Annotated in this window: 107 protein-coding genes, 4 tRNA genes, 1 pseudogene and 1 riboswitch (2 of these 113 running past the window's edge); of the genes and pseudogenes, 60 read left to right on the top strand and 52 right to left on the bottom strand. The window is 60.6% G+C overall.

Annotated elements, in window-relative coordinates:
* Both CAF80_RS00795 and CAF80_RS00790 read left to right on the top strand, forming a co-directional pair.
* Positions 1-796, top strand: partial view of an amidohydrolase family protein gene (locus tag CAF80_RS00795; protein WP_039769801.1) — the 3' portion only. It extends 260 nt beyond the left edge of the window; the window shows 796 of its 1,056 coding nt (coding positions 261-1,056); the start codon falls outside the window, past its left edge; it ends in the stop codon at positions 794-796.
* 130 nt (positions 797-926) lie between these two features.
* Positions 927-2,552: a methyl-accepting chemotaxis protein gene (locus CAF80_RS00790; RefSeq protein WP_074687564.1), complete on the top strand. Its 1,626-nt coding sequence runs from the start codon at positions 927-929 to the stop codon at positions 2,550-2,552.
* 61 nt (positions 2,553-2,613) lie between these two features.
* Here the strand turns inward: CAF80_RS00790 and CAF80_RS00785 are convergent, their stop codons facing one another.
* The 3 genes from CAF80_RS00785 to purM are packed head-to-tail and all read right to left on the bottom strand — an operon-like array spanning position 2,614 to position 5,044.
* The gene (locus tag CAF80_RS00785; RefSeq protein ID WP_007950391.1) at positions 2,614-3,327 is read right to left on the bottom strand and encodes a DUF3108 domain-containing protein; all 714 of its coding nucleotides are present in this window, start codon (positions 3,325-3,327) and stop codon (positions 2,614-2,616) included.
* Between the two features lie 8 nt (positions 3,328-3,335).
* Positions 3,336-3,986: a phosphoribosylglycinamide formyltransferase gene (gene purN, locus CAF80_RS00780; RefSeq protein WP_039769803.1), complete on the bottom strand. Its 651-nt coding sequence runs from the start codon at positions 3,984-3,986 to the stop codon at positions 3,336-3,338.
* Positions 3,986-5,044, bottom strand: a complete 1,059-nt coding sequence (gene purM / locus CAF80_RS00775) for a phosphoribosylformylglycinamidine cyclo-ligase (RefSeq protein ID WP_007950393.1) — start codon at positions 5,042-5,044, stop codon at positions 3,986-3,988. Before purM ends, purN begins: the two co-directional genes overlap by 1 nt.
* Positions 5,045-5,419: 375 nt before the next feature.
* Between purM and CAF80_RS00770 the strand changes: the two genes are divergently transcribed.
* The 5 genes from CAF80_RS00770 to CAF80_RS00750 all read left to right on the top strand — a co-directional run bounded on the left by CAF80_RS00770 (position 5,420) and on the right by CAF80_RS00750 (position 10,098).
* Positions 5,420-6,484 carry a DUF2066 domain-containing protein gene (locus CAF80_RS00770; RefSeq protein ID WP_074687565.1) on the top strand — a complete coding sequence of 355 codons (1,065 nt, stop codon included), beginning with the start codon at positions 5,420-5,422 and terminating at the stop codon, positions 6,482-6,484.
* Between the two features lie 35 nt (positions 6,485-6,519).
* Positions 6,520-7,593, top strand: a complete 1,074-nt coding sequence (locus CAF80_RS00765; RefSeq protein WP_039769808.1) for an AI-2E family transporter — start codon at positions 6,520-6,522, stop codon at positions 7,591-7,593.
* Positions 7,594-7,802: 209 nt separating this feature from the next.
* The gene (hda, locus tag CAF80_RS00760; RefSeq protein WP_007950396.1) at positions 7,803-8,507 is read left to right on the top strand and encodes a DnaA regulatory inactivator Hda; all 705 of its coding nucleotides are present in this window, start codon (positions 7,803-7,805) and stop codon (positions 8,505-8,507) included.
* 214 nt (positions 8,508-8,721) lie between these two features.
* Positions 8,722-9,342 (top strand): C40 family peptidase, encoded by a 621-nt coding sequence (locus CAF80_RS00755; protein ID WP_039769810.1) that lies wholly within the window; start codon positions 8,722-8,724, stop codon positions 9,340-9,342.
* Positions 9,343-9,561: 219 nt separating this feature from the next.
* A complete protein-coding gene (locus CAF80_RS00750; protein WP_039769812.1) occupies positions 9,562-10,098 on the top strand; it encodes a C40 family peptidase in 537 nt (178 codons plus the stop codon).
* 65 nt (positions 10,099-10,163) lie between these two features.
* Here CAF80_RS00750 and CAF80_RS00745 read toward each other — a convergent pair whose 3' ends face one another.
* Together CAF80_RS00745 and CAF80_RS00740 are read right to left on the bottom strand one after the other, a co-directional pair.
* Entirely contained in the window at positions 10,164-11,477 is a 1,314-nt protein-coding gene (locus CAF80_RS00745; protein ID WP_074687566.1) for a sorbosone dehydrogenase family protein, read from the bottom strand.
* Positions 11,478-11,542: 65 nt separating this feature from the next.
* Positions 11,543-12,127, bottom strand: coding sequence for a hypothetical protein (locus CAF80_RS00740; RefSeq protein ID WP_039769816.1), 585 nt, complete (start codon positions 12,125-12,127; stop codon positions 11,543-11,545).
* A 166-nt stretch (positions 12,128-12,293) separates the two neighbouring features.
* Positions 12,294-12,520: riboswitch (cobalamin riboswitch) on the top strand.
* Between the two features lie 80 nt (positions 12,521-12,600).
* Between CAF80_RS00740 and cobO the strand changes: the two genes are divergently transcribed.
* The 14 genes and pseudogenes from cobO to CAF80_RS00675 all read left to right on the top strand — a co-directional run bounded on the left by cobO (position 12,601) and on the right by CAF80_RS00675 (position 23,844).
* The gene (cobO, locus tag CAF80_RS00735) at positions 12,601-13,212 is read left to right on the top strand and encodes a cob(I)yrinic acid a,c-diamide adenosyltransferase (protein ID WP_074687567.1); all 612 of its coding nucleotides are present in this window, start codon (positions 12,601-12,603) and stop codon (positions 13,210-13,212) included.
* The gene (locus CAF80_RS00730) at positions 13,209-14,504 is read left to right on the top strand and encodes a cobyrinate a,c-diamide synthase (RefSeq protein ID WP_074687568.1); all 1,296 of its coding nucleotides are present in this window, start codon (positions 13,209-13,211) and stop codon (positions 14,502-14,504) included. Before cobO ends, CAF80_RS00730 begins: the two co-directional genes overlap by 4 nt.
* A complete protein-coding gene (gene bluB, locus CAF80_RS00725; protein WP_039769819.1) occupies positions 14,501-15,151 on the top strand; it encodes a 5,6-dimethylbenzimidazole synthase in 651 nt (216 codons plus the stop codon). Before CAF80_RS00730 ends, bluB begins: the two co-directional genes overlap by 4 nt.
* Positions 15,148-16,056, top strand: coding sequence for an adenosylcobinamide-phosphate synthase CbiB (gene cbiB, locus CAF80_RS00720; RefSeq protein ID WP_074687569.1), 909 nt, complete (start codon positions 15,148-15,150; stop codon positions 16,054-16,056). Before bluB ends, cbiB begins: the two co-directional genes overlap by 4 nt.
* Positions 16,049-17,056, top strand: a complete 1,008-nt coding sequence (gene cobD / locus CAF80_RS00715; RefSeq protein WP_039769822.1) for a threonine-phosphate decarboxylase CobD — start codon at positions 16,049-16,051, stop codon at positions 17,054-17,056. Before cbiB ends, cobD begins: the two co-directional genes overlap by 8 nt.
* Positions 17,053-18,511 (top strand): annotated as a pseudogene (locus CAF80_RS00710) (cobyric acid synthase); the annotation flags it as partial. The gene cobD and the pseudogene CAF80_RS00710, both read left to right, overlap by 4 nt.
* Complete coding sequence (gene cobU / locus CAF80_RS00705) at positions 18,507-19,028, top strand: bifunctional adenosylcobinamide kinase/adenosylcobinamide-phosphate guanylyltransferase (protein WP_074687571.1); 522 nt, start codon at positions 18,507-18,509, stop codon at positions 19,026-19,028. The pseudogene CAF80_RS00710 and the gene cobU, both read left to right, overlap by 5 nt.
* Positions 19,025-20,080 carry a nicotinate-nucleotide--dimethylbenzimidazole phosphoribosyltransferase gene (gene cobT / locus CAF80_RS00700; RefSeq protein WP_074687572.1) on the top strand — a complete coding sequence of 352 codons (1,056 nt, stop codon included), beginning with the start codon at positions 19,025-19,027 and terminating at the stop codon, positions 20,078-20,080. The genes cobU and cobT overlap by 4 nt, the downstream gene beginning before the upstream one ends.
* The gene (cobC, locus tag CAF80_RS00695; RefSeq protein ID WP_074687573.1) at positions 20,077-20,652 is read left to right on the top strand and encodes an alpha-ribazole phosphatase family protein; all 576 of its coding nucleotides are present in this window, start codon (positions 20,077-20,079) and stop codon (positions 20,650-20,652) included. Before cobT ends, cobC begins: the two co-directional genes overlap by 4 nt.
* A gap of 1 nt (position 20,653) precedes the next feature.
* Positions 20,654-21,385, top strand: a complete 732-nt coding sequence (locus CAF80_RS00690) for an adenosylcobinamide-GDP ribazoletransferase (RefSeq protein ID WP_074687574.1) — start codon at positions 20,654-20,656, stop codon at positions 21,383-21,385.
* A 56-nt stretch (positions 21,386-21,441) separates the two neighbouring features.
* The gene (locus CAF80_RS00685) at positions 21,442-21,846 is read left to right on the top strand and encodes a MarR family winged helix-turn-helix transcriptional regulator (protein WP_007950413.1); all 405 of its coding nucleotides are present in this window, start codon (positions 21,442-21,444) and stop codon (positions 21,844-21,846) included.
* 54 nt (positions 21,847-21,900) lie between these two features.
* A complete protein-coding gene (locus CAF80_RS00680; protein WP_085666688.1) occupies positions 21,901-23,109 on the top strand; it encodes an MFS transporter in 1,209 nt (402 codons plus the stop codon).
* On the top strand, positions 23,106-23,228 hold the full coding sequence (locus CAF80_RS28995) for a hypothetical protein (RefSeq protein ID WP_007950415.1): 123 nt from the start codon (positions 23,106-23,108) through the stop codon (positions 23,226-23,228). Before CAF80_RS00680 ends, CAF80_RS28995 begins: the two co-directional genes overlap by 4 nt.
* A gap of 55 nt (positions 23,229-23,283) precedes the next feature.
* Positions 23,284-23,844, top strand: a complete 561-nt coding sequence (locus tag CAF80_RS00675) for a glutathione peroxidase (RefSeq protein ID WP_039769833.1) — start codon at positions 23,284-23,286, stop codon at positions 23,842-23,844.
* Between the two features lie 81 nt (positions 23,845-23,925).
* On the opposite strand, the gene CAF80_RS00670 is transcribed toward CAF80_RS00675, so the two are convergent.
* From CAF80_RS00670 to CAF80_RS00660, 3 genes are all read right to left on the bottom strand, one after another.
* Complete coding sequence (locus CAF80_RS00670; protein WP_074687575.1) at positions 23,926-25,197, bottom strand: OmpP1/FadL family transporter; 1,272 nt, start codon at positions 25,195-25,197, stop codon at positions 23,926-23,928.
* Between the two features lie 146 nt (positions 25,198-25,343).
* Positions 25,344-25,826 carry a hypothetical protein gene (locus CAF80_RS00665; RefSeq protein ID WP_039769836.1) on the bottom strand — a complete coding sequence of 161 codons (483 nt, stop codon included), beginning with the start codon at positions 25,824-25,826 and terminating at the stop codon, positions 25,344-25,346.
* A 277-nt stretch (positions 25,827-26,103) separates the two neighbouring features.
* Entirely contained in the window at positions 26,104-26,328 is a 225-nt protein-coding gene (locus CAF80_RS00660; RefSeq protein WP_007950419.1) for a hypothetical protein, read from the bottom strand.
* Between the two features lie 953 nt (positions 26,329-27,281).
* Between CAF80_RS00660 and CAF80_RS00650 the strand changes: the two genes are divergently transcribed.
* Positions 27,282-27,605 carry a hypothetical protein gene (locus tag CAF80_RS00650; protein WP_074687576.1) on the top strand — a complete coding sequence of 108 codons (324 nt, stop codon included), beginning with the start codon at positions 27,282-27,284 and terminating at the stop codon, positions 27,603-27,605.
* Positions 27,606-27,780: 175 nt separating this feature from the next.
* Positions 27,781-29,145, top strand: a complete 1,365-nt coding sequence (rmuC, locus tag CAF80_RS00645) for a DNA recombination protein RmuC (RefSeq protein ID WP_166742348.1) — start codon at positions 27,781-27,783, stop codon at positions 29,143-29,145.
* 9 nt (positions 29,146-29,154) lie between these two features.
* Here rmuC and CAF80_RS00640 read toward each other — a convergent pair whose 3' ends face one another.
* Together CAF80_RS00640 and CAF80_RS00635 are read right to left on the bottom strand one after the other, a co-directional pair.
* Positions 29,155-32,625 carry a hybrid sensor histidine kinase/response regulator gene (locus CAF80_RS00640; RefSeq protein WP_085666687.1) on the bottom strand — a complete coding sequence of 1,157 codons (3,471 nt, stop codon included), beginning with the start codon at positions 32,623-32,625 and terminating at the stop codon, positions 29,155-29,157.
* A gap of 133 nt (positions 32,626-32,758) precedes the next feature.
* On the bottom strand, positions 32,759-33,301 hold the full coding sequence (locus CAF80_RS00635) for a TetR/AcrR family transcriptional regulator (RefSeq protein WP_074687579.1): 543 nt from the start codon (positions 33,299-33,301) through the stop codon (positions 32,759-32,761).
* Between the two features lie 91 nt (positions 33,302-33,392).
* On the opposite strand from CAF80_RS00635, the gene CAF80_RS00630 reads away from it, so the two are divergent.
* The 4 genes from CAF80_RS00630 (at position 33,393) to CAF80_RS00615 (ending at position 38,187) form a co-directional block, all read left to right on the top strand.
* Complete coding sequence (locus CAF80_RS00630) at positions 33,393-34,580, top strand: MFS transporter (protein ID WP_074687580.1); 1,188 nt, start codon at positions 33,393-33,395, stop codon at positions 34,578-34,580.
* 53 nt (positions 34,581-34,633) lie between these two features.
* Entirely contained in the window at positions 34,634-34,945 is a 312-nt protein-coding gene (locus CAF80_RS00625; RefSeq protein WP_074687581.1) for a cupin domain-containing protein, read from the top strand.
* A gap of 105 nt (positions 34,946-35,050) precedes the next feature.
* Entirely contained in the window at positions 35,051-36,202 is a 1,152-nt protein-coding gene (locus tag CAF80_RS00620; protein WP_085666686.1) for a TDT family transporter, read from the top strand.
* Positions 36,203-36,312: 110 nt separating this feature from the next.
* A complete protein-coding gene (locus CAF80_RS00615) occupies positions 36,313-38,187 on the top strand; it encodes an MFS transporter (protein ID WP_085666685.1) in 1,875 nt (624 codons plus the stop codon).
* 42 nt (positions 38,188-38,229) lie between these two features.
* Here CAF80_RS00615 and sugE read toward each other — a convergent pair whose 3' ends face one another.
* The 3 genes from sugE to rdgC all read right to left on the bottom strand — a co-directional run bounded on the left by sugE (position 38,230) and on the right by rdgC (position 40,696).
* Complete coding sequence (gene sugE, locus CAF80_RS00610; protein WP_039769847.1) at positions 38,230-38,544, bottom strand: quaternary ammonium compound efflux SMR transporter SugE; 315 nt, start codon at positions 38,542-38,544, stop codon at positions 38,230-38,232.
* A 118-nt stretch (positions 38,545-38,662) separates the two neighbouring features.
* On the bottom strand, positions 38,663-39,628 hold the full coding sequence (locus CAF80_RS00605; protein WP_085666684.1) for a bile acid:sodium symporter family protein: 966 nt from the start codon (positions 39,626-39,628) through the stop codon (positions 38,663-38,665).
* Positions 39,629-39,775: 147 nt separating this feature from the next.
* Positions 39,776-40,696 carry a recombination-associated protein RdgC gene (gene rdgC, locus CAF80_RS00600; protein WP_085666683.1) on the bottom strand — a complete coding sequence of 307 codons (921 nt, stop codon included), beginning with the start codon at positions 40,694-40,696 and terminating at the stop codon, positions 39,776-39,778.
* Between the two features lie 159 nt (positions 40,697-40,855).
* Between rdgC and CAF80_RS00595 the strand changes: the two genes are divergently transcribed.
* The 4 genes from CAF80_RS00595 to CAF80_RS00580 all read left to right on the top strand — a co-directional run bounded on the left by CAF80_RS00595 (position 40,856) and on the right by CAF80_RS00580 (position 41,391).
* Positions 40,856-40,931 (top strand) — tRNA-Val (locus CAF80_RS00595).
* A 20-nt stretch (positions 40,932-40,951) separates the two neighbouring features.
* A tRNA-Asp gene (locus tag CAF80_RS00590) sits at positions 40,952-41,028 on the top strand.
* A 190-nt stretch (positions 41,029-41,218) separates the two neighbouring features.
* Positions 41,219-41,294 (top strand) — tRNA-Val (locus CAF80_RS00585).
* Between the two features lie 20 nt (positions 41,295-41,314).
* Positions 41,315-41,391: transfer RNA gene (locus CAF80_RS00580), tRNA-Asp, on the top strand.
* Between the two features lie 145 nt (positions 41,392-41,536).
* On the opposite strand, the gene CAF80_RS00575 is transcribed toward CAF80_RS00580, so the two are convergent.
* Together CAF80_RS00575 and CAF80_RS00570 are read right to left on the bottom strand one after the other, a co-directional pair.
* Positions 41,537-42,703 (bottom strand): catalase family protein, encoded by a 1,167-nt coding sequence (locus CAF80_RS00575; RefSeq protein WP_085666682.1) that lies wholly within the window; start codon positions 42,701-42,703, stop codon positions 41,537-41,539.
* Positions 42,700-44,508 carry a di-heme-cytochrome C peroxidase gene (locus CAF80_RS00570; RefSeq protein WP_074687886.1) on the bottom strand — a complete coding sequence of 603 codons (1,809 nt, stop codon included), beginning with the start codon at positions 44,506-44,508 and terminating at the stop codon, positions 42,700-42,702. Before CAF80_RS00570 ends, CAF80_RS00575 begins: the two co-directional genes overlap by 4 nt.
* A gap of 270 nt (positions 44,509-44,778) precedes the next feature.
* Between CAF80_RS00570 and CAF80_RS00565 the strand changes: the two genes are divergently transcribed.
* The 7 genes from CAF80_RS00565 (at position 44,779) to CAF80_RS00535 (ending at position 52,897) form a co-directional block, all read left to right on the top strand.
* Positions 44,779-45,501, top strand: coding sequence for an FKBP-type peptidyl-prolyl cis-trans isomerase (locus CAF80_RS00565; protein WP_039769851.1), 723 nt, complete (start codon positions 44,779-44,781; stop codon positions 45,499-45,501).
* 297 nt (positions 45,502-45,798) lie between these two features.
* Entirely contained in the window at positions 45,799-46,254 is a 456-nt protein-coding gene (locus CAF80_RS00560) for a YkvA family protein (RefSeq protein ID WP_039769852.1), read from the top strand.
* Between the two features lie 114 nt (positions 46,255-46,368).
* Entirely contained in the window at positions 46,369-46,710 is a 342-nt protein-coding gene (locus tag CAF80_RS00555; protein WP_007950435.1) for a helix-turn-helix transcriptional regulator, read from the top strand.
* Positions 46,707-47,078 (top strand): hypothetical protein, encoded by a 372-nt coding sequence (locus CAF80_RS00550; protein WP_003223109.1) that lies wholly within the window; start codon positions 46,707-46,709, stop codon positions 47,076-47,078. The genes CAF80_RS00555 and CAF80_RS00550 overlap by 4 nt, the downstream gene beginning before the upstream one ends.
* A complete protein-coding gene (locus CAF80_RS00545; RefSeq protein ID WP_039769853.1) occupies positions 47,079-47,486 on the top strand; it encodes an SEL1-like repeat protein in 408 nt (135 codons plus the stop codon).
* Positions 47,487-47,711: 225 nt separating this feature from the next.
* Positions 47,712-52,472, top strand: coding sequence for an RHS repeat-associated core domain-containing protein (locus tag CAF80_RS29170; RefSeq protein ID WP_085666681.1), 4,761 nt, complete (start codon positions 47,712-47,714; stop codon positions 52,470-52,472).
* A gap of 8 nt (positions 52,473-52,480) precedes the next feature.
* Entirely contained in the window at positions 52,481-52,897 is a 417-nt protein-coding gene (locus CAF80_RS00535; protein WP_011333168.1) for a hypothetical protein, read from the top strand.
* A 37-nt stretch (positions 52,898-52,934) separates the two neighbouring features.
* On the opposite strand, the gene CAF80_RS00530 is transcribed toward CAF80_RS00535, so the two are convergent.
* Positions 52,935-54,725, bottom strand: a complete 1,791-nt coding sequence (locus tag CAF80_RS00530) for a bifunctional diguanylate cyclase/phosphodiesterase (RefSeq protein ID WP_085608822.1) — start codon at positions 54,723-54,725, stop codon at positions 52,935-52,937.
* A 134-nt stretch (positions 54,726-54,859) separates the two neighbouring features.
* Positions 54,860-56,944 carry a carboxy terminal-processing peptidase gene (locus tag CAF80_RS00525; protein WP_166742345.1) on the bottom strand — a complete coding sequence of 695 codons (2,085 nt, stop codon included), beginning with the start codon at positions 56,942-56,944 and terminating at the stop codon, positions 54,860-54,862.
* Positions 56,945-57,125: 181 nt separating this feature from the next.
* On the opposite strand from CAF80_RS00525, the gene CAF80_RS00520 reads away from it, so the two are divergent.
* On the top strand, positions 57,126-58,088 hold the full coding sequence (locus CAF80_RS00520; RefSeq protein WP_074687589.1) for a zinc-binding dehydrogenase: 963 nt from the start codon (positions 57,126-57,128) through the stop codon (positions 58,086-58,088).
* Between the two features lie 44 nt (positions 58,089-58,132).
* Here CAF80_RS00520 and CAF80_RS00515 read toward each other — a convergent pair whose 3' ends face one another.
* The 6 genes from CAF80_RS00515 to CAF80_RS00490 all read right to left on the bottom strand — a co-directional run bounded on the left by CAF80_RS00515 (position 58,133) and on the right by CAF80_RS00490 (position 63,487).
* A complete protein-coding gene (locus tag CAF80_RS00515; RefSeq protein ID WP_039769860.1) occupies positions 58,133-58,786 on the bottom strand; it encodes an HAD family phosphatase in 654 nt (217 codons plus the stop codon).
* Positions 58,787-58,820: 34 nt separating this feature from the next.
* Positions 58,821-59,810: an ABC transporter ATP-binding protein gene (locus CAF80_RS00510; protein WP_074687590.1), complete on the bottom strand. Its 990-nt coding sequence runs from the start codon at positions 59,808-59,810 to the stop codon at positions 58,821-58,823.
* Entirely contained in the window at positions 59,807-60,607 is an 801-nt protein-coding gene (locus tag CAF80_RS00505; protein ID WP_039769862.1) for an ABC transporter permease, read from the bottom strand. Before CAF80_RS00505 ends, CAF80_RS00510 begins: the two co-directional genes overlap by 4 nt.
* The gene (locus tag CAF80_RS00500; RefSeq protein WP_011333175.1) at positions 60,594-61,430 is read right to left on the bottom strand and encodes an ABC transporter permease subunit; all 837 of its coding nucleotides are present in this window, start codon (positions 61,428-61,430) and stop codon (positions 60,594-60,596) included. Before CAF80_RS00500 ends, CAF80_RS00505 begins: the two co-directional genes overlap by 14 nt.
* A gap of 5 nt (positions 61,431-61,435) precedes the next feature.
* Positions 61,436-62,242: an alkaline phosphatase family protein gene (locus CAF80_RS00495; protein WP_039769866.1), complete on the bottom strand. Its 807-nt coding sequence runs from the start codon at positions 62,240-62,242 to the stop codon at positions 61,436-61,438.
* A 180-nt stretch (positions 62,243-62,422) separates the two neighbouring features.
* Complete coding sequence (locus tag CAF80_RS00490) at positions 62,423-63,487, bottom strand: ABC transporter substrate-binding protein (RefSeq protein ID WP_039769868.1); 1,065 nt, start codon at positions 63,485-63,487, stop codon at positions 62,423-62,425.
* Between the two features lie 352 nt (positions 63,488-63,839).
* Between CAF80_RS00490 and CAF80_RS00485 the strand changes: the two genes are divergently transcribed.
* Positions 63,840-64,553 carry a UTRA domain-containing protein gene (locus CAF80_RS00485; protein WP_011333178.1) on the top strand — a complete coding sequence of 238 codons (714 nt, stop codon included), beginning with the start codon at positions 63,840-63,842 and terminating at the stop codon, positions 64,551-64,553.
* Positions 64,554-65,004: 451 nt separating this feature from the next.
* Here the strand turns inward: CAF80_RS00485 and CAF80_RS00480 are convergent, their stop codons facing one another.
* The 8 genes from CAF80_RS00480 to minC form a co-directional block, all read right to left on the bottom strand.
* On the bottom strand, positions 65,005-67,164 hold the full coding sequence (locus tag CAF80_RS00480; RefSeq protein ID WP_039769872.1) for a mechanosensitive ion channel family protein: 2,160 nt from the start codon (positions 67,162-67,164) through the stop codon (positions 65,005-65,007).
* A gap of 76 nt (positions 67,165-67,240) precedes the next feature.
* Positions 67,241-67,417 (bottom strand): hypothetical protein, encoded by a 177-nt coding sequence (locus CAF80_RS28795; protein WP_165369545.1) that lies wholly within the window; start codon positions 67,415-67,417, stop codon positions 67,241-67,243.
* Positions 67,418-67,548: 131 nt separating this feature from the next.
* A complete protein-coding gene (locus CAF80_RS00475; protein ID WP_007960074.1) occupies positions 67,549-68,838 on the bottom strand; it encodes a M18 family aminopeptidase in 1,290 nt (429 codons plus the stop codon).
* Positions 68,839-68,914: 76 nt separating this feature from the next.
* Positions 68,915-70,015, bottom strand: a complete 1,101-nt coding sequence (locus tag CAF80_RS00470) for a hypothetical protein (RefSeq protein WP_074687592.1) — start codon at positions 70,013-70,015, stop codon at positions 68,915-68,917.
* Positions 70,016-70,061: 46 nt separating this feature from the next.
* Complete coding sequence (locus CAF80_RS00465; RefSeq protein WP_039769876.1) at positions 70,062-70,697, bottom strand: RluA family pseudouridine synthase; 636 nt, start codon at positions 70,695-70,697, stop codon at positions 70,062-70,064.
* A 91-nt stretch (positions 70,698-70,788) separates the two neighbouring features.
* Positions 70,789-71,043: a cell division topological specificity factor MinE gene (minE, locus tag CAF80_RS00460; RefSeq protein WP_007960071.1), complete on the bottom strand. Its 255-nt coding sequence runs from the start codon at positions 71,041-71,043 to the stop codon at positions 70,789-70,791.
* Positions 71,043-71,855 carry a septum site-determining protein MinD gene (gene minD, locus CAF80_RS00455; RefSeq protein WP_039769880.1) on the bottom strand — a complete coding sequence of 271 codons (813 nt, stop codon included), beginning with the start codon at positions 71,853-71,855 and terminating at the stop codon, positions 71,043-71,045. Before minD ends, minE begins: the two co-directional genes overlap by 1 nt.
* Before the next feature lie 169 nt (positions 71,856-72,024).
* Entirely contained in the window at positions 72,025-72,762 is a 738-nt protein-coding gene (gene minC / locus CAF80_RS00450; RefSeq protein ID WP_039769884.1) for a septum site-determining protein MinC, read from the bottom strand.
* A gap of 117 nt (positions 72,763-72,879) precedes the next feature.
* On the opposite strand from minC, the gene CAF80_RS00445 reads away from it, so the two are divergent.
* Both CAF80_RS00445 and CAF80_RS00440 read left to right on the top strand, forming a co-directional pair.
* Positions 72,880-73,812: a lipid A biosynthesis lauroyl acyltransferase gene (locus CAF80_RS00445; protein ID WP_007960061.1), complete on the top strand. Its 933-nt coding sequence runs from the start codon at positions 72,880-72,882 to the stop codon at positions 73,810-73,812.
* 36 nt (positions 73,813-73,848) lie between these two features.
* Entirely contained in the window at positions 73,849-75,021 is a 1,173-nt protein-coding gene (locus tag CAF80_RS00440) for a patatin-like phospholipase family protein (RefSeq protein ID WP_039769886.1), read from the top strand.
* 114 nt (positions 75,022-75,135) lie between these two features.
* Here the strand turns inward: CAF80_RS00440 and CAF80_RS00435 are convergent, their stop codons facing one another.
* From CAF80_RS00435 to puuE, 8 genes are all read right to left on the bottom strand, one after another.
* Positions 75,136-75,921, bottom strand: a complete 786-nt coding sequence (locus CAF80_RS00435) for an outer membrane protein OmpK (RefSeq protein WP_074687593.1) — start codon at positions 75,919-75,921, stop codon at positions 75,136-75,138.
* Positions 75,922-76,293: 372 nt separating this feature from the next.
* Entirely contained in the window at positions 76,294-77,079 is a 786-nt protein-coding gene (locus tag CAF80_RS00430) for an outer membrane protein OmpK (protein ID WP_074687594.1), read from the bottom strand.
* An 86-nt stretch (positions 77,080-77,165) separates the two neighbouring features.
* A complete protein-coding gene (locus CAF80_RS00425) occupies positions 77,166-78,524 on the bottom strand; it encodes a nucleobase:cation symporter-2 family protein (protein ID WP_039769891.1) in 1,359 nt (452 codons plus the stop codon).
* Between the two features lie 169 nt (positions 78,525-78,693).
* The gene (locus CAF80_RS00420) at positions 78,694-80,007 is read right to left on the bottom strand and encodes a urate hydroxylase PuuD (protein WP_074687595.1); all 1,314 of its coding nucleotides are present in this window, start codon (positions 80,005-80,007) and stop codon (positions 78,694-78,696) included.
* A 51-nt stretch (positions 80,008-80,058) separates the two neighbouring features.
* Positions 80,059-80,562 (bottom strand): ureidoglycolate lyase, encoded by a 504-nt coding sequence (locus tag CAF80_RS00415; protein WP_027613342.1) that lies wholly within the window; start codon positions 80,560-80,562, stop codon positions 80,059-80,061.
* A gap of 141 nt (positions 80,563-80,703) precedes the next feature.
* On the bottom strand, positions 80,704-81,699 hold the full coding sequence (gene alc / locus CAF80_RS00410) for an allantoicase (RefSeq protein WP_007960036.1): 996 nt from the start codon (positions 81,697-81,699) through the stop codon (positions 80,704-80,706).
* A gap of 90 nt (positions 81,700-81,789) precedes the next feature.
* On the bottom strand, positions 81,790-82,305 hold the full coding sequence (gene uraD, locus CAF80_RS00405) for a 2-oxo-4-hydroxy-4-carboxy-5-ureidoimidazoline decarboxylase (protein WP_085666679.1): 516 nt from the start codon (positions 82,303-82,305) through the stop codon (positions 81,790-81,792).
* A complete protein-coding gene (puuE, locus tag CAF80_RS00400; protein WP_039769896.1) occupies positions 82,302-83,228 on the bottom strand; it encodes an allantoinase PuuE in 927 nt (308 codons plus the stop codon). Before puuE ends, uraD begins: the two co-directional genes overlap by 4 nt.
* A 429-nt stretch (positions 83,229-83,657) precedes the next feature.
* On the opposite strand from puuE, the gene uraH reads away from it, so the two are divergent.
* A complete protein-coding gene (uraH, locus tag CAF80_RS00395; RefSeq protein ID WP_011333195.1) occupies positions 83,658-84,011 on the top strand; it encodes a hydroxyisourate hydrolase in 354 nt (117 codons plus the stop codon).
* Between the two features lie 131 nt (positions 84,012-84,142).
* Here the strand turns inward: uraH and CAF80_RS00390 are convergent, their stop codons facing one another.
* From CAF80_RS00390 to CAF80_RS00370, 5 genes are all read right to left on the bottom strand, one after another.
* The gene (locus tag CAF80_RS00390; protein WP_085666678.1) at positions 84,143-85,540 is read right to left on the bottom strand and encodes a hypothetical protein; all 1,398 of its coding nucleotides are present in this window, start codon (positions 85,538-85,540) and stop codon (positions 84,143-84,145) included.
* Between the two features lie 482 nt (positions 85,541-86,022).
* Positions 86,023-89,700, bottom strand: coding sequence for a hypothetical protein (locus CAF80_RS00385; RefSeq protein WP_074687598.1), 3,678 nt, complete (start codon positions 89,698-89,700; stop codon positions 86,023-86,025).
* A gap of 196 nt (positions 89,701-89,896) precedes the next feature.
* The gene (locus tag CAF80_RS00380; protein WP_074687599.1) at positions 89,897-90,526 is read right to left on the bottom strand and encodes a LysE family translocator; all 630 of its coding nucleotides are present in this window, start codon (positions 90,524-90,526) and stop codon (positions 89,897-89,899) included.
* 87 nt (positions 90,527-90,613) lie between these two features.
* The gene (locus tag CAF80_RS00375; protein WP_039769903.1) at positions 90,614-91,963 is read right to left on the bottom strand and encodes an NCS2 family permease; all 1,350 of its coding nucleotides are present in this window, start codon (positions 91,961-91,963) and stop codon (positions 90,614-90,616) included.
* A gap of 196 nt (positions 91,964-92,159) precedes the next feature.
* Positions 92,160-92,603: a MarR family winged helix-turn-helix transcriptional regulator gene (locus CAF80_RS00370; RefSeq protein WP_074687600.1), complete on the bottom strand. Its 444-nt coding sequence runs from the start codon at positions 92,601-92,603 to the stop codon at positions 92,160-92,162.
* Between the two features lie 82 nt (positions 92,604-92,685).
* Between CAF80_RS00370 and CAF80_RS00365 the strand changes: the two genes are divergently transcribed.
* Complete coding sequence (locus CAF80_RS00365) at positions 92,686-93,852, top strand: PLP-dependent aminotransferase family protein (protein WP_039769907.1); 1,167 nt, start codon at positions 92,686-92,688, stop codon at positions 93,850-93,852.
* 32 nt (positions 93,853-93,884) lie between these two features.
* Here the strand turns inward: CAF80_RS00365 and CAF80_RS00360 are convergent, their stop codons facing one another.
* The 5 genes from CAF80_RS00360 to CAF80_RS00340 all read right to left on the bottom strand — a co-directional run bounded on the left by CAF80_RS00360 (position 93,885) and on the right by CAF80_RS00340 (position 96,654).
* On the bottom strand, positions 93,885-94,256 hold the full coding sequence (locus CAF80_RS00360) for a glutathione S-transferase N-terminal domain-containing protein (RefSeq protein ID WP_064594616.1): 372 nt from the start codon (positions 94,254-94,256) through the stop codon (positions 93,885-93,887).
* Between the two features lie 101 nt (positions 94,257-94,357).
* The gene (gene folE, locus CAF80_RS00355) at positions 94,358-94,903 is read right to left on the bottom strand and encodes a GTP cyclohydrolase I FolE (protein WP_003204506.1); all 546 of its coding nucleotides are present in this window, start codon (positions 94,901-94,903) and stop codon (positions 94,358-94,360) included.
* Between the two features lie 77 nt (positions 94,904-94,980).
* Positions 94,981-95,538 carry a Smr/MutS family protein gene (locus CAF80_RS00350; RefSeq protein WP_039769915.1) on the bottom strand — a complete coding sequence of 186 codons (558 nt, stop codon included), beginning with the start codon at positions 95,536-95,538 and terminating at the stop codon, positions 94,981-94,983.
* A 73-nt stretch (positions 95,539-95,611) separates the two neighbouring features.
* Positions 95,612-95,932, bottom strand: coding sequence for a hypothetical protein (locus CAF80_RS00345; RefSeq protein WP_007960009.1), 321 nt, complete (start codon positions 95,930-95,932; stop codon positions 95,612-95,614).
* A gap of 131 nt (positions 95,933-96,063) precedes the next feature.
* The gene (locus tag CAF80_RS00340) at positions 96,064-96,654 is read right to left on the bottom strand and encodes a cysteine hydrolase family protein (RefSeq protein ID WP_011333204.1); all 591 of its coding nucleotides are present in this window, start codon (positions 96,652-96,654) and stop codon (positions 96,064-96,066) included.
* Between the two features lie 239 nt (positions 96,655-96,893).
* On the opposite strand from CAF80_RS00340, the gene prmB reads away from it, so the two are divergent.
* A complete protein-coding gene (gene prmB, locus CAF80_RS00335) occupies positions 96,894-97,802 on the top strand; it encodes a 50S ribosomal protein L3 N(5)-glutamine methyltransferase (RefSeq protein ID WP_007960007.1) in 909 nt (302 codons plus the stop codon).
* A 42-nt stretch (positions 97,803-97,844) separates the two neighbouring features.
* Here the strand turns inward: prmB and CAF80_RS00330 are convergent, their stop codons facing one another.
* Together CAF80_RS00330 and CAF80_RS00325 are read right to left on the bottom strand one after the other, a co-directional pair.
* A complete protein-coding gene (locus CAF80_RS00330; RefSeq protein WP_039769917.1) occupies positions 97,845-98,636 on the bottom strand; it encodes a hypothetical protein in 792 nt (263 codons plus the stop codon).
* Between the two features lie 96 nt (positions 98,637-98,732).
* Positions 98,733-99,686: an alpha/beta hydrolase gene (locus CAF80_RS00325; RefSeq protein WP_085666677.1), complete on the bottom strand. Its 954-nt coding sequence runs from the start codon at positions 99,684-99,686 to the stop codon at positions 98,733-98,735.
* A 130-nt stretch (positions 99,687-99,816) separates the two neighbouring features.
* On the opposite strand from CAF80_RS00325, the gene aroC reads away from it, so the two are divergent.
* The 5 genes from aroC (at position 99,817) to mtnC (ending at position 104,033) form a co-directional block, all read left to right on the top strand.
* A complete protein-coding gene (gene aroC / locus CAF80_RS00320) occupies positions 99,817-100,908 on the top strand; it encodes a chorismate synthase (RefSeq protein WP_011333207.1) in 1,092 nt (363 codons plus the stop codon).
* Positions 100,909-100,939: 31 nt separating this feature from the next.
* Entirely contained in the window at positions 100,940-102,085 is a 1,146-nt protein-coding gene (locus CAF80_RS00315) for an MFS transporter (RefSeq protein WP_011333208.1), read from the top strand.
* Positions 102,082-102,708, top strand: a complete 627-nt coding sequence (locus tag CAF80_RS00310) for a methylthioribulose 1-phosphate dehydratase (protein WP_085666676.1) — start codon at positions 102,082-102,084, stop codon at positions 102,706-102,708. Before CAF80_RS00315 ends, CAF80_RS00310 begins: the two co-directional genes overlap by 4 nt.
* A 91-nt stretch (positions 102,709-102,799) precedes the next feature.
* Positions 102,800-103,345, top strand: coding sequence for an acireductone dioxygenase (locus tag CAF80_RS00305; RefSeq protein WP_085666958.1), 546 nt, complete (start codon positions 102,800-102,802; stop codon positions 103,343-103,345).
* Positions 103,346-103,349: 4 nt separating this feature from the next.
* Positions 103,350-104,033 carry an acireductone synthase gene (gene mtnC, locus CAF80_RS00300; protein ID WP_074687603.1) on the top strand — a complete coding sequence of 228 codons (684 nt, stop codon included), beginning with the start codon at positions 103,350-103,352 and terminating at the stop codon, positions 104,031-104,033.
* Between the two features lie 78 nt (positions 104,034-104,111).
* Here mtnC and CAF80_RS00295 read toward each other — a convergent pair whose 3' ends face one another.
* Complete coding sequence (locus CAF80_RS00295) at positions 104,112-104,390, bottom strand: DUF3509 domain-containing protein (protein WP_039769924.1); 279 nt, start codon at positions 104,388-104,390, stop codon at positions 104,112-104,114.
* Positions 104,391-104,779: 389 nt separating this feature from the next.
* Here CAF80_RS00295 and CAF80_RS00290 point away from each other — a divergent pair, with 389 nt between their 5' ends.
* The 10 genes from CAF80_RS00290 to CAF80_RS00240 all read left to right on the top strand — a co-directional run.
* Positions 104,780-106,618, top strand: coding sequence for a long-chain-acyl-CoA synthetase (locus CAF80_RS00290; protein WP_085666675.1), 1,839 nt, complete (start codon positions 104,780-104,782; stop codon positions 106,616-106,618).
* Between the two features lie 96 nt (positions 106,619-106,714).
* Positions 106,715-107,233 carry an ankyrin repeat domain-containing protein gene (locus CAF80_RS00285; protein WP_039769928.1) on the top strand — a complete coding sequence of 173 codons (519 nt, stop codon included), beginning with the start codon at positions 106,715-106,717 and terminating at the stop codon, positions 107,231-107,233.
* 90 nt (positions 107,234-107,323) lie between these two features.
* Positions 107,324-107,854 (top strand): hypothetical protein, encoded by a 531-nt coding sequence (locus tag CAF80_RS00280; RefSeq protein ID WP_039769929.1) that lies wholly within the window; start codon positions 107,324-107,326, stop codon positions 107,852-107,854.
* A gap of 70 nt (positions 107,855-107,924) precedes the next feature.
* Complete coding sequence (locus CAF80_RS00275) at positions 107,925-108,116, top strand: PLDc N-terminal domain-containing protein (protein WP_007959984.1); 192 nt, start codon at positions 107,925-107,927, stop codon at positions 108,114-108,116.
* 134 nt (positions 108,117-108,250) lie between these two features.
* Positions 108,251-109,126 carry a polyamine aminopropyltransferase gene (speE, locus tag CAF80_RS00270; protein WP_085666674.1) on the top strand — a complete coding sequence of 292 codons (876 nt, stop codon included), beginning with the start codon at positions 108,251-108,253 and terminating at the stop codon, positions 109,124-109,126.
* 156 nt (positions 109,127-109,282) lie between these two features.
* Complete coding sequence (locus CAF80_RS00265; RefSeq protein WP_074687606.1) at positions 109,283-109,516, top strand: hypothetical protein; 234 nt, start codon at positions 109,283-109,285, stop codon at positions 109,514-109,516.
* A 210-nt stretch (positions 109,517-109,726) separates the two neighbouring features.
* Entirely contained in the window at positions 109,727-110,074 is a 348-nt protein-coding gene (locus CAF80_RS00260) for a ribonuclease E inhibitor RraB (RefSeq protein ID WP_007959978.1), read from the top strand.
* Between the two features lie 477 nt (positions 110,075-110,551).
* On the top strand, positions 110,552-111,961 hold the full coding sequence (locus tag CAF80_RS00250; RefSeq protein WP_039769936.1) for a circularly permuted type 2 ATP-grasp protein: 1,410 nt from the start codon (positions 110,552-110,554) through the stop codon (positions 111,959-111,961).
* Positions 111,962-111,973: 12 nt separating this feature from the next.
* Positions 111,974-112,924, top strand: a complete 951-nt coding sequence (locus CAF80_RS00245; protein WP_085666673.1) for an alpha-E domain-containing protein — start codon at positions 111,974-111,976, stop codon at positions 112,922-112,924.
* Positions 112,921-113,043, top strand: the beginning of a protein-coding gene (locus CAF80_RS00240; RefSeq protein WP_039769938.1) for a transglutaminase family protein. It continues 687 nt past the right edge of the window; 123 of the gene's 810 nt are visible here — the first part of the coding sequence; the start codon lies at positions 112,921-112,923; its stop codon lies off the right edge, out of view. Before CAF80_RS00245 ends, CAF80_RS00240 begins: the two co-directional genes overlap by 4 nt.

Here is a 113,043-nt window from a genome sequence, read left to right as displayed (position 1 = left end):
CGCCGGCGATGATGCCGATGCCTATTGGTACAGCGCGACTGACGTGATCGTCGCCGACGCGGTGCAGAAGCTGACACCTGAGCAACGCCAGTACTTTCACCCGTTTCTTTCAGGCTTCAACCCCAACGACAAGAACTCCGCCGCGCATATCCAGCGCATGCTCGATCTGTATCCCGGCTTGTGGCAGGGCATAGGCGAAGTCTTTACCCGTCACGACGATCTCACCGCGTTGACATCCGGCGACACGCCACGCGCCAACAACGAAGCCATGACCCGCATCTATCACCTGGCCGCTGAAAACGATCTGCCGGTGATGTTGCATTCCAACATCACCTCCAAGCGTGAGAAGAACCCCCTGTACCTGAAGGAAATCGAAGAGCCGCTGCGTAATCATCCGCACACCCGGTTCATCTGGGCGCATGCCGGCACCAGCGCCGAAATCCACCGTCATCAGACGCAGCTGGATTTTCTGCTGCCGACCCTGACGCGAATGCTGGAGGCGTACCCGAACCTGTTTATTGATCTGTCGTGGAGCTTGCTGACGCCTTATCTGCTGGACGAAAAGGGGCAACCGCGAGCGGACTGGGTGCAACTGGTGGAGCGCTACCCGGATCGCTTCATGCTCGGTTCGGACGTGGTCGGGCGATTCAATAAACTCGGCAAGGAAATCCACGGCTTCAAGCCGTTTCTCGACGCCTTGCCGGAAGCGGTGGCGAAAAAAGTCGCACGGGACAACTTCTTGGCGATATTGCCGCGAACAGCGCTCAAGTCCGGCAAACCCGCGCTGAATCGTTAATGCCGACGGTTCGTAGGATCAAGGCCTTTTGATATCGCGTTTTGGTCTTACGCATTTTTTAAAAGGGCCGATACCTTCTAGAGCAACCAGCTGCAGGGTTGATGCAGCGCTTTTGGAAGGAACCAGAGCAATGAGTATCCGTAGTCTCAATATTGCGCCCCGAGCCGGGCTGGGTTTTGGCGTGCTGGCGCTGATGGTGTTTGCCCTTGGGGCGTTTGCCCTGCTGCAGATGTCGAACATGCGCGCGCAGTCCGACGAGGTCGACAATAACTGGCTGCCCAGCGTGATGGCGGTGGGCGAGATGAGCCAGGACATGCTGCGTTTGCGTGCGCTGACCATGCGCCTGTTGCTCAATCGCGATCCGCAGGCGCTGGATCAGAACGTGGCCAAGCTCAATGATTTGCGTGGAGTGCTGAGTGAAGCCCAGCAACGCTACGACATCCTGATCGCATTGCCCGAAGAGCGCGCGCTGTTCGACCGCTTCAAGGTCGCCGAACACAAGTACCTGGAACTTCAGGCGCAGGTGATGACGTTATCTGCTCAGGGACGAGTGGAGGAGGCGGCCGCCATTCTCAACGGGCAGATGAGCCCGCTGGCGGATGAAATTGCAGTGACCCTGCGTGAGTTGGTCGAGTTGAACAAGCACAACGCCAACCTCGCCACTGAGGCCGCACGGCTGGTGTTCACCAACTCGCGGGTGTGGGTCGGGGTGATGATCGGCATCACTGCGCTGATTACCATCGCGCTGGCGTTGTTGCTGACCCGCAGCATCGTGCTGCCGCTATCGCAATCGCTCAATGTCGCGGAAGTGGTGGCCGGTGGCGATCTGACCGGGGATATCAGCATTTCCGGCAAGGACGAACCGGCGCGGCTGCTGCACGCGCTCAAGAGCATGCAGCACAACCTGCGGGACACTATCCGCCAGATCTCCGAGTCCTCCAGTCAGCTGGCCTCGGCCTCGGAAGAGTTGAGCTGCGTCACCGAAGACGCGACGCGGGGGCTGCATCAGCAGAGTCTGGAAATAGAACAGGCGGCCACGGCAGTCAATCAGATGACCGCCGCCGTGGAAGAGGTGGCGAGCAATGCCGTCGCGACTTCCGAGGCTTCCCGTGAGTCTGATCGCATTGCCCAGCATGGTCGCGAGCAGGTGCAGCAGACCGTGTCGTCCATCGAGCTGTTGGCGGACGATGTCACCGCCAATGCCTCGCAGGTGGAGGATCTGGCGCAGAAGGTCTACAGCATCAGCAAAGTGCTGGACGTGATCCGCTCGATTGCCGAACAGACCAATCTGCTGGCATTGAATGCGGCGATCGAGGCTGCCCGGGCGGGAGATGCCGGACGGGGTTTTGCGGTGGTGGCGGACGAAGTGCGGGCGCTGGCCCATCGCACTCAGCAGTCGACGCGGGAAATCGAGCAGATGATCGGCGGCATTCAGCAGGGCACCGATTCGGCGGTCAGTTCGATGCAGCAGAGCAATATTCGGGCGCGCTCGACCCTGGAGCTGGCGAAGGCCGCCGGCGTTGCGCTGGAGGAAATCGCTTCGGCGTTTACCTTGATCAACGAGCGCAACCTGGTGATCGCCAGTGCGTCGGAAGAGCAAGCGGCCGTGGCGCGGGAAGTGGACCGCAACCTGATGAACATCCGTGATCTGGCGATGCAGACCTCGGCGGGGGCCAATCAGACCAGTGCCGCGAGTCAGGAACTGTCGCGGCTGGCGGTGGATCTGAACAGCATGGTGGCCAGGTTCTCGGTCTGATCAGCGTTCGACAGGCGAAAAAAAGCCCCGCATTTGCGGGGCTTTTTGATTTTGTTTCGGATCAGCTGCCTTTGACCGTCTTGCCGTTGACCGTACCGTCGAGGAGCATGATGTTGTACTCCTTGCCGTCGGTTTCGACCTGTTGCAGGCGAACCAGCAGGTAATCCCAGTCCTTGGCGAACCACAGGACGGTGATGCGCTTGCTTTGTGTCGGGTCGCGAACGCGCTCGACCTTGATCGCATCGATCTGGCCGGCCTTGGTTTCGACTTTTTCCGAACCCAGCACGCGGAAGTCGTAGGTATCGACTTCGCCATCATCGACCACCTGATAGCTCATGCTTTTCTTGCCGGCGGCCACGTCATGCTGCAGCGCCAGTTGATAGGTGGATTTGTCGACCATGCCGCGGTTGAGCGGGATTTTCACCGCGTCGCCGCGGTCGGTTCCGGTCACCAGCTTGTTGGCCCAGTCGAAGTCCAGGTCAGCCTTTTTCGCCTTGCCCAGACCACCGCGTTCGAAGTGGTAGGACTGTGGCAGCAGGGTGTCCTTGTCCAGGGTCAGGGTGCTTTCCTCGGACAGGCTGGCAATCATCATCGAGGCTTTGAAGCTGAGCTTCCAGACGCCGTTGGCCTGTTTGGTCAGGCTGCGCTCGGCGGTGCCGCTCATGGGCAGCTGTTTCCAGTCGGCGGTGTAGCTGGCGGAGAACGGTTGAAGGTCTGCCGCCTGCGCGAAGGGCAGGGCGAGCAGAGCGCAAGCGAAGAGCAGGGCGCGACGCATAATATCTCCTAGTTTCGAATCAAGTGACCGCTGGCCGGCAGTGGCTGGCCATCCAGTAAAGCACCTTGCTCGCCGAGGCTCAGCCGTCCTTCGGCGAACCAGCGTATGGCCATCGGGTAGATCAGGTGTTCCTGAGCGTGAACCCGCTGCGCCAGACTTTGCGGCGAATCGTGCAACTCTACCGGGATTACTGCCTGTACGACCAGTGGTCCGCCATCGAGTTCCTCGGTGACGAAGTGCACGGAGCAGCCGTGTTCGGCGTCGCCGGCCTCCAGCGCGCGCTGGTGAGTGTGTAACCCTTTGTATTTGGGTAGCAGCGACGGGTGGATGTTGAGCAGGCGACCCTGGTAGTGACGGACGAAGTCAGCGCTGAGAATGCGCATGAAGCCGGCCAGTACCACGAGTTTGGGGTTGAATTCGTCGATCAGTTCGATCAGGGCGGTATCGAAGGCCTCGCGGCCCTCGAATCCCTTGTGATCCAGCGAGCGGGTGGCGATACCCGCGTCACTGGCGCGTTGCAGGCCGTAGGCGTCGGCGCGGTTGGAAATCACCGCAGCGATGCGGACCGGGCTGTCGCCGGTCCGCGTGCTGTCGATCAGGGCCTGCAAGTTACTGCCGGTGCCAGACAACAGCACCACGACATCACAGGTCTGGGACATCAGTGAGCCTTGAGGTTCTTCAGTTCGACCTGAGCCGCGCCTTCGGCAGCGACAGCGATCTGACCGATGACCCAAGGCTGCTCGCCGGCGTCACGCAGGGTGTTCAGGGCAACTTCAACGTGCTCCTGAGCCACGCAGATCACCATGCCCACGCCGCAGTTCAGCACGCGGTGCATTTCGGTTTCGTCGACGTTGCCTTTCTCTTGCAGCCAGTCGAAGACGGCCGGGCGGTTCCAGCTGGCCACGTCAACCACGGCTTGAGCGCCTTTTGGCAGAACGCGCGGGATGTTGTCGAGCAGGCCACCACCGGTGATGTGGGCCATGGCCTTGACCGCACCGGTGTCCTTGATCAGCTTGAGCAGCGGCTTCACGTAGATGCGGGTCGGAGCCATCAGCAGTTCGGTCAGCGGCTTGCCGTCGAGCTGAACGGTTTCGATGTCGGCACCGGACACTTCGATGATCTTGCGGATCAGCGAGTAGCCGTTGGAGTGCGGGCCGGACGATGGCAGGGCGATCAGGGCATCACCGGTGGCGACTTTCGAGCCGTCGATGATTTCGGCTTTTTCCACGACGCCGACGCAGAAGCCGGCCAGGTCGTAGTCTTCGCCTTCGTACATGCCCGGCATTTCAGCGGTTTCGCCGCCGACCAGCGAGCAGCCAGCCAGTTCGCAGCCTGCACCGATACCGGTGACCACAGTGGCGGCCACGTCGACGTTCAACTTGCCGGTGGCGTAGTAGTCGAGGAAGAACAGCGGCTCGGCGCCGCACACCACCAGATCGTTGACGCACATGGCGACCAGGTCCTGACCGATGCTGTCGTGCTTGTTCAGGTTCAGCGCCAGACGCAGCTTGGTGCCGACGCCGTCAGTACCGGAAACCAGTACCGGCTGCTTGTAACCGGCCGGGATCTCGCAGAGGGCGCCGAAACCGCCCAGGCCGCCCATGACTTCCGGGCGCGCAGTGCGCTTGGCGACGCTCTTGATGCGTTCGACCAATGCTTCACCGGCGTCGATGTCTACACCGGCGTCCTTGTAGCTCAGGGAGGGTTGCTTGCTCATGATCCAGGCCTTTAGGGGAGGGGATTCAGGGGTAACGACCGAGTTCAGCGGGAACGCCGAATCCGACAGGGGCGATTGCCTCACGCGAAGTTCGGGGTGCCCGGCTGTTGCCGGTCTGCGAAGGCGCGCGATTTTATCAGGCTTGAGGGGCAGCGGCCATCCTCACGCCGACGGGCAGGGGCATATCGATGGAAAAATTTTGCAATTGACGCTGTGGATGACATCACGGGTGCCTGTATAAGGAACCGTCTATCGTTAGGACTGTGCAAAAACTTACCGACCGCGTGTGAATGTTTTGCGACGGCCTGTGGTCACAGGCTTGCCACAACGGTGCACGCGGCCTGTTCCAGCCGCTCTTGTCGACGGGAATTCTCCATGCGTTTTTGTAAATTGCTGTTAGTGGGTGGTTTGTCTCTGATCAGCCTGGCGACCCAGGCGGAAAATCTCAAAGGTCTTTATCAGGTGCGCGAACCGGTCACTGGCCAGTCGCCAGAGGAGCGCGATCGCGCGACCCAGGCTGCGCTGGATACGCTGGTGCTGCGCCTGACCGGTGACCCGAAGGCCCCGCAGAACCCGGGGCTGGCGCCGGTTCGCAAGGATCCGCAGCAGATCATCAGTCAGTTCGGTTTCGATGCCGGGCCGCCGGAAGTGCTGAAGGTCGATTTCGATCCGGGAACCACCGAGCAGGCGTTGCGCCGCGCCGGGCTGGCGCTGTGGGGTGCCAACCGGCCTTCGATCCTGAGCTGGTGGCTGAACGATTCGACCGAGGGTTCGAGCCTGGTGGGCGACGGTCAGGCCAGTGCCGCACCGTTGCGCCGCGCCGCCCAGCACCGTGGATTGCCGTTGCGCCTGCCTTTGGCGGACTTGAGTGAGCAATTGGTCGCAACCGCGCCTGCGCTTGAAGGGGCCGACCCGGCGCCGCTGCGTAACGCTTCCGAGCGCTATAACGCTGACGCCTTGCTCGCCGTGCATGCGCGCGAAGAAAGCGGGCAATGGCAGGCCAAATGGCAATTGTGGCTGGGCGATAAAAAAGAGGCGGGCAACGTGCAGGGCGCGGATCAGGCGGCGGTGGCCGATGCGGTGATGCTGGCGGTCACTGAACGTCTGGCGCCACGCTTTGTGGCCAAGCCGGGCGCGTCCGGCCAGCAGACCCTGGAAGTGCAGGGCATGAATCTGGAGCACTACGCGGCGCTGCTGCGGTTACTCGAACCGTTCGGCGTGCGTCTGCAGAGTGTCGATGCCGATCGCATCCTCTATCGGGTCAACGGCAGTGCCGATCAATTGCGAGCGCAATTGTCGCTGGCGAAGTTGCAGGAACTGCCGGCCGAGGCACCGGCTCCGGTGGCTGCGCCTCAGCCTGCGGTCGTCGGGGCGGCGCCAACCGTTGCGCCGACACCGACACCGACACCGGCGGCGCCGTCCTTGCGGTTCCGCTGGTAGTTTTTCTTTCTTATATATAAGCAATGGAGTGTTACATGGCCGATACGCGGCGTTGGTTCTGGCTCGGTGGGGTGCTCCTGCTTTGCGCGTTTGTCTGGTTGCTGCATCCGATCCTTACGCCGTTTCTGGTGGCGCTGCTGCTCGCCTATCTGTTCGATCCGCTCGTCGATCGTCTGGAACGCCTGGGGCTGTCTCGCACCTGGGGTGTTATCGCGGTGTTCGCCTTGTTCACCCTGATCGTCACTGCGTTGTTGCTGGTGCTGGTGCCGATGCTCGCCAAGCAATTAGTACGGCTGTATGAACTGGCGCCGCAAATGCTCGACTGGTTGCAGCACACTGCCGTGCCATGGGCGCAATCGAAGCTGGGGCTGTCTGACGGCTTCTGGAAGTTCGACAAGGTCAAAGCCGCGATCAGCGAACACATGGGCCAGACCACCGACATCGTCGGTGTGGTGCTGAGTCAGGCGACGGCCTCGAGCCTGGCGCTGATCGGCTGGCTGGCGAATCTGGTGCTGATCCCGGTGGTGAGCTTTTACCTGCTGCGTGACTGGGACGTGATGATGGCCAAGATCCGTGGCCTGTTGCCCCGTGATCGCGAAGAACGTGTGGTGGCGCTGGCGGGTGAGTGCCATGAAGTGCTGGGCGCGTTCGTGCGCGGGCAGTTGCTGGTGATGCTGGCGTTGGGCGTGATCTATGCGGCCGGTCTGATGATTGTCGGGCTGGAGCTGGGCCTGTTGATCGGTCTGATTGCAGGGCTGGCGGCGATTGTGCCGTACATGGGGTTTGTGATCGGCATCGGCGCGGCGCTGATTGCCGGGTTGTTCCAGTTTGGTGGCGATCTGTATCCGATGATCGGGATCGTCGCGGTGTTCATGGTCGGCCAGGCACTGGAAGGCATGGTGCTGACGCCTTTGCTGGTGGGGGATCGGATCGGTCTGCACCCGGTGGCGGTGATTTTCGCGATTCTGGCCGGTGGCGAGCTGTTCGGCTTCACCGGTGTGCTGCTGGCATTGCCGGTGGCGGCGGTGATCATGGTGCTGGTGCGACACGTCCACGATCTGTACAAGGATTCCGACATCTATAGCGGGGTGGATGAGCCGGAGTTGTAATGTGATGCGCGGGCTGCCCGGTGGATTGCCGGGTTGGCCCGTCTCCTGCAGGCCATGGCGCCAAAGAAACTGTCATAAAACCAGCACGTTAACGCAAACCTTTGATTTTGCTTGGGGTCTGTCGCATTGTGCGCTCCGCTTCACGGGTATAAACTTCGCTCACTTTACACAGAGGCCACTAACGGTTCCTTGGGAACTGTTCAGTCAGCATGAAACCGATTCAGCTGCCCCTAGGTGTGCGTCTGCGTGACGACGCCACCTTCATCAACTACTACCCAGGCGCCAATGCCGCTGCACTCGGCTATGTCGAGCGTCTATGCGAAGCCGACGCCGGCTGGACCGAAAGCCTGATCTATCTGTGGGGCAAGCACGGGGTAGGGCGGACGCATCTGTTGCAGGCCGCGTGCCTGCGCTTCGAACAGATGGGTGAACCGGCGGTGTACCTGCCGCTGGCCGAGTTGATGGATCGCGGCATCGAAATTCTCGACAACCTCGAACAGTACGAACTGGTCTGCCTGGATGACTTGCAGGTTATTGCCGGCAAGGCGGACTGGGAAGAGGCGATGTTTCATCTGTTCAACCGTCTGCGTGACAGCGGTCGCCGTCTGCTGATCGCGGCGTCCACTTCGCCGCGTGAACTGCCGATCAAACTCGCCGACCTGAAATCGCGCCTGACCTTGGCGCTGATCTTCCAGATGCGTCCTCTCTCCGATGAAGACAAATTGCGTGCCCTGCAATTGCGCGCATCCCGTCGCGGTCTGCACCTGACCGATGAAGTCGGGCATTTTATTTTGACTCGCGGTACCCGCAGCATGAGCGCGCTTTTCGATCTGCTGGAGCAGCTCGATCAGGCCTCTTTGCAGGCTCAGCGCAAGCTGACCATTCCCTTCCTGAAAGAAACGCTGGGCTGGTAAAACCGGGGCTTTCAGCCGGTTTCGGCATATTTCAGGCGCCAGAAAACCCGCTTTCCTGTGGGGTGCACAGGCCGCGTTTCGATTCAAATAGGCTTAAGCGCTTAGATGTAAACGAGAAACCGGGAAGTCACAAAAAGATCGATTGAATTTGCAAATGAGGCTGATAGCGGGCATAGTCTCGGCTTCTTTACAACTATCAGCCACGGTCGTGCCCATGCTAAAGCGCTTCGCACCCCTCGTGCCTCTCGCACTCGTCACCCTGTTGTTCGGTTGCGCTGCTCATTCACCTGTTAATCAAGAGCAGCAACAACAGGTAAAAAATTCTGCCACCGCCCAGTCCTCTGTTATTTACCAGGAAGAGCTGGACACCGAAAAAGAACTCGCCGACTTCAACGGCAAGAAGCCTTACCAGCTTCCGGTTCTGGCCGACAGCATCCTCGAACGCGGCATGTCCCTGATCGGTACCCGTTACCGTTTCGGCGGTACCTCTGAAGCCGGTTTCGATTGCAGCGGTTTCATCGGCTATCTGTTCCGCGAAGAAGCCGGCATGAACCTGCCACGCTCCACTCGCGAAATGATCAACGTGGATGCGCCGCTGGTTTCGCGCAGCAACCTTGAGCCAGGCGATCTGTTGTTCTTCGCCACCAATGGTCGTCGCGGTCGTGTAAGCCACGCCGGGATCTACCTGGGCGACAACCAGTTCATCCATTCCAGCTCTCGTCGCAGCGGCGGTGTTCGCATCGACAGCCTGGGCGACAGCTACTGGAGCAAGACCTTTATCGAAGCCAAACGCGCTTTGGCGAACGCTCCAACCGTGGTTACCGCTCGCAAGTAATCACGCATTTGTCGCCACGCTGGTGGCGACAAAGCGGCCCTTCAATCGCAATAGACCTAAACTTTACAAGGTGAAGTTAAAGTCTTACTTGAAGTTTGCCGCGTAGCCGCTAGAATCCTGATCTATATTGATGGCAAACCGCCTGCGTCCCAACGCAGGCGGTTTTGTTTTCTATCGAATCGGCAGTCAAAGCCGCAGCCAGATCAGGATGTTCTGCATATGACGATGTCGGCCCGCTTTGCCTTGATGTTCTTCGCCGCGCTGCTCAGCGCCTGCGCCAGCCGCACTCCGCCGCCTGCGCCGGTGGTTCGCGCTCCGATCGTATTCGGATCCTCCCAGACCTTTTCGCCTGCTGCCGAAGACGTGCTGTTCCGCGCGCTGGGGCTGGTCGGCACGCCTTATCGCTGGGGCGGCAATACGCCGGATTCGGGCTTTGATTGCAGTGGCCTGATCGGTTTCGTTTACCGCGATGCCGCCGGCATCAGCCTGCCGCGTTCGACCCGCGAGATGATCGTCATGCAGGCGCCGAACGTCGGCAAGGAAGGGCTGCAGACCGGCGACCTGATCTTCTTCGCCACCAATGGCGGCTCTCAGGTCAGTCATGCGGGGATCTACGTCGGGGAAGGGCGCTTCGTTCATGCACCAGCCACTGGCGGCACGGTAAAGCTGGACAGCCTGTCGAAAGCCTATTGGCAGAAAGCCTATCTGAGCGCCAAGCGCGTTCTGCAGCCGGAGCATCTGGCGCATAACCCGTAATCCAGATACTTAAAAACCCGTGGGAGCTGAATGGCTCCCACGGGTTTTTTAATGCCTGCAATACATTAGCGGGCCGCTGACACCCGCCACACCTTGTTCCCCACGTCATCGGCTACCAGCAACCCACCTTGCTGATCGATCACCACGCCGACCGGGCGACCCAAAGCGTTCTCGTCCTTGTCGAGAAATCCGGTCAGCACGTCCACCGGCGTTCCGCTCGGCTTGCCAGCGGCAAACGGCACAAAGATCACCTTGTAGCCACTGTGCGGCTTGCGGTTCCACGAGCCGTGCTGGCCAATGAATGCGCCTTCCTTGAACTGTGCCGGCAAGCGATTGCCCTCGGCGAAGGTCAGCCCCAGTGATGCGGTGTGCGGGCCGACGGCGTAGTCCGGAGCGATGGCCTTGGCCACCATGTCCGGCCGTTGGGGTTCCACGCGCACGTCAACGTGCTGGCCGTAGTAGCTGAACGGCCAGCCATAGAAACCACCGTCCTTGACCGATGTGATGTAGTCCGGCACCAGATCGCTGCCAATCTCATCGCGTTCGTTGACGGCAGTCCACAGCGCACCGCTTTGCGGCTCCCAGGCCAGGCCGTTGGGATTGCGGATGCCCGAAGCGAAAATCCGGTGGTTGCCGGTGGCGCGATCTACTTCCCAGATCGCCGCACGCCCCTCTTCCTGATCGAGGCCGTTTTCGCCGACGTTGCTGTTCGAGCCGACGGTGACGTACAGCTTGCTGCCGTCTTTGCTGGCGATGACGTTCTTGGTCCAGTGATGGTTGAGCGTGCCGCCCGGCAAATCCACGACCTTGATCGGCTGGCTCTTGATTTCGGTCGCGCCGGGCTCGTAGTTAAAGCGCAGCAGGCGATCGGTATCGGCGACGTACAGATCATTGCCGACCAGGGTCATGCCGAACGGCGAGTTGAGGTTTTGCAGGAACACCGTGCGAGTTTCGGCCACGCCATCATGATCGGCATCGCGCAACAGTGTGATGCGGTTCGGGCTGGGCACGCCGGCGCCGGCACGGCCCATGACTTTCTTCATCACCCAGCCGCGAATGCCCTTGCCGTCGTCGGGTTTGGGTGGGGCGTTGGTTTCCGCCACCAGCACGTCGCCGTTGGGTAGCACATACAACCAGCGCGGGTGATCGAGATTTTCCGCAAAGGCTGCCACCTGAGTGCCTGCCGCTGCCGTCGGCTTCGCGCCGGCCGGCCAGCCAATGGCCGGGGCGATGTTCACCGTCGGGATCAGGGTCTTGTTCGGTTCGGGCAGTTTCGGTGACGGACCGGTGCCGTCGGAGACTTGCAGGCTGGAGGATTCACCACAGGCGGCGAGCCCTCCGGCGAGCACGATGACGAAAACGAGCTGGGGCTTGCGCATTGCTGATCTTCCCTATGAATGCATTCCTAAACATAGAGAAGCGCACAAGCCCGATGGTTCAACCCTCAGCCGCGGGCTTCCTTGAACAGCACGGCAATGCCGGGGTGATAGTTGCCGGCTTCGCTGCGCAATTTGCGGTAGGCGTAGGGGAAATACCAGGCGACGGCGCAGGTGTGTTCCTTCTGCAGGTCGTCGACCATGTCCTGCAATTCCTCCGGGCTGGCGCTGTGCTGGGCTTTTTGCGGGGCGACGAACAGGCAGCCGAGTTTCAGGTCGCTGGCGTAGCTGATGCGCTTGGCGTCGCTGGTGATATCCGCCAGGGCCTGGGTCAGATTCAGGCTGGTGACGCGCGGCCAGCGTTGGGTCGCCTGAATGAAGGCGCGATCCTCGGCGCCAGCAATAAACAAATCGGCACGGGCGTTGCGCTCGCCCTCTTCGTTCTGTTTGCGGGTGGCAGTGTCGCGCAGCGTGACCAGTTCAGCCATCCACGCGGCGGCCGACAGCAGACCGAGGTTGGCTTTTTCGTCGTGCCAGTAGGGCGTGTCGTTGTCGCCGCGCACGGCGTTGTAGCGGTCGATACAGTCAAACCAGCGTTCCAGCACCGGGCGCAGGAATTCCAGCCGCGGATTGCTGATGATCATGCCTTGCATGGGGCTCTCCCTTGTTATTGTGATGGGCTCTCTGCAGTCAAAGAGCATGGCTCTTTGATATCACTGCTGGCAGTGTGGCACAAGATTGGCGTCAGTTAATTGATCGGCGGCAGTTATTCGCCGCACAAGCCCCTCTTCAATTGACGCTCCACCCCCAACCCTCTAACCTTCGCGGCTTGTTTCAGGTGCTCTGTGGCGCATGTCGACAGAGTGAAACAGGGAAGCCGGTGAGGCGGGTCTTCAAGCGATGAACCCTCACGATCCCGGCGCTGCCCCCGCAACGGTAAATGAGTAAAAGCTGCGTCTGATGCCACTGCGTAAAAGCGGGAAGGCGCGCAGCCAGGCCAACGCCGCTCATGAGCCCGGAGACCGGCCTGATCCATCCAGCGGCATCACGGTGGGCGATGCCAGGCTTGTTGCCGTCTATTCTTGTGCCTGCCCGCCGTTATCCAGCCTCAACGGAGAGCTCCCCCATGACTGATTCCCCCGAACGCGACGAGCGCCACTTGGCGCGCATGCAGCGCAAAAAAGCCGTGATCGACGAACGCATCGCCAATTCGCCAGACGAATGCGGCCTGGTGCTGGTGCTGACCGGCAATGGCAAAGGCAAAAGCAGCTCGGCATTCGGCATGCTCGCCCGCGCCATGGGCCACGGCATGCAGTGCGGTGTGGTGCAGTTCATCAAGGGCCGCAACAGCACCGGCGAAGAAATGTTCTTCCGCCGCTTCCCCGAGCAAGTGCGTTTTCACGTGATGGGCGAGGGCTTCACCTGGGAAACCCAGGACCGCCAGCGCGACATCGCCGCCGCCGAAGCAGCCTGGGATGTCTCCCGCGAACTGCTGCGCGATCCATCGATCGGTCTGGTGGTGCTCGATGAACTGAACATCGCGCTCAAGCACGGTTACCTCGACCTGGATCAGGTACTCAGCGATCTGCAGGCGCGTCCGCCGATGCAGCACGTGATCGTCACCGGTCGCGCCGCCAAGCCGGAAATGATCGAGATGGGCGACACCGTCACCGAAATGGGCATGATCAAGCACGCCTTCCAGGCCGGCATCAAAGCGCAGAAAGGCGTCGAACTTTGAATCAACCACGTCACTGCCCGGCGGTCCTGATCGCCGCGCCGGCCTCCGGTCAGGGCAAGACCACCGTCACCGCCGCACTGGCCCGTCTGCATCGCAATCAGGGGCGCAAGGTCCGCGTGTTCAAATGCGGTCCGGACTTTCTCGACCCGATGATCCTCGAGCGCGCCAGCGGTGCGCCGGTTTATCAACTGGACATGTGGATGGTCGGCGAGCAGGAAAGTCGTCGCCTGTTGTGGGAAGCCGCCGCTGAAGCCGACCTGATCCTGATCGAAGGCGTGATGGGTTTGTTTGACGGTACGCCGTCGAGTGCCGATCTGGCGCGACATTTCGGCGTGCCGGTGCTCGGCGTGATCGACGGCACGGCCATGGCCCAGACCTTTGGCGCCTTGGCTCTGGGTCTGGCGCGCTATCAGCCGGATCTGCCGTTCGCTGGCGTACTGGCTAACCGCGTCGGCACCGTGCGCCATGCACAGTTGCTGGAAGGCAGCCTCACCGAAGGTTTGCGCTGGTACGGCGCATTGTCCCGGGAAACCGGGATCGAACTGCCGAGCCGCCATCTCGGTCTGGTGCAGGCCAGTGAACTTAATGATCTCGATGTGCGCCTCGACGCCGCCGCCGAAGCACTGGCCGGCACTTGCGAGGTAGCGCTGCCACCGGCCGTGGAATTCGCCGCGCCAGCAATCGTTGAGACCGAAAAGCTGCTCGAAGGCGTGCGAATTGCCGTCGCCCGCGACGAAGCCTTCGCTTTTACCTACGGCGCCAGTCTCGATCTGCTGCGGGCGATGGGCGCCGAGCTGAGTTTCTTCTCGCCGATCCGCGATGCGCAATTGCCTGAAGCCGACAGCTTGTACCTGCCTGGCGGTTATCCGGAATTGCACCACGTTGCCTTGGCGCAGAACACTGACATGCTCAAAGCGATCCGCGCGCATCATGCGGCCGGCAAACCGCTGCTCGCCGAATGTGGCGGCATGCTTTATCTGCTCGACTCGTTGACGGATGTCGAAGGCACCCGCGCTGATTTGGTCGGCCTGTTGAGTGGCGACGCCGTGATGCAAAAGCGCCTCGCCGCACTGGCCTTGCAAGAGGTCGACCTGCCGGAAGGCTTGTTGCGCGGCCATACCTATCACCATTCCCTGACCACCACCGAACTGACGCCGATTGCCCGTGGCCACAGCCCCAACGGCGGGCGCGGCGCGGAAGCGGTTTACAGGGAAGGGCGGATGACCGCCTCGTACGTGCACTTTTACTTCCCGTCGAATCCGTCGGCGATTGCCGCACTGTTGGTGCCATGACCGACAACGCCTTTACTGACGCCGAGCGCGAAGCGGTTTACCGCGCCATCGCCGAACGCCGCGACATGCGCCACTTCAGCGGCGGTACGGTCGAGCCTGACGTGTTGCGCCGTTTGCTTGAAGCCGCGCATCAGGCACCGAGCGTCGGCCTGATGCAGCCGTGGCGCTTCATCCGCATCAGCGACCGCGCTCTACGTGGCCAGATCCAGAACCTTGTTGAAGAAGAACGCGTGTGTACCGCCGAAGCCCTCGGCGAGCGCAGCGACGAATTCATGAAACTCAAGGTCGAGGGCATCAACGACTGCGCCGAAGTATTGGTTGCCGCGTTGATGGACGATCGCGAAAAACACATCTTTGGTCGTCGCACGCTGCCGGAAATGGACATGGCCTCATTGTCCTGCGCGATCCAGAACCTGTGGCTGGCCGCGCGTGCCGAAGGCCTGGGCATGGGCTGGGTGTCGCTGTTCGAGCCGCAGGCGCTGGCCGATCTGCTGAAACTGCCGGCCGGGGCCAAGCCGCTGGCGGTGCTTTGCCTGGGGCCGGTCAAGGAATTCTATCCGGCGCCGATGCTGGTACTCGAAGGGTGGGCGCAGGCGCGTCCGCTCAATGAGCTGCTGTATGAAAATTTTTGGGGAGTGAGTCAATGAGTGTGGCGTTGTTGAGTGTCGCCGCGGTTGCGCTGGATGCGCTGCTGGGTGAACCGAAACGCTGGCATCCGCTGGTGGCGTTCGGTAATTTCGCCGGGCGCATCGAGCAACGTTTCAATAGCGGCGGTCGCGGCTGGCGTAGCCATGGCGTCACCGCGTGGGTGATCGCGGTGTTGCCGCTGACCCTGCTGGCCACGGCGTTTTCCTGGGCGCCTTACGTGGGCTGGATCGTCGAGATTCTTGCGCTGTATTGCGCCCTCGGCATGCGCAGCCTGGGTGAGCACGTCGAGCCGGTGGCCAAGGCCCTGCGTGCCGATGATCTGGAAGAGGCGCGCAAGCGTGTGGGGTATCTGGTCAGCCGTCAGACCGATGAGCTGGACAGCACCGCCGTAGCCCGCGCCGCCACCGAGTCGGTGCTGGAAAACGGCAGCGATGCGGTGTTTGCCGCGCTGTTCTGGTTTGCCGTGGCCGGTGCGCCGGGCGTGGTGCTCTACCGTTTGAGCAATACGCTCGACGCGATGTGGGGCTATCGCAACGAGCGTTTCGAGCGTTTCGGCTGGGCGGCGGCAAAAATCGACGACGTCCTCAACTACATTCCTGCGCGGCTGGTAGCGTTGACCTACGCGCTGCTCGGCAAAACCCGACTGGCGTTGAAATGCTGGCGCACTCAGGCGCCGAAATGGGACAGCCCGAACGCCGGCCCGGTGATGGCCGCCGGCGCGGGTGCGCTGGGTGTCGAACTGGGCGGGCCGGCGATTTACCACGGCGAGCTGCACGAGCGTCCGCAATTGGGCGAGGGCACACCGGCGGATGCCAATTCCATTGATCGCGGCTGGCAATTGGTCCAGCGCGGGGTATGGTTATGGCTGCTGATTCTCTGCGTGGGGGCTGAATTCTATGCTTGAGCACGGTGGCCGGTTGCGCAGGGCGGCGCTCGAGTACGGCATCGCGGAAGAAGACTGGCTCGACCTGTCCACGGGTCTTGCGCCGTGGCCGTTTCCGGTCCCGGAGATTCCGCTGCGGGCGTGGGCGCGCCTGCCGGAAAACGATGACGGTCTGGAGCAGGCCGCCTGCGATTACTACGGCGCCAGCCAGGTGTTGCCGGTGGCCGGTTCGCAGATGGCCATTCAACTGCTGCCGCGATTGCGCCGTGCCGGCAAGGTCGGCGTGCTGTCGCCGTGTTACGCCGAGCATGCTGAAGCCTGGCGGCGCAGCGGCTATATCGTGCGTGAGGTGCTGGAGCAGGAAGTCGACTTCTTTCTCGACAGCCTCGACGTGCTGGTGGTGGTCAATCCAAACAATCCCACGGGCCTGAATCTGACCCCGGCGCGCCTGCTCGACTGGCATGCGCGGCTGGCCCAGCGCGGCGGCTGGCTGGTGGTCGATGAAGCGTTCATGGACAACACGCCGCAGCTGAGTCTCGCCCCGCATGCGCATCAAGTGGGGTTGATCGTGTTGCGCTCGTTCGGCAAGTTTTTCGGTCTGGCCGGTGTGCGGCTGGGGTTCGTGCTGGCCGAGCGCAAGTTGCTCCGGTTGCTGGCCGAACAGGTCGGGCCCTGGGCAGTCAGCGGGCCGACCCGGGTGCTGGGTCAGGCCTGTCTGCGCGACACCGAAGGCCACACGCGTCAGCGCATCCGCAGCGACGAGGCCAGCGAACGATTGGCTGCGCTGCTTGAGCGCCACGGCTTCAAGCCGCAGGGTGGCTGTGCGCTGTTTCAGTGGCTGATCACCGAACAGGCCGCCGCGCTGCACGAATTCATGGCCCGACGCGGCATTCTCCTGCGTCTGTTCGCGCACAACAGCAGCCTGCGATTCGGCCTGCCCGCCGATGCCGCCGACGAGGCGCGTCTTGAGCAAGCCCTGCAAGCATTCGCCAAGCATTGCTCCATGGAAAAACCAGCATGACCACATTAATGGTGCAGGGCACCACCTCCGACGCCGGCAAAAGCACGCTGGTGACGGCGCTGTGCCGCTGGGCAACCCGTCAGGGCGTTGCCGTGGTGCCGTTCAAACCGCAGAACATGGCGCTCAACAGTGCGGTGACTGCCGACGGCGGTGAGATCGGCCGCGCGCAAGCGGTGCAGGCCCAGGCGGCGTTTCTCGAGCCGCACACCGACATGAATCCGGTGCTGCTCAAGCCCAACAGCGACACCGGCGCCCAGGTCATCATCCACGGTCGTGCGGTCACCAGCATGAACGCCGTCGCCTATCACGACTACAAAGCCATCGCCATGCAGGCGGTGCTCGCCTCCCACGAACGTTTGAGTGCCGCCTATCCGCTGGTGATGGTCGAAGGCGCGGGGTCGCCGGCAGAGATCAATCTGCGCGCCGGCGACATCGCCAACATGGGCTTCGCCGAGGCGGTGGATTGCCCGGTGTTGCTGATCGCCGACATCAATCGTGGCGGCGTCTTCGCTCATCTGGTGGGCACGCTGGAACTGCTGTCACCGAGCGAACAGGCGCGGGTCAAAGGCTTCATCATCAACCGTTTTCGCGGCGACATCGCTTTGTTGCAACCGGGTCTCGACTGGCTGGAACAGCGCACCGGCAAACCGGTGGTGGGCGTGCTGCCGTACGTGATGGATCTGCATCTGGAAGCCGAGGACGGCATTGACCAGCGCCAGACCGACAAGGCCGAGCAAGTCCTGAAAGTGGTGGTGCCGGTGCTGCCGCGCATCAGCAACCACACCGATTTCGATCCGCTGCGTCTGCATCCGCAAGTTGATCTGCAATTCATCGCCCCGGGGCAAGCGATTCCCCCGGCTGATCTGATCATCCTGCCGGGCTCGAAAAGTGTGCGCAGTGACTTGGCGTATCTGCGCGCCAATGGCTGGGAAACCGCCATTCGCCGTCACCTGCGTTACGGCGGCAAGCTGCTGGGGATCTGCGGCGGTCTGCAAATGCTCGGCGAGCAGGTGCACGATCCGCTGGGCCTGGAAGGCGCGCCGGGTTCCAGTGCCGGTCTTGGTTTGCTGGGGTTCGAAACACAGCTCGAAGCCGAGAAGCAGTTGCGCAATGTGCGCGGGCGTCTGGCGCTGGAAGATGCCGAGGTCAGTGGTTATGAAATCCATGCCGGCGTGACCACGGGACCTGCGCTGGAAAATGCTGCCGTGCATCTGGACGACGGTCGCTGCGACGGCGCGCAAAGTCTCGACGGGCAGATTTTCGGCACCTACCTGCATGGCCTGTTCGAATCGCCGGCGGCCAGTGCCGCGCTGTTGCGCTGGGCCGGTCTGAACAATGTGCAGGAGGTGGATTACCACGGCTTGCGCGAACGCGATATCGAACGGCTGGCGGATCTGGTGGAGAAGCACCTGGATACCGGGCTGTTACGTGAACTCTGTGGAATCTCCCCATGCTCCAGTTGATCCTCGGCGGCGCCCGCTCCGGCAAAAGTCGCCTGGCCGAAAAACTCGCTACTGACAGCGCGCTGGCCGTCACTTACATCGCCACCAGTCAGCCACTGGACGGCGAGATGAATGAGCGCGTCGCCCATCATCGCGCCCGTCGTCCTGCTGAATGGGCGTTGATCGAAGAGCCGCTGGAACTGGCCCGTGTGCTGCGCGAAAACGCTGGCCCCAAGCGTTGCCTGCTGGTGGACTGCCTGACGCTGTGGCTGACCAATCTGCTGATGCTCGACGACGCCGAACGCCTCGCCGCCGAGCGTGAAGCCTTGCTCGAATGCCTGGCGTCGCTGCCGGGTGAAATCATTTTTGTCAGCAACGAGACCGGAATGGGTGTCGTGCCGCTGGGCGAATTGACTCGCCGCTACGTCGATGAAGCCGGTTGGCTGCATCAAGCTCTGGCCGAGCGTTGTCAGCGAGTTGTCCTGACGGTCGCCGGCCTGCCCCTGACTTTGAAAGGACCTGCGTTATGACCCAAGCCTGGTGGCTGAACCCGTGCAAACCGGTGGATACGGACGCCGTTGAAAACGCGGCGGCGCGTCAACAGCAATTGACCAAACCAGCGGGCTCTCTCGGGCGGCTCGAATCGGTGGCGGTGCAGTTGGCCGGATTACAGGGCCGGATCAAGCCGACACTGGATCAGGTCTGGATCACGATTTTTGCTGGCGACCATGGCGTTGTCGCCGAAGGGGTTTCCGCGTTCCCGCAGGAGGTCACCGGGCAGATGCTGCTGAACTTCGTCAGCGGCGGCGCGGCGATCAGCGTGCTGGCGCGGCAACTCGGCGCGCAGCTGGAAGTGGTGGATCTGGGCACCGTGACCCCGTCGTTGAACCTGCCGGGCGTGCGCCACCTGAACATCGGCCCGGGCACGGCGAATTTCGCCAAGGGCGCGGCGATGAGTCAGGCTCAGGGTGAACTCGCCTTGCAGGGCGGTCGCGACAGCGTGCTGCGCGCGAAGGCGGCGGGTGCGCAATTGTTCATCGGCGGTGAAATGGGCATCGGCAACACCACCGCCGCCAGTGCGCTGGCTTGTGCCTTGCTGGATTGCCCGGTGGCGCATCTGACCGGCCCCGGCACCGGGCTGAATGCCGAAGGCGTCAGCCACAAGGCGCAGGTGATCGAGCGGGCGCTGGCACTGCATGCGGCGCAACGTGGCGATGCGTTGCAGACGCTGTTCAATCTCGGCGGCTTCGAGATTGCGGCACTGGTTGGCGCCTATCTGGCGTGCGCTCAGGAAGGTGTGGCGGTGCTGGTGGATGGTTTCATCTGCACGGTCGCGGCGCTGGTGGCGGTGCGCCTGAATCCGGCCGGCCGTGAGTGGCTGCTGTTCGGTCACCGTGGTGCCGAGCCGGGCCATCGCCATGTACTGGAAACCCTCGGCGCTGAACCGCTGCTCGAGCTGGGCCTGCGTCTGGGCGAGGGCAGTGGCGCGGCGCTGGCGGTGCCGTTGTTGCGCCTGGCCTGCGACCTGCACGGCCAGATGGCAACCTTCGCTGAAGCCGCGGTAGCGGACCGCCCGGCATGACGCTGCGTCTGGATCTGCTGCGCCACGGTGAAACCGAACTCGGCGGCGGCCTGCGCGGCAGCCTCGACGATGCGTTGACCGAAAAAGGCTGGGCGCAGATGCGCGAGGCGGTGAGCGGGCAGGGGCCGTGGGATCGGCTGGTCAGCTCGCCGTTGCAGCGTTGCGCGCGGTTTGCTGAAGAGTTGAGCGCGCAGTGGGAGCTGTCGGTTTCTCTGGACAAGAATCTGCAGGAGCTGCATTTCGGTGCCTGGGAAGGGCAGAGCGCGGCGGCGCTGATGGAAACCGATGCCGAGGGCCTGGGCTTGTTCTGGGCGGATCCCTATGGGTTTACCCCGCCGCAGGGTGAACCGGTCAGCGATTTTTCTGCGCGGGTGCTGGCGGCGGTGATGCGACTGCACGCGGCGCACGCGGGTGAGCGGGTGTTGCTGGTCAGTCATGGCGGCGTCATGCGTCTGTTGCTGGCGCAGGCCCGTGGCTTGCCCCGTGAACAACTGCTCAATGTTGAAGTCGGCCACGGCGCGCTGTTTTCGCTGATCGTCGAGGCCGACGGTTCGCTCAGGGAAGTGCTCTGAAATGCTGCCTCTGTGGATCGCCCTGCAATTTCTCGGCAGCCTGCCGATTCGTCTGCCGGGGATGCCGACGCCCGAACAGCTTGGCCGGTCGCTGCTGTTTTATCCGCTGGTGGGCCTGTTGTTCGGTGTCATTCTCTGGGCGCTGAACATTGCCTTGGCCGGCACGCCGTTGCTGTTGCATGCGGCGCTGTTGCTGACGGTGTGGGTGCTGCTCAGCGGCGCGTTGCACCTTGATGGCCTGGCGGACAGCGCCGACGCGTGGCTCGGCGGGTTCGGTGATCGCGAGCGTACGCTGACGATCATGAAGGATCCGCGCAGCGGGCCGATCGCGGTGGTGACGCTGGTGCTGGTGTTGCTGCTCAAGTTCGCCGCGTTGCTGGCGTTGATCGAACAACAGCAGGGCACGGCGTTGATCATCGTGCCGCTGATCGGCCGAGCGGCGTTGCTCGGGCTGTTTCTCACCACGACTTATGTGCGGGCCGGCGGGTTGGGGCAGGCGCTGGCCGATCATCTGCCGCGCAAGGCGGGTTGGCAGGTGCTGGCGGGGAGTGCGGCGGCGTGTGTGGCGATCGCCGGGTTCGACGCTGTCGTGGCGTTGCTGCTGGCGGTTGTCGTGTTCATCTGGCTGCGGCATTTGATGGTGCGGCGACTGGGTGGAACCACCGGTGATACGGCCGGCGCGTTGCTGGAATTGCTGGAAATGTCAGTGCTGGTCGGGCTGGCCTTGTTTTGATAAGTAACTTTGATCTGTAACTTGATTTAACACAGTCGCGGGTATATACACGCATCATGCTTCCTTCTCAGTGTTTGTGCACCAACCTGCGACGCGCCGCGCGTGGCGTCAGCAGGCATTACGACGGCGCTCTCGACGGCTTCGGGATCAACGTTGCCCAGTATTCTCTGCTGTGCAATCTGCAGCGCCTGGATCAGCCGAGCATTTCCGAACTGGCCGAGGCCATGGGCCTGGATCGCAGCACCCTCGGGCGCAATCTGCGGGTGCTGGAAGGCGAGGGCCTGGTGGCGCTGGCCGAGGGCGAAGACATGCGCAACCGCATCGTCCGGCTCACCGAAACCGGTGCGCAACGCCTGGCAGCAGCCTTGCCGGCCTGGGAAGCGGCGCAACAGCGGTTGATCGACCGGCTGGGTGCCGAGAAGCGTGAAACCTTGCTGCGGCTATTGGATGAACTGGCCTGAGGGCCGGTTTTTTCCGAATCTAAGCGGGTATATACCCGCGACTGGAGAATAATAATGAGTTCGATGTGGCGTACGTGCGGTTGGGTGTTGCTGGGGAGTGCGCTGATTCTGGCGTTGTCATTGGGCGTGCGGCACGGCTTCGGACTGTTCCTGTCGCCGATGAGCGCCCAGTTCGGCTGGGGTCGCGAGGTGTTCGCCTTCGCCATCGCCTTGCAGAACCTGATCTGGGGCCTGGCGCAACCGTTTACCGGCGCGCTGGCCGACCGCTTTGGCGCTGCGAAAGTGGTGCTGATCGGCGGGGTGCTCTACGCCTTGGGCCTGGTGTTCATGGGCCTGTCGGAAACCGCGTTGGGTTTGTCCCTGAGCGCCGGTCTGTTGATCGGTATCGGACTGTCCGGGACCTCGTTCTCGGTGATTCTTGGCGTCGTCGGCCGCGCCGTGCCGCCGGAAAAACGCAGCATGGGCATGGGCATTGCCAGTGCTGCCGGTTCTTTCGGCCAGTTCGCCATGCTGCCGGGCACCCTCGGGCTGATCGGCTGGCTCGGCTGGTCGGCGGCATTGCTGGTGCTGGGCCTGCTGGTGGCGCTGATCGTGCCGCTGGTGAGCATGCTCAAGGACAAACCGCTGCCGGTGCTCGGCCATGAGCAAACCCTGTCCGAAGCCCTGCGCGAGGCGTGTTCGCACTCCGGTTTCTGGTTGCTGGCATTCGGTTTTTTCGTCTGCGGATTTCAGGTGGTGTTCATCGGCGTGCACTTGCCGGCGTATCTGGTCGATCAGCATTTGCCGGCGAGTGTCGGCACCACGGTGCTGGCGTTGATCGGCCTGTTCAACATCTTCGGTACGTACACCGCCGGTTGGCTCGGCGGGCGGATGTCCAAACCGCGTCTGTTGACCGGACTTTATCTGCTGCGCGCCATGGTGATCGTGCTGTTCCTGTGGCTGCCGGTCACGACGACTTCGGCCTATCTGTTCGGCATGGCCATGGGCTTCCTCTGGCTGTCGACGGTGCCGTTGACCAACGGTACGGTGGCGACCTTGTTTGGCGTGCGAAACCTGTCCATGCTCGGCGGCATCGTGTTTCTGTTCCATCAGTTGGGTTCGTTCCTCGGCGGCTGGCTGGGCGGGGTGGTGTATGACCGAACCGGGAGTTATGACTTGATCTGGCAAGTGGCGATTCTCCTGAGTCTGCTGGCGGCGGCGCTGAACTGGCCGGTGCGCGAGCGCCCGGTCGAGCGCCTGCAACCGCGTGCGAGCGCTGCATGAACCGTTTCTGGCCGCAGATCGTCGTCACCGCACTCGGCGCCGCGTTGCTGGCGCTGGTGTGGTGGGGCTGGCATCAGGGCGGGCTGGCGCTGATGCAGTTGGGCATGGGTGCTTGCTAGATCGGCGGGAGGGCGAGTAACGTCGAGGTCTGACGATTGCTCAAGGATGCCCGACATGCTCAAGCGCTGGTGTGCTGTTCCCGCGTTGCTGATGGCGTTGACCGGACTGGCCCAGGCCGCGGACTGTCCGGATCTGTTGCAAGGTTCGTTGCCCAAGTTGCGGGCCAAGGAATCCATCGACCTGTGTCAGCGCTACGCCGACAAACCGCTGGTGGTGATCAACACCGCCAGCTTCTGTGGTTTCGCGCCGCAGTTCGAGGGGCTCGAAGCGCTGAATCAGCGCTACAAGGCCCAGGGCCTGGAAATGCTCGGCGTGCCGTCCAATGACTTCAAGCAGGAGTCCAAGGACAGCGCCGAGACCGCCAAGGTCTGCTACGCCAACTACGGCGTGACGTTCACCATGACCGAACCGCAGAAGGTCCGGGGTGACGATGCGACTCACTTGTTCCAGGTGCTGGCCAAACAGAGCAGCGCACCGAAGTGGAATTTCTACAAATACGTCATCGACCGCCAAGGCAAGGTGATCGCCAATTTCTCCAGCCTGACCAAACCGGATGATCCTGAATTTCTGGCGGCCATCGAGAAAGCCATTGCCTCCCAGCCGCTGAAACCCTGATCGACGCCCATTAAAAAGCCCCGCCTCTGTGAAGAGAGCGGGGCTTTTTAGTGGGCGAGGCATTAGCCTCGCCGTACAGCATCAGAAGCGGTAGGTTGCGCCGACACCGAAGCCGTTTGCCGAGTTTTCATACTGCGAGTTGTAGCTCTGGCCACGATTGTTTTCGTTGCGGATGTTGACCTTCTCTTCCTTCAGGTACGAGTAGGCGACGTCGATGGTCAGGTCTTCGGTCGGGCTCCAGCCGGCACCGATGCTGAAGATGGTCCGGTCGCCGGTCGGGATGCGTGGCGAACGGTCGACGTTGTTGGTCGGCGACTGGTCGAACGTCAGGCCGGTACGCAGTACCCATTCCTTGTTCAACTGGTAGGACGTACCGATGGCGTAAGCCCAGGTGTCATGCCAGTTCTGTTCTTCGGTGATCTCGCCGAACTGGCCAGCCAGCAGTGGCTGAACGCCGGAGTTCTTGACGGTGATCTTTTCCAGCTGGCTCCAGCGGGTCCAGGTGGTACCGGCGTAGACGTTCCAGCGATCGTTGATCGCCTGGGTGACAGAGAGGTCCACGGATTCAGGCGTGGTGATCTTCAGCGAAGCGTCGTACTTCTGGTTCGCACCCAGGCCGATCGCGCCCAGCACACCGTAGTTGACCTTGGTGTTGCCATCGAGCTTGTAGTCGACTTTCGAGTGGTAGGTCAGACCCAGGCGAGTGCTGTCGGTAGCCTGTACCAGCACGCCGATGTTGTAGCCCAGTGCGGTGTCGTCGCCCTTGATCTTGACCTTGCCGTCCGGCGCTGCCTGAGTAATCGACAGGTTGGATTCCAGCGAGCCGTCGATGCGGTTGATGGTCGGGCCGAAACCGATCGACACGACATCGTTGAACTTGTAGCTGACCGTTGGCTGGAAGGTGATGATCTTGACTTCGGACTTGCTGCCGAAGTAACGGCCGGCGAAGCCGTTTTCATAGTCGGTGATCAGGCCGAAGGGTACGTACACACCCAGACCGAATGCCCAATGCTCGTCGATCGGCTTGACGTAGTAGCCCATAGGTACGGAGGTGAAGGGCACCATGTCGCCTTTGTTGCTGCCGCCGTTCGGGCTGGAGCTGGCGTCGCTGATATCGGTTTTTGCGTCGAGGAATGCAACGCCACCGGTGATTTGTTCGCGCGTGATGCGCGACATGCCGGCAGGGTTGCCATAAACGGTGCTTGCGTCGTCGGCAGAAGAAGATCGCCCGGCGTACCCAGTCCCCATCCCGCTGATGCTGTGTTCGTTGATGGCAAAGCCAGCTGCGAAGATCTGGGTGGATGCCACGGTTACGGCAAGGCTAAGGGTGGTTTTGAGCATGACTTTTTTCATTATTAGAACTCCTGGTGATCACCGGGGCGAAAATTACCAACATTTTCGTCCCGGCGCTATAGTCCGTATGCCTTGAGTTAGAGCGGTTTTGTAGGACAATCCGACCAAAATCAATGCCTGTTGGGCGATGTTGTGAAAACAGCGCGTCAGCAAGCGACCTGATTCAGCGGTGAAACACAGGTTTGCCAGGCGCAGGTGAAGTCGCGCAGACGACCTTGGGGCTGAAAGGTCTGACGCCAGATACGCGCCATGCCCAGCAGATCGTCCGGCTCGGGGAGGGGAGTGTTTTGTTCTTCGACCAGCAGCCAGGCGATGGCTGTGGCATAACGCAAATTGACGGTCAGTTCGAGGTGCGGGCCGCTGAGGAAGGCATGCTGGCTGGCGAGGCCGCGAACCAGGCTGGCGCGTTCCGGATCCAGCGCAAGATAATGGTCCCAAAGGGCTTGGTGGCGGTGTTCGGCAATCCGGTACAGGCCGTGGCCACGACGGTCATGCAGGGCGGAACCAAGGGCGGACTGGCTGGCGGCAATGCCCAGCAGCAGGGATTCGGCGGTTGCGCAGTGACGTCCCAGGTAGATCAGCGTAGGACGGATCACATAGCGGCACAGTTCGCTGGCAGCGATACCCATAAATCCCTCGGATCTTGTTATTGGGCGGCGAGGCCTGAAGGGGGAGCTTGGCAGCTGTGGATCGACTCAGGCTCGCCGGAAGCGGATCACGCCGCTTGAGTTGAAGTGTAGTGTCATATTCGCGACGTAAAGGACTGTTTTTAAAATATTTCCGGCGCGCCGTTATAACCGTTATACCGGTTGGTGCTTAAGCGGAAAGAGGTAAAAGTGAAACATCGGGCAATAAAAAGCCCCGCATTTTCAGCGGGGCTTTTGCTTTTGCAGCCATTTCGGCCTCTCAGGCGATCAATGCCTGACGGGTGCGATCAATCACGGCCTGCAGCGGTTCGGCGCTGGAGTATTGATCGGGGTACAGACGCTCGCTGTGGCGGGCGATCCCGTGTTCATTGACCACGGTGAAGCTGAAGCAGCCTTTGCGAGCGGCCATGATCAGGCAGTTCATTGGAGCAAAAGCGTTGGTTAGGGTGCGAATGGCATCCTGAGTCTGGATTTGAGTCGACATAGTTATTAGGTGTTCCTACAAATGACACGGATAAGAACCGTGCAACGTTAAAACGTTCCAGTAACGTCAACCACCATTGGTCGAACGAAGAACCCGACTGGAACAAGGCAGCCAGTTCGAGCGCTATAAAAGTTGGCGCGCTTGGGCTGGCAGGTAGGTACTTAGGAGGACAGGCAACATATCAAGGGCAGAGGTTCTGGGCCCTTGGTGAAGATCCTGATCAATTTGCAGGTTGGTTCGGTCAGAGTAAGTGGTCTTCGCAACACTCTTTGCATTCGATTCAAAGACTGTGTCGTCGCAAGATTTACCTGGAAACCATCGAGGGGTCGATCCCGCTTTTTTCAGTGAAGGTCTCTGTAAGAGAAACTTGACCGTGGGGGTGTGTTCGACCGGAATTGACTTTCAGCTTGGTACTAACGCCGCGGATACTAACGGAACGAACCGCAGAAGGCAAACCCGATGATCAAAAAAATCAGAATCCGCTGCCCGGGCTCCCCGCCTGCCCCGATCTGGCTCACTTTACCTCCGTCGGTCGCCACGACCCGAAAGATGCTGACGCTCTGCGCAGCGGCTTATCCCCAGCACGAATGCCAAAACGACCCGAAAAGGCGCATCGATATAACCGCGTAACAGGTACTTGTGCACATTAGTTGCGCAGACTGTAACGGCGCTGTCACAACAATCCTGACCCCGATGGCTGCCTGCATCGAAAGTTTAAGTCAATGAAAAACATCGCTTTTTTTAACTGGTGAAAAAATCGTCAGTTTGACTGCGAGCCCCGTTCCACAAGGCTTTGCGGCGACTGGAGGGCGGTTGTCCACTGAGTTATCCACAGCTTCTGTGGATTGTCCCGAGCGCTTGCTCTAGCACGGGCGTGCCGGGTTTTTTTCGACTTTACCTGTGCGAAAAAAAGAGTAGAGTGGCGCGCCTTCCGATCTGTCCCACAGTGTTTTATGAAGTTTCGTTCAGCTCCAGAATCTGTTACCTCCCAACCCCCTCGTGTTACCGCTCCCAAGCGATTTTCCGTGCGCGTAGCCGAATGGCTGCTCGACAGCCCGCGCCTGGGCGACAGCCGAAATGCCAAGCACCTCGCCGGCCGCCTGCTCAAGCAACCGGCCCGGGAAGGGGTGGTCGCGGCGCAGAGTCGCCTCGGTCAGTTGATGTGTCGCGAGTGCGGCAATGCCCGGGATCGCCGGATCGGCCAGGACCTGCTGCGCCAGGCCGCCCGCGCCGGTGACCGACGCGCGCAACAGGAACTCGGCCTGATCGAAGACTGAGCTGTCCAAGACCAGACGCCTTGGTTAACCTTCAGGCTTTATCGGATCGGCGGGAATCACTATGGCGATGGACTTGACCAGCATCCTGCTGGGGCTGGCAGGTGCGGCGGTGCCGTTGCTGGCATTGGCCTGGCAACTGCAACGTCGGGCCAGTCAGAACCAGTCTGAAGTCGCCTTGCTCGAGGAGCGGCTGGCCATGGCGCAAATGGCCCAGGACGGCCTCACTGCGCAGCTCGAAGCCTGCCGCGATGAAATCGCCGACCTCGGCCAGGCCAACGCCTCGAAACAAGCGGAGCTCGCCGCCGTACGCCGGGAAGTCGAGCTGTTGCAGATCGAGCGCGACGACGCCCGTGACGCCGCCCACGCCTGGAACCTCGAACGCGCGAACAAGGAAGCCGAATTACGGCGCCTGGACGCCCAGGCGGCTTCGCTGAATGCCGAATTGCGCGAGCAACAGGAAAGCCATCAACAACGCCTGGATGACCTGCAAGGTTCCCGTGACGAGCTGCGCGCACAGTTCGCCGAACTGGCCGGCAAGATCTTCGATGAGCGCGAACAACGCTTTGCCGAAACCAGCCAGCAGCGCCTCGGCCAGTTGCTCGACCCGCTGAAGGAGCGTATCCAGTCGTTCGAAAAGCGCGTCGAGGAAAGCTACCAGGCCGAAGCCCGCGAGCGTTTTTCGCTGGCCAAGGAACTGGAGCGTCTGCAACAACTGAACCTGCGCCTCAGCGACGAAGCGACCAACCTGACTCGCGCCCTGAAGGGCCAGAAAACCCAAGGCAACTGGGGCGAGCTGATTCTCGAACGCGTGCTTGAGCATGCCGGGCTGGAGAAGGGCCGCGAGTACCAGACCCAGGTCAATCTCAAGGGCCCGGATGGCGAGCGTTTCCAGCCGGACGTGATCATTTACCTGCCGGGCGACAAGCAGGTGGTGGTCGACTCCAAGGTCAGCCTCACCGCCTATCAGCAATACGTGGCGGCGGACGACGATGCCATCGGCCAGATCGCCATGAAGCAGCACGTGCTGTCCCTGCGCAGCCACGTCAAAGGTCTGGCCGGCAAGGATTACAAACGTCTGGAAGGCTTGCACAGCCTCGATTTCGTCTTGCTGTTCGTGCCCATCGAAGCGGCGTTTTCCGCTGCATTGCAGGCCGAGCCGTCACTGTTTCAGGAAGCCTTCGACCGCAATATCGTGATCGTCAGCCCGACCACGCTGCTGGCCACTTTGCGGGTCATCGACAGCCTGTGGAAGCAGGAGCGCCAGAGTCAGAACGCCCGGGAAATCGCCGAGCGCGCCGGTTGGCTGTACGACAAGTTCGTGTTGTTCATTCAGGATCTGGACGAAGTCGGCAATCGCTTGCAGCAACTGGACAAAGCCTACAGCGCGGCGCGCAACAAGCTGACAGAAGGGCGCGGCAACCTGGTCAGCCGTAGTGAACAGCTCAAGTTGCTCGGCGCGCGGGCCAGCAAAAGCCTGCCGGCGGATCTGCTGGAGCGCGCGATGACCGATGCCGATGGCCTGGTCGAGCTACCTGAATAAGCCGCTCTGCTAGAGCGGCAAATAGCGACTCAACAACGCCCGCAACGCCGCCGGTTTCACCGGTTTGGCCAGATAATCCAGCCCCGCTGCATGCACCTGCGCCACGGTTTCTGGATGCCCGTCGGCGCTGATCACCACGCCGGGCACCGGCTCGCCCAGCCTAGTGCGCAACCAGGCCATCAACTCGGTGCCGGTTTCGCCGTGATCGAGGTGATAGTCCACCAGCGCCAATTGTGGCCGCACGCCGTCATCGAGCAGCGCCGCGCATTCTTCTCGGTTGCGCGCCGTCCACACCTGACAGCCCCAGCGCGTGAGCAGGCTGTTCATGCCGATCAGAATGCTGTCTTCATTGTCGATGCACAGCACCTGCGCGCCGCTGTGCAATTTGCCATTGATTTCCACCGCTGCTGGCGCCTGCACGGTCTGCGCTTTGGCCAGCGGCACGCGGACACTGAACACGCTGCCACGCCCCGGCCATGAGCGCACGCGCAAGGTATGGCCGAGCACGCGGCACAGACCGTCGGCTATCGCCAGACCCAGGCCCAGACCTTTTTCGGCGCGGGTCTGGTGGCTGTCGAGGCGTTTGAATTCCTCGAAGATCACTTGCTGTTTGTCCTCCGGAATCCCCGGCCCGCGATCCCACACTTCCAGACAGATTTCGCCTTTGCGCCGACGCACGCCCAGCAGCACCGGGCCTTTTGCGTAGCGGAAAGCGTTGGTGAGGAAGTTCTGCAGAATCCGCCGCAGCAACTTGATGTCGCTGTCGATGCGCAACTGACTGCCCCGTACCCGGAAACTCAAGCCCTGTTCCTGAGCCAGTGCCTTGAATTCCGCGCCGAGAATATCGAACAGCTCATTGACCGCGAACGGCTTGCGATCCGGGTTGATCTTGCCGTTTTCCAGGCGGGAAATGTCCAGCAGGTCGCTGATCAGGTCTTCGGCCGAACGCAGCGAACTGTCGAGATGCTGCACCAGTTTCTGCGCCTCGGCGCTCAGGCCGTCTTCCTGATGGGAGAGGGCGGCGGAGAATAGCCGTGCGGCGTTCAAGGGCTGCATCAGGTCGTGACTGACGGCGGCGAGGAAGCGGGTCTTGGACTGGTTGGCCGCCTCGGCATTGCCCTTGGCTTCGGTCAGCGCGACGTTGAGTTGCGACAGTTCCTGGGTCCGTTCGCTGACCCGTTGCTCCAGCCCTTCGTTGGCCTCAGTCAGCGCCTGCTCGGCTTCGCGGAACGCGGTGATGTCGGTGAAACTCATGACGAAGCCGCCGCCAGGCATCGGGTTGCCAATCAGTTCGATCACCCGGCCATTGGGGAACAGTCGCTCGGAGGTGTGGGCGCGGCCCTGACGCATCCAGTGCAGGCGCCGGGCAACGTGAACTTCCGCTTCACCGGGGCCGCACAAACCACGCTCGGCGTTATGGCGAATGATGTCGGCAATCGGTCGGCCAACGCTGATCAAACCGTCCGGATAGTTGAACAGCTCGAGATAGCGGCGGTTCCAGGCCACCAGTCTCAGCGACTGGTCGACCACGCTGATGCCCTGGGTAATGTTCTCGATCGCGCCTTGCAGCAGCGCGCGGTTGAACTGCAGCACTTCCGAGGCTTCGTCGGCGATCCGCACGACGTCCTCCAGCTGCATTTCCCGACCTTCGATGGCGGCTTTCACGACCGCTCGCGTCGAAGAAGCGCCAAGGACACCGGCCAGCAAACGCTCGGTGTGGGCGATCCATTCGCCGTCGGCGTTCTGGTTCGGGTTGAAGCCTTTGCCCTGACGGTAGGCGAAGCGGATGAAGCTCTGCCGCGCGCGTTCTTCGCCGACAAAGCGTGCCGCCAGTTGCAGCAAATCGTCGATCTGCACTGCCAGCATCGAGCGTGCATTCGGCCGGGCGCTGATTTCCTGGCCGATAAAACGCCCGGCCTGCCAGTGCTCCGACACGCGGGTGCGCGACAGCACCGAGACCCAGGCGAACAGCGTGAAGTTGCCCGCCAGCGACAGCACCACGCCTTGGGTCAGCGGGGTGATCGGCAGGTTCAACGGGTTGCTGTGCAGCCAGGCGAGTCCGGGGAAACTGTCCAGCGACCAACCGAGGCTGCGCGCAGCGATTGGCAGGATCAAGGTGTAGAACCACAGGAACGTACCGGCGGCGAGACCGGCGAATACACCACGCCGGTTGGCCTGTTTCCAGTACAGCGCGCCGAGCATCGCCGGGGCCAGTTGGGTCACGGCGGCGAAGGCGATCTGGCCGATGGTCGCCAGGCTCGCGGTCGAGCCGAGCAAACGGTAGCTGACGTAGGCCAGCAACAGAATCAGCACGATGCTGACGCGACGCACCGAGAGCATCCACTGGCGGAACACTTCGAACGGCCGCTCGGCATTGTTGCGGCGCAGCAGCCACGGCAACAGCATGTCGTTGGAGACCATGGTCGACAGCGCCACACTCGCCACGATCACCATGCCGGTGGCTGCCGACGCACCGCCGATAAACGCCAGCATCGCCAGCGCCGGATGGGCCTGGGCCAATGGCAGGCTGATGACGAAAGAGTCGGGGATGACCGAGCTGGGCAGCAGCATCTGACCGGCCAGGGCGATCGGGACTACAAACAGCGCGGCCAGTGCGAGGTAGGCGGGGAACACCCATTTGGCCAGGCGCAGATCCTGCGGGTCGATGTTCTCGACCACCGTCACGTGGAACTGTCGGGGCAGGCAGATGATCGCCATCATCGCTACGCCGGTCTGTACCACCATCGACGGCCAGTTGATGGTTTCTTTCCAGTATTCCTCCAGGCGCGGGGCGAGCATCGCCTGGTTGAACAGGTCGTCGAAGCCGTCATACAGGCCATAAGTGACGAAGGCGCCGACGGCGAGGAAGGCGAACAGCTTGACCAGCGATTCAAAGGCAATCGCCAGCACCATGCCCCGGTGGTGCTCGGTGGCATCGAGGTTGCGCGTACCGAAGACGATGGTGAACAGCGCCAGCACCAGCGACACGATCAGCGCGGTGTCCTGGGCGCGGGTGCCCATGGCGTCGGCGCCGGCACCGATCAGCAGGTTCACGCCAAGGACGATGCCTTTGAGCTGCAAGGCTATGTAGGGGAGGACGCCGACCAGACAGATCAGCGCGACGACCACCGCCAGCGATTGGGATTTACCGTAGCGGGCGGCGATGAAGTCGGCGATGGAGGTGATGTTCTCCTGCTTGCTGATCATCACCATTTTCTGCAGCACCCACGGCGCACCGAGCAGCAGCAGGATCGGCCCGAGGTAAATCGGCAGAAATGACCAGAGTTGTTCGGCGGCCTGGCCGACTGCGCCAAAGAAGGTCCAGCTGGTGCAGTAGACCGCCAGCGACAGGCTGTACACCCAGGCACGCACCCGTGGCGGCAGCGGCGTGCTGCGACGGTCGCCGTAGAAGGCGATGGCGAACATGATGGCCATATAGGCCAGGGCGACGGCGGCGATCAGCCCGGTGGACAACGACATGGAACACTCCCGACAGAAAACGACCGGACTCGCGCCCGGTCAGACAGTCTCGCACGGGCGCGGCGGTTAGTCAGTGTCGACCAAGGTCGTGGCGCGGCGGGGTGTCGCAGGAACAGAACCGGCCGGTTTGCGGTCAGTCCGGTTTCAGCGCGATGTCGATCAAGCGGTGCAGTTCTCCGACTTCCAGCGGCGCTGCCGAAAACAGAATGCGGAACACCACCGGGGACACCACCAGATTGATCAGCCGATCCACGCTCGGCGCCGGTTCCTTGGGGTGGCGCTCGATGATGGTCTGCAACTGCGCGCCGATGATCGCCACGCAATAGCCCGGCGTCGCACTTGCCTGCACGTCGCGCATCATGTTGCGCCCGGGTTCCGAACTCATTTCGTCGAGGTATTGTTCGGCCCACGCGCGGAGATCGCTGCGCAGACTGCCGGTTTCAGCCGGCTCGCTGTCGGGGCGCATGCGGGCGAGGGCGACGTCGGCCAGCAAGGTCGCCAGATCGCCCCAGCGCCGATAAATCGTCGACGGCGTCACCCCGGCGCGCGCCGCGATTTGCGGGACGGTCACCGTTGAGCGCTCCTGTTCTTGCAGAAGCGCGCGGACTGCCGAGTGAATCGACTCCTGCACCCGGGCACTGCGGCCACCCGGGCGTAAACCTTCTTTAATAGCCATGCGGCAGACCTTAACACAAAGAATTTGCTTTAAGCGCAAGCCAAGAGCACACTCCGCAAAAGCAAAAAATTAGCTTTTGCGGAGTGTGCACATGACCAGCCTTGCTTCCAACCGTTCCAGCCTGTGGTTTCTGGCGATCACCTTACTGAGTTTTCTCGCCGCTTCCACTGCGCCGACGCCGTTGTATCACCTGTATCAGGATCAGCTGCATTTTTCGGCACTGGTGCTGACCCTGATTTTCGGCGTCTACGCCCTTAGTCTGCTGGCCGCGTTGCTGACGGTCGGTTCGCTGTCGGACCACCTGGGACGCAAACCGGTAATCTTCACCGCCGTGACGCTCAATGCGCTGGCGATGCTGCTGTTTATCTACGCCGACAGCGTGGGCTGGCTGATCGGCGCGCGGGTGCTGCAAGGTTTTGCCACCGGCATGGCCACCGCTGTGTTGAGTGCGACGCTGCTGGACATTGATCGCCAGCAGGGGCCGCTGATCAACAGCGTTGCGCCGTTGCTGGGCATGGCGTTGGGCGGCATGGGCTGCGGTTTGCTGGCGGAATTCGCCCCGGCGCCGTTGCAATTGACCTATTGGCTGCTGCTCGCGCTGTTTGTGTTGCAGGGCATCTATGTGTGGCGCCTGCCGGAGAGCGTCTCGCCGCAGGCCGGGGCGTGGGCCTCGTTGCGGCCGACCCTGCACGTGCCGGTCCAGGCGCGTTCGACACTGTGGCGAGTGTTGCCGTTGAACACCGCGACCTGGGCGCTCGGTGGTTTCTATGCCTCGCTGGCACCGTCGCTGGTGCGCACGGCCACTGGCTCCACCTCCAACCTGATCGGCGGTGCCACTGTTGCGGCGCTGACGGTGACCGGTGCGCTGATGATCTTCACCTTGCGCAATCGTCCCGCCTCCCGGGCGCTGCAACTTGGGGCGAGCCTGCTGCCGGCCGGTATCGTGCTGATTCTGTTGGGCGTGCACAGCGCCAGTCTGTCGCTGTTCTTCTTTGGCACGCTGGTGGCCGGTTGTGGCTTTGGCTCTGGTTTTCTCGGTGCGGTGCGCAGTCTGGTGCCGCTGGCATTGCCCCATGAGCGTGCCGGTTTGATGTCGGCATTTTATGTGCTGAGTTACCTGGCGTTCTGCCTGCCGGCGTTGCTGGCCGGGCACTTCACCCATAGCGTGGGCCTGCTGACCACCACCGATGTGTATGGCGCGGTGCTGATCGTGCTGGCGGTCGGAGCGCTGCTGATGAGTTTCCGGGCGCAAGCGGCAAAGACCTGCAGCGCTCCATAAGCCCGTCAGATTCGGTTAGCCTTGGCCAGCCCATTCTTCTCACGGATCGACGCATGAAGATTATCCGCAGCAAGACCTTCACCGCCGAGCGCGCCTGGGGCGCGCTCGACATCGCCAACATGAACGGCATCACCACGCGCCTGCACTGGACCGATCAGCCCTACAAATGGCACGTCAATGACGGTGAAGAAGTGTTTGTGGTGCTCGACGGCAAAGTGCTCATGCACTACCGCGAAGAAGGTGAGGAGAAGCAGGTCTTGCTTGATGTTGGCGACATCTTCTACGCGTCCATCGGCACTGAACACGTCGCTCATCCTCAGGGCGCGGCGCGGATTCTGGTGATCGAAACCGAAGGCAGTGTCTGACTTCATATCTACAAAACAGATAACAGTTAGAGATATTACCCGTTATATAGATATTCGATTCGGTTCTACCATGAGCTCAACCTCACCTGAGGACAGGAGTTCATGATGATTTGCCCCAACAGCGCCAAACCCGGCATCAAGCCATTCAGCCAGCTTCAGCACCCGCGTGAAGTGATCCGCCAATTCACCCCGAACTGGTTCGCCGCCACCATGGGCACCGGCGTGCTGGCCTTGGCGCTGGCGCAATTGCCCGTTTCCATTCCCGGCCTGCACGCCGTGGCCGAAGGGCTGTGGCTGTTCAACATTCTGTTGTTCGTGCTGTTTACCGCTGCCTACGCCGCCCGCTGGATTCTGTTCTTCGACGAAGCTCGGCGGATCTTCGGGCACTCCACGGTATCGATGTTCTTCGGCACCATTCCCATGGGCCTGGCGACCATCATCAACGGCTTTCTGCTGTTCGGTCTGCCGCGCTGGGGCGATGGGGTCATTCAACTGGCCGAAGTGTTGTGGTGGCTGGACGTGGCGATGTCGCTGGCCTGCGGCGTGCTGATTCCCTACATGATGTTTACCCGTCAGGAACACAGCATCGATCAGATGACCGCCGTCTGGCTGTTGCCGGTGGTGGCCGCGGAAGTGGCGGCGGCCAGCGGTGGACTGCTGGCGCCGCATCTCGCCGATGCGCACTCGCAACTGGTGGTGCTGGTGACCAGTTACGTGCTCTGGGCCTTTTCTCTGCCGGTGGCGTTCAGCATCCTGACCATCCTGTTGCTGCGCATGGCCTTGCACAAACTGCCCCACGAAAACATGGCGGCGTCGAGCTGGCTGGCTCTCGGCCCGATCGGCACCGGCGCCTTGGGCATGTTGCTGCTGGGCGGCGATGCCCCGGCGATCTTCGCGGCCAACGGTCTGCCGGGCATCGGTGAAATCGCTTCGGGCCTGGGCCTGATCGCCGGGATCACGCTGTGGGGCTTCGGTCTGTGGTGGATGCTGATGGCGCTGCTGATCACCGTGCGTTACCTGCGTGACGGTATTCCGTTCAACCTCGGCTGGTGGGGTTTCACCTTCCCGTTGGGCGTTTATTCGCTGGCAACCCTGAAACTGGGCAGCACCTTGCACCTGACTTTCTTCAGCGTGGCCGGTTGTGTAATGGTGACGTTGCTGGCGGTGATGTGGCTGATCGTCGGTAAACGCACGCTGCAAGGCGCGTGGCGCGGTGAGCTGTTTGTTTCACCGTGCATTGCAGGTTTGAAGAAATAACCTGCAAAGATTAGGTAATGTGTGGCCTGGATCGCGGTTCGAGATTCTTATAAGCGTAGCCAGGCCACTCGCTACCTTCTCTTTCCAAAAACAACAGGGTCACACGGAAGATGAGTCACCCCTCACAGTTCAACCTGCTGCGCACCCGGCGCTTCCTGCCGTTCTTCATCACCCAGTCGCTGGGCGCGTTCAACGACAACGTGTTCAAGCAGTCGCTGATCCTCGCCATCCTCTATCGGCTGACCATCGAAGGTGACCGCTCCATCTGGGTCAACCTGTGTGCGCTGCTGTTTATTCTGCCGTTCTTTCTGTTCTCGGCGCTGGCCGGGCAGTTCGGGGAAAAATTCGCCAAGGACGCGTTGATCCGTCTGATCAAACTGGCAGAAATCGCCATCATGGCCGTGGGATCCATCGGCTTTCTGTTCGATCACCTGTCGCTGATGCTGGTGGCGCTGTTCGCCATGGGCACGCACTCGGCGCTGTTCGGGCCGGTGAAATATTCGATCCTGCCGCAGGCCTTGCGCGACGATGAACTGGTCGGCGGCAACGGGCTGGTGGAGATGGGCACGTTCCTGGCGATCCTGGCCGGGACCATCGGCGCCGGGGTGATGATGTCGTCGGCCAATTACGCGCCGGTGGTCTCCGCCGCGATTGTCGGTATCGCCGTGCTGGGCTATCTGGCCAGTCGCAGCATTCCCCGCGCCGCGGCGGCCACCCCGGAGATGCGCCTGAACTGGAACATCTTCAGTCAGTCCTGGGCGACGTTGAAACTGGGCCTGGGGCAGACGCCAGCGGTGTCGCGCTCGATTGTCGGCAACTCGTGGTTCTGGTTCGTCGGGGCGATTTATCTGACGCAGATCCCGGCTTACGCCAAGGAGTGGATGCACGGCGACGAAACCGTGGTCACCCTGATTCTGACGGTGTTTTCGGTCGGCATTGCACTGGGGTCGATGCTGTGCGAGAAGCTGTCCGGACGCAAAGTCGAGATTGGCCTGGTGCCGTTTGGCTCGTTCGGCCTGACCGTTTTCGGGCTGCTGCTGTGGTGGCATTCCGGTGGAATACCAGAAAGCGCTGTTGGCCATAGCTGGACCGAAGTGCTGAGTTTCGGTCATGCCTGGGCGGTGTTGATCGATGTGCTGGGCCTCGGGATCTTTGGCGGTTTCTACATCGTGCCGCTGTACGCGCTGATCCAGTCGCGCACCGCCGAAAACGAGCGGGCGCGTGTGATTGCCGCCAACAACATTCTCAACGCGCTGTTCATGGTGATTTCGGCGATTGTCACCATCGTGTTGCTGAGCGTGGTGAAACTGTCGATTCCGCAGCTGTTCCTGGTGGTGTCGCTGCTGAACATCGGCGTCAACGCCTACATCTTCAAGATCGTCCCCGAGTTCAGCATGCGTTTCATGATCTGGCTGCTGAGCCATTCCATGTACCGCGTCGAGCATCGCAACCTTGAAGCGATTCCGGATGAGGGCGCGGCATTGCTGGTGTGCAACCACGTGTCGTTCGTCGATGCCTTGCTGATCGGCGGTGCGGTGCGTCGGCCGATTCGCTTTGTCATGTACTACAAGATCTACAACCTGCCGGTGCTGAACTTTATCTTCCGCACGGCGGGGACGATTCCTATCGCCGGACGTCAGGAAGACATTCAGATCTACGAAAAGGCCTTCACCCGGATTGCCCAGTATCTGAAGGAAGGGGAGCTGGTCTGCATCTTCCCGGAAGGCAAGTTGACTGCCGATGGTGAAATCAACGAGTTCAAGGGCGGGCTGACGCGGATTCTCGAAGAGACACCGGTGCCGGTGATTCCGCTGGCGTTGCAGGGGTTGTGGGGGAGTTTCTTCAGTCGCGATCCCAATAAAGGTTTCTTTCACCGGTTGTGGTCGCGGGTGACGCTGGTGGCGGGTTCGCCGGTTGCCGTTGAGTCTGCGCAGCCAGCGGAGTTGCAGGCGATGGTCGGGGAGTTGCGCGGGACAGTCAGGTAGTTGGTTGGAAAGCCGCCATCCCTGACGGATGGCGGCAACGGCTCAGGCGCTGACCTTGAGCCCGATCAGTCCGGTGACGATCAACGCGACACTGGCCAGGCGTATCAACGCCATCGATTCGCCAAACAGGATGATCCCGGCAATCACCGTGCCCACGGCACCGACGCCAGTCCAGATCGCATAAGCCGTGCCCAGCGGCAATTCCTTCATCGCCAGACCCAGCAAGCCCAAGCTGACTGCCATGGCGGCAACGGTGAGAACGGTCGGAAGCGGACGGGTGAAACCATCAGTGTATTTCAGGCCGACGGCCCAGCCGACTTCGAACAGGCCGGCGAAAAACAGAATGATCCAGGACATGAAAGACCTCCATCGATTGACGGGGCCGTCCCCAGATTGAAAACTCGATTGAGCCGCAGGGTCGTCCCCGCGTGGCGCACATACTACCTAAAAATGTGCGCCGCACCGCGATCCGGAATCAGTCGGCCGTCTGTTGTGCCAACGTCTCACGGTCTTGTTTTTCGCTCATCCGCCGGAACCAGGTCGACAGCAGCGCCCCGGAAATGTTGTGCCACACACTGAACAGTGCACTTGGCACCGCCGCCAGTGGCGAAAAGTGCGCACTGGCCAGCGCAGCACCCAGCCCCGAGTTCTGCATGCCGACTTCCAACGCCAAGGACTTGCGCTGCGGCAGTGGCAGGCCGAACAGGCGTCCGGTGAAATAACCCAGCAGATAACCGAAGCTGTTGTGCAGCATCACCACGGCCATGATCAGCAGGCCGGATTCGGCGATTTTCGCCTGGCTGGCGGCAACCACGGCGGCAACGATGATCACGATGCTGACCACCGACACCAGCGGCAGCACTTCCACCGCGTGGCGCACCTTGTCCCCAAGCACACGTTGCGCGACCACGCCGAGGATGATCGGCAGCAGGACCACTTGCAGGATCGACCAGAACAATTCCATGAACGAAACCGGCAACCAGGCCGAGGCCAGCAGCCAGATCAGCGCTGGCGTCAGCAGCGGGGCGAGGAGGGTGGTGACGGCGGCGATGGCCACCGACAGCGCCAGATCGCCACGGGCCAGCCAGGTCATGACGTTCGAGGACGTGCCGCTCGGGCAGCACCCCACCAGAATCACGCCGACGGCGATTTCCGGCGGCAGATGAAAGATCTGGCACAGCAACCAGGCCATCCCCGGCATGATCACGAAATGCGCGACCACGCCCAGTGCCACACGCCACGGATGGCGGGCGACGGCGGCGAAGTCGTCGAGTTTGAGGGTCAGGCCCATGCCGAACATCACCAGCCCGAGCAACGGCACGATCGCGCCTTTGAGACCGAGGAACCAGGCCGGCTGCAGGAACGCGATCACCGCGAAAATCAGAACCCAGTAAGCGAAGGTGTTGCCAACAAAACGACTCAGTGCAGCCAGTGCGCGCATGGCCTGTTCCTTATTATTAATAGAACCGCAGAAACCAATGTGGGAGCGAGCCTGCTCGCGATGGCGGCGTTACAGTCGACAAAAAATGTTGAGTGCAATGGCCCTATCGCGAGCAGGCTCGCTCCCACAGTTTTTCACTCGGCAGGCTTAGATCCCCTGCGGAGTCTCTTCGCCGCCCAGCGCTTCAACCAGCGCCGGCAGGAAGTCGCCGAACGTCAGCATCATCAGGGTGAAGCTGGCGTCGAGTTGGCCGAGGGCTTCGTCGCCGCCATCCTGTTCCGCCTGATCCTGCAACAGGTCTTCGAATTTCAGGCGCTTGACGGTCATCTTGTCGTCGAGCATGAACGACAGTTTGTCCTGCCAGGCCAGCGACAGTTGCGTCACCACCTTGCCGGTGCTCAGGTGCAGCTGGATTTCTTCGCTGGTCAGGTCCTGACGCTTGCAACGCACGATGCCGCCGTCTTCATGGGTGTCGCGCAGTTCGCACTCGTCCAGGACGAAGAAGTCCGGGGCGGCTTGCTGGGTGGTGACCCATTCGGTCATCACGGCGGTCGGCGCGGTTTTCACTGTCAGCGGACGAACCGGCAGGGTGCCGATCACTTCACGCAGGGTGGAGAGCAGGTCTTCGGCGCGTTTCGGGCTGGCCGAGTTGACCAGGATCAGGCCCTGTTTCGGCGCGATGGCGGCGAAGGTCGACGAGCGGCGGATAAACGCGCGCGGCAGGAACGCCTGGATGATTTCATCCTTGATCTGATCGCGTTCCTTCTTATAGACCTTGCGCATCTGCTCGGCTTCGATCTCTTCGACCTTTTCCTTGACCGCATCGCGCACGACGCTGCCCGGCAGAATGCGTTCTTCTTTACGGGCGGAGATCAGCAGAAAGTCACCGCTGACGTGCACCAGTGGAGCATCTTCGCCCTTGCCGAACGGCGCGATGAAACCGTAGGTGGTCAACTCCTGGCTTGCACATGGACGCGCCAGTTTGGTGGCCAGTGCAGTTTCCAGCGCCTCGGCATCGACAGGCAGGTCTTGGGTCAGGCGATAGATAAGCAGGTTCTTGAACCACATGGGGTGAGTCTCTCCTTTATACAAAGGGGGGCATTATTGTCTTCGCCGGGTCATAGGCCAACCCTTCTCTAAGCCTTTGGAAGGCCTGAGAAAATTATTTAAAAAAGTGCTTGCCAGAGGTAGGGTCGCTCCGTAGAATGCGCGCCACACCGAAGCGAAGGGTGATTAGCTCAGCTGGGAGAGCGTCTGCCTTACAAGCAGAATGTCGGCGGTTCGATCCCGTCATCACCCACCATTCGTTTTCAAGTGTTTAGCGCAGCGGTAGTTCAGTCGGTTAGAATACCGGCCTGTCACGCCGGGGGTCGCGGGTTCGAGTCCCGTCCGCTGCGCCATATTCGGTAACCTGGAACACTGAACGCCAGGTCACCACGGAAAAACCCGCCAAGGCGGGTTTTTTTCTGCCTCGAGTTGTACAGGCGGGATGTGTCGTTTCACCGGTTTTCGGATTTTTTTGAAAAAAACTTCAATTAAATCAACACTTTACGAAAACTTGTGGCATAATGCGCCCCGTAACGAAGCGAAGGGTGATTAGCTCAGCTGGGAGAGCGTCTGCCTTACAAGCAGAATGTCGGCGGTTCGATCCCGTCATCACCCACCATTTCGTTTCAAGCGTTTCGCGCAGCGGTAGTTCAGTCGGTTAGAATACCGGCCTGTCACGCCGGGGGTCGCGGGTTCGAGTCCCGTCCGCTGCGCCATATTCGGTCATCTGGAACACTGAACGCCAGATCACCACAGAAAGCCCGCCAAGTGCGGGCTTTTTGCTGTCCGGGGTTTGGCTTTTGCCGGGCCTGAACATGAGAAAGCGACCTTTGACGGTCGCTTTTTTCGTTTCTGGCGCTGCTATTGCGCCGAGTTGCGGCTGTGGCGGTAATCACTCACCGCTTCATACACCGCTTTGCGCAGGCGGTTGATCCCGCCAATCGGGCGATGAGCGTCGATGCCGAACCAGGGATTGAACGACAGGTTGTCGCATTGCAGGTTCAGCGCCGGGGTGTCGAAGTCCTGCGGGGGCAGGGTGATCCTCGCCACTGTCTGGAATGGGCTGTCCTGCTCGCGCCATTCGATGCTGGTGTCTTCGATCGGCATGTACTTGTTCGCGTCCTGGCGCTGGATCTGCAATACGAAACACGCCGGTATCCGGTCGGTCGACAGCTGCTGATTCAACGCGGTGCGCAGGAAGTTCGGCAGATCCCGGTTCTGTTTCGGCAAGGTATATGCGGGGCAGCGCTCCGGATCCGGCATCACCCGGAACTTGGCATTGGCCTCGCCGAACTTGTAGGGCGATACCGAAAAGTAGGTCGTACGTGTCGGGCTCTCTGGTGGTGGCGAAAGGGTCGCCAGCGCAATGAACAGGTGCCGAATTTGCCACTGGCGCGGATCCCACCCCGGAAAAAACGCCATGACCTTCTTGCCGTCAGCCTGCGCCGCCACATTCTGACGGTACTCGGCGACATCGCTGACAAAGAAGTTCGGGTGACTGAACATCACGAAATCCTGCTCGTGCAGCCCCTGACGGTCACCCAGCAACTGCTTGCCCGGCACATCGAGCAGTTTGAGCGCCATGCCCCGGGCATCGCGGATGCTGTCGAATTGCGGATACGCGTTGCCGTTGGACAGGCGCATCGTCGCTTTCCACAGCTTGCCCGGTTCGCTGAAGACGCCCTGGCGCAATTCCTGAGCCAGATCCGGCAACACCTGCACATCGGCCTTCACGCAGCCATGGGCCTTGGCATGGGCGTCGCGCAGGTAGCGGGTGCTTTCGCGGTGCTGATCGACGATGCGCACCGCGGTCTGAATCACGTCCTGGGTCATGGCGGCCTCGCCGTCCGGAACCTGCTCCAGCGCCGACACCGGGCCACGGTGTTGCCAGGCGAACCAGGTGGTCGCCAGGGCCCAGCCGATCAGGCCGATCACCAGCAGGAGGACCAAGGTTTTGCCCAGTATCCGTCCCAGCCAGAGCCAGAAACGCGCGAGCAGCGAAGGTCTTTTGAAGGAATTGAAGATCATGGCAGTTGCGCCTCCAGCGGGCCGCCCAGCACTTTCAGGTATTCCAGCAACGCCCAGCGTTCTTCAGGCTGCAGCAGTCGGCCGATGACGCCGTTGCCGCGCTCGCCGGCGCGAAATTCGTGGCCGCTGTTGTGGTTGCCGGTGATGCGGGTGTCGAACAGGAAGCCGTTGGTGAAGGCTTCGGTGCGGTAGCCCAGATGGCGCGGGTCGTATTCGAAGGTGCCTTTATAGAACGTGGTGGCGCGCTCGTCCTGAGGTGACAGCAACTGATAAAGGCTCGGCACCGAGCCGTTGTGCAGAAATGGGGCCGTGGCCCATACGCCGGCCAGCGGTCGGGCCTTGTAGGCGACTTTTTCGCGAACGCCGATCGGCAGACCGAAGCCGTCGAGCTGTGGTTTCTCGGCAGCAGTGACGCCGGCTTCGCGGTACGCGCGGTTCTCCACGAAGGCGGTGACGTAAGCCAGTCCCTTGGCCACCGACAGCTGGCTGAGGTCCAGCGGTTCCTTGGGTTTGGGGTGCAACTTCACGTCCATTTGTTCCAACTCCGCCGGGTTCCATTGCAGAGCGGTCAGGTCGAAGCGGTGATTGGCAATGTTGTTGGCCGCATTCGGGTCGGTGCCGATGACGTCCACCGGTAGCATGTGCAGGTGCTGCACCCAGCGTTCGCCTTCCTGGGTCTGGCGCGGCACATGGCACCCGGCGCAGTTCTCGGCGAACAGGGCTCGGCCCTTGGCTGCCAAGGGTTTGTCGACGACGCCGAGCACCTCTTCAGGCCAGGCCGGCGGTCGCAGTTTTTGCAGGGTTTCTTCGATCTTGTGCAGATCACGCACGCGTACGCTGGAGGCATAGCGCTCATCGCCCTGCAGTGGCTGACCGTTGGCGTCGAAGAAATTCAGGGTGGCGCCGACCCCCAGCGCCTCGCCGATATTGCGCGCCATCGGTTGCTGCGCCGAGCCGTTCCATTGCACCCAGTCGAAGGTCCACATGTCCCATAGCTGCGGGTAATCCACCGGGGCATTGGCCACGCGATAGTTGCTCGGGGAGATCGCATCACCGAAGGTCGCGTTGGCGATACGCCCGAAGGCATCGGTGCGGCCGGGGCCTTCTTCGGTGGGGTAGAGGCCGCGATGGGTGTCGTTCCAGGCCACTTTGATGAAGGTGTTCAGTGAGCGTTTGAAGTCTTTGCGCAGTTGTTCGTGGCGCGCGTCGTAGTCGTCGCCCAGCACATGGCGGGCGAAACGTTCGAATTTCCACGGGTTGTAGTAAGTCGAGGTGAGACTGGCGACCAATGCCTGTCCGAAACTTCCGCCGCGCAACGTAGGAACGCTGGAAGGCAACACGTGCTGGGCCGAGCCGCCATCGATGCGCACTGCCTGGCCATTGAAGTGCAGTTCGCCGGTATGGCAGGCCGCGCAAGTGATGTCGAGATATTGCTCGGAGCTCCCGGGATTCCGGTGACGGGCGAAACCCACCGGCAGATTGCCCGGGTTGTCCGGCGTGGCTTTCTGCTGCGGATCGATCAGAAAACCGAAACGCGCGAGGTATTCCGGGGAAGCGAAGCGTTGCTGCGAGAACGGCAGCTCCAGCGCCTGGAACCACTCATAGCGCAAGCCCTTGACCTGCGTCCCCTGCGGGGTGAAGTAGTAGGTCTGGCGCTCTTGCTCAGTCCACTGATCCAGGTAATGCACCTGTTTCGCGGGCGTCGGGAAGGGCAATTTCGGATTGGCGACATAGTAAAGAACCACTGCCAGGACCAGTCCCAGCAGCACCACGATCAGCGTCAGCACACGGTATAAGAGGCGCAAGATGAACATCCTTGTCGATTTGTTGCGCTGTTATGCCTGAGGCGGGTGGTGTGCGGCAAGTGGCCATTACGCCAAGTGTTGTGGGAGGTGACATCAATTGTCGTCAGAGCCAGATGACAGAAGCTTCATCACGGCGTTGGCCAAATGCGTTTTAATCCCTGAACTTATCGGAAGATTCCTGCTCTCATGCCGGTAGCCATTGGTCGTGGCGGCCTGATAAGCTCGCGGCTTTACTCGATTGCCCTTTCGGCGCATGAACAAGGAAATAGCATGAAACAGCATCGGTTGGCGGCGGCGGTTGCCCTGGTTAGCCTGGTACTCGCGGGTTGTGATTCGCAGACCAGCGTAGAGCTGAAAACCCCGGCGCAAAAAGCTTCCTACGGTATCGGCCTGAACATGGGCAAGAGCCTTGCTCAGGAAGGCATGGATGATCTGGACTCCAAAGCGGTAGCCCAGGGCATCGAAGATGCCGTCGGCAAGAAAGAACAGAAGCTGAAAGATGAAGAACTGGTCGAAGCTTTCGCCGCGCTGCAAAAGCGTGCCGAAGAGCGTATGGCCAAGATGAGCGAAGAGTCGGCAGCCGCCGGCAAGAAATTCCTCGAAGAAAACGGCAAGAAGGCTGGCGTGACCACCACCGCTTCCGGCTTGCAGTACGAAGTGGTCAAGAAAGCCGACGGTCCACAGCCCAAGCCTACCGATGTCGTGACCGTTCACTACACCGGCAAGCTGACCAATGGCACCGTTTTCGACAGCTCCGTAGAGCGCGGCAGTCCGATCGATCTGCCGGTCAGCGGTGTGATTCCGGGTTGGGTCGAAGGTCTGCAACTGATGCACGTTGGCGAGAAGTACAAGCTGTACATCCCTAGCGACCTGGCTTACGGCGCACAATCGCCAAGTCCGGCAATCCCGGCCAACTCGGTTCTGGTCTTCGACCTGGAACTGCTGGGTATCAAGGATCCAGCCAAAGAAGACGCCGCTGCCGCCAAGCAATAAGCATCGGCACCGGTTTCAACAACAACGCCTCGCTTATGCGGGGCGTTGTTGCATCTGGACGATGGTCGGCGTAAACAGACCGAACCGATGCCGGTCATGGCAGTCCTAGACTTTAAGGTTGTTCGCGCTAGACGCCCGGAGCCGCCAAGTCAATGAAATATTGGGATTTTTTATGTGAGTAAAAAACGCCCGATTTAAGCGCAGCCCTTATGAAACGGGGCTCTCAGCGCTGAAATGCAGCTCTGTTCACAAGGTTATCCACAATTTGTGTGGATAACATTTCAACGGGAGAAATAAATGAAAGCGCCGTGGAATTTCGCCCGATTCCTGCCTTTGGCCGGACGACTGCTGGCTCGAGGCCGCTTGCCGACCTTGTTGTTCTCCGTGGCCAGCAAAGGCGCCGCCCAAGGCAATCGCCTCGGCAAGCTCAAGGACGATTTGCGTCTGTTGCAGGCGCTGTGCCTGGCGTACTGGCGCGGCGAATACCGCGCGATCAGCGCCAAGGCGATCGTTTCGGTGGTGGCCGGTCTGATGTACTTCCTCAGCCCAGTGGATGCGATCCCGGATTTCATTCCCATGTTCGGCATGCTCGATGACATTGCCGTTCTCGCCTGGCTAATGAAAACCCTCGACGAAGAACTGAACGCCTTCCGCCTGTGGCGTCAGCGCCAGGCGCCGGAAAAGCTCAGAGTGGTCGAGCGTCTGCCCGATACGCCCGAGCAACTTCAGCTTCAGGGGCCGAAAAAGTCCTGAATCGCGACAGCCTCGTACAGAGATAGATACCCCCCACGACCTTGGCCGCTGTTAGGATTACACTTCTAGGGAAAAGTGCCGACTCGCTAAGTGTTGTTGTCCTACGGGGTAGTCATGGATATTCAGATAATTGCACGCGATGGCGAGCCCGAATATGCGGTTCTGCCATGGGCTCAGTATCAGGCTCTACTGAAAGCAGCAGGCATCAATGAAGCACCGTCGCAACCGGCTCCAGCGCCGCTTGCGGCAACCCCGGACCCGATTCTTCCAGGTCTGGATCAGTTACGCAGTTTGCGCGAAGGGAAGGGCATCGCCATCGAGGCGCTGGCCCGCACGGTAGGCATCAGCCCGTCTTACCTGGCCATGATTGAAAGTGGCGAGCGTCTGCCCGACGCCGCGATTCGCCGCAGCCTGGCCTGGGAGTTGACGGTGCCAGGGTGGAGGGAACAATCGTGAGCGTACGCATCAGTCGTCAACATTGGGACGGATTGCTGGGGGAACTGGATCAGGCGCGCAGGCAGCGCCATCTTTTGACTTATCGAGCCTTGCTTGAACGTCTGCAACTGCCCACGCCGGCCATGCAGACATTGACTGCAGCACTGGAGCATCTCGCCGCACTGGACGCGAAAGCCGAACAACCGTTGCGCAGCTCGCTGGTGATCAGCCAGGGTGCAAGTCGCCTGCCACGCACCGGTTTCTTTGAGTGTGTCGAGCGTCTGGGACGTTTTTCCGGGCCGTCCGATGGTGTTGCCGCTGCCTCCTGGCATGCCTCGGAAGTGGTGCGGGTCTTTGAGTACGAGTACCCGGAATCGGCGGAGGCCTGAGTGTTTTTACGACTCAAGGCGCGGGCCAGTTACTGGCTGGCCCGTAGGCTGTTTCACTGGTCGTGGTTTGTCCGTCAGCCCCGGGGCTGGCGCTGGCTTGAAGGGCAGTTTGCGCGCATGGCCAATCTGGGCGATGTCGGCGCGCAAAGCTTTTACGGGCACATCCTGACGTTTCGCGGGGTTGGCCTGGGCGCACGTGAGGAAGGTGTTCGATTGCTGCGACTGGCGGCGCTGGCCGGGGATGGCAAGGCGGCGTATCAAGTCGGTGTCATCAGTCTTGCAGGTACACCGAGCAAAGCGCCAGATCCTTCGGAAGCCGCTCGCTGGTGGACCATGGCCGCCAGGGCCGGGCATCCGTTGGCGGAGCTCAAGTTGAAAGAGCTGGCCGGCCGAGACGCCTCTCAATAAGCAAATCATCTGTTCTGTGAACGGGGCGTGAGGGAAACCTCCCGCCCCGTTTTTGCGTCTGCAATTCGATAAAAATCAGTTACAGACTTCTCCTACATCCTTCGCCTACTCGCCTGACTTCTTTTCTGTTTGATCCCCCGCAAAGTCCCTCGCCTGATTTTTGCGCGAGGGAACGCATATGTTCGACCCGGTTTTTCGTTTCGCCATGCGCATGGAAATGCGCTGATGGATGCCGTCATCCGCATCGAGCAAGAACTCGACAGCTTTCCCCGCACCCTTGATCTCTATCGCGAACAGCTCAAGCGCTGGCTCAGTCGCTCGGCAGACGGCGTCAGTCACGCGGCCGATCTGCCGTCGCTGATGGGGATGGAGCGGATCATCCGTTTCGGCGAGCACAGCACGGTGGTTGCGACTGACGACAACCGTTTCTCCTCTGCGATCGTGCAATGCCCGGAATCCGGGCCGATGGAGATCGAGAGCAAGTTCGAGTCGGCGTACGACATTCCATTGGGCGACATTGTTGTCGATGTGGTGGCGGTGGAGGACGGCGCAGTCAAGTCCGTCACCCTTGATGCTCAGGGCAAGGGAGTGTTCACCGGTGAGGCGGGCAAGTTCTACCGGGTGGTGGTACACAGCGAGGCCAGCGAGCAGCAGATTGATGCGCTTTTCGAATCCTACGATGGCCTGACCCGGCAGCTGGATGGCTGGCTGCGCAGCGAGTGGCAGGGCTTCAAGCCGCAATGGTCGCAGTCGGTGGCCACAGCAGCCGGGAATGGCATGCTGGCCGGGAGCTGGGCGGCGATCGAGGGGGTGTGGGACAGCATCGGGTTGCTGTCGGAGATTCTCAAGAATCCGCTCGAGTTTGGTGGTCGTCTGGGAGACAGCGCGACAGCGTTGGCCGAGTTCGCGGTATCGATGCCCGAAAAGATGGAGCAGCTCCAACTGCTCGTCAGTGACGAGGCGGCGCTGTGCCTGTTGCTGCGTACCGCCAGCCTCTGGCTGGAGATGCTGCCACCCAGTGAAGTCGCCGGAAAAACCGCCGAGGCCGTTTCGATGGTAGTGGTGCAACTGCTGATCGATGTGTTGATCGGCGTTGTGCTGACCTTTGTTGGCGCCGGGGCGGGGATTGCGTATCTGACCTTGCGTCTGGCGGAGCGTGGCGCTCAGTTGCTGTCGGCGGTGACGCGCCTGGTGAAGGCGATGTTCGGCATTGTCAGCACCTTCATCGGCTACGTGAACCAATACAAGTCCGTCGCCGCTCGGGGCATCGCCGCCGGGGTGAAAAAGGGCCGCATGCAATTGCGCTGGGATGCCCGGCGTAATGCTTCCCTGAAAAAAGACGAGCACCACGACGACACGCCAGATCAGGCGAAGAACCCCAACGGTGACAGTGCCGATTGTGCGCCGCGAACCTGCACCAACGGCTGCCCGGTGTCGATGGTCACCGGCGAAGAGCTGCTAACGCTGACTGACGGTGTGCTCGATGGGTTGTTGCCATTTGAGTTCAGCCGGTTGTACCGCACCAGTGCGGCCGAGATCGATGTTGGGTTGGGGTTTGGCTGGAGTCACTCGCTGACGCATCGGCTGGAGGTCGATGGCGCTTCGGTGGTCTGGGTTGACCATGAGAACCGGCGCACGCGGTTTCCGTTGCCGAGCGTCGAGCGGCCGGAAATCCACAACAGCTTGTCGCGGGCGGCGATCTTTCTGGGAGATGAGCCGGAGGAGTTGATCGTTGCGCTGGCGGGGGACGGGGCGCGGTTTTATCACTTTCGGGTTGGGCGTCTGACGGCTGTCAGCGATGCGTATGGCAATCGTCTGACGGTGCATCGGGATCTTTCCGACCGGATTCAGCGGCTGGATAACGGCGCTGGCCGGTCCTTGTTGCTGCGCTACGAGCGGGCGCATCTGGTCGCGGTCGATTATCAGGTTTTTCGGGAGTCGACCTGGCGCACCGAGCAGACCCTCGCCCGTTATCGGTACGACGCCCGTCATCGATTGATCGAGGCGACCAACGCGGTCGGCGAAAGCGAGCGTTACGACTACGACGACCAGCACGTCATCCTGCAACGGCAGCTGGCCGGTGGCGCGAGCTTTTTCTGGGAGTGGGAGCGTGCCGGCAAGGCAGCACGTTGCGTGCGGCACTGGGCCTCGTTTTCGCAGATGGACACGCGTTACGTCTGGGATGACGCCGGCCGTGTCACGGTGCATTACGTCGATGGCACTGAGGAAACTTACGTCCACGACGACACCGCGCGGCTGGTGCGTCAGGTCGCGGCGGACGGTGGCGAACAGCTCAAGGCTTATGACGCGCAGGGTCGGCTGGTCGCCGAGCAGGATGCGCTGGGGGCGGTTACCGAGTACCGCTACGACGATGCCGGACGGCTGATCGCGCTGATTCCGCCGGACGATGCGCCGACGTCCTACGAATACCGCAACGGTTTCCTGCACAGTCGTTCACGTGGCGATGCCGTGTGGACGTACCGGCGTAATGCCCAGGGTGATATCACCGAGGCGGTCGATCCGGACGGCCACGTCACCCATTACCACTACGACCCGCAGGGGCGGTTGCTGTCGGTCCGTTATCCGGACAGTGGTCGGCATGTGTTCATGTGGAATGACCTGGGCCAGTTGGTCGAGGAGAGCTTGCCGGACGGTGGGGTTCGCAAGTTTTCCTACGATGCCTTGGGGCGGCGGACGACGGTTCAGGACGAACATGGCGCGGTCACCCGTCACGCGTGGGACGCCGTTGGCCGGCTGATCCAGACGACGCTGCCTAACGGTGCCACCCGCGCCTGGTCCTACAGCGCCTACGGCCAGATCACCGCCGAACGCGATGAACTGGGGCGCATCACCCGCTACGAATATGACGATGACCTGCATTTGGTCAGCCGGCGGATCAACCCCGACGGCACGCGACTGCAATACCGCTACGACCATGCGCAGCTGTTGCTGACGGAAATCGAGAACGAGTCGGGCGAAAAATATCGGCTGGACTACACGCCGACCGGACTGATCCGACAGGAAACCGGTTTTGATGGGCGGCGCACGGCGTATGCCTACGACCGCAACGGCCACCTGCTGGAAAAGACCGAATTCGGCGACGACGGCACCACGCTGGTCACCGCTTACCAACGTGATGCTGCTGGGCGTCTGCTGCTCAAGACCCTGCCGGACGGGGTCGAGGTCAGCTACCGCTATGACCGTTTAGGCCGTTTGGTCGGCGTGGATGACGGCCAGGATCACCCGCTGGCTTTCGAATACGACCTGCAGGACCGGCTGGTGCGCGAGCATCAGGGCTGGGGCACCTTGCGTTACACCTACGACGCCTGCGGCCAACTGACTCGCATGCGTCTGCCGGACAACAGCAAGCTCGATTATCACTATGCCAAGGGCGGTGCGCTGACCGCGATCGACCTCAATGGCGCCTTGCTGACCCGCCATGTCTACCAGAACGGTCGTGAACAGCAGCGCCAGCAAGGCCTGCTGCTCAGCGAATATGCCTACGACGAACAGGGCCGCTTGAAGTCCCACGCCGTAGGCCATCAGCGCAGTGCACTGTACCGCCGCGACTTTGTCTACAGCGCCAACGGCAACCTCGAACACATCGCCGACACCCGCCACGGCCAGCGCAGCTACACCTACGACGCCCTCGACCGGCTGATCCGCGTGCGCCACACCCGCGACGATGTGCCGGAAAACTTCGCCCACGACCCGGCCGGCAACCTGCTGCTGCAGGACCGTCCGGGCCTGACACAGATCAAAGGCAATCGCCTGTTGATACAGGGCGACCGCCATTACGACTACGACGCCTTCGGCAACCTGATCCGCGAACGCCGCGGCCGCGCACAAACCCTCGTCACCGAATATCGCTACGACAGCCAGCACCGCCTGATCGGCCTGACCCGCCCGGATGGCAAAACCGCGACCTACCAATACGACGCCTTCGGCCGCCGCATCCGCAAGACCGTCAACGGCCAGACCACCGAGTTCTTCTGGCAAGGCGATCACCTGATCGCCGAAAGCAGCCCGACCCAACACCGCAGCTTCATCTACGAACCCGGCACCTTCCGCCCGCTGGCGCTGCTCGACGGCAAAGGCCCGAAACGCGCCTGCCCGTTCTACTACCAACTCGACCACCTCGGCACCCCGCAGGAGTTGACCGACTACAGCGGCGACATCGTCTGGTCCGCCAAATACAGCGCCTACGGCAAGGTCACCTCGCTGGAACTGGCGACCGAGGACTACCTGAACCAGCCGCTGCGGTTTCAGGGGCAGTACTTCGATGACGAAAGCGGGCTGCATTACAACCGGCACCGGTATTACGACCCGGACGTGGGCCGGTACCTGACGCCGGATCCGGTGAAGCTGGCGGGTGGGTTGAATCAGTACCAGTACGTGCCGAATCCGACGGGGTGGGTGGATCCGTTGGGGTTGACGTCCAATTGTCCGCCACCCAAAAAAAATAAGGCCCAGAAGTGCTCAGTACCAACTCAGGCTAACAGGCCTAACGCAAATCAAGGGTTGCCAATCGTTCCGGCCGTTGGCAAAGATGGGCCACAAAATGAAGCAGAAGCTAAGCGTCAGGTATTAGCTTGGAACAGACAATACAGAATGCACTCTGTAGAAAAGCATGGGCCAGAAATTGATGATGCAGCTTTAAAGCAGAGGTCAATAGACGGCTCACATCCAACAAAAAAAGGCGTTAGAGGGATGGTGGGGCCGAGTTCTCAATTCAGTAGTTGGATGATGCAGTTTCGAGCGTTGCATTTTGCTTTATCTAGGATGCATAAAAAAATTCCAGAGCCTACAGGATATGATGCTGACCAAAATCCTATTGTTAGGATGAAACTGCCAGGAGCAGGTCGTGGCTATAAACCTAATGAAAGAGATCTAAGCAATCCTCGTTATATAGATAGCTTGGATGGGGCGGAAGTGAAATTTGATAAACGAGATATTACACGGCCATTTACTGGCTTTCCAAGATAGGTGAAGTTATGTTGATGCAACCATTTACGGAGTTTCCATATGAACCCCGGCTCTCTCACTTGTTGAGTGGGATATCGATTTATGATCGGGAAGAGACGCTTGGTAAGGCATTGTGGGTTTATGACCCTAATAAGTATGAGGATCAACAAGAAATAATTAAGAATTTTATTGTTCCTGAATTTGATTATCTAACCTATCGCCATAGGTTTTTGATTTATAAAATCCTTGAAAGCCATTTGCAGGATGCTGGTTTTGATTTTTCGGGAGAGTTTCAGAGCGACTTTGATAATCCGAGAGTGCTTGCATGGGACAAAACGGAAATAATAGATCCTCGTGGTTTTTTTGAACATATATATGAAATAGTTACTAAGTCGTGGAGGGAAGATTTACTTCGGGCGAACCTTGAAGATCAAGATCAATGGTGATTTTTATTGGTTTAGCCGTTTCGTGCATTTGAAGAGGTCAGAACTGCTCGATTGTCTTTAATTGATGGAGGTTAGACAGGGAAAGGCTATCAATCAAATGCACGCTATACCCCGGAACATTCTTCGCATGATGCTTCGCCTGCGATGCCATTTCCGCCAACTGACTCGCATCCAGTTGCGCACACGCTTCAGGATGCAAATGCACCACGCCAATGGACAATGACAACAACGGAAATTCCTGACGAATACCCTGGCGATTCGGCGCAACAAAACACCCAGCTTCCAGGTGTTCGGGGCGGTAGAAACGTCGGCATTGGCTCTGGAAATCATCCAGCAACTGGTTGAGCCGTTTGCGCCAATCCTCCGGGCCGAGCACCAACAGAAAATCGTCCCCTCCAATATGCCCGACAAAGTCGCGGGACGGGTCGACGCGTTCGTTGAGGCATTGCGCCAGACACAGCAATACCTCATCCCCACGCCCATACCCATAGATATCGTTAAAGGGTTTGAAGCTGTCGATGTCGACATAACAAATGACCGACTCGCGCCCCTGTTGCAGCAACCTCGTCAAACATTGCTGAATCGGCACATTCCCCGGCAGCAAGGTCAGCGGGTTGGCATAGCGGGCCTGCTGGATTTTCAGTTCGGTAATCAGTTTGAGCACGTCAATCACCCGGCCCAGGCCCAGGTAGCTGCCGTTGAGGGTGATGATGAAGTCTTCTTCGATGCGTTGCCGGGCGCGGCTGGTGATCAGGCGGCTGACCTGTTGCAGCGACTGGCTCATTTCCACGGCGAGGAAGTCGTCGTTCATCAGGCGGCTGATCGGTTTGCGGGCGAACAGGTCGGTGGCAAAGGGTTTGAGCAGCGCATCGGACAACGAGTGACGATGAACGATGCCGCACGGTTGGCCCTGTTCATCGAGCACCGCCAGCGAGTTGAGGTTGGCCTGGCGGCGGAAAGCCTCCAGTACGGTGGCGGTCGGTGTGTCGCGATTCACGGCGGGTTGATCGTTGAGCAGGGCGCTGAGATCGCTGCCTTCATCGTTCAGCGCCACGGCGCTGCTGTCGTGCTTGGGCATCAAGGCGCGGGCATCGCGCGGCGGGTGTTCCTGAGGACGGCCGAGCAGGTAGCCCTGCACCAGATCCACCCCCATCTCGGTCAGCACTGCCAGTTCTTCCGGCAGCTCGATGCCTTCGGCGATTACCTGCGCACGCGAGGCCTTGGCGATTTGCAGGATCGATCCGACAAACTCGCGTTTCAATGCATCCTGATGAATGCCGTCGATGAAGTGCCGGTCGATCTTCACGTAATCCGGCCGCAACTCCGACCACAGACGCAGGCTCGAATAACCGGCGCCAAGATCATCGAGGGCAATCGAAAACCCCATCGCCCGATAGTGATGCAGTGCGGTCTGCAGCAACTGGAAATCATCGATCGGCGTCTGTTCGGTAAGTTCGATGACCACCTGGCTCGGCGGGATGCCAAAGTCCTGCAGCAATTGCAGCGTACGCCCCGGTTGGTGCGCCGCTTCGAGCAGGGATTCCGGAGAGACATTGAGAAACAGCTTGCCTGGTAATTGCTGTTCGTTGAAACGACGACAGGCACTTTGGCGGCAGGCGATTTCCAGTTCACTCAAACGTCCGGCCTGGCGGGCCACGGCGAACAGGGCGATGGGGGAGTGCAGCGGGCTGTTGGACGGGCCGCGGGTCAGGGCTTCGTAGCCGAGAATGCGCCGTTCGGAGAGGCAAATGATCGGCTGGAACAGGCTGTGTAAACCGCTTTGAGTCAGGATCGAGCTCAAGGCACTCAGCTGTTCGGTCGTGGTCATGGCAATCTCTGGCGATAAAAAAAGGACTGGGAGCGTTCTCGATGAAGAGAACCGCTCCCAGTCCTTTATTGCACGACAGAATGATGACTGTTTGATGACGATCCGGGGATCGTCAGCATTAAATTGCCATCACCTTACTTCTTTGCGACCTGGTTGCTCAGCTTCAGGTAATCCAGCAACACGCGCCCGGTCTCGCTCAGGTAGGCGTCGTCTTCCGGTTTGACCTTGTCCGGCTCGGCGGCCGCCAGGGCGTCATCGTCTTCTTTCTTCAGCTCTTTGAGCGGTTCTTCGCCTTTGGCCTTGCGACGGATGTTCTCCATCGCCAGTTGCTTGGCGTCGATGTCGGCGTGCTGGGCACGGCGTTCGGCTTCATTGAGGCTGACGGTTTTTTCTTCCAGCAGCTTCTGCGCCAGGGCCAGCTTGTCACGGATGAACACAAACTCCGCGTCCTTGGCGGAACGGCTGTCATGCTCGGATTTCAGCTGGGCCAGGTACGGCTTGAACGGATCGCTCGCCGGTTTGATCGCTGCGCGGATGGTGTCCCACGGCATGGCTTCCGGCAGGGCGCTTTCGCCGATTTCCTTGGTGTCGATGATCGACGGGTAATCGATGTCCGGCAGTACGCCCTGATGCTGGGTGCTCTGGCCGGAAACCCGGTAGAACTTGGCCAGGGTGAGTTTCAGTTCGCCGTGGTTCAGCGGCTGGATGGTCTGCACGGTGCCTTTGCCGAAGGTCTGGCCACCGATGATCAGCGCACGGTGATAGTCCTGCATGGCGCCGGCGAAGATCTCCGAAGCCGAGGCGGACAGACGGTTGACCAGCAGCGCCATCGGGCCTTTGTAGAACGCGCCCGGGTTTTCATCTTCAAGCACATCGACCCGGCCATCGGCGTTACGCACGAGCACGGTAGGGCCTTTGTCGATGAACAGGCTGGTCAGCTCGGTGGCTTCCTGCAGGGAGCCGCCGCCGTTGTTGCGCAGGTCGATCACCACGCCGTCGACTTTCTCTTTCTGCAGTTCGGTCAGCAGCTTCTTGACGTCGCGCGTGGTGCTCTTGTAGTCCGGATCGCCGGCACGGAAGGCCTTGAAGTCGAGGTAGAACGCCGGAATCTCGATCACGCCGAGCTTGTAGTCCTTGCCGTCCTGTTTCAGGTTCAGCACGGACTTCTTCACGGCCTGGTCTTCTAGCTTCACCGCTTCACGGGTGATCGGCACGATCTTGCTGGTCTGGTCGTTCGGCGCATTGCTGGCCGGGATGACTTCCAGACGCACCACGGTGCCTTTCGGGCCACGGATCAGTTTGACCACTTCGTCCAGACGCCAGCCAACCACGTCGACCATCTCTTTGTTGCCCTGGGCAACGCCGATGATCTTGTCGGCCGGAGCAACCTGCTTGGTCTTGTCGGCCGGGCCTGCCGGTACCAGACGCACGACTTTCACCTGGTCGTTGTCGCTCTGCAACACGGCGCCGATGCCCTCGAGGGACAGGCTCATGTTGATGTCGAAGTTCTCCGCGTTATCCGGCGACAGATAGTTGGTGTGCGGATCGTAAGACATGGCGAAGGTGTTGATGTACGCCTGGAATATGTCTTCGGCGCGGGTCTGGTCCAGACGCGCCAGTTGATTCTTATAGCGCTTGGTCAGGGTTTCCTGGATCTGCTTCGGCTCTTTGCCGGCGATCTTCTGCCGCAGCACTTCGTCCTTGACGCGTTTGCGCCACAGGTCATCGAGTTCGGCGGTGGACTTGAGCCACGGAGCGTCCTTGCGATCGATCAGCAAGGTTTCCCTGGTGGTGAAGTCCATCTTGTCGACGCCTTTGTTCAGCTCGGCAAGGGCGAAGTCCAGACGCGCCTTCACGCGGTCCAGATAGCGCTTGTAGATGGTGAACCCGGCGTTGAGGTCGCCGCTCTTGAGGAAGTCGTCGAACTGGGTCTTCCACTTGTCGAATTCGGCGATGTCGCTGGCCATGAAATAGCTGCGCGACGGGTCGAGCAGCTTGATGTAGCTGTCGTAGATGATCACCGAGCGCGCATCGTCGAGCGGCGGCTTGCTGTAGTGATGACGCTTGAGCAACTCGACGACGTTCAGACTGGCGATCACTTCGTCGCGATCAGGCTGTAACTTGTCCCAGCTGTTGGCTGCGAATGTGGTGCCCGACACCGGCAACAGACCGATACCGATGAAAAGAGCGAGGGCGGTGCTGGGGAGCAGATGCTTCATGCTGATTCGACGCGGGGACAATTGATAACGCATATTAGGCCGTCTTTGAAGTCGCCGGTACCGCTACGCTCTGTACGATAACTGCTGTTCAGCGTTCGTTCAGACCCCAGGGCCGGTCGCATAATGCAAAAAGCCCGGCGCTACAGCTTCGGGCTCAGTCCAGACTCACTATGGAGGCACTGTGAAGGCATTGCAAGGCGTTGAAGGTCAAGTGGCATGGGTTGATGAACCAAGTCCTACATGCGATGTAGGACAAGTTCGCATCCGGGTGGCGGCAGCGGGCCTCAATCGCGCGGATTTATTACAGAAAGCAGGACTTTATCCACCCCCTCCGGGTGCCAGCCAGGTGCTGGGTCTTGAGTGTTCCGGGGTGATCAGCGAGGTCGGTGCAGGATCGTCCTGGCAGGTCGGTGACCGGGTCTGCGCCTTGCTGGCCGGGGGCGGGATGGCCGAAGAAGTGGTCGTCGACGGACGGCATGTGCTGCCGGTTCCGGAAGGTGTATCGCTGATCGAGGCCGCTGGCTTGCCCGAGGTGTACGCGACCGTCTGGCTGAATGTGTTTCAACTTGCGGCGCTCAAACCGGGTGAGAAAATTCTTCTGCACGCCGGAGCCAGTGGCATCGGCTCGGCCGCCATTCAACTGTGCAAGGCTTTCGGCAATCCGTGCTGGGTCAGCGTCGGTTCGGCGGAGCGCTTGGTCTATTGCGAATCGCTGGGTGCTCAGGGCGGGGTGGTGCGCACCGACGACCTGGAAAGCCTGCGGGATTTCGGGCCGTTCGATGTGATTCTGGATCCGGTGGGCGGCAACTATTCGGCATTGAATCTCAAGCTGATGGCGCAGGACGGACGCTGGGTGCTGATCGGCCTGATGGGCGGCCGCGAGGCAAAACTGGATCTGGCCCAGGTGCTGGCCAAGCGCGTGCAACTGCTGGGTTCGACCCTACGCAGCCGTGACGATCAGTTCAAGGCGGATCTGTTCAGCGATCTGAGCCAGCACGTGTGGCCGCTGTTTTCCGAAGGTCGCCTGAAGCCGCAACTGGCCAGGACGTTCCCGATCAAGGATGCCGAGGCTGCCTTCGCCGAGCTGGCGAGCAACACGGTGGCAGGGAAGTTGGTGCTGGTGATCGACGAAAGCCTGAGCTGATCATCGACGGTTGTGGGAGCAGGCTGCTCCCACAAGCCAATTGCCTATTTCCAGAGGTGGATCGGCCAGCCGGATTTCTCGGCCTCTGCCAGCAGTACCGGATCCGGGTTGACCACATGTGGGTAATCCACTTTCAACAGCAGCGGCAGATCATTGCGTGAGTCGGAATAGAAACTCGCGCCCTCAAGGTTTTCCTCTTCGGCATCCAGCCATTCCAGCAGACGGGTGATTTTGCCTTCGCGGTAGGTCAGGGTGCCCACGGTGTGGCCGCTGAATACGCCGTGCGCCACTTCCAGCTCGATTGCCAGGACCTCGTCGATGCCCAGTCGCTCGGCGATGGGTTTGACCAGGTGCGTGCCCGAGGCCGAGATCACCAGGATCCGGTCGCCGGCCTTACGGTGAGCGGCGATGGTCTTGGTGGCGTCGCTGAAGATGATCGGCTCGATGAAGTCTTCCACCCACGGCCCGACCAGATGCTCGACCTCCTCCGGGGTACGCCCGATCATCGGTTCGAGGCTGAAGTCCATATAGTCTTCCATGCGCAACTTGCCATGGCTGTAGGCGTCCATCAGCTCGTTGTTCCTGCGCATGAACGACTCAGGATCGACCCAGCCCAGGCGCCCCATCTGCTCGCACCAGAGGGTGGCGCAGTCGCCGTGGATCAGGGTGTCGTCCAGATCAAAAATTGCCAGAGCCATCAGTTCAGTTCCCTCTTGGGTGTCAGCAAAGTCATCAGGCTACCTCACACAGGGCGGTGGGATCGATGGAAAGTGACAGGCGCTGACCGTCGGGATGCAGATCCGCCGCCGAGCGGTTGAGCACATCCACTACCAGTTCCACGCCCCGGGCTTCGACGCGGTAGCGAATCACGTTGCCCAGCAGGCTGTGGCTGCGGATTTGCGCGTCGGGCTCCCCGTTGAGGCTGAGTTCGATGGCCTCCGGGCGAATCGCGATGCGGTGGTTGATCGGCCGTTGCAACAGCTTCGACGCACTCTCGGCATCCAGCAGGTTGTAGTTGCCGATGAAGCCGGCGGCGAATACGTCGACGGGCGCGGTGTAGAGGGTTTCGGCATCGCCGCTTTGTACGATCTTTCCCTGATTCATCAGGAAAATCCGGTCAGACATGGTCAGGGCTTCTTCCTGATCGTGAGTGACGAAAATCGTGGTCAGGCCGAGTTCGCGCTGGATCTGACGGATCTGTTCGCGCAGGTGTTTGCGAATCCGCGCATCAAGGGCCGACAGCGGTTCATCCAGCAGCAAAAGGCGCGGACGGGTCACCAGCGAGCGGGCGAGGGCGACACGTTGGCATTGACCGCCGGACAGCTGATGCGGATAGCGGCTGGCGAAATCGTTGAGTTCAACCAGTTTCAACACCTCGGCAACTCGCTTGTGGCTGTCGTCGGTGTTGACCTTTTGCATGCGCAAGCCGAAGGCGACGTTTTGTTCGACGGTCATGTTGGGGAACAGCGCGTAGCTCTGGAACACCATGCCGATCCCGCGTTTCTGCGGGGTAAGCGGCACGATGTCGACACCATCGAGCAGAATCTTGCCGCCATCCACCGGCGTCAGCCCGGCGATGCAACGCAGCAGGGTGGATTTGCCGCAACCGGACGGGCCGAGCAGGGTGACGAATTCACCCTTCTGGATTTCGCAGTTGATGTCGCTGAACACCGTGGTGCCGGCGTAGTTTTTTTGCAGGTGTTGGACGCTGACATAGCTCATTCGCTTTTGTCCTTGTTCAAGATGTTGGCGACCCAGGTCAGGACCAGCACGAAAAAGAAGTAGGAGATCACCAGCGCGCTGGTGAAGTGGCCGCTGCTGTTGCGCATGTTGTTGAGGTAGACCTGCAGGGTCTCGTAGCGGGTGCCGACCAGGATGTTGGCGAACACGAACTCACCGAACAGGAACGAGAACGACAGCAGCAACGCGACCATCAGGCCTTTGCGCAGGTTCGGCAGCACCACCAGGAAGGCTGCCTGAAAGGTGCTGGCCCCGAGCAGTTGGGCAGCGTCCATCAGGTCGCGCAGATTGATCGCTTGCAGGTTGTTGGTGATCGCCCGGTACATGAACGGCAGCGCCACGGTGAAGTAGCAACCGATCAGGATCCACGGCGTGCCGACCATCGCGAACGGCCCGGAACCGTAGAGCTGCAACAGCCCCACCGACGACACCACCGGCGGCACCGCAAAGGGCAGCAGGATCAGGATGTTCATCAGCGCATCGAGTTTCGGGAAGTGGTAATGCACCACGAACAGCAGCGGCAGGATCAGCACCACCGACAGGAACAGCGCGCCGACGCACACCAGCAACGACTGGCCGAAGGCGTGCAGAAAACGCGGATCGCTCCACAGCTGGAGGTACCACTTGAAGGTGAAACCGCTGGGCAGGATGGTGGCCGACCAACTGCTGGCGATCGAATAGATCAGCGTGCCCACCAGCGGCAGCAGCAGGATGGCGAACAACAGATAGACCACGACGCGGTGGTAGACGCCGGCCGGTCCGGATTCAGCGCGAGACATGGTAGCTCCTCTTCAGCAGCAGTTGATGCACGACGGTCACCAGGGTCATCAGCGCCACCAGCACCACGGCCAGGGCACTGGCCAGGTTCGGATCGAGGGAAATGTCGCCGGAGACCATCGCCGCAATCCGGATCGGCAATACGTTGAAGTTGCCGGTGGTCAGCGCGTAGACCGTGGCGTAGGCGCCGAGGGCGTTGGCCAGCAGGATCACGAAGGTGCCGAGCAGGGCCGGGGTCAGTACCGGCAGGCCGATGTGGCGCCAGAACTGCCAGCTGTCGGCGCCGAGCAGTGCGGCGGATTCGCGCCAGTCTTCACGCAGGGCGTCGAATGCCGGGTACAGCAGCAAGACGCCGAGGGGAATCTGGAAGTAGGTGTAGAGGATGATCAGCCCGGTTTTCGAATACAGGTTGAAGTCCTCGATGATCCCGGCCTGCTTCAGCATGATGGTGATGCTGCCGTTGAAGCCGAGCAGGATGATGAACGCGAAGGCCAGGGGCACGCCGGCAAAGTTGCTGGTCATGTTGGCGAAGGCGTTGACGAAGTTGCGCAGTTTCGAGTCGACCCGGCGCAGGGAGTAGGCGCCCAGCACCGCGATGATGATGCCGAACACACTCGACCAGAAACTGATTTCGAGGCTGTACTGGATCGCCTGCAGATAGAACTTCGAATTGAAGATCTTGCTGAAGTTGGCAAAGCCCCAACCGAATTCTTCCGATTGCAGGCTGTTGATCATCACCCAGATCAGCGGGGCGATTTCGAACACGATAAAGAACAGTGCGAAAGGCACCAGGCACAGGGCGGCCAGCCATTTGCCGCGAGTCATTGAGTTCACTTGAGCAACTCCCGGCACACAGGTTTGTCGTGGGGCACGCCGAGCAGCTCGCAGACGGTGCCGCAGATGTCGGTCTGCTTGGGTGCAGCTTCGCTGTTCAGGCTGAAGGCATCACCGAGTACGAACAGCGGCACCTGGCGCTCTTCCGGCAGCAGGCCGTTGTGCGAGCGGTCGTTGTTCATGCCGTGGTCGGCGGTCACCAGCACCTGGCAGCCGGCGTCGAGCCAGCCTTGCAGGTAGTCGGCGAGGATGATGTCGGCGCTGCGCGCGCTGTTGCGGTATTGCGGGGTGTCGAGGCCGTGCTTGTGCCCGGCGTCGTCGATGTTCATCGGATGGATCAGCAGAAAGTCCGGTGCATGGCGCAGGCGCAGGTTTTCGGCGTCGGCGAACAGGTGCGAGTCCGGGTAGTGATCGTTCCAGTAGAAGTGGCCGTGCTGGATCGGTAGCGTCGGGTCATCGGTATGCCGATCCCGTGCCGCCACGAACGGCGAGCGGTTGTACAGCTCACTGACCCAGTGGTACGCCGCAGCGGCGGTTTTCAGACCGGCATCGCGGGCGTAGTGATAGATGCTGCGCTGGTTGGACAGGCGCGAGACGTTGTTGTGGACGATGCCGCTGTCGATCGGCGGCACGCCGGTGAGGATGCATTCGTAAAGTGGTCGGGACAGGGCCGGCAGCTCGCACTCCAACTGGTAGAGCGCGGCGCGTCCTGCGCCAACGTAAGCCTGCAGATGCCCCATGGCGTGACGCGCGACCTCGTAGTTGAGGCCGTCGAGCACGACAAGGATGACGGTGTGCTTCATAGGGGCAAAAACTCCGCGAAATTCAATTATCTCGAAATCAACTCAATCCCTGTGGGAGCGAGCCTGCTCGCGAAGGCGGTTGTTCACTCAACGATGATGTTGACTGAGACGGCGCATTCGCGAGCAGGCTCGCTCCCACATTTGGATCTCCAACAAATCACACAGCGGTGATTCGCCGGCTTACTTCATCTCGACGATGACTTCTTCATTCCACTTCTGCGGCAGGGCCTTGGAGGTTTTTTCCCAGGCATCGGCGTCCTTGATCGGCGTGACCTTTTTGTACTGCTCGTTCGGCAGCAGCTTGGCCTTCACGTCTTCCGGCAGTTGCAGGTGCTCGGCGCGGATCGGGCGAGCGTTGCCGCGGGCGAGGTTGGTCTGGCCGGCGTCGCTGAAGATGTATTCGCGAGTCAGCTTGGCGGCGTTCGGGTTCTTCGCGTATTTGTTGATGATTGTGGTGTAGCCGGAAATCACCGAGCCATCGGACGGGATCAGCACCACGTAGTCATCCGGGTTGGCCATCTTGGCCTTGTAGCTCAGACCGTTGAAGTCCCAGACCACGCCGACTTCAATCTCGCCTTTTTCCATGGTGGCGATGGTCGGGTTGGCCATCGACAGGCGCCCCTGCTTGGCGATGTCCGCGAACAGCAGCAGGGCCGGCTGGATGTTCTTCTCGTCGCCGCCGTTGGCCAGTGCAGCGGCGAGTACGCCGTTGGCAGCTTGCGCGGCAGTGCTCACGTCACCGATGGAAACCTTGTATTTGCCGCCCTTGAGGTCAGCCCATTTGGTCGGCACTTCGGAGCCGTGCAGCAGCTTCTTGTTGACGATGAAGGCGATGGTGCCGGTGTAGGCCAGTGCCCAGTTGCCGTCCTTGTCCTTGGCCCAGTCCGGCACTTGATCCCAGGTGCTCGGCTTGTACGGTTGCACCACGCCTTGCTTGACCGCGATCGGGCCGAAGGCCGCGCCGACGTCGCCGATGTCGGCGGTGGCGTTGTCTTTCTCGGCAGCGAACTTGGCGATTTCCTGGGCCGAGCTCATGTCGGTGTCGATGTGTTTCAGGCCGTATTTCCTGGCCAGGTCTTCCCAGGTGCCTTTCCAGTTGGCCCAGTCATCGGGCATGCCGACACTGTTGACGGCGCCTTCCGCTTTCGCAGCGGCTTCGAGGGTTTTCAGATCGTCAGCCGCCATGGCGGCGGTGCACATGGCAATGGTCGAGCCTAACAGTGATGCCAGGAAAAACTGTTTCATTCCAAAGCTCCTTGGGTCGTGTTCAACGCTGCGATTGCGGTTTGTGTTGGTCTAGGTCAGCAATACCTGAGCCAATTTAAGGTGGCTCGATGACACTTTGATGTCGGCGATGGCTCGCCCAGCCTTTTCTATCTCCGGTATCAGCGAGTGCCCGGTAAGCGTAGACCACCCGCCAAGTCCCGGTCGGCAAGGGACTTGGCCGATGTATTGCAAGTTGTCAGGGCGACCGTTCGGTAGTTTTGTCATCTCTCGGTCATCTGCACTGCCTAGGCTTGCAAAACGACCGGACGGCACGATTGCTGTGCGGTTTTGCCCCGAAACAGTGCTGGTCTAGTCCAGATAGGTAACGTTGATGCGCGATGAGGCAACAAAAGCGGTGACAGCGATTGGCCAGATCCTTCAGGAGCAACTCGACCATGGGTTGCTGGCGGCGGGGAGCAAGTTGCCGGCCGAGCGCAAGCTCAGTGAGCTGTTCGGCACGACGCGAATTACGGTACGGGAAGCCTTGTTGCAGCTGGAGGCGCAAGGGCAGATTTATCGCGAGGAGCGGCGGGGCTGGTTCGTGTCGCCGCCGCGTCTGGCTTACAACCTGATGCAGCGCAGTCACTTTCACGCGATGGTCAGTGCGCAGGGGCGGGTGCCGTCGACCGAGGTGATTTCGGCGCGCTTGCAGCCGGCGTCAGCGGCGGTGTGTGCGTGGTTGCAGTTGCCGGCGTTGTCGAGCGTGATCCAGATTTGCCGGTCGCGGCGGATCGATGGGCGGCTGGTGTTGTATGTGGAGCATTATCTGAATCCGCAGTTTTTTCCGGGGATTCTGGAGTTTGATTTGAATCAGTCGATTACCGAGTTGTATGCGCGGCATTACGATTTGCACTATGGGCGGGTGCGGTTCGAGATTGTGCCTACGTCTTTATCGGTCGATGCGGCGGCGGCTTTACGGGTGTCGGTGGGGAGTCCGGGGTTGAGGATTGCTCGGGTTAATTATGATCAGTTTGGGCGGTTGATTGATTGTGATCTGGAGTTTTGGCGGCATGATGCGATTCACGTCGGGGTTGATGTTGTTTGACCTTGTTTGACCTTGGCGGCCGCTGGGCCGACCAGGTTTTGGATTGACTGTGTACATATCCGTTTCTTCGGGTGCTGCCGCTGACGGTTTCGCCCTTACGGCGAGTCACTTTGGCAAACGCCCCAAAGTAACCAAAACGCTGGGCCCCGGCGTTCGGCCCCTCGCTTTGGCTCGGTGTTCCTTCGTTCCGGGATTCATCCGGGGGCATCGCCTACGGTTTGCTTCGCTGCACCTCCTCTCGATGCATGCGGCTGCGCCGCACGGTCGCTGCGCTCCCACCCCCGGATAAATCCCTCCACTCAGCCTTCCGATGGGGCCGGCACGTCAAAAGCGGTACTCGAGCTAACGCTCATTGTGTTGAGTGGTGGAAGGGCATATGTGTTGCTTTTGCTCTCTGTGGGAGCTGGCTTGCCAGCGATGAGGGCTTTGAAGTCGGCCCGATTCTTCGGGTCTATTCTTGAGTTTGGCCGCCACCGCCTGCGGTGATCACTTGCACATTCATCCTTGGCGTCGCCAGGTCCAGGCCGGCTTCATCCAGATGTCGTTTGAGCGACAAATTGAACGCCCGTGAAACTTCCCACTGTTTGATCGGTGCTGTCTTGAATCTTGCTCGCAATATCGCGTTGCCGGATTCAAAGCTTTCCACGCCCTGAAATTCCAGGGGTGACCAGATGTTGCGCCGCTGCAGCGGGTCGGTGCGCATTTTCTGGCCGACGTCGCGCATCAGTTTGATGGCTTCGTCGATGCTCATGTTGAACGGCACGGCCACGCGGAAGATCGCGTAGCCGAATTCGCGGGAGTAGTTTTTGATGCTTTTGATTTCGCTGAACGGGATGGTGTGGACGATGCCGTCGATGTCCCGCAGGCGTACGGTGCGGATGGTCAGGCCTTCGACGGTGCCCAGGTGCCCGCCGACGTCGACGTAGTCGTCGATGGCCAGGGAGTCTTCGATGATGATGAACAGGCCGGTGATGAGGTCGGCCACGAGCGACTGGGCGCCGAAGCCGATGGCCAGGCCGATCACGCCGGCACCGGCCAGCAGGGGCGTGACGTTCATGCCCATGTTCGCGAGGGCGACGATCAGGGCGATGATGAAGATCGCCACGAACAGCACGTTGCGGATCAGCGGCATCATGGTTTGTGCGCGAGCGTTGGCCAGGCCTTTGCGTGAGCGGGTGAGGGCGTGGTGCACGGCGGTGTCGCTGAGGATCCAGATCAGCCAGGCGAAGATCAGCGTGCCGATCAGGCTGAACAGTTTGACGCTGACGTCGTGGCCTTCGCCTTCGGTGAAGCCGATCAGCGACATGCCCCAGACCCGCAGGCCCAGTTCGATGAAGGCCAGCCACACCAGCAAATGGGCGAGGGTGTAGAAGAAGCTTTTCAGGCGTTCGGAATACAGCGCGTGGCGTTTCGGGCCGCGTTGGGGTTTGAGGGCGTGGCGGCGGACGAGGCCGTTGATGACCATGCACAACACCAGCAGCACGGTGCAGATCAGCGACTGGCGCAGGGCGGTGCTGGTGTCGCCGGCGGAGACGAAGGTGGCGAACAGCGAAATGCCCACCAGCACCAGCGCCGGGACGTACCAGAAGGTGCCGAGGATTTCGATGGTGTCGCTGAGGGCGCGGCGGGTCAGGCGGCGGGACAGGGGTTGGTTGCGGATCAGGTGGGCGATCGGTCGGCGGAAACGCAGGATGAACAGACCGGTCGACAGCGCCGCGAGGACATTGGCGACGGTGGCGGCGGTGTGGGCCAGGTGTACGCCGAGGCCGGCTATCAGTCGCGGATCGCTCAGGGCTTCCCCGAACGCGGCGAAGCTGCCGATCAGCCACAGCGGGCGGAAGGCCTGGTGGCGCAGGATGTACAGCGCGCGGTGGCGGTGCGGTCCGTCGAGTACGGAAAAGGCAATCACGCAGATGGCCGAGAAGCAGGTGCCGACCACCAGCGCATAGGCCAGCACCATCGCCAGGCTTTTGCCCAGCGACGATGGCAGCGCGTAACTCATGTACACGGTGATGACCAGGGCGATCATCCACGGCCCGAGCTTGCGCAGGGCGAAGCGCAGCATGTCGAGGGCTCGGGGATGTTGCGGCAGTTCTTCGGTCAGACCGAAGCGCATGCGTACCCGATGACCAAGCCAGATCAGCGCGGCGGCGAGCAGGCTCCAGACCGCGAGGATCACGGCGAAGGCGAAGATGATCGGCAGCCATTCGCTGGCCGGCAGCATCAGGCCTTTGAGCTCGTCCTTGGCCATGTCGAATTCGGCGGACCAGCGATTGAGTGGGCTGTCGGCACCGGAGAACTGTTTTTCGAAAGTGGCGAGGGTGCCGCCGATCAGTCCCAGCACCCCTTCTTCCGGGGTGGCCTGGGCTTTTTTCGTGGCGTCGCGCAGTTTTTTCAGGTCGGTCAGCAACTGGGCACGTTGCTTGTCGTTTTCCAGCGACTTGATGACTTCGTCCAGGGACTGGCCGAGCGGTTCCTGAGCTTCGGGCTGAGCCTTGCCGGCGCCCGTGAGCAATCCCGGCAGACCGGCGGCGTCGGCAGGCGCCGGCGACACCAGGATCATCAGGCAAACGAGAAACAGGCAGGGCAGGGCAAAAAGACGAGCAAACACTAGGCGGTCAACCTCGCAAGGGGCGGATCGGGCGAGTGTACGAGCCCGCCAGATTCAATGCGAGCCGGGAGCGGATTTATTCGTTGAGTTTGGCAAGGATCTTGTAGACCACGGTGGCCAGGATCATCAGCATGCCGATCCACATGGCGAACACACCGGCGTTCTTGTCACGGAAGTTGAAACCGATGGCCAGCAGAATCATTCCGCCGAGGATGGGAATGAGCATGGAGTGAAACGCAGACATCGAGATCATGGCGACAGCCTTGTCGAAGGGGATGATTCAAGTCTAGGTGGGTTTTCGATGGACGGTGCTGATGTGTATCAGAAATGAGCCGGTTCTAAAGGCCGGGGATCGCAGCTCGACGCTGCGATCCCGGCTGTTTCCTATGGCAGTTCGCGACTGGCGTAGAACGCGCTCAGCACTTTGACCAGGTGAGCCAGGTCGTGGCTGCCGCACAGTTCGCGGATCGAGTGCATGGCGAACGTTGGCAGGCCGATGTCGACGGTGCGCACGCCCAGGTGGCTGGCGGTGATCGGGCCGATGGTCGAGCCGCAGCCCATGTCGCTGCGCACCACGAAGCTTTGCACCGGCACTTCTTCGGCCATGCACAGATGGCGGAAGAACCCGGCGGTTTCGCTGTTGGTGGCGTAGCGCTGGTTGCTGTTGACCTTGATCACCGGGCCGGCGTTGAGTTTCGGACCGTGGTTGGCGTCGTGCTTCTCGGCATAGTTCGGGTGCACGCCGTGGGCGTTGTCGGCCGAGACCAGCAGGGATTTCTGGATGGTGCGTACGAATTCGTCACCTTCCGGCAGCAGGCGGCGCAGGGTCTGTTCCAGCATCGGGCCGTCGGCGCCGCAGGCCGAGCAGGAACCGACTTCTTCGTGGTCGTTGCACACCAGCACGCAGGTTTCTTCAGTGTCGGCGGTCAGCAGGGCTTGCAGGCCGGCGTAACACGACAGCAGGTTGTCAAGGCGCGCGCCGGCGATGAAGTCGCCATGCAGGCCGATGACCGCAGCGCTTTGGGTGTCGTAGAAACTCAGCTCGTAATCGAGCACCACGTCGGCGTTGAGGCCGTGTTCGCGAGCCAGTTGATCGGTGAGCACCGCGCGGAAATCCACGCGCTCGTCACCGGCGAACTGCGCGAGAATCGGCGGCAGCTCGGTCTGGGCGTTGATGGCCCAGCCCTGATTGGCTTCACGGTTGAGGTGAATGGCCAGGTTGGGAATGATCGCGATCGGGGCCTTGAAGTCGATCAGTTGGCTTTCAACCTTGCCGTCGCGGCGGAAGGTGACGCGGCCGGCCAGTGACAGGTCGCGGTCGAACCACGGCGCCAGCAGCGCGCCGCCGTAGACTTCGACGCCGAGCTGCCAGAAGCCCTGGCGCTGCAATTCAGGTTGTGGCTTGACCCGCAGGCACGGGCTGTCGGTGTGGGCGCCGACCAGACGGATGCCGTCGTGCAGCGGCGAGTTGCGGCCCATCTTGATCGCGACAATCGAGGAATCGTTACGGGTGACGTAGTAACGACCATTGGCTTCGGTGTGCCAGGTTTCGCGCTCGTCGAGGCGCACATAACCGGCGGCCTCAAGGCGTTGAACAAGGCTGGCGGTGGCGTGGAACGGGGTAGGGGAGGCCTTGAGGAAGTCGATCAGGCCTTGGTTCAACTCTTCGCGCATAAGAAGCTCCAGACAGCAATGGGCGGGAGTTTAACGCATCGGCCTGATGCTTGGGACATGACATGTGCCGCTCGCGTCAACGAGCGGCGGCCACGCGTTTTTTCAGGTAGTTCATGATCACTTTTTCGTCTTCAGGCTTGTCCGGACGGGGCAGCTGCTTTGGCCAGCGACTCTGTTCCAGAAGCTTTTTCTGACGGCTCTCGTCCCAGCGCAGAATCTCCCGCGAGGCGCATTCCCACCACTCATGACGACAGGCGCTGTAGTACGGGTGATCCGGCGCGGCGCTGCCGTACAACAGATCCCGACCCACCTTGCGCATGGCGCCGCTCTGGTTGCGCAGCTTCCACTTGATCTTCAGACGCTGCCAGGCGGACGGAAAGGGTTTGACGCGCGGCACATCGGCACACAGGTCCACCAGTCGCTGGCTGAATTTCTCGCCGTGCTGGGCGAAGAAAAACGCCTGCATCGCGTGGAAGAAGCGTTTTTCCGCGAAGTAGTGGTAGATGTGTTTGCGCGCTTCCACCACCGGCCGTTCGCGCATTGCGTAGGACAGCGCGATCTGCTCGATGGTGTGAATCTCGAACCCGCCGGCCGTCCACTCGTCGATCAGCCTGATCGACTCTTCGAACAATGCCGAGTCGCGGTCGGTGATACCGCACAGGCCGCTGTTGTAGAGCTTGAAACCGTTCTGTGGGGAAACACCGTGGACACTGAGGTCGCGAGCGAGCTTCAGGTAGTCCGGCCGTTCGAAGACGTCTTTCCAGTCGTATTCGAAGCGATCCATCACCGACCGATTTGCATCGATGTATTGGAACAAGCTGTTCGGGTGGCTGGTGAACAGTGTGTCGGTGTCGACGAACAGGGTTTTCTCGGCCAGTTGCAAACCGGCGGCAATCGCGCAGGCCTTGCGCCGGTGGTGGTAACCGTTCTGTCCTTGCCAGCGGGTCAGGGTCGCTTCGTCGAGCAGTACGGTGTCGACTGGCCAGCCTTCGTAGTCTTGCGGCCGGTCGGTGAGAATCCTGATCGCCGGGCGTTTGCCGTTCTTGGCCTGGGACAGGACGGTCAGGATGCTGAACTTGGCTTCGCGCCGGTAGACATCCTGATTGCCGTAAATCAGGTAGAGCAGTTGATGACGGGTCTTCTTGACGGGTGTTGCAAGGGAATCAGTACAACTCATCCGGAACAAAATCCTATAAATCGGGCAGCTGTCGGTCCAACAGTGCTTAAAACGGTGCCGGGCATTCGAAGCGCAAGCGTTCGCCGGACTGTGGATGGGTGAAGCTGAGCATGCTCGCGTGCAGGCACAGGCGTGGCCAGGCAGCCAGGGCTTGCTCGTGGGCGTAGAGGCCGTCACCGAGCAACGGATGACCGATCGACAGCATGTGCACCCGCAACTGGTGCGAACGACCAGTGATTGGTGTCAGTTCGACGCGGCACCAGTCGCCGCAGCGCTCCAGCACACGCCAGAAGGTCAGGGCGTGCTTGCCGTGTTCGTGATCGACCACGTGGCGCGGTTTGGTCGGCGGGTCGTAGCGCAACGGCAGATCGATGCTGCCGCTGTCCAGTTCCGGCTGACCCCAGCAGAGCGCAGTGTAGGCTTTCTCTGTTTCACGATCGTGAAACTGGCGCGACAGTTCGCGGTGGGTGTCGGCGTCGCGGGCCAGCAGAATGATCCCCGAGGTTTCCCAGTCCAGGCGATGGACGATGCGTGCTTCCGGGTAGCCGTTTTCCTGCAGACGGGTGATCAGACAGTCCTTGTTGTCATCGGCCCGGCCGGGGACGGAGAGCAACAGGGTCGGTTTGTTCACCACCAGAACGGCGGCGTCCTGATGAATGATTTGGACGTTGGACAACGGCATTAAAACAGCCTCGTAACAAATGCCGACGGCGGCTCAGGGCCCCTCCGGTGTCGGAAGGGCCCTGAGCCGCCGTCGTTCCTGCCGGATCGACTCAGCGGTCTGGCAGGGTGATGTTGAGTTCCAGAATCGAGCAGCTGCCCTGGCTCTCCAGTGCCACATGCACGTCGTCGTTGCCGATGTTGACGTACTTGCGGATCACTTCCACCAGTTCCTTCTGCAAGGAGGGCAGGTAGTCCGGGGTGCTGCGCTGGCCGCGTTCATGCGCCACGATGATCTGTAGACGCTCTTTCGCGACCGAGGCGGTACTTGGCTTTTTGTTGGCACGAAAGAAGTCAAAAAGGTTCATTACCTACCTCCAAACAGACGCTCGAAGAATCCCTTCTTCTCGACATTCAGGAACCGGTGTTCTTTTTCCTTGCCCAGCAGGCGATCAACGGTATCGCTGTAGGCCTGGCCGGCGTCGCTTTGATCATCGAGGATCACAGGTACGCCCTGGTTGGAGGCCTTGAGCACGGCCTGGGATTCCGGGATGACGCCCAGCAGGCGTACGGCGAGGATTTCCTTGACGTCTTCGACGCCGAGCATTTCGCCTTTTTCGACGCGCTCCGGGTGGTAGCGGGTGATCAGCAGGTGTTCCTGGATCGGCTCTTCGCCGCGTTCGGCGCGACGGGACTTGCTGGCCAGCAGGCCGAGCATGCGGTCGGAGTCACGTACCGAGGAGACTTCCGGGTTGGTCACGACGATCGCTTCGTCAGCGAAGTACATGGCCAGGTGCGCGCCTTTCTCGATACCCGCCGGGGAGTCGCAGACGACGAAGTCGAATTGTTCCTTGAGCTCCATCAGGACTTTTTCCACGCCTTCGACGGTCAGCGCGTCTTTGTCGCGGGTCTGGCTGGCGGCCAGTACATAGAGGTTTTCCAGGCGTTTGTCTTTGATCAGGGCCTGTTGCAGGTTGGCTTCGCCGTTCACGACGTTGACGAAGTCATACACCACGCGGCGCTCGCAACCCATGATCAGGTCGAGGTTACGCAAGCCCACGTCGAAGTCGACGATCACTGTTTTGTGGCCGCGCAGAGCGAGGCCGGTACCGATAGCGGCGCTGGTGGTGGTCTTACCCACACCACCCTTGCCGGATGTAACCACGAGAATCTTGGCCAAGGTGTTTCACCCCTAAGGAAGAAGGACTGTTCAGCCCCTGAAAAACATCTCTAGAAAACTACTGCAGTCGGACAGCCTTGGCTGGAATCCGGCTTTTGGCCTTTTTCCTACTTCGTTTGAGCCGTTTTCGCTACGTTTTAGAGATGCTTGGAAAATGCGGCAGTATCCGTTAAAGCCGAATGATGTTCAACACGTCGCCCGACAGGCTGACCTGTACGCCCGAACCCCACATCGGATCGCGACGCAGGTCTTCGGAAACCTTGTAATGGCCTGCGATGGAGATCAGTTCAGCGCTCAATTGCTGACAGAAAATCCGCGCCTTGGTGTCGCCCTTGACCCCGGCCAGCGCACGACCGCGCATCGGGCCGTATACATGGATGTTGCCATCGGCGAGAAGTTCCGCCCCCGGGCTGACCGAGGAAACCACCACCAGATCGCCACCTTGCGCATATATCTGTTGGCCACCACGTACTGGCGTGGTGATGACGCGGGTCGGTTTGACGGCCGGCTCCGACGGCTTTTCCGGTTTTTTCGGGGCGACGGGTTCGGCTGCTTCCAGCGGTCGTTCGCGGGCGCCGGACGGCGGCAGCACCGGGATGTCGATGGCGATGGCGGCAGCGATGTCTTCGATGCGGCTGGCGCGGATCGCCAGGGTGCGCAGGCCGTGCTGACGGCACACGCGCATCAGGCCCGGCAGGTCGACGGCGCCTTCGCTCGGCGGCAGTTTGTCCAGCGCCAGAACCAGCGGCGCGTTGCTGAAGAAATTCGGTGCCTGGGCGACTTTGGCGGCCAATTGCCGATCGAGGCTGTCCAGGTCGTTGCGGGACAGCTCCAGCACTGTAATGGCGAGCATGCTGCCCTTCAGCTGGAACACGGGATCTTGGTCTTTCGGTTCGGTTTGGCTCATGTCGGCATACAACGGCTTGTCACTAAAAGTGCCGAGACTTATAACGAGAACGCCCGCAGGCCGCAAGCCGGGTCGAACGATGTAGAATGCGCGGCCACTGTATTTACGGAAGCTTTAATGGATCGCCCGCGTTTTCGAAAAGCATTTCTTGCCCCACGCTTCTGGCCGCTCTGGTGCGGCCTCGGGCTGTTGTGGCTGATCGTGCAGCTGCCGTATCCGGCATTGCTGGCCATCGGTCGTTTTCTCGGTGCCCTGATGTATCGCTTCGCCGGCGACCGACGGCGCATCGCCAAGCGCAATCTGGAACTGTGTTTCCCGGAAAAGTCCGCCGCCGAGCGCAAGCGACTGCTCAAGGAAAACTTCGCCTCCACCGGCATCGCCTTCTTTGAAATGGCGATGAGCTGGTGGTGGTCGCGTCAGCGCCTGGCGAAACTGGCCCACGTCGAAGGTCTTGAGCATTTGCAGAAGGCCCAGCGCGAAGGCAAGGGCGTGATTCTGATGGCGGTGCATTTCACCACCCTGGAAATCGGCGCGGCGCTGCTCGGCCAGCAACACACCATCGACGGCATGTACCGCGAACACAAGAACCCGCTGTTCGACTTCGTCCAGCGTCAGGGCCGCGAGCGGCACAATCTTGATTCGCTGGCGGTGGAGCGTGACGACGTGCGCGGCATGCTCAAGCTGCTGCGCGCAGGCCGGGCAATCTGGTACGCACCGGATCAGGACTACGGCGCCAAGCAAAGCATCTTCGTGCCGCTATTCGGCATTCAGGCCGCCACCGTGACTGCCACCAGCAAGTTCGCCCGTCTGGGCAAGGCACTCGTGGTGCCGTTCACTCAGGAGCGTCTGGCCGACGGCAGCGGTTATCGTCTGGTGATTCATCCGCCGCTGGAAGGTTTCCCGGGCGAGACCGAAGAAGAAGATTGCATCCGCATCAATCAGTGGGTCGAAGGCGTGTTGCGGGAGTGCCCCGAGCAATACCTGTGGGCACACCGGCGTTTCAAGAGCCGGCCACCGGGCGAGCCGAAGCTGTACGCCAAACGCGGTTGATTTGACCCATCCCCACAAGCACCACGGAGCGTTGCGATGAGCCCAGCTGAACCGGTCACAGGTTTGATTCTTTCCGGCGGCGGGGCTCGGGCGGCGTATCAGGTGGGGGTGCTGGCGGCGATAGCCGAATTGTTGCCGCTGGGGGCGGACAATCCGTTTCCGGTGATCGTCGGCACCTCCGCCGGGGCGATCAACGCGGTCAGCCTGGCCAGCGGTGCGACGGATTTTCGCGCGGCCATCGAACGCCTGACGCTGTTCTGGCAAGGCTTTCGCAGCCATCGCGTGTTGCGCAGCGACTGGCCGGGGGTGATCCGTCAGGCCAGTCGTTTTGTCAGTCACAGCCTGCTGGGCATGGGCCGGCAGCTGCCGGTAGCGCTGCTCGACAGCTCGCCGCTGCGTCATCTTCTCAACGAAAAACTGCACCTGCCCGGCATCGCCGAGTCCATCGCGCGCAAGCAATTGCACGCGGTGGCAGTGACGGCGTTCGGCTACGAGTCCGGGCAAGCCGTGACCTTCTATCAGGGCGGCGGGACCATCGATTCCTGGTTGCGTCATCGGCGCATCGGTGTGCCGACGCAGTTATCGGTGGAGCACTTGCTGGCCAGTTCGGCGATCCCGCTGTTGTTCGCGCCAGTGAAGATCGGCGATGAATATTTCGGCGATGGCGCGGTGCGACAGTCGGCGCCGATCAGCCCGGCGCTGCACCTGGGCGCGAGCCGGGTGCTGGTGGTGGGCGTCAGCGGCAACCCGCGCGGTTTCGATCCGGCGCAACCGCTGGAGCGTGCTTACACCGGGCAGCAACCGACGCTGGCGCAGATCGGCGGGCACATGCTCAACAGCACCTTCATTGATAGCCTGGAAAGCGATATCGAGCTGCTTCAGCGTCTCAACCAGTTCAGTCATCTGATGCCCGAAGGCACGCCGACCCGCGCGTTGGGTGTGGCGCCGGTGGACGTGCTGGTGATTTCACCCAGCCAGCCGATCGATGAAATTGCGGCGCGGCATCGCCAGGAATTGCCCGCGGCGTTGCGTCTGTTTCTGCGTGGGCCGGGGGCGACCAAAACGAGCGGGGCAGGGGTGTTGAGTTACTTGCTGTTCGAGGCGGGGTATTGCAGCGAATTGATCGATCTGGGCAGGCGCGATGCCTTGGCCAAGCGCGATGAGCTGTGCCGGTTTCTCGGGATTGGCGAGTCGCTGGTTCCGGCCTGAGTTTTGTTGTGCAGCAATCGCTGGCAAGCCAGCTCCCACAGGGATTTGTGTCGTGCACAGAGCCAATGTGAGAGCGAGCCTGCTCGCGAAGGCGCCCGTGAGGACGCCGCCGGATCAGAAGTGGAACTTCACCAGGAAGCTCGTGGTGCTCTGATCGGTCTTGAAATACTGGCTGTCCTTGATCCCGTACTTGTCCGACCAGTAGTCGTACTCGACACCCACATACAACTGCTTCTCGCCAATGTTCAGCGCTTTGCCCAGGTCGTATTTGACCTGTGGGTTGAAGTGCAGGTTGGCGTGGTAATCGCCTTTGGAGTTGGAGTCGTTGTCGACCACCCAGTCCATGAAGCCGTCGATCAGGATGTTCGAGTCGCCGACCGGAATCGTGTAGGACCAGACCGGGGTGATCTGCCAGACGTTGTCACCGGCGCGGGAGCCTTCGGTGTGGCGCTGGTAGAAGTTCAGCTGGAAGTAGTCGAAGCCCGGGATCGCCAGGTCAAAGCCTGGACCGATCAGGTACGACTCGGTATCGCCTTCACCGAATTCGTAGGTCATGGCCAGCAGTACGTCGGTGACCGGACCGAAAGCCAGTTTCTGATCGAAGATCTTGCCGAACGACAGACGCGGGCTGATTTCGCCGTAGTAGGTGTTCGAACCCACACCGCCGTCATCCTTGCCGTTGTAGAAGATCTTGTCGACGAACACGAAGTTGTCGCCGTACTTCCAGGCATCGGCGTGCTCGAAGGTGACGGTCTGCTGAATGCGCGGGTTGACCTGGAAGTCCTTGCCATAGAGGTAGGTCAGGCTGTTGTTCTGCCATTGCAGCAGGCCCTCGGCCATGGCCTGACCCCCTGCCAGCAGCGATCCCGCAAGCATCAGGCTGGTGCACATACGTTTCATTCGGTTGCTCCCAAAGTAGGTGTTCCACGTTTATTTTTTTGAGTCGGCGCTCTGGTGTGGCGCCTTTTTTCATTGCTGCAAAAGTCATCCATCCGGTCAGCTTTCATGCTGTTAGCAAGAGCTGAGCCAAGGCTTTTCGAAAAGCAAAAAAAAGCCCGTCGGCTGCTGAAAAACAGTCGATTAAGCGTGTTTTCGGGATGCCTCGGTACTGACCGAAGCCTGGATAAGTTGGCTTTTCGGTCAGGAATTAAATTCGGGCTTTTTTTTAGACCGAATTCAGGAGGCCGCGGAGAATACTGACTCAACGGCCAGGCCTCAAGTGCCCCGCAACAGAGCACCGACGACAGGTAGGGGGCACGGTTGCGGGCCATCTTAGAAGTGCACCTTGACCAGCAGGCTGGCGGTGTTCTGGTTGGTGTCGAAACTGTGGGTGCTTTCGACGCCGTATTTGTTTTTCCAGTAGCTGTATTCGGTGCCGACGTACACCTGCTTTTCACCCCAGCCGAGGGCTTTGCCCAGGTCGTATTTGATCTGCGGGTTGATGTGCAGGTTGGCGTGATAGGTGCCACGGGAGTTCTGATCGTTGTCGACCACCCAGTCGAGGTAGCCGTCGATAAGCAAATCGGAATTGCCCACGGGAATGCTGTAGGACCAGCCGGGGGTGATCTGCCAGACGCCGTCGCCGGGGCGCGGGCCTTCGGTCTGGCGGCGGTAGAAGTTCAGGGTGAAATAGTTGAAGCCCGGCACCTTGAGGTCGAAGCCGGGGCCGATCAGGTAGGCCTCGCTGTCGCCTTCGCCGTACTCGTAGGTCATGGCCAGCAGTACGTCCTTGATCGGGCCGAATTCCAGCTTTTTGTCGAAGATCTTGCCGAACGACAGGCGCGGGCTGAATTCGCCGTAGAACGCATGGGGCCCTTTGTTGCGGTCTTCCTGGCCGTTGTAGAAAATCTTGTCGATGAACAGGAAGTTGTCGCCGTACTTCCACTTGTCGGCGTGCTCGAACGTCACCGTCTGCTGGATTGACGGGTTGATCGCGAAATTCTTGCCGTACAGGTAGCTCAGGCTGTTGGTCTGCCATAGCAGTAAATCGCCGGCCATGGCTTGCGAGGCGGCCAGCAGGCCGCCGCCCAACAACACGCTGGTTTGAGTCCGGATCATCTGTTGCTCCCTCTTGTTTTTATTGTTTGAGGCAAAGCTGTCGCGAGGGGGCAGGCTTGGGCGAGCCTCCTTTTTTACTCTTCGGATCAGTGCGGGTGTGCGTGGCAGTCGTTGATCGCGGCGCGTTCGGCGCCACCGAGGATGTTGAACAACAGGTTCAGCGTCAGCGCGCTGAGGGTGGCCATGGCGATCCCGCTGTGGGTGATCGGGCTCATCCACAGTGGCAGGTGAGCGAAGAATTCCGGACGCACCACCGGGATCAGCCCCATGCCGATGCTCACCGCCACCAGCAATTGGTTGCGACGGTCGCCGATATCGGCTTCCTGCAGAATCTTGATGCCGGTGGCCGCGACCATGCCGAACATCGCAATCGCCGCGCCACCCAGCACCGCCGGTGGAATCGATGCCACCAGAAACGCCGCTTTTGGCAGCAGGCTCAGGACGATCAGCAGACCGCCGGCGACGATGGTCACCGAACGGCAGCGCACGCCGGTCATCTGCACCAGGCCGATGTTCTGCGCGAAGGAGGAGTGGGTGAAGGTGTTGAAGAAACCGGCGAAGAACGACGCACCGGCATCACACAGCAGGCCGCGACGCAGCATGCGCGGGCAGACTTCCTGACCGGTGATCTTGCCCAGCGCGAGGAACATCCCGGTGGACTCGACGAAGATGATCACCACCACCAAACACATCGACAGAATCGGTGCCAGTTCGAACTTCGGCATGCCGAAATGCAGCGGGGTGACGAACTGAACCCACGGCGCGTTGGCCATGCCGCTCAGGTCGACCATGCCGATGGCGCCGCAGAGCACGTAGCCCAGGCACATGCCGATCAGCACGGAAATGTTGACCCAGAAACCGCGCATGAAGCGGTGGATCAACAGAATGGTGGCCAGCACCAGTGCGGCGATGGCCAGGTAAATCGGTGAACCGAATTGCGCAGCGGCGGCGCCGCCACCGGCCCAGTTCACGGCCACGGGAAACAGCGACAGACCGATCGAGGTGATGACCGTGCCGGTCACCAGCGGAGGGAAGAAGCGTACGACCCTGGACATGAATGGCGCGATGAGCATGCCGAAGAACCCGGCGGCGATGGTCGCGCCGAAGATTCCCTGCAGACCGATGCCGGGCATGCCGGCCATGGCGACCATGCTACCGACGGCGGCGAAACTGGCGCCCATCATCACCGGCATGCGGATGCCCATCGGGCCGATGCCCAAGGACTGCACGATGGTGGCAATGCCGGCGACCAGCAGGTCGGCGTTGATCAGGAAGGCGATTTCTTCACGACTCAGGCCAGCGGCCTGTCCGATGATCAGCGGTACCGCGATGGCGCCGCCGTACATCAGCAGTACATGTTGCAAACCGACCAGGATTAGTTGCAAAAGGGGCAAACGCTGAATGGCGGGTGCGTCGGGGATGCGCGCTTTGGACAGCTCGGACATGCAACACCTCGGATCTTTTTTATTCTTGTGATTGAACAGCTGCCGGGTTGCTCACAGCTGTTTCTTTGCATCAGGTAAACCGCGTGGCGGCTAATCGCTGGCAAGCCAGCTCCCGCACAGGCAGTGCAAAACCCTGTGGGGGCTGGCTTGCCAGCGATGCTTTTACTGCTTAGTTGGTCTGGGCTCCCTGGGCGATCCATGCACCGATCAGGTCACGTTCCTGCTGGGTCATCTGCGTGATGTTGCCCAGTGGCATGATCTGCGTGGTGATGGCTTGCGCCTGGATCCGCGCCGCGTTCTGGCGGATCTGCTCGGGGGTGTCGAACATCACACCGGCCGGTGCAGCGCTGAACAGCGGGCTGGTCGGTTTGGCCGAGTGGCAGACCGCGCAGCGTTCCTGGATCACCGTGTGCACCTTGTCGAACGCAGGGCCGGCGTTGGACGCCTGAGCGGGAGCGGCGGCCGGTGCAGCAGGGGCGGCCGGTTGTGCCGCTTCAGCCGGTTTCGCGCCACCACCCAAAGCCGTTTCCGGCAGCGGCTGGTACTCGATTTTCGCAGGGGCCTTGGCCACGTCCGGAGCGGTCGACATCGGCGCCGGGCCGGTGACGTACGCCAGACTGATCATGCCCACCGCTGCAACCGGCAGGGTCCAGGCAAACTTGTGGCTGTCGTGACGGGTGTTGAAGTAGTGACGCACCAACACTGCCAGCACCGCGATCCCGGCCAGGATCAACCAGTTGTACTGGCTGCCGTAGGTGCTCGGGAAGTGGTTGCTGATCATGATGAACAGCACCGGCAGGGTGAAGTAGTTGTTGTGACGCGAACGCAGCAGGCCTTTGGCCGGCAGGGCGGGATCCGGCGTGCGGTTCTCGGCGATCGCGGCCACCAGTGCGCGCTGCGCCGGCATGATGATGCGGAACACGTTGCCGACCATGATGGTGCCGATGATCGCGCCGACGTGCAGGTACGCACCACGACCGCTGAACACCTTGCTGAAGCCATACGCCGCGCCGATGATCAGCACGAACAGGATGAAGCCGAGCAGGGCAGGTTTTTTGCCCAGAGGCGAATCGCAGAGGAAGTCGTAGATGAACCAGCCGGCGATCAGCGAACCGATGCCGATGGCCACGCCTTCAGGGCCGGTCAGGCCGCTGCCGGGTGCCACGAGGTAGAGCACGGGGTTGGAGTAGAACACCACGCACAGCAGCGCGATCCCCGACATCCAGGTGAAGTAGGCTTCCCATTTGAACCAGTGCAGGTTCTCCGGCATCGACGGAGGGGCCAGTTTGTATTTTTCCAGGTGATAGATACCGCCGCCGTGGATCGCCCACAGATCACCGGCAAGACCGGTTTTCGGGTTGACGCGGTTGAGGTTGTTCTCCAGCCAGACGAAGTAGAACGACGCGCCGATCCAGGCCACGCCAGTGATCATGTGAACCCAGCGCACGCTCAGGTTCAGCCATTCCAACAGATGTGCTTCCACAGTCTTTACCTCTCGCCCGTCACTCTTGTTGTCGAGTGATCGGACCTTCTCTTATTGGTGGGGGGCGAGGATCAAACGCTCATCCTCTTTGAAAAAATGCTCATCGCAGTTGTTGCCTGTGCCACTGCGATCAACCACCAGGAAGTCATCCCGCTTTTCGATCGTCAGCACCGGGTGGTGCCAGACGCCGCGATGGTAATTGATGCCCTGCCTGCCGTTGGTGACGAAGGCGCGGACCAAGCCTGATACAGGTACATCGCCAAGTGGCGCGACCACGATCAGAAAGGGGTTGCCGAGCAACGGAATGAAAGCCTGGCTGCCCAGCGGATGGCGTTCCAGCATGCTGACGGTCAGCGGCATGTCCTGCGCGTCGGCGCGGAAGATGCTGATGATCGCGTTGTCCTCAGGCGTCGCGGTTTCGACCGTCGCCAGTTTGTGGAAGCGCATGGTCGAACCGTTGTTGATCATGAAGTGATCGCTGCCGTCGGTTTCGATCACGTCACCGAAAGGGGCGAAGGCTTCTTTGGTCAGCGGTTCAATCGTCAGTGTGCGCATGCTGTTCTTCTTTTCGTTGAGTGATCGTTCCCACGCTCCGCGTGGGAATGCAGCCCGTGACGCTCCGCGTCACATCCAAAGCGGACGCAGAGCGTCCAGTGATGCATTCCCACGCAGAGCGTGGGAACGATCATTGCGGTGTTATTTAGCGACCTTGCCGAGAACGCGCAGGCGGCTCACACCACCATCCGGGAACACGTTCAGACGGATGTGGGTGATCGGGCCCAGTGCCTTGATCTGCTCGACGAAGGTGTGTTCGGCGTGCATCTCCAGCTTCTGGCTTGGCAGCAGTTCGCGCCAGAACAGCGACTGGGTTTCGATCTGGCTGTCGGTGCCGCCCTTGACGAACGCGCCCTGGATCGAGCAGGTGTCCGGGTAGTTGCCCTTGAAGTGCAGGGTGTCGACGATGATTTTCTCGATCTCGCCCGGGTGGCCCAGCGCGACGATCACCCAGTCATTGCCTGGCGTGCGACGACGTGCGGTTTCCCAGCCGTCGCCCATGTTGATGCCACGGCCCGGGTTGAGGATGTTGCTCATGCGGCCGAAGTGTTCGTCGGAGCAGGCGAGGGCGCGGCCACCGTTGAGGGCTGCGGCCAGGTCGACTTGCTCGTTGTCGCCAACAGCCGACCAGTCGCGGAACGGAATGCCGTACACGCGCAGCCGGGCCACGCCGCCATCCGGGTAGATGTTGAAGCGCAGGTGGCTGAACGCCTTGTCGTTGCTGATTTCGTGGTAGTGGTGGCTGTTGCCTTGCAGTTCGACGGCCGACAGCACTTCAGTCCACTGGGTGTTTTCGTCCGGCTCGCCCGACGCCAGGAAGCAGGCTTCCAGCGAGGCCGATGGCGGGAAGTTGCCGGTGAAGAATGAAGTGTCGATGTCCACGCCTTTGATCGAGCCCGGTACGCCCAGGCGGATCACCGCGCTGTCGTAGCCTTCGAAGCGCTTGCGGCGCGATTCCCAGCCGTCCATCCACTTGCCGTTGTCATCGAACACGCCCTCCTTCCACACGGCCGGGGTCGGCTGAAACAGACGATTGGCGTCTGCGAACCAGTCATCGGTGACCGAGATGATTTTGGTGCCCAGGCGGGCATCGGCCAGGTTGACGAACTTCTCGAAAGGTACGGCGTAAGCTTTCATTCTTCTTGTCTGCCTTTAAATAAGTGGCTTGGGATGCTTGCAGGGCCCTGGGAAACACAAGCGTTCTAGAGGTTTCTCGGGCCAGGCTCGCTAGAGAGTCAGTAATCGGAACAGGGCGATCTTGTTGATCTCCGCCAGCGCGCATTTGAACTCGGTGTCGACCGGGTTGTGAATGCGCGTTTCGAACGCCGCGAGGATCTGATGCCGGTTGCTGCCTTTTACCGCCATGATGAAGGGAAACTTGAACTTGGCTTTGTAGGCGTCGTTCAGCTCGGTGAAGCGCTGGAACTCTTCGGCCGTGCATTGGTGAATACCGGCGCCAGCCTGTTCATTGGTGCTGGCTTCGGTCAACTCGCCCTGGACGGCAGCTTTGCCGGCCAGGTCCGGGTGAGCGTTGATCAGTGCCAGCTGACTGGCGTGATCGGCGCTCAACAGGATGTCGCTCATGCGCTGGTGCAGGGTTTCGATCTGGTCGATCGATGCGTCCTGGCCCAGGTCGAAGGCCTTCTCGGCCACCCATGGCGAATGTTCGTAGATGTGGGCGAAGGCTTTGACGAAGGCGTCGCGGCTCAGGGTCGACGGTTTCAGGGTTTGAAAGGTGCTCATTTGGCAGCCCCTTGGTACGGGTGGGTTTCGTGCCAGTGACGCGCGATGTCGACGCGGCGGCTGAACCACACCTGTTCATGACTTTTAGCGTATTCGATAAAGCGCTTGAGCGAAGCCAGACGCGCCGGACGGCCGATCAGACGGCAGTGCAGACCGATCGACAGCATCTTCGGCGCTTCGGCGCCTTCGGCATAAAGCACGTCGAACGCATCTTTGAGGTATTCGAAGAAATCGTCGCCCTTGTTGAAACCCTGGACCTGGGTGAAGCGCATGTCGTTGGTGTCCAGGGTGTACGGGATCACCAGGTGCGGCTTGCCGGTCGGGTTGTTCGGTTCCCAATAGGGCAGGTCGTCGTCGTAGGTGTCGCAGTCGTAGAGGAAACCGCCTTCTTCCATCACCAGACGACGAGTGTTCGGGCCGGTGCGACCGGTGTACCAGCCCAGCGGGCGCTCGCCGGTGAGTTCGGTGAGGATGCGGATCGCTTCGAGCATGTGCTCGCGTTCCTGCGCCTCGTCCATGTACTGGTAGTCGATCCAGCGGTAGCCGTGGCTGCAGATCTCGTGACCGGCCTCGACCATCGCGCGGATTACATCCGGGTGACGCTGGGCGGCCATGGCCACGGCGAAGATGGTCAGCGGAATGTCGAATTCCTTGAACAGTTTCAGGATCCGCCAGACGCCGGCGCGGCTGCCATACTCGTAAAGCGATTCCATGCTCATGTTGCGCGCGCCTTGCAGAGGCTGGGCCGCGACCATTTCCGAGAGGAAGGCTTCCGATTCTTTGTCGCCATGCAGGATGTTGCGCTCGCCACCTTCTTCGTAATTGAGTACGAAGGACAGGGCGATCCGGGCATTGCCCGGCCAGTGTGGGTGAGGAGGGTTACTGCCGTAACCGATCAGGTCGCGTGGGTAGTCAGCGCTCACTGCAGTCTTCCTTCTTATTCGTTGACAGATTGTGTGGCGCCTTGAAGATGGGATGGCAGCTGGCGTCACAGCGATGGGCTGATTGTATACAACTTTATTCTCAATTTGTAAGCCTGAATTTTCGCATTTTTCACCGGCCGTCCTCTTTTGCTGATAACGGTGAGAGCCTGCAAGAAATCTGCCTGATCAGTCAGCTAATGGATCAGAGGTTCAATGAATGCATGGTTCGAGGGCTGAGCAGCGGAAAATCGGCGGAGGCTGGGGGCGGGAGGAAAAATGTCGTTTTTATTGTGTACAATTTTTTTGAAAAGTGTCTTAATCAGTCGCTCGCCGCAGCTTTTCGTGCTCCGAAACGGTGCGGTCTCCTTTTCAACTGACTTCGGGAGGCGCGAGGTCTGACTGCTCCACGCAGGCAGGCGCGCAGAATCAATGGGACGTTTGACAACACACGTTTTGGACGCTGCACACGGTTGCCCGGGCAGCTCGATCAAGGTCGAGCTGTACCGCGTTGAAGGTTCGCACCTGGAATTGGTCGCCAGTGCGCTTACCAACAGCGATGGCCGGGTCGATGCGCCGCTGCTGCAAGGCGATGACTACCGTACCGGTGTCTATCAGGTTCAGTTCCACGCCGGCGATTACTACCGCGCCCGTGGCGTCCAGTTGCCGGAGCCGGCATTTCTGGACGTGGTGGTGCTGCGGTTCGGCATCTCTGCCGAACAGGATCACTACCACGTGCCGTTGCTGATCTCGCCTTACAGCTATTCCACCTATCGGGGCAGCTGACCCCCAAGCAGCTGCCCCCACCGGGAAGCGACTGCGCATATAGCTTCTTTGGTCTTTCGCCCGCTCACACTGCGGGCTTTTTTTGCTTGAAATTCGCCGCAGGCTGGCCTTTGGTCTGACGAAGTTTCATTTTAGAGTCTGGAATTTTCGTCCCTGACAATCACGAAAGTTTGCGGATAAGTCGCCAGCGTTTGCGGTCCTCCTCTGAGCCAGACGACCCTTTTTTCGGCATTTGCCTGAATGACTGCCTGTGCCGCCGATGTGCCGACCTGTTCGCCCAGAGAGACACCCCAGCTCTTCGGGTCGAGATTCAAGGGGAGATGGATCTTTTGACCTCTGATGCGGTGCAGGCTCAAAAAGAACAGAAAATCATGTCCTGGCCGATTGAATACGACGGCGGGAAATGACGTCGAAGGGCTGATGTCGAAGACGTTGTAGCCGTTGCGTTTCAGCAGTGCCGCAGTGAAACGTTTCAAGTCCTGGCCCGATTGACTGGGCATGAAGTGACTCCATTCCAGTTTGAATCGGTTGGGGTCGAAATCGAGGCGTTGCAGCGACCCCTCTCCATCAGGTAGCGGCAGCGCCATGAAGCGCGCGTTTTCCGGCTCGAGGGTGATTATCGAGGGCAGCATCAACAACGGGTCCGCAAGCTCGGCTCGCGGGTAGGTGTTGCCGGCTTTCCAGTCGTTGAAGGTTTGGCGCAAGAGAGTCAGTCCGGTGCCGGTTATCCTGTCGGAGCCATTGGCAAGTTCGAACTGACGCTTTGCCACCTGCTGCAGGCAGGTGGCCGACAACTCCGGAAAATGCACGGCAACATAACCTGCAAGCGGTTGCAGGAAGGGCAGTGTGGGATCGATCTCCCAGTGACCGGCGGGAGGTACGCGGATTGCACCGCGAGGCTGTTGCAACAGGTCCGAAGCGAGAACCCTTTCCAGTGATGAATAGTTGTGAATCAGGTGTGTGGGGTTGGTGATGTAAACAATGGGTGTGTCCTCTGCAGGCCCTTGAGGCAACACCATGTATCGTTTGCCATTGATCTGTATATCGTGGGTTGTTCCGGGCGGTGCGTCGATTGCCCACTGCTCCCAGTGGTCGATTGGAGCATCGGGTAGCGGCGCGGGTGAACGAGGAACTGTTGCCGTTGCATCGTCTTTTTCAACGGCAGGCGTTCCTTCGCTCTCTGGTCCAATGTCTTCTTCACGGCGCGCCCGTTTTTCCGGAATGGCAGGCGATTCATCCTGGAGATGGCGAGTGAGGATCAGTTGCGAGGGTTCCGCACCAGTACCGCTCTGCGCCTGGACCTGGCGCCACTGAACAGTGCCTTCGATACGCTCCAGAAGCGGGCCGGAAGCGATGAGTTCGTTGGGTAGGCGTGCCCGTATCCGGTTCTGCGTATCCGTACCGACCAGAACCGTTGCACCGTCGATCAGGTCGACATAGTGATAACGTCCGGATGAGCGCAGCCCGGTTTGTACGTCGGGCTGCGGCAGGCGGTCGACAAGTCGGGGAGCCAGAAAATAGGTGGACATGGGGGGCTCTACATTCAGTCGCGTTATCTGCGTATCGCCGGGCAGGTCAATGATCTCGACCGTGGGTGGCTGAGGCTCCGGCAAGTGCACGGAGCGGTCCGAGCGATGGTCAGGCAAAGGCAGTGCATTGTGGCCGTCCGCATGAATGCGGGGTCCCGGAAGCAGATCCGGTGCCGGAATGCGTGAAGTCGGAGGACTGTCGTGGGAGGCTGTGTCTTTGGCGCGGATAGGGCGTTTGGGGCTCATTGATGGATGTGCTCTTGAAATGAACGAGGCGATTGGAAGACCGACAGTGCGGATCATTGAGGGGAAATGATCGTCAGCCCAGACCCGTTCCGGGTAATACATATGTCTATGCGCACGCATTCGTGATGCCGGATCTTTCCAGTGACGTCAGCGCCAATGACTGACCCGAAACGGCCGGAGGTCGCGGCCCCCGGCCGGTCTGTCATGAACGCTGCACACTGATGGAGGCAAAGCCTTCAATTGACGCTGGATTGTCCGGCCAGAAGCCAGGCCAGGTTCTTCGCTCGCTCCAGCCTTGTCGCGTCATCAAGGGACAGATCTCCCCTCAGCTTCGCGCATTGCGCTCGAAGCGTGTGCAGACCCTGGGCGCTGATCGGAGGGGAGTAATCGAGGGCAATCTTTGCTACCACTTCGAACACATTCATCTGATGGGTACAGTGGTTGATCGTTTTCAGGTCGTCGACGTCCACAAGGCGGGAAACATCGGTATCCAATACCCAGCGACGTTGACTCAGGTGATATGAGAGCGCTCCCGGTGTGCCGTCTTTCATCGATATATTGCGCACGGGGAGTTGAGCGCTCGTCGCGGTGGACCATTCGGCAGGCAGAGGCGTGTCGGGATCGTCGGGAGGGATGAAGAACCTGGCATCGATCGATTCTATATAGATGGCCTCAAAGATCAGATCGACTGCATGCACAATCCCCGAAGCCGTGATCACACGTATCTGATCCACCAGATCTTCGCTGTTGTCGTATTCAGGCAGGTGCACGGTGCATTTCCCAATCAGTAACTGATTGTTGGAGAGCGTTATGTCGACGTGACCCAGGGCTGTCGCGTCCAGCTCCCAGGTCGAGGAGAAGGCGAGCCGTTCAGTCGCCGAGGCCATGGCACCGGGAGTGGACAGGCGCAAGGACATGTCATTGCTGAGGTGAACGAGATAGGTCGATCCATTTCCGCTCAGGGTTTCGATGGCGGTCTGGGCGGTCGGGAGCGAGAACCTGACACACCGTGCCTGGTCGCCCAGCGGGTGTGGGGTATTGTCGAGGGGACGCAAATAGAGATGCTCTCCTTCCCGAGGTGTCAGGGTAATCGCCTTCGCCCTTTGCGAATGACCGATACCGTAATTCGATAGATGGTCGTCCGCGATGGGAGGCACGTGCAGGCGATAAGAAACCCCATCGTTCAGGATCAGCACGAATGAGTGATTGAGCATCATGAGAGGGCGGGTCAGGCCATTGTTTATCCGTCCAGGGCTGCGCCACCAGGAGCTGGCAAGATTGTTGATCGACAGGCTTTTCTCACCGAAAAAAAGCTTCAGGTTGCAATTCCTGTACATGATGTTTTTGAGTTCACCTTCCGCGAGGACTTCGATGTTGTAAGTCGCCAGGACATTCGAAAGTTCCACGCTGGAGAAATCAAGGTACACAGTGGTCAGAAAACTGTTCTTTTGTTCTGTGACCGTCAGAGTGGTGTGCTGGTTGTTTCGTGAAATCCAATAGTGGGTGTTTTTATCCTGAGGGACGGTAATGTCCGAGGAGTGGAGGATGGCCGGGAGCTCGCGCGTGCCTTGCTGCAACATGGAAACCTGAATCTGTGAAGCAGGCGCGTATTGCGAGTCAATAATGATTTCCGGGAGTTCAGGTATCCAGCGGAAGCCATCCCTGGTGATGAACGTCAGCTTTCCCCCCCTCAGTTTTTGTGTTCGATTGTCAGTCCAGTCGTAAAGATTGGTCAGGCGCACGTATCTTTTTTTGTCGTCATCGAGATCGAACCCCGAAGTGACGATCAAGTCTGCATTTTTGATTTCCCAGCTTTCAATCAGATCCGATCGCCAGTCCAGCACGATGAAACTCTCGTCTGTACCTTCCTCGTGAATCACTACGTTGCCGGGTAAATGGGAAAGCGCATAAGTGTCTTTGCCGGGGCCGCCACGAATTGATGCAAAGGGGCTGAGCACGTAGATCTGGTCATCGCCGGCTCCGGCATCGACATGATCCTTGCCACGAGCCTTGATGATGTTTGGCCCGTCGGTACCGATCACCTCGTTGTTCGATCCTGCAAGGGTGTCGATGTTCTCGATATTGCGCAGCATGCTGTGCAGAATCAGTCCGTCTGCTTTATCCGGTTCGACCTTTACAAACATCTCGCCTTGCTTCAGATCGATTTTGTAGCCAAAGCGCTCTTCGTGTCCGGCAGGAAACGTTCCGGTCAGTTTCAGGCTGTCGCTTCCCGCGCCTCCATCCAGTTCGCCGATCAGGCCGGAATGGTCTTTTGTTTGCAGCAGATCGGCGGCCCCCTCAAAGACGAATTCGTCGTCCTGTTTGCCTCCGTCCAGAAACTTCGGACCCAGCCTGTAATAGAAGTTGTTGGGTTTATTCGTCACTCCCTGCACGGTGTCGAAACCGCCACCGAGAAACCAAAGAATGTTCTTGAGTTCCGATGATGCTCCGAGGACGGAGCCTTTGGTATTTTCCGTGACGCCGGCACGTGCATCGATAGTGTCGTTGTCATCGACGATTCTAGGGCGCTTGATGGTTTTGTACTGAGGGTTTTCCGGGGTCGAGTGGTAGGTGGGGATCTGAATCGACTCGACTTCGACGTGAAATCTGCCGTTGATGACAGCCTCGGTATGGTCTTTCAGATCTTCGTCGAGCAATTTTCTGGCGGAGGCTTGCAGCTGCCGGGCATGTTGAGCGGCGGCCCTGGCAATGATATGGCGATTTTCGACGCTTTCATCCGGGCTGATTCCCCAGAATGCAAACCAGCCTGTGCGCAATCGTTCTTCGGTTGTCAGGGTGATGTAATCGTCGATGTCATCGACCACGTTGATGGCCGCCCAGATACGCGAACCGGCGACCAGCAGCAGGCCAGCCACCAGCCCTATAGGGCCGGCAGAGGAAAAACCGGCCAGAGCCGCGGTGCCCAGCAGTACGGTCATCGCCGCGCTGGTCACACTCAAGCCAGCGTTTACGTAATGATTGACAGCCTCTTTACCCGTGGCTTTGGCTGCTGCATTGAATGAATCCACCGCGCTGATGATATCGAAAGGGAGGGTCAAGGCTCCGCCGATCAAGCCGCCCCCCCGGCCCAGTTTCAATGCAAAGCTGGTGTGTGCGAAGCCCTTGTAGGCGCTTTGTCCGGCCTTGAGCATCTGGGTGGCTTTGTGAGTGACCGCCAGGTCCACTGCAATCGAAGTGATATCTGCTGTATAGGCAGCGCTGTTGAAGATGATCCCGTAGGAATCCTTGTTTTTCACTGCATCCTGGAGCCCGCAAAGTCCACTGTAGATACCAAACGCCTGGAGGCCAATGCCGGTGCCGGCCATGGTGCGGCTTGCGGTACGGTTTGCCCATTTAGGAAGGGGCTCGGACATATGCGCATGTCGAATGTCCAGTTTCTGTGCCGAGACTAGAAGTTGCTTCAACTTGGTCAGATAACCATCGGTGTCGGCGTGGATATCGATATTGTTATTCAGCAGCGTGGGCGACGTCAGCGGTCGTCGGCTGGCAATTTCAAACAGCAGCGCAGTCAGCGAGTAATCATCATCGCTGACGGACGTTTTCATACGAGCGTTGATTTTAACTGGATCAAACTGCAAACCATCGATGAACTTTCTACTTGGAGTGCGGAAAAAAGTGTTTTTTCCATCCAGAACTTGGCCGTCAAGGGTGGCACCCAATGCGTCGAGAGATCTTCGGGTTATGTAGAAGTTGCCGATCCGAAGAGGACCATATACTTGGTCGACAACTTTTAACTCTGATGTTTTGCGTTTTGATTCAGAAGGTTTCCCGGTATTGCTTTGGTGTTCTTCGAAATCAATCGTGGAGGCGGGTTTGGGGTAGGAAGTTAGTTCAATGTCCGAAATGTCTACTGAATTATGGTTGATGGTGGAGTCGAGTATTAGCGTTGCCATAGAACATCCTTGTTCTTGCGTGGTTATGTATTTACTGCTCCATGGTAGTTAAAGAAATTCAATTTTGTATATCCGCAGGCTATTGCGGTGTGTTGCAGATGGCTTGAGTTGTTGTACTCGAATCAACCGTCGTTTTTTGCTGCCATCCAGAAATTCAATTTATGGTCCTGGATGGCATTATCGATCACTGTGTTATTCAGTGCCCGCTCAACAGTGAAGCAGCTCCGGCACCGCCGAACAATCCGGCGCTGATGCGGTTGAACCAACTCTGGCCCTTGCCGCTGCGCAGATACCGCGCGGCGCCGTGGGCACCGAGGCCGTAGGTCAATTTGCACAGCAGGTCGAGCAACGTCCAGGTGGCGATCATCACCAGCAGTTGCGGCAGGAACGGTTGCTCGGCGCTGAGGAATTGCGGCAGAAATGCGGCGAAAAACAAAATGTCTTTCGGATTGCTCGCGCCCAGCACGAAGGCCCGGCTGAACAATGCGCGGAATTTCGGAACCGGTGCGGCCTGAGGCACTTCGGCCCCCACCGACGGCTGACGCGACTGCTGCCAGCTCTGCCAGGCGAGGTAGAACAGGTAGATCGCGCCGATGATTTTCAGGGCGCTGAACAGTTTTTCGGACGCCAGCAACAGGGCGCCCAGCCCCAGCGCCGAGGCACTGAGCAGGCAGATCGAGGCGAACACGCCGCCAAGGAACGCCGGGTACGAACGCCGCAGGCCATAATTCAGACTGTTGCTGATCATCAGCAACGACAGCGGCCCCGGAATCAGGATCACCACCAGCGCAGCGCCGCTGAACAGCAGCCAGGTTTCCAGACTCATCACTTGCTCCTTTTTATGGTTATCAAGAATGTGCAAAAGCCCCACCCGGTGGGGTGAGGCTGTTTTGAAGCGTGAACCGCGTAGCGCTTACAGGAAGATGAACTTGGCGATGAAAATCGCGCAGAGCACCCACAGGCTGACGGAGATCTCTTTGTATTTACCGGTGCCGGCCTTCAGCGCGACATAGGTAATGAAGCCCAGCGCGATACCGTCGGCGACCGAGAAGGTCAGCGGCATCATGATCGCGGTGACGATGGCCGGAATGCTGTCGGTCGCTTCGTCCCATTCGATGTGCGCCATGCCGCCCATCATCAGCATCGCTACGTAAATCAGTGCGCCGGCGGTGGCATAGGCGGGAATCATGCCGGCCAGCGGTGCAAAGAACATCGCGGCTATAAATAGCACACCCACGGTGACGGCGGTAAGACCAGTCCGACCACCAGCCGCTACACCGGCGGCACTTTCCACGTAGCTGGTGACCGGCGGAACACCGACGACCGCGCCGAAAACGCTGGAGGCGGAGTCGGCTTTCATTGCGCGGGAGAGGTTTTCGATACGCCCGTCAGCGTTCACCAGATTGGCGCGCTGGGCGACGCCCATCAGGGTGCCGGCGGTGTCGAACATGTGTACGAAGAGGAAGGCCAGTACCACGCTGATCATGCTGACGTTGAAGACGCCGGCGACGTTCATGGCCATGAAGGTCGGCGCTAGGCTTGGCGGGGCGGACATGATGCCCTCGTAGTGCACCAGACCAATCCCCCAGCCCGCGAGGGTCACAGTGATGATGCTGATGAGGATCGCGCCGAATACTTTGTGGTAGCTGAGGATCGCGATCATCAGGAAGCAGATGGCGGCGAGCAGCGGGCCGGGTTCACGCAGCGAGCCGAGCTTGATCAGAGTCGCCGGACTATCGACGACGATGCCGGCGGTTTTCAGGCCGATCAGCCCGAGGAACAGACCCACACCGGCGCCCATCGCATAGCGCAGGCTGACCGGAATACTGTTGAGCAGCCATTCGCGGATCCGCGAAAAGGTCAGGATCATGAACAGCACGCCCGAGACGAACACCGCGCCGAGGGCGGTTTCCCAGTTGTAGCCCATGGTGCCGACCACGGTGTAGGTGAAGAACGCGTTGAGGCCCATGCCTGGCGCCAGGCCCACCGGCCAGTTGGCGTAGAGGCCCATCAGCAGGCAGCCCAGCGCGGCGGCGATACAGGTGGCGACGAAGGCTGCACCGTGATCGATCCCGGCATCGGCCATGATGTTCGGGTTGACGAAGATGATGTAGGCCATGGTGATGAAGGTTGTCAGACCGGCAATCAGCTCGGTCTTCACCGTGGTGCCATGCAAGCTGAGTTTGAAGATGCGCTCAAGCAGGCCAGTGCGTAACGGCGGCGAGAGTTCCAGCGTCGATGCTTCGGATTTGCGGCTTTCCACAGCGAGTACTCCTCAAGAGTTTTATTGTTATTTCCAGGACCGGACCCATGAGGGGTGGCAGCGGCCCTTTGAGGCATACGCGAATTTGTTGACCATGCGGTCAGGAACTCGCACGCTGTGGATTATGCTTTTGTGTACAAATAAAGCAAATATTGTTTTTGTTTTTGTAGACGAAAAGACTGGTGATCGAGCTATATCACTCGGTTGGGCGATTGGTTCCCAGCGCCAGATTGACCGCCAGCCAGCCGTTGACCGCCGTTTCGCCGGCTTCGGCAAAGACGCGCTCAAGCAATTTCACCTGTTCACGGCGCAGCGCCTGTTCAAGTTTCGCGCCTTCAGCGGTCAGCTCCAGCAGGCGTTTGCGCTTGTCAGTCTCGGACGCCACGCTGTCCACCAGATGCATTTCCTGCAATTGCCGCAATGGCATGTTCAGCGCCTGCTTGCTGACGCCGAGCAGCGCGAGCAATTCCTTGACGCTCAGGTTCGGATAGCGAGCGATGAAAAACACGATGCGTTGATGCACGCGGGACAAGCCCCGACGTTCGAGCATCTCATCGGCTTTGGCGGTGAACGCCTGGTAACCGAAGAAAAATGCTTCCATGGCTTGTTGCTGGCTGGCGCAGTTTTTAAGGTCAAGCATATTGACGTTTCCAGGGAGGGTGTCGTAATTTCAGTCAACAAGTTTGACTCATATTTCCCATGCCTCGCTAGCGGTGACTTCCATGGCTTTTTCCGAACGTGTCTCGCGCCTCAAAAGTTCTCTGATCCGTGAAATCCTTGCCGCGGCCCAGCGCCCGGAGGTCATGTCTTTCGCCGGCGGGCTGCCTGCCGAAGCGATGCTGCCGAAGGTAGAGTGGGCCGACATGCCGCTATCTCTCGGCCAGTACGGCATGAGCGAAGGCGAGCCGGCATTGCGCGAAGCGCTGGCAGCAGAGGCGAGGGCGCTGGGTTTGCCGTGTGAGGCGAGCCAGGTGCTGGTGGTCAGTGGTTCCCAGCAAACCCTCGACCTGGCGGCCAAGCTCTACATCGACAAGGGCACCGAAATCCTGCTCGAAGCGCCGACCTATCTGGCGGCCTTGCAGATCTTCCAGCTGTTCGGCGCCGCTTGCCTGACCGTGCCGCTGGAGGCTGACGGCCCGAACCTTGCGCAATTGCGTCAGCGTCTGGAGCAGCATCGTCCGGCGTTCATCTATTTGATTCCGACCTTCCAGAACCCGTCCGCTGTGCGCTACAGCGAAGCCAAACGCGCGGCCGTTGCGGCATTGCTCGACGAATTCGGCGTGACCCTGATCGAAGACGAGCCCTACCGCGAGCTGACCTTCGACGGCGGCAGCGCCCAGCCGATTGCCGGACGCCTGAAGAAATCCAGCTGGATCTACACCGGCACCGTGTCGAAAACCCTGTTGCCGGGTCTGCGCGTCGGCTACCTGATCGCCAGTCCGGACCTGTTTCCGCATCTGCTCAAACTCAAGCAGTCGGCGGATCTGCACACCAACCGCATCGGCCAGTGGCAGGCGCTGCAGTGGATCGGCAGTGAGAAATATCAGCAGCACTTGAGTGAATTGCGCGGCTTCTACCGTCAGCGCCGCGACGCCTTTCAAGCGGCGCTGGAAACCCATTTCGCCGATCTGGCGGACTGGAACACGCCGCAGGGCGGGCTGTTTTTCTGGCTGACTCTGAAGCAACCGCTGGACACCCGCACGTTGCTGAACACCGCGCTGGCCAACGATGTGGCGTTCATGCCCGGGGAGCCGTTCTTCCCCGAGCCGGATCGCAATCCCGGGCATCTGCGGCTGAACTTCAGCCACATCGATCCGGCACGACTCGATGAAGGGCTCAAGCGGCTGGCGGCGGTGGTGCGCCAGGCCCAGGCCGCGCAGGCGGCATAAAAAAACCGGCCTCAGGCCGGTTTTTTTTTGGTTCAGACCGCGGCGAACCGCTGGTTCAGATATTCGATGATCGTGTTGGACTCATACATCCAGGTGGTCTGGCCGTTCTCTTCGATGCGCAGGCACGGCACTTTGATCTTGCCGCCCTGTTCCAGCAGGGTCTGGCGATCCTGCTCGTTGTTCTTCGCATCCTTCAGGGCCACCGGAACGTTCAGGCGACGCAGGCTGCGGCGGGTCTTCACGCAGAACGGGCAGGCGTGGAACTGATACAGGGTCAGGTTCCTGGCGGCGGCATCAACCTGAGCCTGGGCAGCGGCGGGGCGCTGCTTCTTGCCCGGGCGGGTCAGAAAGTCCACGAAGATGATCAGTTGGCCGAGGCCGACACGAAGCGCTTTGACGAACACGTTACAAGCCTCACAGGGACATTGAAGAAGGCGCGCAGCTTACCCGATTTTTCACGGACGAAAAAAAACCGGCGATAAACGCCGGTTTTTTCTGTCACGCATTACTTGATCAGGCTGAGAAACTCGCTGCGGGTCGCCGCGTTTTCACGGAACTCACCGAGCATCACCGAAGTGATCATCGACGAATTCTGTTTCTCCACACCGCGCATCATCATGCACATGTGCTTGGCCTCGATCACCACGGCCACGCCCAGCGCGCCGGTGACCTGCTGGACCGCATCGGCGATCTGGCGGCTGAGGTTTTCCTGAATCTGCAGGCGACGGGCGTACATGTCGACGATCCGCGCGACCTTCGACAGGCCCAACACTTTGCCGCTCGGGATGTACGCGACGTGGGCCTTGCCGATGAACGGCAGCAGGTGGTGTTCGCACAACGAGTACAGCTCGATGTCCTTGACCAGCACCATTTCGCTGTTGTCGGAGCTGAACAGGGCACCGTTGGTGACCTCTTCGAGCGTCTGTTCATAACCGCGGCAGAGGTACTGCATGGCTTTGGCGGCACGCTTTGGCGTGTCGAGCAGGCCCTCGCGGGAGACGTCCTCGCCCAGTTGGCCGAGAATCGCGGTGTAATTCTGTTCCAGGGACATGAAACTACCTGTGGGGATTTTCGCAAAGGGCAAGGGTACGGTGGCGGACACGACCCTGCAAGTTCGGTGTGACGGGATTATTCGTCGCGGCCTTCCATCATGGTGCGTTTGAGCATCACATACACGGCGCCGGCGCCGCCATGTTTCGCCTGGCACGAGCAGAAACCCAGCACTTGCGCATGCTGGCGCAGCCAGGTGTTGACGTGGCTTTTGATCATCGGCCGCTTGCCGTCCAGGCGCACAGCCTTGCCGTGAGTAACGCGCACGCAGCGGATTTCGAATTTGGTCGCTTCGGCGAGAAACGCCCAGAGGGTTTCGCGGGCTTTTTCTACGCTCATGCCGTGCAGGTCGAGGCTGCCTTCGAACGGGATCTGCCCGATCTTGAGCTTGCGCATCTGGCTTTCCTGCACGCCGTCGCGGGCCCACATCAGCTCGTCTTCGGGACCTACGTCAATCACGAACTGATCGGACAGGCCGTCAACGGTGGTGGTGTCGGTGCGCACGGTGGCGGACTGGCGCAGCTTGGCGATCCGGTCTCGGTCAGCCTTGGGTTTGCCGGTGTCGGCGCGGTCGTGCTTGATCGGCTTGACGCCTTGGATCGCACTTTTGAACAGGGAAAAATCGTCGTCTTGCATGTCAGCCTCCGCGAAGGGCGGCCAGTTTACCCAAACAGACACAAAACGGCCCGGCAAAAAGCCAGGCCGTCGATCAATCGTGTTTTTTCATCAGGTGCGGGGACATGTTCAATTCCCGCGATTGCCGTGCGCGACGCCGGCAACGACGCCACAGGGCCACGCCGAAATACAGGAACAGCAGGCCGACTGCGAGAATGATCGCCGAGCCGAGCGGTGTCGCGTTCAGATCGCCGAGCGCCGGCGGGCGCCCCAGCAGGCTGGCGGCCCCGGCCATCGCCAGCAGCACGCCGAACGTCGCCAGTATGGCCGCGATCGCCGCGCCGAATCGAAATCGCCAGTTGCTTTGGCCTTTGGGCCGCAAGCGGCGTGCGTCAAATCCATCGGATAACTTCATTCCGACCTTCCTCAATGGGTATCGGCCCTTCGACCGGGAGTTGACCGGGTTGTTCCTGAGGCTAGGGTAATTGAAGCAAATGCGAGGTTTTTGCAGATGAGCGGCGGGCTGAGCCGCTCATTTACGGAAGATCAGATCAGATCCTGGGTCAGGGCGAGGGTAGCGAAGTTGTCAGCCATGATCGCCATTTCCGCTTCCTGCACCTGTTCGGCGCTGAGCACGCGGCCCTTGAATGGCAGATCGCGGGTGGCACAGGCATCTTCGACGAGGGTGCAGCGGAAACCCAGGTTCTTCGCCGCGCGCACGGTGGTGCTGACGCTGGAATGGCTCATGAAACCGCAGACGATCAGGTCCAGCGAGCCGATGGTTTGCAGACGATCGTAGAGTTCGGTGCCGTGAAAGGCGCTCGGCAGCAACTTGCCGATGATGGTTTCATCGCCCTGGGGTTCCAGGCCGGGGATGAACTCGCCGCGTTCGCCCTGCGGGTCGAACAGACCGCCGACGGTGCCGAGGTGGCGCACGTGCACGATCGGCCGGCCGGCCGCGCGGGCGGCGGCAACCAGTTGTTTGATGTTCGCGACAGCCGCGTCCATGCCGCTCAGGGCCAGCGGGCCGCTGAGGTACTCTTTCTGGGCATCGATGATGACCACGGTGGCATGGCTCAACGTGGCCGCTGCGTAACCGCGACCGCTGAGTTGAAACATCGTTTTTGGAACGGACATTCTGGGGCTCCTTCGGGTGGGGCTTTTGCGACATTGTCCTCTGGCTGAGCGGTTCTGTGAATCGCTACCATCGTAGACACCGTCGTTGCTGGCCTGCAGCCTTGTCAAGTTACACGATCTGTTCAATAGCCGAGGGGAAAATCGGAAGAGTCCTACCGTCGCCCCGGAATCTTTCCTGCGTCGTCGCGGCGCGTTTTGGCTGCTAGAATCGCCAGTCGTTTTTTCTGGAGTTCTGCCCCGTGATCACTTCCCGACTTCGTACCCTGCGCGACCACATTCGTTGGGCCGTCAGCCGCTTCCATGGGGAGGATCTGTTTTTCGGCCATGGCACCGACAATGCCTGGGACGAAGCCCGGCAGCTAGTGCTCGGTGCCTTGCACCTGCCGTGGGAAATCGCCGACAGCTATCTGGATTGCGCGCTGGAGGACGACGAGCTGGTCAATCTTCAGCGCCTGCTCAAGCGCCGCATCGAAGAGCGCATTCCGACCGCTTATCTGCTGGGCGAAGCCTGGTTCTGCGGCATGTCGTTCATCGTCGATGAGCGCGTGCTGATCCCGCGCTCGCCGATTGGCGAACTGATCGAAAACCGTTTTGCCCCATGGATCGGCGACGAGCCGGCGCGGATTCTCGACCTGTGCACCGGCTCCGGTTGCATCGGCATCGCGTGCGCCTACGAGTTCCAGAACGCCGAAGTGGTGCTGGCGGATCTGTCATTCGAAGCGCTGGAAGTGGCGAACCAGAACATCGAGCGTCATGGCGTCGATGAGCGTGTGTTCACTGTGCAGGGCGATGGTTTCGATGGTCTGCCGGGTCAACGTTTCGACCTGATCGTGTCGAACCCGCCCTACGTCGATGCGGAAGATTTCGCCGACATGCCGGACGAATATCAGCACGAGCCGGAACTCGGTCTGGCTTGCGGCGACGATGGTTTGAACCTGGTGCGCCGGATGCTCGCCGAAGCGGCGGATCACCTGACAGAGAAGGGTTTATTGATTGTCGAGGTGGGCAACAGCCAGGTCCACGTCGAGGCGCTGTACCCGGAAGTCGATTTCGCCTGGCTGGAGTTCGAGCGCGGCGGGCATGGCGTGTTCATGCTGACCGCCGAACAGTGCCGCGCCCATCAGGCACTGTTCGCCTCCCGCGTCTGACCTGAACCGATCGTTCCCACCTCGGTGGGAACGATCATGGTCTTAGCGGTGCGTTGCAATCCAGATCAGCAACCCGGCCTGAAACACCGCAAACGCCACCAGACAGGTAATGGTGAAACGCAACCCGGCGTCTTCACGTTTGAACTTGCTGACCTTGTCTTCCTGCTTCTTCAGCTTCACTTCCTGCTCGGCGAGGTTCTGCTCGGCCTGCTGCAGCATTTGCGCAGCTTCAAGAATTTCGACGATCTGCAACTTCTCGCTGTTCCAGTCGCCCAGCAAGTCACCAACCTTCACTTCCTTGACGCTGCCCTTCAAATGCTGGGCGTCGGCGTAAACCACATCAAAGCCGTGCACCCGCAGAAAGTGATCGCGGCGCAGGCGAGTGTCTTCGTTCAGCGCGTCCTTGTTGTTCAAGTCCATGCCGTCGACGGTGTAGGTGGGCCAGCGTTTTTTCGCCCAGTTGATGCCCTGGGCAGCCATGAAACGGCCGATGCCACGGTTCATCGGTTCGATCTGCAGACCGCTGTCCGGGCCGAAATGCACGCGTTTGGTCGTGTGGTCGACCCACACGTCCAGGTGATTCTGTTCTTTGCGTACACGCTGAGCAGGCAACTTGATCGCCATGCGCATCAGGCTGTGTTCTTTGCCGTTGCGCTCGGCGTAACCGAATTCAACGAAGCGCAGCGGCCGTCCGCCGGTGTTGCGGTCAGTCTGCAACGGCGCCAGGCGGAGCATCTTGTGGTGCTCGACGTGGACATCCGCCCATGGCAGCTCGACCGCTGGCGGTGCGTCTTTTTCAGCGGTGGTGTCGGTTGAAGTCTGGGTATCAGTCATAACGGCGAGATCCTGTCCAAGCTGCTTGCCGCCAGCCAGTACGCTGGCGACAAAGGCTTATCGGCCGTTTTCTACAGGACTAGAGGGTAAAAGAGCTCAACGGGTGCGAAGTCCGTCAATAAACTCAAGCACGCGTGTCCCCAGTTCCGCCGCCAAGGGCAAATTCGGGTCCTTGTAGGAGGCCAGTTGCCGCTTCACGTCGTTGGGCACGATGCGCAACACGTGGTTCATGCCCTCGATCAGCGCCAGCTCCGCGTTCGGTTTAGCGGCCTTGAGCAATTTCGCATCATCGACCTGGACCTGAATGTCGTTGCTGCCTTGCACGATCAGCGCCGGCATTCGCAGTTGAGCGAAGGCCGCCGCCGGATCCTGACGGAACAGCGAAATCAGATACGGCTGCACACTCGGACGGAAAATCACCTGCAACGGCGCCGGCACATTGTCGTCGGTGCGCCCGGCCTTGAGGCTGTCGAGCAATTCGTTGCTGCGCAGCATCAAAGGAGGAGGGAGGCTGCGGGCCAGTTGCCGGCGCAGCACCTGATCAATGGGCCGGGCTGTGCCAGAGAGAGAGATCACCGCAGCGGCGTCCACCTTCGGCGCCGCCAGGCTGGCGATCAATGCACCTTCGCTGTGGCCCAGCAAAATCAATGGACCGAAGCGCGGATCGGCTTTCAGCTTCTGACCCCAGGCCACGGCGTCCGCCACGTAGGCTTCCACCGACAGGTTTCGCTCGTCCGGAGTCGCCGCCAGGCTGGCGGCCACGCCGCGCTTGTCGAAGCGCACACTGGCGATATTGTGTTTGGCCAGCACCCAGGCCAGTCGCTTGAGGCTGTCATTGCGTCCACCGTCGGGGTTGTTTCCGTCACGATCGGTAGGACCCGAGCCGGAAAGGATCAGGACAACCGGCACGGGGTTGTCGGATTTCGGCAGCAACAGCGAGCCGAAAAGTTCGCCGTTGTCAGTCGTCAACGTGACCGGTCGTTGCAGGACAGTCGCCTGGACGAAGCCGGTAAACAGGGAAAGGCTCAAGATCAAAACTCGCAGCATCATCACGCCATCATTTGCCAAGGTGCCGGTTGGACTCACCCACACCGCTAAGGTTCGAGGATGAACTACTCGGTTAGCCTGCGTATACTGGCGCGCATCACGAATCTGGGTTCGATTTAACGGAGCGTCCTGCATGTCCGGCAATACCTACGGCAAGCTGTTCACTGTCACCACCGCGGGCGAAAGCCATGGTCCGGCGTTGGTCGCCATTGTCGACGGCTGCCCGCCGGGCCTGGAGATTTCCCTTGAAGACCTGCAACGCGACCTTGACCGTCGCAAGCCGGGCACCAGCCGCCACACCACCCAGCGCCAGGAAGCCGACGAAGTCGAAATCCTTTCCGGCGTGTTCGAGGGCCGCACCACCGGCTGCTCCATCGGCCTGCTGATCCGCAACACCGACCAGAAGTCCAAGGACTACTCGGCGATCAAGGACCTGTTCCGCCCGGCCCACGCCGACTACACCTACCACCACAAATACGGCGAGCGCGATTATCGCGGCGGCGGTCGCAGCTCGGCGCGGGAAACCGCCATGCGCGTCGCGGCCGGCGCCATCGCCAAGAAATACCTGGCCAGCCAGGGCATCGTCATTCGCGGCTACATGAGCCAGCTCGGCCCGATCGAAATCCCGTTCAAGACCTGGGAATCGGTCGAGCAGAACGCCTTCTTCAGCCCGGACCCGGACAAGGTGCCGGAGCTGGAAGCCTACATGGACCAACTGCGTCGCGATCAGGACTCGGTCGGGGCGAAGATCACCGTGGTTGCCGAAGGCGTGATGCCGGGCTTGGGCGAGCCGATCTTCGACCGTCTCGACGCCGAACTGGCCCACGCGCTGATGAGCATCAACGCGGTCAAAGGCGTGGAAATCGGCGCCGGTTTCGCCTGCGTCGCCCAGCGCGGCACCGAACACCGTGACGAGCTGACCCCGGAAGGCTTCCTCAGCAACAACGCCGGCGGCATTCTCGGCGGGATCTCTTCGGGTCAGCCGATCGTCGCGCACCTGGCCTTGAAGCCGACTTCGAGCATCACCACCCCGGGCCGTTCGATCGACATCGACGGCAATCCGGTCGACGTGATCACCAAGGGCCGTCACGATCCGTGCGTCGGCATCCGCGCCACGCCGATTGCCGAGGCGATGATGGCCATCGTGCTGATGGATCACCTGCTGCGTCACCGTGGCCAGAATGCCGATGTGCGCGTGAGCACCCCGGTGCTGGGCCAGCTCTGATGGGTCAACTCACTGCCGCTGCGGTCTGAGCGTGGCGGCGCTCCCGTACTGGCGGCTGTCCAGTTTCTATCTGTTCTATTTCGCCTTGCTCGGTTCGACGGCGCCGTTTCTGGCGCTGTACTTCGATCACCTCGGTTTCAGTGCCGCTCGGATCGGCGAGCTGGTGGCGATCCCGATGCTGATGCGCTGCGTGGCGCCGAACATCTGGGGCTGGCTCGGCGATTACACCGGCAGGCGCCTGGCCATCGTGCGCTTTGGCGCGGTGTGCACGCTGCTGACGTTCTCATTGATTTTCGTCAGCAAGACCTACGCCTGGCTGGCGATGGTCATGGCCTTGCATGCGTTCTTCTGGCACGCGGTGCTGCCGCAGTTCGAAGTCATCACCCTCGCGCATTTGCAGGGCCAGACCTCCCGCTACAGTCAGATTCGCCTGTGGGGCTCGATCGGTTTCATCATCACCGTGGTCGCCCTCGGTCGCCTGTTCGAGTGGCTCAGCCTCGATATCTACCCGGCGGCGCTGGTGTTGATCATGGCCGGCATCGTCCTCAGCAGCCTGTGGGTGCCGAATGCGCAGCCACCTCAGGGCAACCGGCCGACAGGCGAGGGCTTTCTCAAGCAGTTGCGCAATCCTGGGGTGTTGGCGTTCTACGGTTGCGTGGCGCTGATGCAGATGAGCCACGGGCCGTATTACACGTTTTTGACCCTGCACCTCGAGCGACTGGGCTACAGCCGTGGCGTGATCGGCATGCTCTGGGCGGTCGGCGTGGTGGCGGAAGTGCTGATGTTCATGGCCATGAGCCGGATCCTCGCGCGTTTTTCCCTGCGGCGGGTGCTGATGGCGAGTTTTCTGCTGGCGGCGCTGCGCTGGTTGCTGCTAGGTTCGTTCGCCGAATTCCTGTGGGTCCTGTTGTTTGCCCAGGTGCTGCATGCGGCGACGTTCGGCAGCTTTCATGCCGCTGCCATCGCGTTCGTGCAACGTAGCTTCGGCGCGCGCCAGCAAGGGCAGGGCCAGGCGTTGTACGCAGCGCTGGCCGGCACCGGCGGTGCACTTGGCGCGTTGTATTCCGGCTACAGCTGGAATGCCCTCGGCGCGACATTGACCTTTAGTATTGCCAGTCTCGCAGCGCTCGCCGCTGCCGTTATCATTGCCATTCGAATGCAAGAGGACAGGCCATGAGCCTTACCCGTGAACAGCTTGCCCAGCAAATTGTCGACGCCGGGCGTTTTCTTTATGGTCGCGGCTGGTCGCCGGCCACCAGCAGCAATTACTCGACGCGCCTGTCGCCGAGCGAAGCGCTGCTGACCGTGTCCGGCAAGCACAAGGGCCAGTTGGGCCTGGACGACGTGCTCGCCACCGACCTGTCCGGCAACAGTCTTGAACCCGGCAAAAAACCGTCCGCCGAAACCCTGTTGCACACCCAGCTCTACAACTGGCGTCCGGAAATCGGCGCGGTGTTGCACACCCACTCGGTGAACGCCACGGTGCTGTCGCGCCTGACGCCACAAGACTTCATCGAGTTCGAAGACTACGAACTGCAAAAAGCCTTCAGCGGTATTTCGACCCACGAATCCCGGGTGCGCGTGCCGATCTTCGACAACGATCAGGACATTGCGCGCCTCGCCGCCAAGGTGCAGCCTTGGCTCGACGCCCATCCCGATTGCGTCGGTTATCTGATTCGCGGCCACGGCCTCTACACCTGGGGCGCGCAGATGAGTGACGCGCTGCGTCAGATCGAGGCCTTTGAATTCCTGTTTGAATGCGAGTTGAAGACCCGCAGCGTCATGAACCGCCAAGGCTGACTTCACCAGAACCAGCCCATTTGCCTGATGAATGCAGTGCCCGACCGGTCTCGAAGAACCGGACGGCAAGGCCGATACCGAGGAATGCCCCATGAGCAGCCTGTCCGTCTATCACGTTTCCAGCCCCGAAATTCCGAACAAGGTGCTGACCCATTTCGAAGACATCGCCTCGACCCTGGCCGAGCAGGGCGTGCGCTTCGACCGCTGGCAAGCCGCCGCGAAGATCCAGCCCGGCGCCAGCCAGGAAGAAGTGATCGGTGCCTATAAAGAGCAGATCGACAAACTGATGGCCGAGCGCGGTTACATCACGGTCGACGTGATCAGCCTCAACAGCGACCACCCGCAAAAAGCCGAATTGCGCGCCAAGTTCCTCGAAGAACATCGCCATGGCGAAGACGAAGTACGCTTCTTCGTCGCCGGTCGTGGCCTGTTTACCCTGCACATCGATGATTACGTCTACGCCGTGCTGTGCGAGAAGAACGACCTGATTTCGGTGCCGGCCGGCACCAAACACTGGTTTGACATGGGCGAGAACCCGCACTTCGTGGCGATCCGCCTGTTCAACAACCCTGAAGGCTGGGTCGCCAACTTCACCGGCGAAGACATCGCCGGCCGCTTCCCGCGTCTGGAGGACTGAGCCGATGTCGATCAAGGTCATTCTCACCGACATCGAAGGCACCACCAGCGCGGTGAGTTTTGTGTTCGACGTGCTGTTCCCGTATGCGGCGAAACATCTGCCGGACTTCGTTCGCCAGAACGCCCAGCGCGCGGATGTTGCCGAGCAACTGGACGCCGTGCGCCGCGACAGCAACGAACCGCAGGCTGACGTCGAGCGGGTCGTGGAAATTCTGCTGGCCTGGATCGCCGAAGACCGGAAAGCCACGCCGCTGAAAGCGTTGCAGGGCATGGTCTGGGAACAGGGCTATCAGGCCGGGCAGTTGAAAGGCCATGTTTATCCGGATGCCGTTGAAGCGCTGCAGCGCTGGCATCAGGCCGGTTATCAACTGTTTGTGTATTCATCCGGTTCGATCCAGGCGCAGAAGCTGATTTTCGGCTGCTCGGAAGCAGGGGATCTGACGCCGCTGTTCAGCGGCTACTTCGACACGACCTCTGGGCCGAAGCGCGAAGCGCAGTCGTACAGCAATATCCAGCGGGCCATCGGTGTCGAACCGCAGGAGATCCTGTTCCTGTCCGATATCGTGCAGGAACTCGATGCGGCCCAGGCCGCCGGCCTGCAAACCTGCGGGCTGGCCCGTGAGGGTGGGGAGTTGGCAGGGCATGTGACCGTCGACAGTTTTACCGGGATCGAACCGGAAGCGTTCTGAGTTCACCCAATCGACGCGCAAAAAAAACAGGCCGTGAAGCGAAAGCTCCACGGCCTGTCTGTTTATACGGTGTTCGAATTACATCGAGTGATAGGTCGGCAGGGCAAAACGCTGCTGGCTTTGCAGCATGCCGATCTGCGGCAGCTCGCTGGCTTGTTCTGCCAGATCACGACGGATTGCGCTGATCGCCCACGACAGTTGGTCGCCGGTATGCAATTGCTGATAGGTGAGCGCACGCTTGAACACTTTGCCGTCGGCACTCTTCAGCGTCAGCAGGATCCCGCCATCGGGACGGGGCTGGGTGGTGACGGCGAAGTTGGAGAACAGGGAGGTAAATTTTTCTTGGATCAGGTTCATGTCTTTCAGCTCCGTATGCACTTGAATGGCAAGCATGCATAGGGAGTTGCAGCGATTGTGCCAGTATTTCTGTTTATAAAAATCGTTGTAAATCAGTAAGTTATAAAATTAGGTCGTTTCGTCTGTCGTGCAATCTGCATGAATGGCCATCGTGCATCCTGCATTTTGCGGGATCACTGTCGATCCGATGGAACCAATATCTCCGGCCGGAATCCCGCTGTGCGTTGCAGCCCCGGGCGGATACAAAACATTGCAAAAACCGCGTGTACAGCCTGAGAAGCCCTGACGTATTTTCGGCCTCGACCCTCGCTCAAGAAGCGCCGGTTGCGTCACCCGATTGCCCGACAATAAAAATCCGGCCTGCACGTCAAGGTCGAACGGGAGCTACCATGCGCCACGCGCCTAGCGACACGATTACCTGGGGCATGATGCTCCGCAAGCTGCCGATGATTGCCAAAGCCATCCCTCGGGTGGTGAAAGGCATGAAGGTGGCCAACGTCAAGGATCCGACCCAAACCTGTGGCCTGGGCTGGACTTTCGAGCAAGCGACTCTGCGCAATCCCGAGGGCCCCGCGCTGCTGTCGGGTGAGGTGGTGCTGAGTTATTCACAGGTCAACCAGTGGGCCAACCGCATCGCCCACTATCTGATCGGGCAGGGCATCGGTAAAGGCGATGTGGTGGCGGTGTTCATCGAGAACCGCCCGGAATTGCTGGTGACGATTCTGGCCCTGGCCAAAGTGGGCGCCGTCAGTGCGCTGCTCAATACCTCGCAGACCCGCGATACGCTGATCCACAGCATCAATCTGGTAATGCCGGCGGCGATTGTCGTCGGTGAAGAGTTGTTGCCGGCGTTTGCGGCGGTACGCGAGCAAGTGTCGATCCCGGCAGTGCGCGCCTGGTTCGTCGCCGATCAGGATACCTTCAGCCATCCGGGCATCGCGCCCGAGGGCTACATCAACCTGATCAGCGCCAGCGCCGACGCCTCGGGCGACAACCCGGCCAGCAGCCGGCAGATTTTCTTCGACGACCCCTGTTTCTATATCTACACCTCCGGCACCACCGGTTTGCCGAAAGCCGGCGTGTTCAAGCACGGCCGCTGGATGCGCAGTTCGGCGAGCTTCGGCATGATCGCCCTCGACATGCGCCCCGACGACATCGTCTATTGCACCTTGCCGCTGTACCACGCCACCGGGCTTTGCGTGTGTTGGGGTTCGGCGGTCAATGGCGCCTCGGGTTTCGCCATTCGCCGCAAGTTCAGCGCCCGGCAGTTCTGGAGCGACGTGCGCCGCTATCGCGCAACCACCATCGGTTACGTCGGCGAGTTGTGCCGTTATCTGGTGGATCAGCCGCTCAGCGCCGACGACAGCCGTCACGACGTGCGCAAGATGATCGGCAACGGCCTGCGGCCCGGTGCGTGGGCCGAGTTCAAGACCCGCTTCGGCGTGGATCACATCTGTGAGCTTTACGCCGCCAGCGACGGCAATATCGGCTTCACCAACATCCTCAATTTCGACAACACCATCGGTTTCTCGCTGATGGCCTGGGAACTCGTCGCCTACGACCAGGACAGCGGCGAGCCGATTCGCGGCGAAGACGGATTCATGCGCAAGGTCGGTCGGGGTGAGCGAGGCCTGCTGCTGGCGCGGATCGACGACAAGGCACCGCTGGACGGCTACACCGATCCACAGAAAACCGCCAAGGTCGTGTTGCAGGACGTGTTCGCCAAGGGCGATCGGTTCTTCAACACTGGCGATCTGCTGCGCAACATCGGTTTCGGTCACGCACAGTTTGTCGACCGCCTCGGCGACACCTACCGCTGGAAAGGCGAGAACGTCTCGACCACCGAGGTCGAAAATCTGCTGCTCCAGCACCCGCACATTTCCGAAGCGGTGGCCTATGGCGTGGAAATCCTCAACACCAACGGTCGCGCCGGGATGGCGGCGATCACCCCGGCCGAGTCGCTGGCGACCCTGGATTTCGCCGAAGTGCTGGCCTTCGCCCGCCAGCGCATGCCGGCCTATGCGGTGCCGCTGTTCCTGCGGGTCAAGGTGAAGATGGAAACCACCGGCACCTTCAAATACCAGAAAACCCGCCTGAAAAACGAAGGCTTCGACCCCGGCCTGACGGCGGATGATCCGATTTACGCCTGGCTGCCGGGGAGCGAAACCTACGTGCAGGTCACGGATGAAATCCTTGCCGACATCCGGGCAGGCAAGTACCGCTATTGATATTGGCTATCGGCGGTCTTGGAAAAAAGGGGATGACAGCTATCGCTGCGCTCGGGAAACTGTCGGCTTTCCGATTGACCGAAAGTGGAGTGAACCATGTCTGACCAAAGCCGCCAGATGACCCCCGAGGAAGCAGCCGAATTCACTGAACAGGTGTTCAACAAGGCGCGCGAGGGCGATGCGGTGATGCTCGATCGCCTGATCACTGCCGGTCTGCCGGTGAACCTGACGAACAGCAAAGGCGACACCCTGCTGATGCTCGCCAGTTACTACGGCCACGTGGACGCGGTGCAGGTGCTGCTCAAGCACAAGGCCGATCCGGAACAACGCAATGGCAACGGCCAGAGCCCGATTGCCGGCGCGGCGTTCAAGGGCGATCTGGCCGTGGTCAAGGCCTTGGTCGAGGGCGGGGCGCAGATTGAAGGCGCCTCCTTCGATGGCCGCACGGCGCTGATGATGGCGGCGATGTTCAACCGCGTTGAAATCGTCGACTACTTGATCGACCAGGGCGCCGACCCGAAAGCCAAAGATGCCAATGGCGTCACCGCGCTGGACGCGGCCCGCACCATGGGCGCTGTGGACACCACCGCGCAGCTGGAAAAACTGCTGGGCTGAGGCCGCTGGCCGCGACCCGCTCTGTGGCGAAGGCGAGAATGCGCTATCCTTCGCGCCCTCAAAATTCCCTTCGCCACAGGATCCGCCCCCATGAAAGCCGCACTCGCCGAACTCATCAGCAAAATCAGCTCCGGCTGCATGGGCGAAGACGAGATCCTGAAAGTCGCTGACGAAGCGGCGCAGGCCTACGCCGATGCCGACGCTTTTCTGACCGCCAACCCGGACATTAACTACGACGAGACTTTCCCGATTCCGCTGGGCGAGTGGGTCGTGGTCGGCAGCCTGCCGGAGACCGTGCTGTTCCAGGCCGACACCTACGCCGACCTGTTCGCGCAGATCGTTGCTTCGTTCGGCCCGGGCGTGGAGTTCAACCTCAAGCCCAAGCAACTGGCCAAGACCGAAGCGCTGACCGCGCTCAACCGCATCCAGGTGCAGATGAGCAGCCTGAACAAGGAAAACGGCGGTTACACGTTGATGAACTTCAGCCAGTTGCTCGACGACGAGCTGCAAGTGGTGCTGGTCTACGGCAACGACGTGCCGCGCGTGCTGGATCTGTGCGCCGAAGTCGGCATTGCCGCCGCGCCGTCGCTGGAAGCCTTGAAGGTCGCCGTTCACGTCTGACGCAATAAAAGGGAACCCTGAGCGCGACCGTCTATCCTAAAAGTGCATGCCACTATTCTGGAGCGACACCATGGGTTCCACGTTCAACGGCCTGGTCGGCCTGATCATTCTTGCGCTCGACATCTGGGCGATCATCAATGTGCTGAAAAGCGGCGCCGAGACCGGGATGAAAATCCTCTGGGTGCTGCTGATCATCCTCCTGCCGGTGCTGGGCCTGATCATCTGGGCGATTGCCGGGCCGCGGGGCAACGTGCGGATCTGACCGTTCGCACCCTGATCGGGTCGGGCCGATGAACTGAGGTTCGACCTGTCATCTTCGGCAACGTAGAATGCGCGCCTTTCCCGGGCAATCGAACCTGACGATTGGCGCCCGCGCATTCATCGGAGCACTTCACCATGACCGTCACCAAGACCAGCGAATACCTGGAAACCCTCTACGAAGGCTACGGCCAGCGTTTTCGCATGGAAAAACTGCTGCACGAAGTGCGCACCGAACACCAGCACCTGGTGATCTTCCAGAACCCGCGCATGGGCCGGGTGATGGCGCTGGACGGCGTGATCCAGACCACCGAAGCCGATGAGTTCATCTACCACGAAATGCTCACCCACGTGCCGATCCTCGCCCACGGCACCGCCAAGCGTGTGCTGATCATCGGCGGCGGCGACGGCGGCATGCTGCGCGAAGTGACCAAACACGCCAGCGTCGAGCACATCACCATGGTCGAGATCGACGGCACCGTGGTCGACATGTGCAAGGAATTCCTGCCGAACCACTCCAAGGGCGCCTACGACGATCCACGCCTGAACCTGGTGATCGACGACGGCATGCGCTTCGTCGCCACCACCACCGAAAAATTCGACGTGATCATTTCCGACTCCACCGACCCGATCGGCCCGGGCGAAGTACTGTTCTCGGAAAACTTCTACCAGGCCTGCCACCGCTGCCTGAACGAGGGCGGCATCCTCGTGACCCAGAACGGCACGCCGTTCATGCAGATCGAAGAAGTGAAAACCACTGCCGGGCGCCTGCGCAGCCTGTTCCCGGACTGGCACTTCTATCAGGCGGCCGTGCCGACCTACATCGGCGGTTCGATGACCTTCGCCTGGGGCTCGACCAACCCGGCCTACCGCAAGCTGACCCGCGAAGTGCTGCAACAGCGCTTCATCGGCAGCGGCATCGTCACCCGCTACTACAACCCGGAAATCCACATCGGTGCTTTCGCCTTGCCGCAGTACGTGCTGCAAGCGGTGAACAAGCCAAGCAACGACTGATCGTTCGCGGGTCAGAAAAAGCCGAGGCCGGTGTGCGAAAACACACCGGCCTGGGCTTTTTTCATGCTGCATCGGTGTAAACCTTTTGAACGATCAATCCTGACAAAAGTCGAGATAGGTGTAAGCCCATTTGCGGGTTTGATCGAGGAGGCTCCGATGTCAAAGTGGAAAGTCACTTTCGTGGACGATCATGGTGAAACGATCGACGAAGTCTTCGAGTGCGAGGAATGCCCCAGCCATGAACGGGCAGCCCGCCTCATCAAAGAACGATTCCTGCCAGTCGCCGCCGAGCTTGACCTGAACGATCTGGAAGGGCGCACCGCCGATGCCGGCGTAAAAAGCCTGAAAACCCAGAACAGCATCGAAATCCGCAGCATCACCCCAATCTGAATCTTCATTTTCTTCATGTACCAGGCCTTGGCAGCGGCTCTATCTTGGGGCTACTCTGCAAGCGAGATCAGCGAACGGATCGCTAAGGTCTGGTCTTGTCAGCTACATGCTTGTTTCCCGCCGGCAACGCGGTTGCCGTAAGCACCCGGGCCCAGTGGGCCAGTGCAGGGAATACGGAAAGTCTATCCATCTATGCGAGGGGGACGATTCATGAGCACAGCCTATCAAGAAGACATCAGCAGCAGCGTGCTGCGCCGCATGAAAGAAGGCGGTTTCGATTTTTCCCGATTCCATCCCATCGAGTTCTACGCCATTTTCCCGGACGAGGAGCGGGCGCGCAGGGCGGCAGGCAAATTTCGCGGTGAATCCATCAATGCCCAGGTCAGTGCGCGCGACGACGGCGCCTGGTCTCTGGAATTGAGCAAGGTGATGTACGCAACCTACGACGACATTGGCGATTTCGAGCAGGGCTTCTCGGCGGTGGTCGAGCCCTTGGGCGGCATCATCGAAGGCTGGGGCGTGAAACAGGAGATCCGCAACCGGCATCGTTTGAACTGATCACTCTCGCAACACGTCGAGCTACGGCTGGCCTTCGGGTCGGCCGTTGTCGTTTCTACGGCCCCGAAAGCGCATGGCAAAACCCTGAAACAAGAAACCGGCGCAAAAAAAAGCCACCTGAAAAGGTGGCTAAAAGGGAAGACCGCAAGGAGAGGAAACCGGTCAGGGTTACGGCCGGGAGGGCTGCCGAGGCAAGCCGGATCAGTGAGGCTGCGTACTTCGTCAGCGACGTTTTTGCAGCGGATGCGCGGATTATCCGCAGTGGCCTGCGGGCAGTGAAATCAACTCTGACTATGCTGGTGATAGGCGACGGGATTGCGTCGCAATGAAGCGGGGGCGATCAGGTTGGAGCATTTGCCGCACAGGAATGGTGCGGCGCGTGTGGCGTGAATATCCAACCGATTGAAATCAAAGCGTTTATGCCGATGGCACGGGCCTTGCGAAGGCCTGTATGTCCGGAGTGACAAGGAGTACGGCATGATCCGCACCTATTTTGATGAGATGTATGATGCCGGCGGCCAGATCCGCCCGCATTACCGGGAGTTTGCCCGCTGGCTGGCCGAGACACCTGACGAGCTGCTGGCCCAGCGGCGACGCGAGGCCGATCTGCTGTTCCATCGCGCCGGGATCACCTTCACGCTCTACGGGGACGAGCAGGGGACAGAACGTCTGATTCCCTTCGACACCATTCCGCGCAGCATTCCGGCCAGCGAGTGGCGGATCGTCGAGCGCGGCTGCATCCAGCGGGTCAAGGCGTTGAACATGTTCCTCGCCGACCTTTACCACGAGCAACGCATCATCAAGGCCGGGATCATTCCCGCCGAGCAGGTGCTGGCCAACGAGCAATACCAGTTGGCGATGCAGGGGCTGGATCTGCACCGCGATATCTATTCGCACATCTCCGGCGTCGATCTGGTGCGCGACGGCGACGGCACGTATTACGTGCTCGAGGACAACCTGCGCACGCCGAGCGGCGTGAGCTACATGCTCGAAGACCGCAAGATGATGATGCGCCTGTTCCCCGAGCTGTTCGCGGCCCAGCGCATCGCGCCCATCGATCATTACCCGAACCTGCTGCTCGATACCCTGAAAAGCTCGAGCCCGATCGACGACCCTAGTGTGGTGGTGCTGACACCGGGACGCTTCAACAGCGCGTTTTTCGAGCATGCGTTTCTAGCCCGGGAAATGGGCGTGGAACTGGTGGAGGGCGCGGACCTGTTCGTGCGCGACGACAAAGTCTTCATGCGCACCACCGACGGCCCGAAAGCGGTGGACGTGATCTACCGCCGGCTCGACGACGCGTTCCTCGATCCGCTGGCCTTCCGCCCGGATTCGATGCTCGGCGTGCCGGGACTGCTGTCGTCCTATCGCTCCGGCAATGTGGTGTTGGCCAATGCCATCGGCACCGGCGTGGCGGACGACAAATCGGTGTATCCGTTCGTTACCGAAATGATCCGTTTCTACCTCGACGAAGAACCGATCCTGAAGAACGTGCCGACCTGGCAATGCCGTAACCCGTCCGAGCTTTCCCATGTGCTGGCCAATCTTCCGGATCTGGTGGTCAAGGAAACCCAGGGCTCCGGCGGTTACGGAATGCTGGTGGGGCCGGCGGCGACCACGGCGGAAATCGATGCGTTCCGCGAGCGGATCAAGGCCAAGCCTCACGCCTATATCGCACAACCGACGCTGTCGCTGTCGACCTGTCCGACCTTTGTCGAAAACGGCATTGCGCCGCGCCATATCGACCTGCGCCCGTTTGTATTGTCCGGCCGCGAAACCCGGGTCGTGCCCGGCGGTTTGACCCGTGTCGCCCTGCGTGAAGGCTCTCTGGTGGTGAATTCATCCCAGGGCGGCGGAACCAAGGACACCTGGGTGGTCGAGGATTGAAGGAAGCCTGCCATGTTAAGTAGAACTGCCTCGGATCTGTACTGGATGTCGCGTTACCTGGAGCGGGCGGAAAACCTCGCGCGGATGCTCGACGTCAGTTATTCGCTGTCGCTGATGCCGCAGGACGGCCGTGGCGACGGTCTGCACGAACTGGCGATGCCGCTGCTGATCACCGGCACGCTGGACGATTACCTGGAACGCCACGGCGAATTGCATGCCGAGCGACTGCTGCACTTCTTCGCCCTCGACGCGGCCAACCCGGCGAGCATCTACAGCTGCCTCGGCGCGGCGCGGGCCAGCGCCCATGCGGTGCGCGGGCGGATCACCGCGGACATGTGGGAGAACATCAATGCCACCTGGCTGGAGATCCGCGGGATCGCCAATCAGGGCCTCAGCCGTTATGGCATGAGCCGTTTCTGCGAGTGGATCAAGGAGCGTTCGCACCTGTTTCGGGGCGCGTCCTACGGCACCATCATGCGCAACGACGCGTTTCGTTTCATTCGCCTGGGTACGTTTATCGAACGCGCTGACAACACGTTGCGTCTGCTCGATGCGCGTTACGAAATGGCAGGCGATCAGGCGGAAGCCGTCAGCGACGGCACCGCTCACGCCTATTACCAGTGGAGTGCGCTGTTGCGGGCCTTGTCATCGTTCGAGGCCTATACCGAGATCTATCGCGATGCGCCCGGCGCCCGGCATGTGGCCGAGCTTCTTTTGTTGCGTGCGGATGTGCCGCGTTCGCTGCGGGCCTGCACCGAAGAAATCGACCAGATTCTCGCGCAACTGCCGGGGGCCAACGGTCGTCCCGCGCAACGGCTGGCGGCGGAATTGGACGCGCGTCTGCGCTACACCGGTATTCAAGAAATCCTTGAGGAAGGGCTGCACGCCTGGCTCACCGAATTCATCCCGCTGGTGCGCCAGTTGGGCAACGCCATTCACAGTTCCTACCTGGAGGCCGCATGAGACTTTCCATCAGCCACGAGACCACCTATCACTACGAAGATCAGGTGCGCGCGAGCATCCAGTACCTGCGCCTGACACCCCACGACAGCGAGCGTCAGCACGTGCTGAGCTGGCAGCTT

Source organism: Pseudomonas sp. B34(2017), assembly GCF_002112915.1.
Classification (GTDB): domain Bacteria; phylum Pseudomonadota; class Gammaproteobacteria; order Pseudomonadales; family Pseudomonadaceae; genus Aquipseudomonas; species Aquipseudomonas pharyngis.
The sequence above is the reverse complement of the archived record's forward strand: the minus strand, read 5'-3'. Positions and strand labels throughout refer to the sequence as shown.

Excerpts from the sequence above, each read along its gene's own strand:
- CAF80_RS00425 (WP_039769891.1), bottom strand. The coding sequence starts at position 78,524 with ATGTCCGAGCTGTCCAAAGCGCGCATCCCCGACGCACCCGCCATTCAG.
- CAF80_RS00630 (WP_074687580.1), top strand. The coding sequence starts at position 33,393 with ATGACCAGCCTTGCTTCCAACCGTTCCAGCCTGTGGTTTCTGGCGATC.
- cobT (WP_074687572.1), top strand. The coding sequence starts at position 19,025 with ATGACCCAAGCCTGGTGGCTGAACCCGTGCAAACCGGTGGATACGGAC.
- aroC (WP_011333207.1), top strand. The coding sequence starts at position 99,817 with ATGTCCGGCAATACCTACGGCAAGCTGTTCACTGTCACCACCGCGGGC.
- CAF80_RS00575 (WP_085666682.1), bottom strand. The coding sequence starts at position 42,703 with ATGATCTTCAATTCCTTCAAAAGACCTTCGCTGCTCGCGCGTTTCTGG.
- CAF80_RS29170 (WP_085666681.1), top strand. The coding sequence starts at position 47,712 with ATGGATGCCGTCATCCGCATCGAGCAAGAACTCGACAGCTTTCCCCGC.
- alc (WP_007960036.1), bottom strand. The coding sequence starts at position 81,699 with ATGAAAGCTTACGCCGTACCTTTCGAGAAGTTCGTCAACCTGGCCGAT.
- CAF80_RS00365 (WP_039769907.1), top strand. The coding sequence starts at position 92,686 with ATGGCTTTTTCCGAACGTGTCTCGCGCCTCAAAAGTTCTCTGATCCGT.
- CAF80_RS00390 (WP_085666678.1), bottom strand. The coding sequence starts at position 85,540 with ATGTCCACCTATTTTCTGGCTCCCCGACTTGTCGACCGCCTGCCGCAG.
- CAF80_RS00370 (WP_074687600.1), bottom strand. The coding sequence starts at position 92,603 with ATGCTTGACCTTAAAAACTGCGCCAGCCAGCAACAAGCCATGGAAGCA.
- CAF80_RS28995 (WP_007950415.1), top strand. The coding sequence starts at position 23,106 with ATGAACCGTTTCTGGCCGCAGATCGTCGTCACCGCACTCGGCGCCGCG.
- CAF80_RS00680 (WP_085666688.1), top strand. The coding sequence starts at position 21,901 with ATGAGTTCGATGTGGCGTACGTGCGGTTGGGTGTTGCTGGGGAGTGCG.
- bluB (WP_039769819.1), top strand. The coding sequence starts at position 14,501 with ATGACCGACAACGCCTTTACTGACGCCGAGCGCGAAGCGGTTTACCGC.
- CAF80_RS00605 (WP_085666684.1), bottom strand. The coding sequence starts at position 39,628 with ATGCGCGCACTGGCTGCACTGAGTCGTTTTGTTGGCAACACCTTCGCT.
- CAF80_RS00380 (WP_074687599.1), bottom strand. The coding sequence starts at position 90,526 with ATGAGTCTGGAAACCTGGCTGCTGTTCAGCGGCGCTGCGCTGGTGGTG.
- CAF80_RS00670 (WP_074687575.1), bottom strand. The coding sequence starts at position 25,197 with ATGAAAAAAGTCATGCTCAAAACCACCCTTAGCCTTGCCGTAACCGTG.
- CAF80_RS00275 (WP_007959984.1), top strand. The coding sequence starts at position 107,925 with ATGGGTTCCACGTTCAACGGCCTGGTCGGCCTGATCATTCTTGCGCTC.
- CAF80_RS00330 (WP_039769917.1), bottom strand. The coding sequence starts at position 98,636 with ATGACTGATACCCAGACTTCAACCGACACCACCGCTGAAAAAGACGCA.
- uraD (WP_085666679.1), bottom strand. The coding sequence starts at position 82,305 with ATGAGCACCTTTCAAACCCTGAAACCGTCGACCCTGAGCCGCGACGCC.
- minE (WP_007960071.1), bottom strand. The coding sequence starts at position 71,043 with ATGAACCTTTTTGACTTCTTTCGTGCCAACAAAAAGCCAAGTACCGCC.
- CAF80_RS00325 (WP_085666677.1), bottom strand. The coding sequence starts at position 99,686 with ATGATGCTGCGAGTTTTGATCTTGAGCCTTTCCCTGTTTACCGGCTTC.
- CAF80_RS00535 (WP_011333168.1), top strand. The coding sequence starts at position 52,481 with ATGTTGATGCAACCATTTACGGAGTTTCCATATGAACCCCGGCTCTCT.
- CAF80_RS00310 (WP_085666676.1), top strand. The coding sequence starts at position 102,082 with ATGAGCCTTACCCGTGAACAGCTTGCCCAGCAAATTGTCGACGCCGGG.
- cbiB (WP_074687569.1), top strand. The coding sequence starts at position 15,148 with ATGAGTGTGGCGTTGTTGAGTGTCGCCGCGGTTGCGCTGGATGCGCTG.
- CAF80_RS00525 (WP_166742345.1), bottom strand. The coding sequence starts at position 56,944 with ATGAAGCATCTGCTCCCCAGCACCGCCCTCGCTCTTTTCATCGGTATC.
- CAF80_RS00465 (WP_039769876.1), bottom strand. The coding sequence starts at position 70,697 with ATGCCGTTGTCCAACGTCCAAATCATTCATCAGGACGCCGCCGTTCTG.
- CAF80_RS00755 (WP_039769810.1), top strand. The coding sequence starts at position 8,722 with ATGCTAAAGCGCTTCGCACCCCTCGTGCCTCTCGCACTCGTCACCCTG.
- CAF80_RS00620 (WP_085666686.1), top strand. The coding sequence starts at position 35,051 with ATGATTTGCCCCAACAGCGCCAAACCCGGCATCAAGCCATTCAGCCAG.
- cobD (WP_039769822.1), top strand. The coding sequence starts at position 16,049 with ATGCTTGAGCACGGTGGCCGGTTGCGCAGGGCGGCGCTCGAGTACGGC.
- CAF80_RS00435 (WP_074687593.1), bottom strand. The coding sequence starts at position 75,921 with ATGAAACGTATGTGCACCAGCCTGATGCTTGCGGGATCGCTGCTGGCA.
- CAF80_RS00785 (WP_007950391.1), bottom strand. The coding sequence starts at position 3,327 with ATGCGTCGCGCCCTGCTCTTCGCTTGCGCTCTGCTCGCCCTGCCCTTC.
- CAF80_RS00445 (WP_007960061.1), top strand. The coding sequence starts at position 72,880 with ATGGATCGCCCGCGTTTTCGAAAAGCATTTCTTGCCCCACGCTTCTGG.
- CAF80_RS00635 (WP_074687579.1), bottom strand. The coding sequence starts at position 33,301 with ATGGCTATTAAAGAAGGTTTACGCCCGGGTGGCCGCAGTGCCCGGGTG.
- CAF80_RS00510 (WP_074687590.1), bottom strand. The coding sequence starts at position 59,810 with ATGAGCTATGTCAGCGTCCAACACCTGCAAAAAAACTACGCCGGCACC.
- purN (WP_039769803.1), bottom strand. The coding sequence starts at position 3,986 with ATGTCCCAGACCTGTGATGTCGTGGTGCTGTTGTCTGGCACCGGCAGT.
- CAF80_RS00345 (WP_007960009.1), bottom strand. The coding sequence starts at position 95,932 with ATGAAGTTATCCGATGGATTTGACGCACGCCGCTTGCGGCCCAAAGGC.
- CAF80_RS00740 (WP_039769816.1), bottom strand. The coding sequence starts at position 12,127 with ATGCAAGGCATGATCATCAGCAATCCGCGGCTGGAATTCCTGCGCCCG.
- CAF80_RS00615 (WP_085666685.1), top strand. The coding sequence starts at position 36,313 with ATGAGTCACCCCTCACAGTTCAACCTGCTGCGCACCCGGCGCTTCCTG.
- CAF80_RS00560 (WP_039769852.1), top strand. The coding sequence starts at position 45,799 with ATGAAAGCGCCGTGGAATTTCGCCCGATTCCTGCCTTTGGCCGGACGA.
- hda (WP_007950396.1), top strand. The coding sequence starts at position 7,803 with ATGAAACCGATTCAGCTGCCCCTAGGTGTGCGTCTGCGTGACGACGCC.
- CAF80_RS00500 (WP_011333175.1), bottom strand. The coding sequence starts at position 61,430 with ATGACTCGCGGCAAATGGCTGGCCGCCCTGTGCCTGGTGCCTTTCGCA.
- CAF80_RS00385 (WP_074687598.1), bottom strand. The coding sequence starts at position 89,700 with ATGGCAACGCTAATACTCGACTCCACCATCAACCATAATTCAGTAGAC.
- CAF80_RS00290 (WP_085666675.1), top strand. The coding sequence starts at position 104,780 with ATGCGCCACGCGCCTAGCGACACGATTACCTGGGGCATGATGCTCCGC.
- cobO (WP_074687567.1), top strand. The coding sequence starts at position 12,601 with ATGACTGATTCCCCCGAACGCGACGAGCGCCACTTGGCGCGCATGCAG.
- CAF80_RS00415 (WP_027613342.1), bottom strand. The coding sequence starts at position 80,562 with ATGCGCACACTGACGATTGAACCGCTGACCAAAGAAGCCTTCGCCCCT.
- CAF80_RS00285 (WP_039769928.1), top strand. The coding sequence starts at position 106,715 with ATGTCTGACCAAAGCCGCCAGATGACCCCCGAGGAAGCAGCCGAATTC.
- CAF80_RS00295 (WP_039769924.1), bottom strand. The coding sequence starts at position 104,390 with ATGAACCTGATCCAAGAAAAATTTACCTCCCTGTTCTCCAACTTCGCC.
- CAF80_RS00305 (WP_085666958.1), top strand. The coding sequence starts at position 102,800 with ATGAGCAGCCTGTCCGTCTATCACGTTTCCAGCCCCGAAATTCCGAAC.
- CAF80_RS00250 (WP_039769936.1), top strand. The coding sequence starts at position 110,552 with ATGATCCGCACCTATTTTGATGAGATGTATGATGCCGGCGGCCAGATC.
- CAF80_RS00690 (WP_074687574.1), top strand. The coding sequence starts at position 20,654 with ATGCTGCCTCTGTGGATCGCCCTGCAATTTCTCGGCAGCCTGCCGATT.
- CAF80_RS00260 (WP_007959978.1), top strand. The coding sequence starts at position 109,727 with ATGAGCACAGCCTATCAAGAAGACATCAGCAGCAGCGTGCTGCGCCGC.
- CAF80_RS00245 (WP_085666673.1), top strand. The coding sequence starts at position 111,974 with ATGTTAAGTAGAACTGCCTCGGATCTGTACTGGATGTCGCGTTACCTG.
- CAF80_RS00675 (WP_039769833.1), top strand. The coding sequence starts at position 23,284 with ATGCTCAAGCGCTGGTGTGCTGTTCCCGCGTTGCTGATGGCGTTGACC.
- CAF80_RS00650 (WP_074687576.1), top strand. The coding sequence starts at position 27,282 with ATGAAGTTTCGTTCAGCTCCAGAATCTGTTACCTCCCAACCCCCTCGT.
- CAF80_RS00340 (WP_011333204.1), bottom strand. The coding sequence starts at position 96,654 with ATGTCCGTTCCAAAAACGATGTTTCAACTCAGCGGTCGCGGTTACGCA.
- CAF80_RS00765 (WP_039769808.1), top strand. The coding sequence starts at position 6,520 with ATGGCCGATACGCGGCGTTGGTTCTGGCTCGGTGGGGTGCTCCTGCTT.
- CAF80_RS00685 (WP_007950413.1), top strand. The coding sequence starts at position 21,442 with ATGCTTCCTTCTCAGTGTTTGTGCACCAACCTGCGACGCGCCGCGCGT.
- CAF80_RS00640 (WP_085666687.1), bottom strand. The coding sequence starts at position 32,625 with ATGTCGTTGTCCACCGGGCTGATCGCCGCCGTCGCCCTGGCCTATATG.
- CAF80_RS00660 (WP_007950419.1), bottom strand. The coding sequence starts at position 26,328 with ATGTCGACTCAAATCCAGACTCAGGATGCCATTCGCACCCTAACCAAC.
- rdgC (WP_085666683.1), bottom strand. The coding sequence starts at position 40,696 with ATGTGGTTCAAGAACCTGCTTATCTATCGCCTGACCCAAGACCTGCCT.
- CAF80_RS00485 (WP_011333178.1), top strand. The coding sequence starts at position 63,840 with ATGCGCGATGAGGCAACAAAAGCGGTGACAGCGATTGGCCAGATCCTT.
- uraH (WP_011333195.1), top strand. The coding sequence starts at position 83,658 with ATGGGACGTTTGACAACACACGTTTTGGACGCTGCACACGGTTGCCCG.
- CAF80_RS00440 (WP_039769886.1), top strand. The coding sequence starts at position 73,849 with ATGAGCCCAGCTGAACCGGTCACAGGTTTGATTCTTTCCGGCGGCGGG.
- CAF80_RS28795 (WP_165369545.1), bottom strand. The coding sequence starts at position 67,417 with ATGATCTCGATGTCTGCGTTTCACTCCATGCTCATTCCCATCCTCGGC.
- purM (WP_007950393.1), bottom strand. The coding sequence starts at position 5,044 with ATGAGCAAGCAACCCTCCCTGAGCTACAAGGACGCCGGTGTAGACATC.
- CAF80_RS00750 (WP_039769812.1), top strand. The coding sequence starts at position 9,562 with ATGACGATGTCGGCCCGCTTTGCCTTGATGTTCTTCGCCGCGCTGCTC.
- CAF80_RS00505 (WP_039769862.1), bottom strand. The coding sequence starts at position 60,607 with ATGTCTCGCGCTGAATCCGGACCGGCCGGCGTCTACCACCGCGTCGTG.
- CAF80_RS00565 (WP_039769851.1), top strand. The coding sequence starts at position 44,779 with ATGAAACAGCATCGGTTGGCGGCGGCGGTTGCCCTGGTTAGCCTGGTA.
- CAF80_RS00555 (WP_007950435.1), top strand. The coding sequence starts at position 46,369 with ATGGATATTCAGATAATTGCACGCGATGGCGAGCCCGAATATGCGGTT.
- CAF80_RS00665 (WP_039769836.1), bottom strand. The coding sequence starts at position 25,826 with ATGGGTATCGCTGCCAGCGAACTGTGCCGCTATGTGATCCGTCCTACG.
- CAF80_RS00745 (WP_074687566.1), bottom strand. The coding sequence starts at position 11,477 with ATGCGCAAGCCCCAGCTCGTTTTCGTCATCGTGCTCGCCGGAGGGCTC.
- CAF80_RS00790 (WP_074687564.1), top strand. The coding sequence starts at position 927 with ATGAGTATCCGTAGTCTCAATATTGCGCCCCGAGCCGGGCTGGGTTTT.
- CAF80_RS00350 (WP_039769915.1), bottom strand. The coding sequence starts at position 95,538 with ATGCAAGACGACGATTTTTCCCTGTTCAAAAGTGCGATCCAAGGCGTC.
- speE (WP_085666674.1), top strand. The coding sequence starts at position 108,251 with ATGACCGTCACCAAGACCAGCGAATACCTGGAAACCCTCTACGAAGGC.
- CAF80_RS00265 (WP_074687606.1), top strand. The coding sequence starts at position 109,283 with ATGTCAAAGTGGAAAGTCACTTTCGTGGACGATCATGGTGAAACGATC.
- cobC (WP_074687573.1), top strand. The coding sequence starts at position 20,077 with ATGACGCTGCGTCTGGATCTGCTGCGCCACGGTGAAACCGAACTCGGC.
- CAF80_RS00490 (WP_039769868.1), bottom strand. The coding sequence starts at position 63,487 with ATGAAACAGTTTTTCCTGGCATCACTGTTAGGCTCGACCATTGCCATG.
- CAF80_RS00280 (WP_039769929.1), top strand. The coding sequence starts at position 107,324 with ATGAAAGCCGCACTCGCCGAACTCATCAGCAAAATCAGCTCCGGCTGC.
- CAF80_RS00625 (WP_074687581.1), top strand. The coding sequence starts at position 34,634 with ATGAAGATTATCCGCAGCAAGACCTTCACCGCCGAGCGCGCCTGGGGC.
- CAF80_RS00530 (WP_085608822.1), bottom strand. The coding sequence starts at position 54,725 with ATGACCACGACCGAACAGCTGAGTGCCTTGAGCTCGATCCTGACTCAA.
- CAF80_RS00770 (WP_074687565.1), top strand. The coding sequence starts at position 5,420 with ATGCGTTTTTGTAAATTGCTGTTAGTGGGTGGTTTGTCTCTGATCAGC.
- CAF80_RS00515 (WP_039769860.1), bottom strand. The coding sequence starts at position 58,786 with ATGGCTCTGGCAATTTTTGATCTGGACGACACCCTGATCCACGGCGAC.
- minC (WP_039769884.1), bottom strand. The coding sequence starts at position 72,762 with ATGAGCCAAACCGAACCGAAAGACCAAGATCCCGTGTTCCAGCTGAAG.
- mtnC (WP_074687603.1), top strand. The coding sequence starts at position 103,350 with ATGTCGATCAAGGTCATTCTCACCGACATCGAAGGCACCACCAGCGCG.
- sugE (WP_039769847.1), bottom strand. The coding sequence starts at position 38,544 with ATGTCCTGGATCATTCTGTTTTTCGCCGGCCTGTTCGAAGTCGGCTGG.
- CAF80_RS00430 (WP_074687594.1), bottom strand. The coding sequence starts at position 77,079 with ATGATCCGGACTCAAACCAGCGTGTTGTTGGGCGGCGGCCTGCTGGCC.
- folE (WP_003204506.1), bottom strand. The coding sequence starts at position 94,903 with ATGTCCCTGGAACAGAATTACACCGCGATTCTCGGCCAACTGGGCGAG.
- CAF80_RS00470 (WP_074687592.1), bottom strand. The coding sequence starts at position 70,015 with ATGAGTTGTACTGATTCCCTTGCAACACCCGTCAAGAAGACCCGTCAT.
- CAF80_RS00475 (WP_007960074.1), bottom strand. The coding sequence starts at position 68,838 with ATGCGCGAAGAGTTGAACCAAGGCCTGATCGACTTCCTCAAGGCCTCC.
- CAF80_RS00495 (WP_039769866.1), bottom strand. The coding sequence starts at position 62,242 with ATGAAGCACACCGTCATCCTTGTCGTGCTCGACGGCCTCAACTACGAG.
- cobU (WP_074687571.1), top strand. The coding sequence starts at position 18,507 with ATGCTCCAGTTGATCCTCGGCGGCGCCCGCTCCGGCAAAAGTCGCCTG.